Below are 115,343 nucleotides of genomic sequence, written 5' to 3' on the forward strand. Positions count from 1 at the left end.
GTCGGATTTCCGGCCATCAGTTGGTCGGAAAACCGTCCCCTAACCAAACTACTATAAACAACCTTACAGAGAGCCAAACAAAGGGAGTGAGTGGGGAGCCGCCCGCGCCCTATGGCCGATACCAGAATATTTTTCTGTCGCAGACCGAATACGACGAGTTGCAGGCAGAGTACCCCGACAGGCTGGAACGGTTCATCGAGGAAATGAGCCGCTACCTTGCCGCCAACGGGAAAAGCTACCAGAACTATGCCGCCGCCCTGCGGATATGGGCGGGGAACGACAAAAAGAAAGCCCCGAAAAAGGGCATACCAGACTACTCATGCAAGGAGGGCGAGAGTTTATGAAGAACGAAATCAACGCTGTTTTGGAGAATATGACGACCACCGCCCCGGAGCCGGAGGACTACACCGGCGAGGACGGTTTACTGTACTGCGGCAAGTGCCGCAAGCCGAAAGAAGCCTATTTTGCGCCGGATAAGGCCGCTATCTTTGGCCGTGACCGTCACCCGGCAGAGTGCGACTGCCAGAGAACCGCCCGCGAGGAACGGGAGGCCGCCGAGAAGCGGCGCAGGCACCTTGACACCGTGGAAGAACTGAAACGCCGGGGCTTTACCGACCCCACCATGCGGGACTGGACTTTTGAGAACGACAACGGCAGGAACCCGCAGGCCGGGATTGCCCGCCGGTATGTGGAGCATTGGGCGGATATGCGAGCCGACAATATCGGCTGCCTGTTCTGGGGCGGCGTGGGAACCGGGAAAAGCTATCTTGCGGGCTGTATCGCAAACGCCCTCATGGAGAAAGAAATCCCCGTCCACATGACGAACTTTGCCCTTATCCTCAACGACCTTGCCGCCAGCTTTGAGAACCGCAACGAGTACATTTCCCGCCTTTGCCGCTATCCGCTGCTTATCATTGACGACTTCGGCATGGAGCGCGGGACGGAATACGGGCTGGAACAGGTTTTCAATGTGATTGACAGCCGTTACCGCAGCAGCAAGCCGCTGATCGTCACGACCAACCTCACGCTGGACGACCTGCGGAACCCGGAGGACACCGCCCATTCCCGGATTTATGACCGCCTGCTTTCCATGTGCGTCCCGGTACGCTTTACCGGCGACAACTTCCGGCAGGAAGCCGCGCAGCGGAAAATGGAGAGCATGAAGAAACTGATTACCGACTGAAAGGAGTATTGCCTATGGCAGATAACAAGCAGCCCGACACCCGCACCACCCGCCGCCCCGACTGCGTGACGGAAATCCGCATGGGCAATTCCGTCCTTGTCGTGTCCGGCTATTTCAAGAAAGACACTACCACCACCGCCGCCGACAAAATGGCGCGGGTACTGGAAGCGGAAGCCGCTGCTACACAAAAACCGGCAATTTGACAAATCATAAAGAAGCAGATTTTACACTTTTGCCGCTATACAGCCCGCCCTATTCCGTGGTACAATGAAACCACGGAATAGTGGGGCTGGCTGTCGGAAACGGAGGATTTTATGTTAAGACAAGCCACCCAAAACCTCATTACCGCCCTTTATCCGAGATTGTCCCATGAGGACGAGTTGCAAGGCGAGAGTAATTCCATATCGAACCAGAAAAGGATTTTGGAAACCTACGCCAAGCAGAACGGCTTTACTAATCTGCGCTGGTACACCGACGACGGCTTCTCCGGCGCGAACTTTCAAAGACCCGGTTTTCAAGCCATGCTTGCAGACATTGAAGCCGGGAAAGTCGGAACCGTCATAGTCAAGGACATGAGCCGGTTAGGGCGAAACTACTTGCAGGTAGGGTTTTACACGGAAATGCTGTTCCCTCAAAAGGGAGTGCGTTTTATCGCTGTCAACGACAATGTGGACAGCGCAAACGGCAGCATGGACAACGATTTTACCCCTCTGCGAAATCTGTTCAACGAATGGCTGGTGAGAGATACGAGCAAGAAAATCAAGGCAGTAAAACGAGCAAAAGGCATGAGCGGCAAGCCTGTTACCAGCAAGCCGGTCTATGGCTACCTCATGGACGAGGACGAGAACTATATCGTTGACGAGGAAACCGCGCCGGTTGTCCAGCAGATATACCAGCTTTGCCTTGCCGGGAATGGCCCGACCAAGATTGCCCGTATGCTTACGGAGCAGCAAATCCCCACGCCGGGGACGCTGGAATACCGCAGGACAGGCAGCACACGCCGCTACCACCCCGGCTATGAGTGTAAATGGGCGACAAACACCGTCGTTCATATCCTCGAAAACCGGGAGTACACCGGCTGTCTGGTAAACTTCAAGACGGAAAAGCCCTCTTACAAGGTCAAACACAGTGTAGAGAACCCCGTGGAGAAGCAGGCCATTTTTGAGAACCACCATGAGCCTATCATAGACCGGGAAACATGGGAGCGCGTGCAGGAGTTACGCAAGCAGCGCAAACGCCCGAACCGCTATGATGAAGTGGGGCTGTTCTCCGGTATGCTGTTCTGCGCCGACTGCGGCCATGTGATGTACCAGCAGCGGTATCAGAACAAGAACCGCAAGCAGGACTGTTACATCTGCGGCAGCTACAAGAAGCGCACCCGCGACTGTACGGCGCACTTTATCCGCACCGACCTGTTGACCGCCGGTGTCCTCTCCAATCTCCGGCAAGTGACGGAGTATGCCGCCAAGCATGAGAGCCGCTTTGTGAAGCTGCTTATCCAGCAGAACGAGATCGGCGGCAAGAGAAAGACCGCCGCAACCACCAGGCAGCTTGAACAGGCGCAGGAGCGCATTGCCGAAGTGAGCCGCATTATTAAGCGGCTGTATGAGGACAATGTGAACGGCAAAATCAGTGACGAGCGTTTCATGGAACTGTCAGCAGACTATGAGCAGGAACAGCGGGAACTGAAAGACCGCGCCGCCGCTTTGCAGGCCGAACTGGACAAGTCGCAGGCCGCCACCGTCAACGCGGAAAAGTTTATGGGTATCGTCCGAAAGCACCTTGCCTTTGAGGAATTGACCCCCACCCTCTTGCGGGAAATGATTGAAAAAATCGTCGTGCATGAGTGTAGCTATGACGAGAACGGCACCCGCAGGCAGGACATTGAGATTTATTACAGCTTTGTCGGCAAGATTGACTTGCCCGAAGCCTAACGCCCGACCTATCCGACACAATGGCCAAGTGCCGGATAGGAACGGCAAAATTTTTTACATTTCTATTACTTCTTTATCGCACATCAGTAAAAGGGAAAGGATTGAAGCAGATAGAAAAAGCAGCGAAGAAGACCGGGAAAAGGCCGGATTGCTCATGGAGCTGGAAAACAGCCCGAATTTTGCCAGTACCCACTCGGTTATCCGGAAACTCAGAAAAATTGATGACTGGACCCCGGAGGAAAGAGAAGTGCTTTTGCAGACAGCAGAGAAAAACAGTCAGGTTTATTCCGTTTTGCAGGATCCGGATATCAGGGAGTTCTACCGAGGCATTCTTGGGAAAATTCATCCATTGACAGAAGAGGCGAGGAAAATCAAAGAGATCATAGAAAACAGGAAATCCTGAATCATTACTTTTCCATATATGGAAAAAGAAACATGGATTGTACCATCTCCTATTTTATGCTAAACTAAAGAAAATTCGACAAAAGACAGGAGTATGCACCATGCCAGTTTTTGATTTTAATAATACGCCGGAAGAGGGAAAAACACCGGAATGTACTTATACAGTATTTTATTCCAGCGAACAGGAAGCATCGACGGAGCACCCGATGCTTGTACTTGACAACAGTAAGGGAAAGCTTCAGCACCATTCGATCGGAGTATTTACGAATCCGGTCCGCCGGACTGCCTTTGAATTCAAAGGAGAAGAAGGAACGGTCAGCGCCGATATTTTACAGATTGATGCCCGTTTTGTAAGTCTTCTCAAATGGATGGGAGAAAATCATATTAATGTCCGGCTTTCCGGGGCGGACCGGGAGGACGGATACGCTGTGTATAAGATCCGTGAGATTGCCTTTGGCGGAGGCTCCAAGCTTTCAGCGGAGGATGGCTTCCTGCAGTTTATGATTGAACGTCTTCTTACAAGTGATGCACCGTCCGAAGAAATCCCGGATGAAGATGAGGAGGAGACAGGAGACAGCATGAAGCTGACCAGTATCCAGAGTATTACGGACTTTATCACCTGTGCCGGTAGGACGCTTCCGGATAATATCCGGCTCTGGGCAAGGAGAAACCTTGCTGTAGCCCGCTCTCACGAGGTTTCAGCGGAGGAGCGCCGGCATGCACAGAGAGCGCTTTCTATTATGATGAACATCCAGTGGAAAGGAAATTACTTCCAGGCAATTGATCCGGAAGAAGCCAGAAGAATTCTGGATGAGGAACTTTATGGAATGGAGCAGGTAAAGCAGCGGATTATTGAAACGATTATCCAGATCAACCGGACTCACACCCTTCCGGCCTACGGTCTGCTTCTGGTAGGACCTGCGGGAACCGGGAAGTCTCAGATTGCCTATGCGGTAGCAAGGATTTTGAAACTCCCATGGACTACGTTGGATATGAGTTCCATCAACGATCCGGAACAGCTGACCGGGAGCTCACGGATTTATGCCAATGCAAAGCCGGGAATCATTATGGATGCTTTTTCCATGGCAGGGGAATCCAACCTTGTATTTATCATTAATGAGCTTGACAAGGCGGCATCCGGAAAAGGGAACGGCAATCCGGCAGATGTGCTTTTGACACTGCTTGATAACCTTGGATTTACAGATAATTATATCGAATGTATGATTCCGACCGTAGGAGTTTATCCGATTGCGACGGCCAACGATAAAGATCAGATCAGTGCGCCGCTCATGTCCCGGTTTGCGGTAATTGAGCTTCCGGATTACACACCGGAGGAGAAAAAGGTGATTTTCTCTCAGTATGCACTTCCAAAGGTACTGAAAAGAATCGGCATGCAGGAGAATGAATGCACACTGACGGACGATGGTCTGGATGCAGTCATCGACCTGCACAAAGAGACAAGCGGTATCCGGGATCTGGAGCAGGCGGCAGAGCACCTTGCGGCAAACGCACTTTATCAGATTGAAGTTGATCATGTGAAATCGGTTCAATTTGATGAAAAGATGGTTCGGACCCTTCTTTCCTGATACCGGAATGATCATACAAAAACAGCAGAAGATACAAGATGACACAGAGAGAACGGGACTCTGTGTCATTTTCTTTTGGAAAGCAGATGAAACCTCTGAAGCATAGTGTTAAAATAAAAAAGAGGTGATCAAGATGAAGAGGGCAGAATCGCAAAAAGCGTGTCTGAAAAAAGAAATCCTGGACTATGTCCTGCATACTTACGGCACAAGCCCGGATTATCCATGGAAAACTCCGGATTTTGTGCTGCGTCATAATGATAATAGAAAATGGTACGGGGTGATGCTGGAAGTCCGAAAGGAGAGCATGGGATTACACGGGACAGGGCAGATCGAAATACTAAATGTAAAGTGTGATCCGGATATGGCTGGATTTCTGGTCTCAGGCAAGGGAATTCTGCCGGGGTATCATATGAATAAGAAAAACTGGATTTCCATTCTTCTTGATGGAACGGTAGAAAAAGAGCAGATTCTTGCACTGCTGGATCAAAGCTATCTTCTGACAGCGAGTAAAAAGACAAAAGAAAAGCTGCACTGTGAAAGGAAACGGGCCTGGCTGATCCCTGCTAATCCCGGATACTTTGATTTGGAAGCTGCTTTTGCAGAAAGCAGCACTATTGACTGGCATCAGCGTGGCAATATTCATACTGGAGATCTGGTCTATATTTATATGGCAGCACCGGTTTCTGCTGTTTTGTATCAGTGTGAAGTAACCGGTACAGGAGGATTTGAAGACCCGGGAGGGAATCAGGATAAGAGCCGTACCATGGAACTGAAATTGAAGCATCGATTTATGCCGGATGAAATGAATAGAGAACGGATGAAACTTTATGGAGTCGGTCCGGTGCGAAGTGCCCGAAGCATTCCGCCGGAACTTGAAAAAGAGTTGGAAATGCTTGCTGAAACAGGAAAAAACAGAACAGCCATGGAAAATAAAAGGGAGGAGGAGAGACGATGGCAGTAACAGGAGCAGTGATGGTTCCTCATCCGCCTTTGATTATACCGGAGGTTGGACACGGACAGGAACAGGGAATTCAGGATACGATTGATTCATATTACAAAGCGGTAAAAAAGATTGCAGAGTGGAAGCCGGATACTGTTGTGGTGTTATCACCGCACACGGTAATGTATGCAGACTATTTTCATATTTCGCCGGGGAAAAGCGCGGAAGGAAGCTTTGGCAGGTTTGGGGCTTCTCAAGTGAAGATTCCGGTGCAGTATGATACCGAATTTGTGAAAGTACTGTCGCAGGAAGCGCAGGCAAGGGAGATTCCGGCAGGAACATTGGGTGAGCAGGACAGAAGGCTGGATCACGGCACTATGATTCCGCTCTGGTTTCTCAATCATTATGACCGGGAATACAAGGTGGTTCGGATTGGCCTTTCCGGACTCTCGTTTTCAATGCACTACATGCTTGGGCAATGTATTCAGAAAGCGGCGGAACTGTGTGGCAGAAAAATTGTGGTGATCGGAAGCGGGGATCTGTCTCATAGATTAAAAGCAGACGGCCCGTATGGCTTCCGGAAAGAAGGACCGGAATATGATGAGCGGATCATGCAGGTGATGGGAAGTGCAGAGTTTGGAAAACTCTTTGATTTTACAGAAGATTTCTGCGGACAGGCGGCAGAGTGCGGACAGCGGTCGTTCCTGATCCTGGCAGGAGCGCTGGACCGCAGAAAGATTCATGCAGAAAGACTTTCCTATGAAGGCCCATTTGGAGTAGGATATGGGATCTGCACCTTTGAAGTAGAAGGTATGGATCCGCAAAGAGATTTTTTGCATCAGCATGAGGAAAATGTGAAAAAAGAAGCAAAAGAGCGGAGCGAAAAGGAAGATCCTTATGTAAAGCTTGCACGGCAGACAATCGAAACATATGTGAGGACCGGCAGGAAGATTTCCATTCCGGAAGGTCTGCCGGAAGAATTGTATCACAAGAGGGCTGGAGCCTTTGTATCTCTCAAAGAAGAGGGAAGACTGCGCGGGTGCATCGGGACAATTGCACCAGTGCGGGGAACGCTTGCGGAGGAGATTGTTGAGAATGCTATCAGCGCAGCGGTGAAAGATCCGAGATTTGACGCAGTAGAAGCAGAAGAACTGGACCGGCTTGTGTACAGTGTGGATGTTCTGGGAGAGACGGAAGAAATTGCTTCGCCGGAACAGCTGGATGTGAAACGCTACGGCGTTATCGTAAGCAAAGGAATCAAACGGGGACTTTTGCTTCCGAATCTGGAAGGAGTTGATACCGTAGACGAGCAGATTGCCATTGCGAAAAGAAAAGCAGGTATCCCGGAAGAGGCAGAAGATATCAAACTGGAACGCTTTGAGGTGGTGAGACATTTTTGAGCAGAGAAGAAAAACGTAATGAGATGGGAAATTCATCCGATAGCAGGAAAGTATGCCCGGTCTGTATGCATCACTGCGCGCTTCTGGAAGGACAGTACGGTAGATGCAGGGCAAGAAAGAACGAAAATGGCAAGATTATCAGTGTGAATTACGGAAAAGTAACATCCGCAATGCTGGATCCGATCGAAAAGAAACCGTTGGCCCGGTTTTATCCGGGAAGCAAAATCCTTTCGGTAGGAAGCTTTGGGTGCAATCTTTTCTGCCCGTTCTGCCAGAATCATGAGATTTCCATGGCCGGACAGACGGAGATTGGATGGCAGGACGTGACACCGGATCAGCTGGCCCGGCTTGCTTCCGGGTATCAAAATGCCGGAAATATCGGAGTAGCATTTACTTACAACGAACCGCTTGTAGGATACGAATTTGTCCGGGACACAGCCTGTCTGGTAAAACAAAATGGAATGAAAACGGTAGTGGTCACCAATGGATCAGTGGAACTGGAAATCCTGGAAGAAATTTTACCATATATAGATGCGATGAATATTGATTTGAAAGGATTTACAGAAGATTATTACAGAAAACTTGGTGGAAATCTGAATACGGTAAAAGCGTTTATTGAAAGAGCAGCAAAGAACTGCCATGTGGAACTGACGACACTTATTGTGCCGGGTGAAAATGATTCAAAAGAAAAAATGGAACAGGAGGCAGCATGGATTGCCTCACTGAGCCCGGAGATCCCACTGCATGTGTCCAGATTTTTCCCAAGATATCAGATGACCGACCGGAAAGCAACAGAGGTCAGGCAGGTGTACAGGATGAAGCAGATTGCAGAGAAATACCTGAAGTATGTGTATACCGGGAACTGTTAAAGGATTGGAGCTTTTCGTCTTTTATAAAGAAAGTGGGAATGATATAATGGAGTAAGTGGACTGGATCTGGATGAAATGATTCAGAAAAAGCAAGAAACAGTGAATACGATGAATTATAAAGGACGTGACACAATGAGAAAAGGGAAACTGGTCCGGGACAACATCCCGGATATCATTCGGGCAGATGGAAAGACGCCTGTCACCCGTATTCTGGATCAGAAAGAGTATCTGGAAGAGCTGGATAGAAAGCTGCAGGAAGAGGTGGCAGAGTATCAGGCAGATAAGTCTATGGAAGAACTGGCAGATATTCTGGAAGTGTTATCCGCCATCTGTAAGGCCAGAGGATATTCCAGAGAAGATCTGCTTAAAGTACGAGAAGAGAAACGAAGAAAACGAGGCGGTTTCGAGAAAAGAATTTACTGGAGTGGAAACGAATAGGTTAAAAAGCCGGAAACATCAGGAGGGAAACGAAATGAGATATCGTGAATTGGGAAATACAGGACTAAAGGTCAGCGAAATCGGATTAGGAGCAGAGTGGCTGGAGCGCCACAACGAAGCAGAAGTGAAAGAGGTTATTGACTGCTGCGAAAGCTATGGAATTAATATTCTGGACTGCTGGATGTCGGAGCCGAATGTACGCTCCAATATCGGGAAAGCCCTGCAGGGAAAAAGAGAAAAATGGATCATTCAGGGGCATTTTGGATCAACCTGGCAGAATGGACAGTATGTCCGTACCCGGGATCTTGAGAAGGTAAAAGAAGCATTTCAGGATCTGCTGACACGCCTTCAGACAGATTATATTGACCTTGGCATGATTCATTTTGTGGATGAAGAGGCAGAATTTCACCGGATTATGGAAGGAGAATTTCTGTCTTATGTAAAGGAACAGAAAGAAAAGGGAATCATTCACCATATTGGAATGAGTACTCACAATCCGAAAGTGGCAAAGCTTGCGGCATTAAGCGGCGAAATCGAGATGATTTTGTTCAGTATCAATCCGGCGTTTGATCTGCTTCCGGCAAGCGAAGATCTGAATACATACTTTGCGGAGTCTTATGAGGAACATCTTCAGGGCATCGATCCGGAACGGGCGGAGCTGTATCAGATCTGTGAACAGAGAGGTGTCGGAATCACCGTGATGAAAGGATATGCGGGAGGACGTCTTTTTTCCGAAAAGACTTCTCCGTTTGGAGTGACCCTGACTCCGGTTCAGTGTATTCACTATGCCCTTACAAGACCGGGTGTGGCAAGTGTGCTGGCAGGATATGATACGACAGAACATGTCAAGGAGGCGGTTGCTTATGAGAACGCCACAGAAGAGGAAAAGGATTATGCGAGCGTGCTGGCCAGGGCGCCGCATCATGCCTACAGTGGACAATGCACATATTGTGGACACTGTGCACCTTGCCCGGCAGGGATCGATATTGCCATGGTGAACAAACTCTATGATCTGGCTGCCATGCAGGAAGAAGTGCCGGCAACAGTCAAGGCGCATTATGAAGGACTTTCAGCCAATGCAAAAGACTGCATTGCATGCAAAGGCTGCGAGACACGATGTCCGTTCGATGTTCCGGTCGTGGAAAGAATGGAAAAAGCAAAAGAACTGTTTGGCAGATTATAAAAGCGGGAGGGACAAGATGAGTGACATCCAGCTCTATTCCATCGAAAGAGGAACAGGAGAACCGCTGATTTTACTGCACGGAAACGGGGAAGAAAGCCGCTACTTTGCCCGTCAGATCAGGCATTTTGCTAAAACACGAAAAGTAATCGCAATCGATACGAGAGGACACGGGCAAAGTCCGCGAGGAAATGCCCCGTTTACCATTCGGCAGTTTGCGGAGGATCTGCATGACTTCATGGAAGAAAAGGGAATTGAGCGGGCAGACATTCTCGGGTTCAGCGATGGAGGAAATACGGCACTGGTGTTTGCACTTCAATATCCACAGAAAGTGAGAAAACTCATTTTGAACGGCGCAAATCTTTATCCTTCCGGAATGAAGACATTGATTGTACTGCCGATCTGGGCGGGGTATGGCGCGGCATCGCTCCTTGCGCCGGTTTCCCAAAAGGCGAAAAAGCAAAAGGAACTGCTGGGACTTATGGTGAAGGATCCGTATATCCGCCCGGAAGATCTGAGGAGAATTTCTTCTAAGACACTGGTTCTTGTAGGAAAGAATGACATGATCCGGCATCGGCATTCCCTGCTGATTGCCAAAAGTATTCCGGGGGCAAAATTTGTCTGCATAAGAGGGGATCACTTCATTGCGGCAAAAAATCCAGAGGCATTTAACCGGGTAGTGGAACGGTTCCTTTCAGATGGAAAATAAAACAGGAGAGAAACAGATATGGGACATTTTTATTTTGTAAGACACGGGCAGACCGTTTGGAACGTAGAAGGTAAGATCTGCGGAAGAACAGATAGTGAACTGACCGAGTACGGCCATCAGCAGGCTGTGGAGACAGGCAGGAAATTTCTGGAAAAAGGGATCCAGGCGGATGAAATTCTGTATTCTCCGCTTGTCCGGGCAGCAGAGACAGCACGGCATATTTCTGAAATCATGGGGATTCCGGCAAAGGCAGAACCGCGGCTGATCGAGCAGCATTTCGGCAAATGGGAGGGTACATCTCCAAGAAATGCCGCTGATTTCCAGAAGGAAAAAGAACAGTTTGCCAGCCACCATGGAAACGGAGAATCGACGCTCCAGCTGGCCCAGAGAATCTATAATCTGCTGGATGACATCAAGGCAGAGTCAGACGAAAAGACGTACATTCTGGTTGCGCACAACGGAATCGCCAGAGTTGTACAGTCGTATTTTACCGACATGACGAACGAAGAATACGCCACATTTGGAGTGAAAAACTGCGAAATCCGCCGGTACGATTTCTAGTATAGATTTGAGCAGGGGAGGTGATTCCGGATGGCATTGTATGCATTGGGGGATCTGCATTTAAGTTTTCAGGCAGACAAACCGATGGACGCATTTGGAAAAGTGTGGAAACACCATGAACGTAAAATAGAAAAGTACGTGAATCGCATCGTGAAGCCGGAGGATACCCTTGTGCTGACCGGCGATCATTCCTGGGGCAGGAAGCTTTCGGAATGCCGGGAGGATCTTGATTTCATCGAACGGCTGCCGGGGCGGAAGATTCTGCTTCGGGGCAATCACGATATGTTCTGGGATGCGAAGAAGACCAGACGGCTGAATGAGGAATATGATGGACGGCTCTTCTTTTTGCAGAATAATTTTGCTGCCTATCAGGATTATGCACTGGTAGGGACGAAAGGATATACGTTCGAAGGACCATTCTATCTGGATTTTCAGGGGAGAATCCTTGGATGGGATGAGGAACGCGAAGAGCAGGCGAAAAAGCTCGTTGCAAGAGAAATGGAGCGGCTTCGGGAGTCTTTCCGTCAGGCAGAAGAGGCCGGATATCGGAAGTTTGTGATGTTTCTGCATTATCCGCCGACCAATGTTTTGGAGAAGACCTCGCCATTTACCCGGATTGCGGAAGAGTACGGGGTGGAAGCGGTCGTCTATTCCCACTGTCATGGAGAACAGAGATTTGGAGACAGTATCCGGGGAACTTACCGGGGAGTCCGTTATTTCCTTGTGTCGGGAGATTACCTGAATTTTCATCCGGAGCAGATTCTGGCATAAAGACTTGGAAATCAGCGGATGATGTTTTATAATAGAATAGCCAGATTTACAAATAGAAATAAATGAGGAGAAAAGAAAACATGAAAATAGCAGTAACCTATGATAACGGAAACATTTTTCAGCATTTTGGAAAAACAGAGAATTTCAAAATTTACGAAGTAGAAGGTCAGAACGTGGTTTCCAGTGAAGTGATCGGTTCTAATGGAACAGGACATGGCGCACTGGCAGGCCTGCTGGCAGAACAGGGTGTCAATGTACTGATCTGCGGCGGAATCGGCGGCGGAGCACAGGCAGCCCTGGAAGAAGCAGGCATCGAATTATGTTCTGGAGCGGAAGGCGATGTGGATCAGGCAGTAGAAGCATATCTGAAGGGAGAACTGACTTCCTCCGGTGCAACCTGTGACCACCACCATGACGAGGAACACAGCTGCGGAGATCACGGAGAAGAACACGACTGCGGTCAGCATGAAGAAGAACATTCCTGCGGCGGCAGCTGCGGAAGCTGTGCCGGATGCGGATCCCACCAGCCTCCGATTACCGGACGCAATGCAGGTAAAATCTGTAAAACACATTATAGAGGAACTTTCAACGATGGTACCCAGTTTGATTCTTCTTATGACCGTGGAGAACCGCTGGAATTTATCTGCGGTGCAGGACAGATGATCCGTGGATTTGATGCTGCTGTCGCTAATATGGAAGTGGGAGAGATTGTAGATATTCATCTGATGCCGGAAGAAGCATACGGCATGCCGGATCCAAATGCCATTTTCATGATTGAAATGGCACAGCTGCCGGGATCAGAAGATCTGGAGCCGGGTGAGAAAGTTTACCTCAGCGGTCAGTACGGCCAGCCAATCCCGGTGACTGTCGTTGAGAAAGATGAGACATCCATCACATTTGACGCCAACCATGAGATGGCAGGAAAAGAACTGAATTTCCGGATCGAGCTGGTTGAGGTAAAATAAGCATATCGAAGAGTGTTCGGATGATGAAAAAACCTGTCGCACAGCATAGCGTGCGGCAGGTTTTTGATTATAGAAAATGTGATTTTAAATCTTGTTCCCGGAAAGGCTATTTCAGGAAGAAGCGTACCATTTTTTCATGCAGCTTCTGGTATGGCTGATAACGCATCGGCAGGTCAATCCAGGTTTTCTTATCTACGATACTCTTATAGTGGGAGAAGGTGTCAAAGCCGATCTTTCCATGGTAAGCGCCCATGCCGCTTTCACCAAATCCTCCAAATCCCATTTCGGTAGTGGCAAGATGGATGATCGTATCATTGATGCAGCCTCCGCCGAATCCGCAGCGGGAAGTCACTTTTTTTGCCGCCGCTTTGTCGGAAGTAAAGAAGTACAGCGCCAGCGGATGAGGCATGGAATTGATTTTACGGATCACGTCATCCAGGTTGTCAAATGTCAGAACCGGCATGAGAGGTCCGAAGATTTCCTCCTGCATGACTGCATCCTGAAAGGTCACATGATCCAGAACCGTAGGCTCGATGCGGAGTGTTTTCCGGTCGGAGTTTCCACCATGCACAACCTTTTTCTCGTCAATCAGCCCAAGAATCCGGTCAAAATGTTTTTCGTTGATGATTTTACCGTAATTTGGATTCCGAAGAGGTTGTTTTCCATACTGCTTTTGAATCTGCTTTTGCACTTCTTTGATCAGCCTGTCCTTAACAGTACGGTGGCAGTAAATATAGTCCGGTGCAACACAGGTCTGTCCGCAGTTCAGATATTTTCCGAATACGATTCGTCTTGCTGCCAGTTTGATATCGGCAGTCTGGTCTACAATACAAGGGCTCTTTCCGCCCAGCTCTAAGGTGACAGGCGTCAGATGTTCTGCCGCGTTTCGCATGACTTCTTTTCCAACAGCCTGGCTTCCGGTAAAGAAAATATAATCAAAATGTTCTTTCAAAAGACAGGTATTCTCAGCCCGGCCTCCGGTTACAACAGCCACATACTGAGGATCAAAACACTGGGACAGGATGGTTTGAAGCACTTCGCTGGTATACGGAGAATAGGCACTCGGTTTTACTACAGCGGTATTTCCTGCAGCAAGGGCGTCCACCAGCGGGGACAGCGTCAGCATAAACGGATAATTCCATGGGCTCATAATGAGTACAACACCGTAAGGTGACGGTTTCTGATAACTTCTGGAATGAAACTGAGCCAGCGGAGTACGAACTCTCTTTTCGCCTGCAAACCGTTGTACATGTTTCAGCATGTAGCTGATTTCCTCCAGAACGAGTCCGGTTTCACACATGTAGCTTTCAAACGCGCTTTTTCCAAGATCTTTTTTCAGTGCGTTATGAATTTCTTTTTCATTGGAAGAGATGGCAGCATAAAGTCTGCGAAGTGCAGCAGTCCGTGCACTGACCGGAAGCGTTGCACCGGTTTGAAAGTATTTTCTCTGTCTGGTAACAAGGTCTTTAATTTCCTGTTCCGTCATGTTTTGTCACTCCTTCCTTATCAACAGGTGCGTTGGTTTCTTCAAAATCTTCTGCCGGATCTGCCGGCTCAGGCATCAGCATATAGTAAAAAGTTTCAAGCTCTGCCGCATTCATCAGTACCGGAACCGGATAGAGGGGATTGGCCTCCTTGTCGGCATAATGCGCCAGCTTCGGAACATCGGTTTCCCGGATTTCCGGAATATAATCACCGATGCCAAATCTCTTTTTCATATCTTGAATGGCCGAAATAAAGCGCTCAGCTGCTTCGTCATAAGGCGTGTCCTTGTCAGCCAGACCGGCGGCAACAGCCAGACGTGAAAGTTTCTTATGAATCGTTTCACCATAGGCCTTTAACACCATTGGAAGAATGACTGCATTTGCAAGACCATGTGGTACATCGTATTCCCCGCCAAGAGAATGTGCAATGGCGTGGACATATCCTACATAGGATTTGGTAAATGCACATCCGGCATAGAAAGAAGCCCGCAGCATATTACGCCGCGCTTCCACGTTGCTTCCATCTTCATATACCGTATCAATGTTTTCAAAAATCAGTTTGACAGCCATAAGAGCGTCTTTGCGTGTTCCGTAAGTAGTGGAATTCCCGATATAGGCTTCCACAGCGTGGGTCAGAGCATCCATACCGGTAGTTGCGGTGATAAATGGAGGCAGACTTAACGTGACTTTCGGATCCAGAACCGCATACCGCGGGATCAGCGGGAAATCGTTGATCGCATATTTGTGGCGCGTCTGGGCATCCGTGATCACTGCAGCCAGCGTCGTCTCACTTCCGGTACCGGCAGTAGTCGGAACAGCCATCAGAAGCGGCAGCTTTTTGTGGACTTTCAGAATTCCCTTCATTTTTGCAAGCGTCTGCTTTGGTTTGACGATGCAGGCTCCGACTGCCTTGGCGCAGTCCATACTGGAACCACCGCCGAACCCGATAATACAGTCACAGCCTTCTGTTTTATAAAGATCGATGGCCTCGGACACATTTACAGTAGTAGGATTGGCTACGGTTTTATCGTAGATACAGTAGGGAATCCCATCACGATCCAGCGCCTTTTCCAGACGTACCGTCAGGCCAAGCTTCCGGATGCCTGCATCTGTGATGATCAGGACTTTACTGCAGTTTTTTCTGCGGATCACTTCCGGCAGGACAGTCACGCTTCCAACGACCTTTGGTGTCCGGTAAGGCAGGAACGGAAGGGCAATCTTTAATCCGGTCTGAAACGTCCTGCAATATATTTTCTTTAGAGTATTCATGACAATTGATCCTTTCCGGCGCGGAGAACCACGCCCCTTTTTAGAGGCATTTTTACCAGAAAAATATTAGCATTGAAGGGGAGGGTTGTCAATATCAACGAGGGGAGTCGAGCATTCCGGACACACCGGAACAAATAAGGGTTACTGCCATGGATGCCATGCTTTCCAAAGGTTCTTTTTATGAAAGATGTATTTGAAAACCTGGAGGTTGTTGTGCTGAGCTTCAAAGAAGCAGAAGAAGGCGCCCATTTTGTCAAAACAGCAGAAGAGGCCGTTCAATATCTTGAGAGCAAGGACTTTAATTTTGCCTGTCGTATGCTCGGGAAACATTGCTGGAAAGACAGTAGCCCGCACTATTCCGTTTTAATGGGTATCTCAATTTGAGTGATATAATCGTCTAAGGTATCAATGACAAGCTCGTTGATACCTTTTTCATATGCAGAACCGCAAAATTGCAGATTGTTTTCCTTTGCATAGGCGAGAATTTCCGTATAACGTCCGGGTAAATTGTTCCAATCTCCTTTGCAAAAAGCCCTTAGATATTTTCCTTTTGGTTGAACATGAAGCCCCTTTCGGTGTGTAGGAAACGGTAACTCAATATAAAGGGCCGAATAGCCGTTAAGATTGCCGCAATACAGGTTTTCTACCGGCAGTATGGCGCCATAAGAAGCGTCATGCAAACGCCTTAACTGGTATTTCTTTGTTTCTGTTACCACCAATTCTATCTCTTGCTCAAAAGGTGTGTCATGCGATATAGGTACAGTTACAAGATAGTGTGTTTCTGGTTTTTCCACGATTGAAAATTCAGATATATCTAAGTTGCGGATAGTGGACATATTCCAGCGTTTTTCATTCTTCATTTATGATTATCAAGCAGAGAAGAAAAATGAAGATAATAATTCTTAGAATGATATATATAGTTATGATATTGCTGGGCTTTGCGGTATCAATCCGTTGGTAGATCGGTTCCGCCAGGTCAACAAGTCTGTTCCAAGAATTGATATTTCCGAAAACGGCAAAAACATGCCGATAAACCAGGAGAATGTTGGATTTATTGCCGATAATGTGATATACTATATTATACATTAGTGTAGTATTTAATTCGATTTATAATGGAGGAAAGCAGATGCGATACCTTTCTGTTGCTGAAATTGCAAAAAAATGGAATATATCGGAGCGTAGTGTAAGAAATTACTGTGCTCATGGACGTGTGCAGGGGGCTTTTCTTACCGGAAAGACCTGGAATATTCCGGAGAACGCCGAAAAACCAGAGCGTTCTAATAAAAAGAAAGAACATCCGACTACTTTGCTGGATATCTTGAGGGAACAAAAAGTAAATAAATATTCTGGTGGTATTTACCATAAGACACAGATTGATTTAACATATAACTCGAACCATATGGAGGGAAGCCGTCTGACCCACGATCAGACCAGATATATTTTTGAAACTAATACCATCGGTGTGGAAAATGAAGTTCTTAATGTAGACGATGTGATTGAAACAGCAAATCATTTTCGTTGTATCGATATGATCATCGACCATGCAAAATCTGCTTTGACTGAGAAGTTTATTAAGGAACTTCATCTGACTTTGAAAAATGGAACCAGCGATTCTAGAAAAGAATGGTTTGCAGTGGGTAATTACAAGAAACTGCCAAATGAGGTGGGCGGAATGATTACTGCCCTTCCGGAAGAAGTTGCCGATAAGATGAAAGCTTTACTAATGGAGTACAATGCCAAGGAAGGAAAGACATTTGAAGATATTTTGGACTTCCATGTAAAGTTTGAGCGAATCCATCCGTTTCAGGATGGCAATGGGCGAGTGGGTAGACTGATTATGTTTAAGGAATGTCTGAAATATAATATTGTGCCGTTCATCATTGAGGATAATTTGAAATTGCTCTATTATCGTGGATTGAAAGAGTGGGATAATGAAAAAGGCTATTTGACAGATACCTGCCTGACCGCACAGGATAGATATAAGGCGTATTTGGACTATTTCAGAATCCCATATTAAGTAAAATAACTTTCAAAGTATCAAAAGTTGGTTCCAAAGTGTCAAATTGATGCTTTGAAAATGGTTCAAATGACAAAGTGGAATCAAAAGGGCAAAATTTGCATTTTGAATTAAAGAATACTAATTGATATATAAGAGGTACAGAAATGACTGGTGAGAAATTTACGTTAATGCAATATTCAGTTCATGCGATTTTAGGGCTGATTGACGCAGAAGATTTTGTTATACCTGAAATTCAGCGTCCATTTGTATGGAAACGAAGTCAGGTTAGGGATTTGATTGATTCTTTATATAATGGATATCCTACAGGGTATATTATTACTTGGAAGAATCCAGATATAAAGACTAAAGATGGTGGAAAAGCCAATGGAAAAAAGGTGTTGATTGATGGTCAGCAACGTGTAACGGCTTTAATGGCTGCTATATCAGGAAAAGAAGTTTTAGATGATGACTTTAATAAAGAACGTATTAAAATAGCATTCAATCCTTTGACAGAGGATGAAACAAAAAGGTTTGCTGTGCAGGATGCTTCGCATTTGAAAGATAAAAAATGGATTCCAGATATTTCTGGTGTTTTTGAGCCGGAATTTGATCCGTTTGAATTTTCGATTGCTTATTGTGAAGTTAATGAAGGTGTTAAGCCCAATTTGGTAAATAAAGCAATTACAGAATTAAAAAGTATTGCTAATCGTCAAATAGGTGTAATAGAATTGGATGCAACATTGGATATTGATGAAGTAACCGAGATTTTTATTCGTATTAACTCAAAAGGCACACCGTTGAGTCAGTCTGATTTTGTTATGTCTAAAATGGCAGCGGATTCAGTGCATAATGGTAGTATGATGAGAAAAACAGTAGACTATTTCTGTCATTTGGCAGTAAAACCGGATTTTTATTCTCATTTATTGAATGATAAGGAGTTTCAGGATTCTAAGTATGCGGATAAAATCAAGTGGCTGGCAAATGATCATGATGATATTTATGACCCAGATTATGGAGATATGTTAAGAGTATCATTTATGCATCAATTCAGACGTGGTAAGTTGGCTGATTTGGTAAGTTTGTTGTCTGGTAGAGACTTTATTACGAAAGAGTTTCGTGATGATATTGTAGAAAATTCGTATAAGAAATTAGATGAAGGAATTATGAATTTTATCAATAAATATAACTTTTCTCAATTTATTATGGCAATCAAGGGGGCGGGATTTGTATCCAGTAAGTTGCTTAATTCAAGAATGACATTGGATTTTGCATATACGCTATATCTTATGCTATTGAATGATCCGGAAATTCCGAATGCACAGATTAAACGATATGTACAGAAATGGTTTGTACTTACAACGTTGACTTCCAGATATATTGGTTCACCGGAAACACAGATGGATAGAGATATGAGAAATATCAGTGAAAAGGGATTTTTGAAGTTTCTTTCAGAAGTTGAGGAATCTGCATTATCCGAAACTTTCTGGTCGATTACATTGCCACAAGATATGGAAACTTCATCAATCAATAGCCCTGCATTTAACATATTTTTGGCAGCACAAATAAATCAGAATTGTAATTCCTTAATGATGAATGGTACGAAAATATCAGATTTAATAACTATTTCAGGGGATGTACATCATATTTTTCCAAAGTCATATTTGAAGAAGAATGGTGTAACATCAAAGACGAAATATAATCAGATTGCAAACTATATTTATTTGGATACACAGGTAAATAAAGCTATCAGCGATGATGCTCCGGCCATCTATTTCACAAAAGTGAAAGAACAATGTGAAACAAAAAATATTGTTTTTGGTAACCTCTCAACAAAAGAAATGTTGAACGAAAATCTGGAGGAAAACTGTATTCCTAATAATATTTTTGAAATGACAGTAGAAAATTATGATGAATTTCTACAGGAACGTAGAAAATTAATGGCAAAACTTATTCAAGAATATTATGAAGGATTATAATTTACATATGTATGTTCCGATAATTTTCTATTATGAGAACATAGAATAAACGGGAGGAGGACGTAGTAAATGGCTTCCAATTTTAAATTTTTAGAAAAAGAATTTCCGGTTCTTGCAAATTTTGGCAATTTGGCAGAGCAGTATTGTTATACTGACCCTAACTCATGTTTGATGAAACTGGGTATGATTGGTGAAACAATTGTAAATCTAATGTTTACATACGATAAGATTCCTGTACCTTATGATAATTCTGCGGTGAATCGTATTAATGTTTTGTCTTCGGAAGGATTATTGACAAAAGATTTGGTTGATATTCTTCATGCACTTCGTAAGGTAAGAAATAAAGCTGTTCATGAAAATTATGCAGAAGCCTCAGATTGTCCGGTTTTCTTGCAAATGGCGCATAGCTTGTCTGAATGGTTTATGCAGACCTATGGTGATTGGAATTACCAGCATCAGGACTTTGTTATGCCTGTAAAAGAATCAGAAAAGAAAACTGATAAGATTATCATTTACAGCAAAGCTCGGGAAGAAGAAAAGGAGGAAGAACTTACAAAAGCTGCTATTGCTTGTGCCGAGCAGGCTGAATTGGTAGATAAGAAAGTGCGTCTAAAACAGGCAAATAAAATGGCAAGCCAGCGTCAGAAATCAGAAGCTGAAACACGATATATGATTGATGAACAGTTACGTCAGGTGGGATGGGAAGCTAATACACAGGAAATTCGCTATGCAAAAGGTGCAAGACCGAAGAAAGGTCGCAATATGGCGATTGCTGAATGGCCAACAGATTCTACTGTTAGCAAAAAAGGCTATGCAGATTATGCGTTGTTTGTCGGAACAAAACTTGTCGGTATTATTGAAGCAAAAGCTGAACATAAAGATATTCCATCTGTTATTGATTATCAGGGGAAAGATTATCCAAGAAATATCCGTAGAGAAGATGCTGAATATCAGATTGGTGCTTGGGGAGAATTTAAGGTTCCATTTACTTTTGCAACAAATGGAAGACCATACCTTGAACAATTCAAAACGAAATCTGGTATTTGGTTTCTGGATCTAAGAGAATCTTCTAATGTACCTATGGCATTGCACGGTTGGATTAGTCCAGAGGGTATTATGGAACGACTTGAAAAAGACATTCAGGCGGGTAATGAGGCATTACAGGAGATGCCATATGATTTATTGACAGATAAAGATGGTTTAAATTTGAGAGAATATCAAGTAAAAGCGATTAAAGCAGCCGAAAAAGCTGTAATTGATGGACAACGAGAAATCCTGATTGCTATGGCAACCGGTACAGGTAAAACCCGTACTGTGCTTGGTATGATTTACCGTTTCTTAAAAACAAATCGTTTTAAACGTATTTTGTTCCTTGTTGACAGAACTTCTTTAGGTGATCAGGCTTCAGATGTTTTTAAAGAAGTCAAACTTGAAGAATTGATGACGCTTGATGAAATTTATAATATTAAAGGACTGGATGAGAAAACAGTAGATAAAGAGACTCGTATTCAGGTCGCTACTGTTCAGAGTATGGTAAAACGTATCCTTTACAACGAAGGAGATGTAATGCCTGCGGTAACAGATTTTGACTTGATTATTATTGATGAAGCACATCGTGGATATATTTTGGACAAAGAAATGGGCGATATAGAAGTTCTGTATCGTGACCAGCGTGATTATCAGAGTAAATATCGCAGTGTTGTAGAATACTTTGATGCAGTAAAAATTGCCTTGACAGCAACTCCAGCATTGCAGACAACAGAGATTTTCGGGCAACCAGTGTTCAAATACACTTATCGAGAAGCTGTAATAGAAGGGTATCTTGTAGATCATGATGCACCGCATCATTTAGAAACAAAACTCAGTGCAGGTGGTATTCATTATAAATCTGGTGATACTGTGACTATTTATGATCCTGTTACCGGTGAAGTGACAAACAGTGAGCTACTGGATGATGAACTTGACTTTGATGTTGAAAATTTTAATAAACAGGTTATCACTGAGAATTTTAACAGGACTGTATTGGCGGAGATTGCAAGAGATATTGATCCGGAAAATCCGGAAGAACAAGGCAAGACTCTTATTTATGCGGTTGATGATCAGCACGCAGATATGATTGTTTCTATTCTAAAAGAAATTTATTCAGAAACGGGCGTGGACAATGACGCTATTATGAAGATTACTGGTAGCGTTGGCGGTGGTAATCCTAAGAAAGTAGCAGAAGCAATCAAACGTTTTAAAAATGAGCGATTTCCAAGCATTGCTGTTACAGTCGATTTGCTTACAACAGGTATTGATGTTCCGGAAATTACAACATTAGTATTTATGCGCCGAGTAAAATCTCGTATACTTTTTGAACAGATGATGGGACGAGCTACCAGATTGTGCCCGAAGATTCATAAAACACATTTTGAGATTTATGACCCAGTTGGTGTTTACGATTCTCTGGAACCGGTAAATACTATGAAACCTGTTGTAGCCAATCCGACAACTACATTTACACAGCTTTTAGATGGATTGGAAGAAGTGGAAGATAAAGAAGTAATATCGGCTCAGATTGACCAGATTATTGCAAAGCTCCAGCGTAAAAAACGTCGTATGGATAGTAAAACAATGGAGCAGTTTATTAGTATGACCAATGGCATGGATCCAACACAGTTTATTGTTGATATTGAAAAAAGGAATCCGGAAGATGCAAAAAAACGTTTGCTTGCATATAGAAATATGTTTGAGTATATTCAGCAAACAAGAGCGAATGGCGATAGAGCTGTTGTAATCTCCAGTGAAGAAGATGAATTGACCAGTCATACAAGGGGATATGGTAATTCTGAAAAACCAGAAGATTATCTGGATGCTTTCTCTGACTATGTAAAGACTCATATGAATGAGATTGCTGCGTTGAGTATCGTTTGTACCAGACCGAAAGATCTGACGAGAGATGCTTTAAAATCATTGAGATTAACGCTTGATAGAGAAGGTTTTACAACACAGCAGTTGAATACAGCAATATCAGAGCTTACGAATGAAGAAATAGCTGCTGATATTATCAGTCTTATTAGAAGATATGCTATTGGATCTTCACTGATTAGTCATGAAGCAAGAATCCGCAGAGCGGTAGATAAATTGAAAAAAGCTCATAATTTCTCAAAACAGGAGATGAGCTGGATTGGACGTATGGAAAAATATTTGATGGAAGAATCCGTATTGAATGTCCAAGTATTTGATGAGGATAGTCGTTTCAAGACTTATGGTGGATTTGAGAAAATTAACAGAGTCTTCCAAAATAAATTGGAAAATATCGTGCTTGAATTAAACGAGTATCTTTATGACGATGGAGGTAGAGTTGCATGACAACACAAGAAATTGTTTCAAAACTTTGGAATCTCTGCAATGTGCTCAGAGATGATGGGATTACATATCATCAGTATGTAACCGAATTAACTTATATTTTATTTCTGAAAATGGCGAAGGAAACCGGTGTGGAATCGCAGATTCCGGAAATGTACCGTTGGGATAATCTTACATCGAAAAGCGGCATTGAATTGAAAAAATTTTATAAAGAATTATTGACTCATCTGGGTGAAGAATGTACCGGTCGTGTGCGTGAAATCTATCAGGGTGCAGCGACTAACATTGATGAGCCTAAAAACCTTGAAAAAATCATTACAACCATTGATGGTCTGGATTGGTTTTCAGCAAGAGAAGAAGGTCTGGGAAATCTTTACGAAGGTCTTCTGGAAAAGAACGCTAACGAGAAGAAATCCGGCGCCGGTCAGTATTTCACTCCTCGTGTACTGATTGATGTAATGACTAAACTGGTAAAGCCTCAGCCAGGGGAACGCTGTAATGACCCTGCCTGCGGTACATTTGGTTTTATGATTTCTGCCAGTCAGTATGTACGTTCGCAGACCGATGATTTCTTTGATCTGGACGCTGATACTGCAAAATTTGAAAGAGAAGAAGCTTTTACAGGTTGTGAATTGGTACATGATACACACCGTCTTGCGTTGATGAATGCTATGCTTCATGATATTGATGGTAAAATTACTTTAGGTGATACTTTATCCAGTATAGGAATGAACATGAAAGATTATGATGTTGTATTGACGAATCCGCCATTCGGTACCAAAAAAGGCGGTGAGCGTGCAACACGTGATGACTTTACATTCCCTACCAGTAATAAGCAGCTGAACTTTCTCCAGCACATTTATCGTAGTTTGAAACCGAACGGTAAAGCTCGTGCGGCGGTTGTTTTGCCAGATAATGTTCTCTTTGCTGATGGCGATGGAGAACGTATCCGGCTTGACTTGATGGATAAATGTAATCTGCATACAATCCTGCGTCTCCCTACCGGCATTTTCTATGCTCAGGGCGTAAAAACTAATGTATTGTTCTTTACACGAGGGAAAACAGATAAGCACAATACAAAAGAAGTCTGGATTTATGACCTGAGAAACGATATGCCATCCTTTGGCAAGACAAATCCGTTGAAAACAGAACATTTTGATGATTTCGTGAAATGCTATGCGGATGGTGATTTAAGCAAACGTAAGGAAACATATAGCGAAGAAAACCCTAATGGCAGATGGCGTAAATTTACTATCGAAGATATTTTGGCTCGTGACAAGACAAGTTTAGATATTACATGGATGAAGACAGATGCTGGAACCGATGATTATACTCTTGCTGAATTGCTTGATATGATAAAAGAAAAATCCAGTAATATTGCAAAAGCAGTCGCAGAACTGGAGCAGTTAATAGGAGAGGTGGAAGAATAATGGATACCAAGGCATTGAGACAAAAGATTCTTGACCTTGCTATCCGTGGCAAGCTTGTGCCACAGGATCCCAATGATGAACCAGCATCGGTTCTTCTGGAGAGAATCCGTGAGCAGAAGCAGCAGATGGTTAAGGAAGGAAAGCTAAAAAAGAAAGATATTAAGAATGATTCAGTTATCTTCGTTGGTGAGGATAATTTGCATTATGAGAAGTTTGCTAATGGCAGCGTAAAATGTATTGAGGCGGAGATACCGTTTGAACTGCCGAAGGGGTGGGCGTGGACAAGAATTTCAACTGTTGCCCTTTTTGTAGGTGGCTATGCGTACAAAAGTAGTAAGTATGTACCAGATTCTCGGAATATATTAATAAGAATTGGAAATATCAAAAATAACAGTATAAATCCATTTGTTGCAAAAACTTGTATATCAGATGAATATGCCTCAGAAACCGACAGTTATCTTATTCGTGAAAATGATATACTTTTTACCATGACTGGAACACGAGGAAAACGAGATTATTTTTATTCATGCAGAATTGAAAAGAGTGATTTAGAAAGTCTAAAGCTATTCCTTAATCAAAGGGTAGGATGTTTGCGTTTGGTTAGTACGGCAGATATACTCCCTTCATATTTCGTAAATGCCATACAAAGTTCCTGTGTTTTAGATGCAATATTTGCAACTGAAACTGGTAATGTAAACCAAGGTAATATTGGTTCGACAGCTACATTGAATTTGTTAATTCCAGTAGCACCAACTGAAGAACAATATAAAATTCAAGAAAAATCCTTGTCGATTTTATCAGCTATTGAGCAATATGATATTGAGACAGAAGATTTATTAGCGATAATAAACATGCTGCGAACCAAAATCCTCGACCTTGCTATCCGCGGGCAGCTTGTACCACAGAATCCAGATGATGAGCCTGCCTCTGTTCTGTTGGAGCGCATCAGAGCAGAAAAAAACGAACTCATCAAACAAGGTAAACTCAAGCCTAATAAGAAGGAATCTATTATCTCCAAAGGTGAAGATAACTCTTATTATGAGAAGCTTGGAGAAGATGTGTGTTGTATTGATGAAGAAATACCATATGATATTCCTGATTCATGGGAGTGGGTGCGACTGAAGAATTGCTGCATTAAGGAAATTCGTCGTGGAAAATCACCGAAATATGCAGCAAAAAGCAATACTCTTGTTTTTGCACAAAAATGTAATACAAAATATAATGGCATCGATATCGGGCTAGCCTTGTATCTAGATGAAAGCACATTAGGCAGATATCCAAATGAAGAATATATGCATGACAGCGATGTGGTCGTAAATTCTACAGGTACGGGTACTTTAGGGCGGATTGGATTCTATAGAACGACTGATAACTTTCCTGGTTTACCAATAGTGCCGGATTCTCATGTAACCGTTATTCGTGGATTTCGCAGTATTCGAGCATTTTATCTGTATATATTTATGAAGGCAAATCAAAGTGTGCTTGAGAAAAAAGGTGAAGGTTCCACAAATCAAAAAGAATTAAAACCAATAACATTGAAAGAAATGCTGGTTCCAATGCCGCCAGTCTCAGAACAACAACGGATTGAAAATGCTATAATTACTGCATTTTCCTATGTTGAAATGATAGAAAAGAGCCTCAACTGAGGCTCTTTTCTATACGATTCAATTCATACAGCGCTGCTTCAATAGCTGCAACAATTCTATGTTGTTCAGCTAACGGTGGGAAGGGAACAATAGCCCGTTTGAGCATATCTTGTGTAAGCTGATTGATAGTAGTAGAGTTGCCATCATTAAATACACTTCTAAAAAAAGTTGAACGAAGATAATGAACAATATAGGAAAAGTATTCTGTTCTATATATTGCCATAAATGCTCCAAACGATGCAGGTTCTCCCAAGGATGGGATTAGAGCACATTTACCCACAAGCGCTCTGCTTCCATTTCGTGCACATATCAATATATCGTTCTCTTGTGCAAATTGATTTTCTCTGATGGTAGTCTCCACACGAACCAAATCATTCAAATCAATTTGATCGTTGACGATATTGCACGACCGTAAAACCATTATACCGTTCGCAGTTATATCCGTTGGACGATATGTTAGTCCAATGTTCGTTGTTCCAATCATAGAAAGATTGCACCATTCCCATCCCTCTGGTAGTTCAAAAGATAACTGGTCATCAAGGCAATGCAGCTTTCCATCTGCCATCTTCTCATAATAAGAGGAAGTCACATATTCCCTTTATAATATTTGTGCGGAAAACCGCAGAAAATATTATAAGGAGGCCGCTTATTATGAAGCAGCAAAGTACATTTGAAGAACATCTGCGAAAGAGCAATCTTTCCGAAAACACAATCACATCGTATTTATGGACGGTAGAATACTATCACACCCATTACGACACGATCAGCAAAGAAAATCTATTGGCGTACAAAGGGTATCTGATGGAATTTTTCAAGCCCAAGACGGTAAATCTTCGCATTCAGGCTATGAATAAGTATCTGGTCTATCTAGGGAAGGACAAGTTGCAGCTGAAAGCTGTAAAGGTTCAACAGAAGAACTTTCTTGAAAATGTGATCAGCAATGCCGATTACAACTTTTTAAAGAAGCAGCTCAAAAAGGACGGCAACATGGAGTGGTACTTCGTGGTCTGGTATCTGGCTGCTACTGGTGCCCGTGTCAGCGAACTTATTCAGATCAAAATTGAACATGTTGAACTTGGGTACTTCGATCTGTATACAAAGGGAGGCAAACTACGCAGATTGTATATACCGAAAAAGTTAAGAACGGAGACCATCGAATGGCTGGAGGAAACAAACCGTTCCTCAGGCTATTTGTTTTTGAACCGTTATGGAGAACGGATCACAACCCGTGGCATTTCTCAGCAGCTTAAAAACTATGCGGACAAATATGGTCTGGACAAAAAGGTAGTGTATCCCCATTCTTTTCGACACCGATACGCAAAAAATTTTTTAGAGAAGTTCAACGATATCGCATTGCTGGCCGATTTGATGGGTCACGAAAGTATTGAAACTACACGAATATATCTTCGTAGAACTGCTAGCGAGCAACAGGCACTTGTAGATAAAATCGTCACATGGTAAAGGAAACAGCCGCCTTCTTCCGAGGGCGGCTGTAGTCAAGATAGTGCTTCCGATATCATATTCAGATATTCAAATACAGCAGAAATTTGTTGTACAATGCGTTCCTGCTCTTTAATAGGAGGAAGTGGGAAATAAGCATTCTCAACGTATTCTTTACCGATACGTTGCTGGCCGACAGCTCCTGTAAAAATCCGTTTCCCATTTTCTACGAAGTAATCAGATTTTACATATGCTAACAAATATTGTGCAAGAATGCTCTTGCCAAAAGGACGCAACACATGAAGTTCTGTTGTTCCCGCACCATATCCGTTTGTTAGATTCTCAAAAACTGTAGATTTTCGGTTCTCAAAACAAGGGGTAATCTTGGCAACACCAATATCACCCTCTGCAAAGTGAGTAAATCCAGTTTTCACTTCTTTCCAATGGCGCACCTCTGCAGTGTGCTTGCCACTATATCCGTCCTCTATCAGTGGCATAGGAATGAATGATACATTCAGATCATCATCTAACTTATTTCGAGGGTTGATAATAAATACATCTTTGAGGCGAACCCACTCCCAAGAATCTGGAATATTAAATGGGAGATCATTACTGATATCTAGTGTCATCTGACCATCATTCAAATAATAAGAGTTATCCTCACCTTTGAAGATAATGGATTCTTTCTTATCTCGCTTAATTTTGCCCTGTTTGACGAGTTCTTCTTTTTCTGCCCGGATACGATCCAGGAGAACAGAAGCAGGTTCATCATTCGGATCCTGCGGCACAAACTGACCACGAATGGCGAGATCGAGGATTTTGTCTTTTGCTTTTAAAATGAAACTTATAATATTTGTTTTTTCAACAGCGATTTCTGATACACTCGAAACACATTGTTGTAGCTTATCTTGGATGGCATACTGTTCTTGGATAGGAGGAATAGGGATTAGAAACGAGGATGTAGTTTCTGCACTAAGGCCACCCCTACCAGAACCAACCTGCTTAGACAAAATTTGTTCTTGAATGTATGGAGATATAATAACACTATGAATATATTGTCTTAAATTCAATTCAACAAGTCTGATAATAAGAACATGCTGATTCACATTAGCAATATCAAAATCATCTGGGACTAACGCACAGCGTCCGATTGATCCACCTGTAATGTTTAACAAAATGTCTTGAGGTTTAACAATGCTACCAGATTTTTTTTGATTTATCTCTTCCGATATATACGCTACGTCATTTAGTACGAGACCATTATCATACACATTTTGTGAACGTATAAACTTTATACCAGAATTGCTATAAACAGCAGCGCCACCCGTAGGAGTACTCCCTGCCCCAATTTTGATCGTAAGTGGATGAAGTCTGCTCCACGCCCATCCCTTCGGCAACTCAAACGGTATCTCATTCTCAATACATTTCACCGTTCCATCTTGGAACTTCTCATAATGCAAATTATTAGCATGAATTCTCCGGACTACAGTGGGGTTGTACCAGCCCTGTGATTTTTATATACCAGAATACCTCAAACTATGATAAAATAGCAAGGCAACATAATATGTCATAAATATGTATGAATGGAGAAATAAAATGGATTACACAGTGCCAAAGAAGTTTTATGAATTGCAATATGGCTGGTATCGTGACATAGATCTAGATTATGAAGCAGAACAGTTGTTAAAAGTACTTGACTCTGCTAAAAAAGAAAATGATATCCAGAATTACATTAAGGAAAACAAAAAATGGTTCATTCCGGCTTCGATTTTTGAAGACTATGATTTTGGCCATCATGAAGCCTATATTAGTGTAGAGCAGCCACTTGGAGCAGAATACAAGGCAGATTATATGTTGCTCGGACGGAATTCAATAGGTCATCATATTATTTTAGTAGAATTTGAAAATGTGAATGTTGACTTTAGGCTGCAAAAATCCAATATGGAAACAGAGGCAGTACGAAAAGGAATGACGCAGATTAATGATTGGAAACGATGGATGGACAATAATCGACTGTATTTTTTGCAAAGTTGTGGGCTGTCTGATATTAGTAGAAACATTCCAACTTGGGGTATTACTTATTGTTTAGTAGTAGGCCGTAGAAAAAGGATGGATGATATTTCAAATCAAATGCGGGGGCAAATACAGTATGAAAGAGGGATTCATATTATTACCTATGACAGACTCGTTGATAATATACTGAAATTAGGAAATGGGTTTTAATTTGTAGGATATCAAGATATTTATATTATAGGCAATTTATTTTATGAAAAAATCCCAGAGGGTAATACACCCGCATTCTTACTATGTTTTTTCTACCTTTTACAGTTTTAATGGGATACATTTTGTTTGCTCTGCGATTCTTTTAACAATCTCAGCAGCAACTACATACCCGGCAAATCGCAGCAAAACAGGGCGAATCTTAGCAAATTAGGAGGACTTTAAACATGATAAAAATACTTTTCATTTGCCATGGCAATATTTGTCGTAGTACAATGTCTGAATACGTTATGAAATACCTGGTGTCCGAGGCGAGACTTTCGGACCGGTTTTACATTGATTCCGCTGCCACCAGCAGAGAGGAGATCGGCAATCCGGTTCATCCGGGCACCCAGAGAAAGCTGCGCGAGGTCGGCATCCCATGTGGAGACCACCGCGCCCGCCAGATGAGACGGGAGGAGTACGAGGAGTTTGACTATCTGATCGGCATGGATTCGTGGAATATCCGCAATATCAACCGGATCATCGGAAATGGCGATCCGGAGGGCAAGGTATGCCGGCTTCTGGATTTTACCGGCCGGGCAGGGGAGGACATTGCCGACCCATGGTACACGGGTAATTTTGATGCGACCTACCGGGATGTGAGGGAAGGGTGCGAAGCACTCCTTTCTCAGATCATGGAGAACGGAAGAATCAGATAGGAAATCGACAGAGTGTTGGACAGGAAAAGGCATACAAAAAAAGCGGTACAGGAAGCAGCGATACTTTGTTAAAAAAATGACTAAATAATAAATCAAAATTGTCTGAATTTCTGTGCAGATCGATAAAAATGCGCTTTCCTGCGTTAAATAAGAAAACTTTTTGGTTGATTTCATTGACTTATCATGTATAATGGTAAAAGGGAGTAAAGAGGCTTTACTTTCTGTAAAATAATGAAAGAAAAGAGGTTTGATGTGAGATGGCAGAAATGAATTTAAGCAAATACGGCATCACAGGCACGACGGAAATTGTACATAACCCTTCTTATGAATTATTATTCGAAGAAGAAACCAAACCGGGTCTGGAAGGTTTTGAAAAGGGACAGGTAAGTGAACTGGGTGCTGTCAATGTCATGACTGGTGAATACACAGGGCGTTCTCCAAAAGACAAGTTCATCGTAGTTGATGAGAATTCCAAAGATACAGTATGGTGGACCTCTGATGAATACAAAAATGACAACCATCCTGCTACACAGGAAGCATGGGAAACAGTAAAGAAGATTGCGCTTGACGAACTTTCCGGCAAGAAGCTTTACGTTGTAGATGCATTCTGCGGTGCAAACAAGGATACACGGATGGCAATCCGTTTTATCATGGAAGTAGCATGGCAGGCACACTTTGTTACAAATATGTTCATCCAGCCTACGAAAGAGGAGCTTGAAAATTTCGAGCCTGACTTCATCGTATATAATGCGTCCAAGGCAAAAGTAGAAAATTATAAAGAGCTTGGACTGAATTCTGAAACAGCCGTTATGTTCAATATCACAAGCCGTGAACAGGTTATCGTAAATACATGGTACGGCGGAGAAATGAAGAAAGGTATGTTCTCCATGATGAACTACTACCTTCCGTTAAAGGGCATTGCTTCCATGCACTGCTCTGCAAATACGGATATGAACGGAGAGAACACAGCTATCTTCTTCGGACTTTCCGGAACAGGTAAGACGACACTTTCCACAGATCCGAAACGTCTTCTGATCGGTGATGATGAGCACGGATGGGATGACAATGGTATCTTCAACTTCGAAGGTGGATGCTATGCGAAGGTCATTAATCTGGATAAAGAATCTGAGCCGGATATCTACAATGCAATCAAGAGAAACGCTCTTCTTGAGAACGTAACTCTGGATGCAGACGGAAAGATCGATTTTGCGGATAAGAGCGTAACAGAAAATACACGTGTATCTTACCCGATCGACCACATTGAAAAGATCGTGCGTCCGGTTTCCGCAGCACCGGCTGCAAAGGAAGTTATCTTCCTTTCCGCAGACGCGTTTGGAGTACTTCCTCCGGTTTCCATTCTGACACCGGAACAGACACAGTACTACTTCCTGTCAGGATTTACTGCAAAGCTTGCAGGTACAGAACGTGGTATCACAGAGCCGACACCTACATTCTCCGCATGCTTTGGACAGGCATTCCTGGAGCTGCATCCGACAAAATATGCGGAAGAGCTTGTTAAGAGAATGGAACAGAGCGGAGCAAAAGCTTACCTTGTTAATACCGGATGGAATGGAACAGGAAAGCGTATCTCCATCAAAGATACCCGCGGTATCATCGATGCAATCTTAAGCGGTGATATCTTAAATGCGCCAACAAAGAAGATTCCGTACTTCAATATCGAAGTGCCGACAGAACTTCCGGGTGTAGACACAAATATTCTGGATCCTCGTGATACATACGCTGATGTTTCCGAGTGGGAGACAAAAGCAAAGGATCTTGCTCAAAGATTCATCAAGAACTTCCAGAAATACGAAGGAAACGAAGCAGGAAAAGCACTTGTTTCTGCTGGACCGCAGGTATAAGAAGGCAAAGAAATCTGCCGGGTGTGACAGTTGTCGCACCCGGTTCTTTTCACCCCTTTTTCAGATTCATATTTTCTGAGAGAATTTGTTTCTGAGTTCTTTACATTACAGGTAAAATCCGTTAAGATAAGAAGATGTCGAAGTAAGTCACGAAGAGGGGAAACGTATGCTGTATGTAAAGCCGCATTTCTATGATCAATTTCAATGTATTGCAGATCGCTGCCCGGACACCTGTTGTGCTGGATGGCAGATCATGATCGATGAGGAGTCTCTTTTGAAATACAGCCGGGTAGAAGGTGGTTTCGGAAACCGGCTTATGACATCCATTGACTGGGAAGAGGGAGCATTCCTGCAGTTTGACGGGAGATGCAGCTGTCTGAATGAGAAGAATCTCTGTGATCTATACGAGGAGCTTGGCGAGGAGTATCTTTGCAGTACCTGCAGGATGTATCCGAGACATGTGGAGGAGTATGAGGATGTCAGAGAGTGGTCATTGTCCCTTTCCTGTCCCGAGGCGGCGAGGATGATTCTTGAGTGTGAGGAGCCGCTTACCTTTCTGACGGAGGAGACCGGGGAGAGCGAGCCGGAGCCGGACGAATCTTTTGATTTCTTATTATATTCCAGTTTAAATGAGATAAGGGAAATCCTGTTCAGGATGATACAAAACCGCGAAGAGGCGGCAGAGGTCCGGATGAAGCGTTGCCTGACGGCAGGAAAGGTCTGCCAGAAAGCGCTGGAAGAGGGAGGACTTTTCGGAATCGAGGAGGAGCTGGAGCAGATCCGGCAGGAAGCGTGCGGGGGAGAGCCTCTCGGATTTGAAGCAAAGTCCGCTTTCCTGAGAGAACTTTTTGAAATGGAGTTTCTCTGCGAAGACTGGAAAAAGGAGATTCACGAGGCTTTTGAAATCCTGTATGAGAACGGACAGGAGGCCTACGAGAAGATCCGTGAGAAATTTGGACCGGGAAAATGGGAGCAGTACAGTGAAAATCTGATGATGTTTTTTATCTACACCTATTTTTGCGGGGCGGTCTATGATGACAGTATCGATACCAAGATCTGTCTTGCTGTTTACAGTACTGTCATGATTCATGAACTCAGTATGGCGAGATGGATCCGGCAGGGAAAAAGCATGAAAAAGGAAGAGATATGGGAGACAGCCTGGCGGTATGCCAGAGAGATTGAACATTCGGATCAGAATCTGGCAGTTCTGGAGACTTATTTCCAGAAGGGACCGGATCCGTATGTTGCGTAAGAGGGAGAAACAACTTATAATAGTAATAATAGCTAAATGATAGTACTAAGGGGATAAATTCATGAAAAGTGCAAGAGAAAAAATTCTAAGACGAAGAATCCTGATCGCAGTTTGTTGCGTTATCGCTGTTGTGGTCGGGATTGTCGTCTGTGTTCAGATAAAAGAGAGCCGCCCGAATCAGTATGAGAAAAACCGTAAGCAGCTGGAACAGATGGAGCAGGCGGATATATCCGAGACGGAAAAGCAGTGGGAGAATCTGGAAGGAGCCAATGAAAAGACAGAGATTGACACGTCCAAGCGGAATGAATATGGAGTCGTAGAGCTTGATAATGCGACGATCAAGAAAGCATTCAGCGGCGTCGTTGTAGTAGGGGATTCTTTTTCGGAGGCGCTGGATGTGTACGGACTTCTGGACGAGGGATCTGTCATCTATAAGAGGGGTGCCTCAGTCAATGAGATCGATGAGCTGGTTCAGAAAGTGATTTCCATGAAGCCGTCCACAGTCATCATGGAGTTTGGATGCAATGATCTTCAGATGTATAATTCCGATATTGACGGGTTCATCGAAAAGTACCAGTCTGAGATTCAGAAGATCAAAGATGCGCTTCCGGATACGATGATCTGTGTAAATTCCATTCTTCCGATGACGGAGGAGAAAGTCAAGGAGAAAGCCGGACGTGAGAAACGTCCTCAGTACAATGAGGCCATCGAGAAGATGTGCGATGATGAGGGATACCTGTACATCGACAGCAGTTTCATTGTGGAGGCAGACAGCGGCCTGTATGAGCAGGACGGAATCCACATGAAAAAGGAATACTACGAACAGTGGTTATCTTATATTGTAGAAAAGGCGGGACTTTGATCATGAAAAAGAAAAGGAGAAAGGATCTGAGCGGGATCATTGTCAAAGTATGCTTTGCGGCATTTCTGGCGGTGTATCTGGGAATGCTCTGCATGCAGGGGTATGCAAAGGATGTCTCTGTGGAAGGAATCAGGAAAGAGTTTGAAAGTGAAAAGCTTCTTGACGGGATCGAAGAGATGAAAGATAAAGATCTGCGCAGATATTATGGAATAGAAAGCAAGGACTGTGAGGGATACTTCTACTATAAGGCGGAGTCGCCGATGGCAGTGGATGAGCTTCTTGTACTGAAGACAAAGAATGCTCAGGACGCCGGACGGTTTGAGGAAGCAGTAAACAATCGTCTGGACAGCCAGATCGAGAGCTTCGAGGGATACGGAGTCACCCAGACTGCGCAGCTGAAAAAGGCATATGCGCAGTCGGAGGGAATCTATGTAATTTACATGGCGGGCGATCAGGCGGATGACTGGAAATCTGCTTTTGAAAGCGCGATAAAATAGTCGGTGGAGGGAAATGACATGCTTTTAAACAGTCTGAATTTTATATTTGCATTTCTTCCGGTTGTCCTGATTCTGTTTTATGTGGTGCCGGGAAAATGGAAAAATCTCGTGCTTGCCCTGGCCAGTATTTTTTTCTACGCATGGGGCGAGCCGGTTTATGTTGTATTAATGCTGTTCAGTGCGGTGATGCATTATATGCTGGCGATCGATATCGGCAGAAAACAGAAACGCAGCCGCAGTGCGGTTCCATCCCTTGTTTTTGTCATTGTGATGGATGTATTTATTCTTGGATTTTTTAAATATTACGGATTTTTAAGCGGCGCAGTCAATGAATTGCTCGGAACCGGCTTCTCTACATCAGCACTGACGCTGCCGATCGGTCTGTCCTTTTATACATTTAAAAATCTTTCCTATGTGATTGATGTGTATAAAAAGAAATGTGAACCGGAACGGGATCCGATTACATTTATGGCATATGCGTCATTGTTTGCCTGCATGTCTGCCGGACCGATTGTCCGCTATGCAGATATCAAAGACGATCTCTATGCCCACAACGTATATATGTCAAGGCTTGGAGAGGGTGCGAGACGTTTTATCCTCGGCCTTGCGAAAAAAGTCCTTCTGGCAGATCAGTTATCCATGATGATTACCCAGATTCAGGACTCCGGATCATCTATGTCCATGGTGACGGCGTGGATTTATCTGTTTGCCTACACGATGCAGATTTTCTTTGACTTCTCGGGTTATTCTGACATGGCCATCGGAGTCGGAAATATGCTTGGATTTGAATTTAAGGAAAACTTTGATTATCCATATATCGCAAAAAGCGTGACAGAATTCTGGAGAAGATGGCATATATCCTTGAGCGGATGGTTCCGTGATTATGTGTACATTCCGCTTGGCGGAAACCGTGTATCCATTCTCTGCCATCTGAGGAACATTGTGATTGTCTGGTGTCTGACCGGAATCTGGCACGGGGCAACCTGGAACTTTCCGGTGTGGGGGCTTTATTATGCCGTGATTCTGATTGGTGAAAAATATGTGTGGAAGAATCTGGTCTCCAGGCTTCCGGGATGGGCAGCCAATACTTATACGATGCTGCTTGTCATGTTTGGGTGGCTGATTTTCATGAACACATCCTGGGATGCGGCGGCAGGAATGTTTGCCTCCCTCCTTGGATTTGGAGCATCTTCATTGATCGATGTGACAGCCGGATATTACTTAAAAACAGGAATTCTTCTGTTCGCACTGTGCGTACTGGCCGCAAGACCGGTTCTGAAGAAGCTTTCCGAGCGGTTTATTGAGCGCTATACGATTGTCACAGTGCTTGTGTATCTTGTCATGTTTTTACTCAGTATCGGCGGACTGGTATTTAATTCTTATCAGCCGTTTCTCTATATGCAGTTTTAAGGGGAGGTGTCAGATTTGGAAAAAGAGAAATTACCGGCATCGTATTTCGTAGGATTTATGTTTGCGATCCTGATTCTGGTCCTTTCCATTGTGAATCTGTTTTCCGGAACGAAGAAAGTCTCGGAGACGGAGAACAGGGAGCTTGCGCAGAAGCCGGAACTGACTGCAGAGGCGGTCGGCAGCGGAAATTATGCAAAGCAGTATCAGGAGTATTTTAACGATCAGTTTGTGTTACGGGATTCCTGGATCCAGTTAAAGACCGGGTTTGACCGCCTCCTTGGCAAAGTAGAGGAAAACGGAGTCTACATCGGGAAAGACGGTTATCTGATCGAAAAGTTTGAAAAGCCGGACCAGACTACGGTAAATAATACGCTGGGGGCCATGGCGGCCTGGAAAGAGAAGTATAAAGATATCACGCATTACGCAATGATTGTACCGACAGCATCGGAGATTCTGGAGGACAAGCTACCGGCGCTGGCTTTGACAGCGGATCAGGATTCCAGTATTGATCAGGCTTATCAGACACTGACCGGAAAGGGGCTGACGACAATCGATCTGAGGGACACCTTCCGTAAGAACACGAATCAGCAGCTGTTTTATAAGACGGATCATCACTGGACAACTTCTGCGGCTTATCTTGCTTTCCAGCAGTTTGCGGATGTGGCAGGGCTTGACACTTCAGCTGTAACATATGAGAAAATGCCTGTGACAGATCAGTTTCAGGGTACGCTTTCCGCAAAAAGCGGATGCCGGACCGGTGTGAAAGAGGAAATCGATGTCTTCATTCCCAAAAAGAATGAAAATACGACACAGGAGCAGGTGTCTTCGATTGTCGAGTATACAGATGATCAGAAAAAAACCGGAAGCTTCTACAACACCGATAAGCTGGATCAGAGAAATGCGTATGAGGTCTTTTTCGGCGGCAATCACGGGCTGTTAAAGATCAAGACACCGACTACGGAGAATAAGCGGCTTTTAGTTCTGAAAGATTCCTATGCGAATTGTTTCCTGCCGTTTCTTGCGCCGTATTACCGGGAGATTGTCGTTGTCGATCCGAGATACTATTATGGGGACTTATCGGAACTGATGGAGACAGAATCCATCAATGAAGTGCTGTATCTCTACAGTGCGGATACGTTTTTTGCGGATACTTCTTTTGCCGCGCTGACGGAAGAGTAGGAAGCGGAATTTCCGGATAGTTTGACCCGGCTGGAAAAATGCAAATTGACACCGGGTGGCGATCTATATATAATAAGGATAGAATACGAGCCGGCCCCGAGAGGCCGGAGAGAAGGAGTTCATAACCATGAAAAGAGTATTGCTAAAACTGAGCGGAGAAGCTCTTGCGGGTGATAAAAAGACAGGATTCGACGAGGCAACCTGCCTTGGAGTAGCTCATCAGGTCAAAGAGCTTGTCGATCAGGGAATTCAGGTAGCTATTGTAACTGGAGGAGGGAACTTCTGGAGAGGCCGTACGAGTGAAACGATTGACCGTGTCAAAGCGGACCAGATCGGTATGCTTGCCACAGTAATGAACTGTATCTATGTTTCCGATATTTTCCGTTTCGCAGGCATGGATACAGAAGTATTCACACCATTCGTATGCGGCGCTTTTACAACCCTTTTCTCAAAAGATGCGGCGGTAGAGGCACTCAATAAGGGAAAGGTCATTTTCTTTGCGGGAGGAACCGGACATCCGTATTTCTCCACAGATACCGGTGCGGTATTAAGAGCGATCGAGATTGAGGCAGATGCGATGCTGCTTGCAAAAGCGATCGACGGAATCTACGACAGCGATCCGAAAGTCAATCCGGAAGCGAAGAAGTACGATGAGATTTCCATTCAGGAAATTATCGATAAGAAGCTGATGGCGGTCGATCTGACTGCATCCATCATGTGCCTGGAGCACAAAATGCCGATGCTGGTATTCGGGCTGAGCGAGGAGAACAGCATTGTCAATACCATGAGCGGGAACTTTACAGGAACGAAAGTGACTGTTTAAGAAAGATCACAGGAGGAACTATCTATGCATGAACAATTAAAGGTATACGAAGAAAAAATGCAGAAAACAATGAAGAGTCTGGACAGCGATCTTGCGGCAATCCGTGCCGGAAGAGCAAACCCGCATATTCTGGACAGACTTACGGTGGATTATTATGGAGTACCGACTCCGATCCAGCAGGTGGCAAATGTTTCTGTTCCGGAAGCCCGGATGATTCAGATTCAGCCGTGGGAGAAAAGCATGTTAAAGGAGATCACAAAAGCGATCCAGACATCTGATATCGGAATCAATCCGACAAACGATGGACAGGTAATCCGTCTTGTGTTCCCGGAACTGACGGAAGACCGTCGTAAAGAGCTTGCCAAGGACGTGAAGAAAAAAGGTGAACAGGCAAAGGTTGCCATCAGAAATATCAGAAGAGACGGAAATGATGCCTTCAAGAAGTTAAAAGGCACAGAAGTTTCAGAAGACGCAATCAAAGATATGGAAGATGAACTTCAGAAAGTGACGGATAAATATATCAAAGAAGTCGATAAGGCAGTAGAGGCAAAGACAAAAGAAGTCATGACCGTATAAGGAAAACCGGCGGGAAAAGCGGAGCAAGGAGGGAATGGCCTCCTTGCTCTATATTTATCAAGGAGGAAGTGTTATGAAGATACCTCAGCATGTCGCTATCATTCTGGATGGAAACGGAAGATGGGCGAAGAAGAAAAAAATGCCTCGTAACTACGGCCATGCACAGGGAAGTAAAAATGTAGAAAGAATCTGTGAGGCCGCCTACAAAATGGGAATCAAATACCTGACGGTTTACGCCTTTTCCACAGAGAACTGGAACCGTCCTGCGGATGAAGTCAATGCATTGATGAAGCTTCTGCGCAATTATATGAAAACCTGTCTGAAGACTGCGGAGAAAAACCGGATGCGGGTACGGGTGATTGGAGATAAAAGCGGACTGGATGATGACATACGCAACAGAATCGAAGAGCTTGAGAAGGCGTCGGATAAAAATGACGGATTGAATTTCCAGATTGCAATCAATTATGGAAGCCGTGACGAAATGCTGCGTGCCATGCGGAAGATGGCAGAAGATGTGAAAGAGGGGAAAGTGCTGCCTGAGCAGATCGATGGACCGCTCTTTGAGTCTTATCTGGATACATACGGAATTCCGGACCCGGATCTTTTGATCCGTACAAGCGGGGAACTGCGCCTTTCGAACTATCTTCTATGGCAGATGGCCTACACAGAATTTTATTTTACCGATGTTCTCTGGCCTGATTTTACGAAAGAGGAATTAGAAAAAGCAATTTTGCAATATAATAATAGAGACCGGAGATACGGGAAAGTGAAGGAGGAAGAAGCAGATGTTTAAGACAAGACTGTTAAGCGGGATACTGCTCGTGGCTATTGCGCTTGCCACGATTATTCCAGGAAATGATATCCTGTTTGTGCTGCTTCTTCTAATCAGTCTGATTGGAATGAGCGAACTGTATAAAGTAAGACGGCTGCAGGCGTCTCTTCCTGGAATTGTCGGCTATGCAGCAGCAGCGGCATATTATCTGCTGATCCGGCTTGAGGTCAAAGGCCCGGGAGAAAACAGGATCCTGCAGTATATTGACGGACAGGGGCTTGCCCTGCTTGTTATTGTATTTTTGATTGTTCTGATGGCAGTATATGTATTTTCGTATCCAAAGTATGTGTCGGAAGAGATGATGCTCATCTTTTTTGGTGTTTTTTACGTGGCGGTGATGCTGTCATATGTTTACCGGACAAGAATGATACCGGAGGAGGGAGCGTATCTGGTATGGCTCGTATTTCTTTGCTCCTGGGGATGCGATACCTGTGCTTACTGTGTCGGAATGCTGATTGGAAAGCACAAAATGTCTCCAAAGCTCAGTCCCAAAAAATCGGTGGAAGGAGCGGTCGGCGGAGTAGTGGGAGCGGCGCTTCTGGGCGCGCTTTATGCTGCGGCGGTGAGCCATTTCGCAGACGCGGATGCGTCGCCGGCACTGTATGCTTTGATCTGCGGAGCGGGCGGACTGATTTCCATGGTAGGTGATCTGGCCGCATCTGCAATCAAAAGAAATCATAATATCAAGGATTACGGGAAACTGATTCCGGGACACGGAGGAATTCTGGACCGGTTCGACAGCGTGATCTTTACGGCACCGATCATTTATTATCTGAGTATCTTTTTTATTTAATAAGTAGTCAGGAGAAGAAACATGAAAAAAATTGCCATATTAGGATCCACCGGTTCGATCGGCACCCAGACGCTTGACGTGGTGCGAGAAAACGGGGACATTGAGGTCGTCTCTCTGGCGGCAGGATCCAATACAGAGCTTCTGGAAAAGCAGGTTCGTGAGTTTCATCCGAAAGTTGTCTGTGTCTATCAAAAAGAACGTGCGGCGGACTTAAAAGAGCGCCTTAAGGATAAAACTGTAAAAATTGTCACAGGAATGGATGGCCTGATTGAGGCGGCCTGTATTCCTGAAGCGGAGATTGTTGTGACGGCGGTTGTAGGGATGATTGGTATCCGGCCGACGATTGCCGCCATTGAAGCTGGAAAAGATATTGCGCTTGCAAATAAGGAAACACTTGTTACCGCAGGGCATCTGATTATTCCGCTTGCAAAGGAAAAAGGAATCCGGATTCTCCCGGTAGACAGCGAGCACAGCGCGATCTTTCAGTCTTTACAGGGAAATGCCGGAAATAAAATACAGAAGATTCTTTTGACGGCGTCCGGCGGACCGTTCCGCGGGAAAAAGCAGGAAGATCTGCTGAATGTCAAAGTGGAAGATGCGCTGAAGCATCCGAACTGGTCCATGGGAAGAAAGATCACGATTGACTCTTCCACCATGATCAATAAAGGACTGGAAGTAATCGAAGCCAAATGGCTGTTTGATGTATCCGTAGATGAGATTCAGGTTGTGGTCCAGCCGCAGTCGGTGATCCATTCCATGGTGGAGTACGAGGATGGCTCTGTGATTGCACAGCTTGGAACACCGGACATGAAGCTTCCGATCCAGTACGCGCTATATTATCCGGAACGAAGATATCTTCCGGGCGACCGCCTGGATTTCTGGAGCCTTTCCCATCTGGACTTTGAAAAGCCGGATCTGGATACTTTTTACGGGCTGGCACTTGCCTATGAGGCAGGAAGAGAGGGAGGCAGCATGCCGACCGTGCTGAATGCAGCCAACGAGCTGGCTGTCAGCATGTTCTTAGACAGACAGATCACATATCTGGAAATCGTGGAGATTATAGAGGACTGTATGAAGGCTCATAAGAAGATTGAGAATCCTTCCTTAGAACAGATTCTTATGACTGAACAGGAAACATATGAAAGAATTCGCAGCAGGAGGTAGCAGACAGTTTGGGAATTATTCTTGCAATTATCATTTTTGGATTTATCATTTTTATCCATGAGTTTGGACATTTTCTTCTGGCCAAACTAAACGGGATTGAGGTGCAGGAGTTTTCTATCGGAATGGGGCCGAAAATCGTAGGATTTCAGAGAAAAGAAACGCAGTATTCCATCCGGATTCTGCCGCTTGGCGGATTCTGTGCCATGGGCGAGGACGAAACTGAGGACGGGGAGAGCGTCGGGAATTTCAACCAGAAATCCCCGTGGAGACGGATCAGTGTTATCGTAGCAGGGGCAGGATTCAATTTTATTCTGGCTCTGATCGGAGCCATCATTATTACAGCGTGGATCGGCGTGGACAAACCGATTGTAGCTTCGGTGGAAGAGAATTATCCGGCGGCTGAGGCAGGACTGCAGGCCGGGGATGTTATCAAAGAAATCAACGGACGCAGTATCCATCTGTTTCGGGATGCAACGACTTATAATCAGTTTCACCAAAATGAGGAGATTGATCTGACTTATGAACGCGACGGCGTGGAGACGACAGTTCACCTAAAGCCGCAGTGGGATGAAGAAAGCGGAATGTACCGGTATGGGTATTCTGGTGGCGGATATGTAAAGACCGGCTTTTTTGAAACGATAAAATACAGTTTCTACGTGGTTGAATACTGGATCACATCCACAATCGAAAGCCTGAAGATGCTCGTTACCGGACAGATCGGAATGGACAGCATGTCCGGTCCGGTAGGAATTGTCGATGTGGTGCAGGATACCTACAATCAGAGCAGAAGCGGCGGAGCATCGCTTGTATTTCTTAACATGCTGAATCTTATGATTCTGCTTTCTGCCAACCTGGGTGTCATGAACCTGCTTCCGATTCCGGCACTGGACGGAGGACGCCTTGTATTCCTGATCATTGAAGTGATCCGCGGCAAGCGGGTGCCGCCTGAGAAAGAAGGCTATGTTCACATGGTCGGAATGGTCTGCCTGCTTTTGTTGATGGTTTTTGTAATGTTCAATGATATACAGAGAATTTTTCTCTGAATTACAGAAGGTGCCGCACGGATGTGCGGTGCCTTTTCCTGTTTAACAGGAAACCTCGTTCCCTGTTAAATAAAAACGCTCCGCGGGATGCGCACTCGCACGAAGCAGAAATTTGTCGCTGCAGAGACCGCGCTCGGCGCGAGAGTTCCGCGGGCGGAACTCTTTGTTCTCTTCAAGGCATGTTTTCGGAAGTGCTTTCATATCTTGAAGAGAAGAAATGCTTTGAGGTGGGCATGAACGAAAATTACGGAATGCAGGAAAACAATATTGATAAAGGGAAGCTGAAAATACAGATCACATCGGAGGCTACATCCTTCCCGGTGGAGGACGCAAGTATCCGGATCACCTATACCGGGGTGCCGGATCAGACGATTGAGACTGTCTCCACAGATTCTTCCGGACAAACGGAGACGCTGGAGTTGCCGGCCCCTCCGGTAGAGTACAGTCTGGATGAGCGTCAGGAGGAACAGCCTTACTCGGAATATACACTGGAAGTAACAGCGCCAGGATTTGAACCGATTCAGATCGCGGGAACAGAGATTCTCTCGGGGGTAACTGCGCTTCAGAATATCCGGATGCTTCCTCTGGAACGTGAGGAAGGTCAGGAGGTCTATGTGATTCCGGCACATACGCTGTTTGGAAATTATCCGCCCAAAATTCCGGAAGCCGAAATCAAGCCGATGGACGAATCAGGAGAGATTGTTTTGAGCCGCGTTGTAGTGCCGGAATACATTGTTGTACATGATGGGTCACCGCGGGATTCTACGGCATTGAATTACTATGACAGATACAAGGATTATATTAAAAATGTGGCGTCCAGCGAAATATATGCGACATGGCCGGAGGAAGCGATCAAGGCGAATGTCCTTGCAATTATGTCCTTTACATTGAACAGGGTTTACACAGAATGGTACAGAAATCAGGGCTTTGAATTTACGATTTCCTCCTCCACTGCCTTTGACCATAAGTGGATTCCGCAACGGAATATTTACGACACGATTTCCGTAGTTGTGGATGATCTGTTTGCGTCCTATCTTTCCAGACCGAACGTACGCCAGCCGATCCTGACTCAGTATTGCGACGGAAAACAGGTGACCTGTCCGGGATGGATGACCCAGTGGGGTTCCAAAGATCTGGCGGATCAGGGATACAGTGCAATCCAGATCCTGCGTTATTTTTACGGAAGTGACATGTATATCAATACCGCCCAGGAGATTTCCGGGATTCCGTCATCGTGGCCGGGTTACACATTGGAAAATGGGTCTTCCGGCAGCAAAGTTCTGCAGATGCAGGAACAGCTGAATGTGATTGCGGGAGCCTATCCGGCGATTCCGAAAGTGGATGCGGACGGAATTTACGGTCCAAGGACGGAAGCGTCAGTCCGTAAGTTTCAGGAAGTGTTCGGGCTTCCGCAGACGGGGAAAGTAGATTACCGGACCTGGTATAAAATTTCGGAGGTCTATGTGGGCGTTTCCAGGATTGCGGAACTTGTATAAAAGAATAAATAGGGTTGCGTATCGGGCAGGAATTTCTCTATAATAGACAGTAAAGGATGATTACGGAGAAAAGCATGAGAAAAAGAGAAAACAGATTCTTAAAAGGATGCGTTGTTCTGTGCGTCATATTGATTCTGGCAGTTGCGGCAGGACTTGCCGGTTTGTTCCGCGGGTCTGTGTCAACGGTTAAAGAGAGGACTGCTTCTTCAGCAGAACAGCCGGTATTTCAGAAAGTCGAAATTCCGGCCGAAGAAGTAGCGGAGAAATTTTATTACAGTACGTTAAGTGAAGAAGAACAGCAGGTGTATCAGGCCGTTCTTCAGGGTGTCCGGAATAATTCGGAAACGATCAACGTGGAGATGACAGATGCAAAGCGGGTCAACCAGATTTATGAATTTGTTCTGAATGATTTCCCGGATATTTTTTGGTGCAGCGGTGCGGCGGAGACGACAGCTTATCAGATTCCGGGAGGAGGATATTCTGAGTTTTGCCCGGAGTATACCTACGAGGGGGAACAGAAGGAACAGATGCAGGCACAGATTGAAGCGGAGGCAGAGGCCATTCTTGGTGCGGCGGATGTATCACAGATCGATCCGGAATATGACAGAATCCGGTATGTCTATGAATATGTTATCCGTTCGGTTGACTATGTGGAAAATGCAAGTGACAGTCAGAATCTCTACAGCGCGCTTGTCAATAAGGAGTCTGTCTGCGCCGGTTATGCGCGGGAGACCCAGTATCTTCTGGAACGGCTTGGAGTATTCTGCACATATGTCACAGGGACAACCAGAGGACAGCCGCACGCATGGAATCTGGTCCGGTGTGACGGGAACTATTATTACGTGGACACCACCTGGGGCGATCCGGTCTTCCTTCAAACCGACGGCGGGTCGATTCCGGAAGAACAGCAGATTCAGTACGATTATCTTTGCTGCAGTGAACAGGAACTATTCCGGACGCACGAACTGGATGCAGATGTTACATTTCCGTCCTGTACTGCTGTGAACGATAATTACTATGTAAGAGAGGGATGCTATTACCAGCGTTTTGACCAGGACCGGATGCAAAAACAGCTGAATGAGGAGATTTCTTCCAAAGAGCCGGTTTCTGTCTTCAAGTTTTCAGGGCAGTCAGCTTACGAAGAGTCCAGAGACAGGCTTATGAACGGGCTGATACGGGATGCGGCATCGATTCTGGCACAGCAGAACGGCCTTTCAAGTGCCCGGTATTCCTATCAGGACGATCCGGTTCTGTGTAAGATCACCGTTTACTGGCAGTATGAATAAAAAGGAAGAAAATTCCGGAAAAGCGTTGAAAAACAAAAAGAGATATGGTAAAATCTTTACAATTTGAGAAGGAGGGCGCTCGAGTATCGAAAAAGACACTCATGCGCCTTTCTTTTTGCGCAAACAAACATATAGAAACTACGAAGGGATAAGGTGAAGCTATGAAAGCATTTCTGATTTTGGAAGACGGAACCGTCTTTGAAGGAACAAGCATCGGCTCGAAGAGAGAAATGATCAGTGAAATTGTCTTTAACACCTCTATGACAGGTTATCTTGAGGTCCTTACGGATCCTTCTTATGCCGGACAGGCAGTTGTCATGACTTACCCGTTAATTGGAAATTATGGAATTACTCCTGACATGGAGTCGAAAAAAGCGTGGCCGGACGGCTATATTGTGAGAGAACTCTCCAGAATGCCGAGCAATTTCCGGTGCGAAGGAACGATACAGGAATTTCTGGAAAAGCAGGATATTCCGGGCATCGCAGGCATTGATACCCGTGCTCTTACGAAGATCCTGAGAGAAAAAGGAACCATGAACGGTATGATTACAACCAATGCTGCCTATAATCTGGAAGAGGTACTTCCGAAGATTGCGGCATATGAGGTTGGAGACGTTGTTTCCAAAGTAACATGTAAAGAGTCTTATGTGCTTCCGGGAGACGGCTACAAGGTTGCGCTGATGGACTACGGCGCAAAGAACAACATTGCCAGGTCCCTGAATCAGAGGGGCTGTGAGGTTACCGTGTATCCGGCTCATACAAAGGCGGAGGAAGTACTGGCGGCAAACCCGGACGGGATCATGCTTTCCAACGGTCCTGGAGACCCGAAGACATGTACCGGTATTATCGAAGAAGTCAGAAAGTTTTATGAAAGTGATGTGCCGATTTTCGCGATCTGCCTTGGGCATCAGTTGATGGCACTTGCAAATGGGGGAGATACCCACAAGCTGAAATATGGACACCGCGGCGGAAACCATCCGGTGAAAGACCTGAGCACAAACCGTGTTTACATTTCCTCACAGAATCATGGTTATGTCGTTGATGACGCAACCTTGAGTCAGGAAATCGCAAAGCCGGCGTTTGTCAATGTCAATGACGGAACCAATGAAGGAATGGAATACACCGGAAAGAAGATCTTTACCGTACAGTTCCATCCGGAAGCATGTCCTGGACCGCAGGACTCCGGATATCTTTTTGACCGGTTTATGGAAATGATGGGAGGGGACAGATAATGCCAAGAAATCAGGATATTAAAAAAGTATTAGTAATCGGATCCGGGCCGATTGTCATCGGCCAGGCAGCTGAATTTGACTATGCAGGAACACAGGCCTGCCGTTCCCTGAAAGAGGAGGGAATCGAAGTTGTACTTCTTAACTCAAACCCGGCCACCATCATGACAGATAAGGATATTGCAGACAGGGTTTACATCGAGCCTCTGACGGTAGAAGTAGTAGAAGAACTGATCCGCAAAGAAAAGCCGGACAGTATTCTTCCGACACTGGGAGGCCAGGCCGGACTGAATCTTGCCATGGAGCTGGATGAGGCAGGATTTTTAAAAGAAAACAATGTGCGTCTGATCGGAACGACATCCGAAACAATCAAAAAGGCGGAGGACCGTCTGGAATTCAAGGCCACAATGGAAAAGATCGGAGAGCCGGTGGCGGCATCCCTTGTCGTGGAAAACGTACCGGACGGCGTGGCATTTGCAGAGGAGATCGGTTATCCGGTCGTTCTGCGTCCGGCTTATACTCTTGGCGGAAGCGGCGGTGGTATTGCCCATGACCGGGAGGAAATGGTGGAGATCCTGGAAAACGGACTTCGTCTTTCCCGTGTGGGTCAGGTACTTGTAGAGCGCTGCATCGCAGGATGGAAAGAGATTGAATATGAAGTGATGCGGGATGGAAATGGAAATTGCATTACCGTATGTAATATGGAAAACATCGACCCGGTCGGTGTTCATACCGGAGACAGTATTGTTGTGGCACCGTCTCAGACGCTGGGGGATAAAGAGTATCAGATGCTGAGAACTTCTGCTTTGAATATTATCAGCGAGCTGAACATTACCGGAGGGTGTAATGTGCAGTATGCTCTTCACCCGGATACGTTTGAATACTGTGTTATTGAGGTCAATCCGCGTGTGAGCCGCTCTTCTGCACTTGCATCCAAGGCGACAGGATACCCGATTGCAAAAGTGGCGGCAAAGATCGCACTTGGCTATACTCTGGACGAAATCAAAAACGCCATTACCGGAAAGACTTATGCAAGTTTTGAGCCGATGCTGGATTACTGTGTTGTCAAGATCCCGCGTCTGCCGTTTGATAAATTTATCAGTGCCCAGAGAACACTGACTACACAGATGAAAGCGACCGGGGAAGTCATGAGTATCTGTGACAATTTCGAAGGCGCGCTGATGAAAGCAATCCGTTCTCTGGAACAGCATGTAGACAGCCTGATGTCCTATGATTTCTCGGATCTGTCTGATGAGGAACTGATGGAAAAGCTTCATATTGTAGATGACAGACGGATCTGGATGATTGCAGAGGCCCTGAGAAGAGGCGTTTCCTACGATGTCCTTTACAGCATTACAAAAATTGACAAATGGTTTATTGATAAATTCGCCATCATTGTAGGGATGGAGAAAGCCCTGAAAGACGGACCGCTGACACCGGAACTCTTAAAAGAAGCAAAACGGATCGAATTTCCGGATCATGTCATTGCATCTCTGACCGGTAAGACCGAGGGAGAGATCCATCAGATGCGCGTGGACAACGGAATCCGTGCGGCATACAAGATGGTAGATACCTGTGCGGCAGAGTTCGCTGCAAGCACACCGTACTATTATTCTGTATTCGGCAGTGAAAATGAAGTAGAAAAAACAAGTGGAAAGAAGAAAGTTCTTGTCCTTGGCTCCGGCCCGATCCGCATCGGTCAGGGAATCGAATTCGATTTCTGCTCCGTACATTGTACCTGGGCATTCAAAAAAGAAGGCTATGAGACAATCATCGTCAATAATAACCCGGAGACAGTCAGCACTGACTTTGACATCGCAGACAAGCTTTATTTCGAGCCGTTGACACCGGAAGATGTGGAAAGCATCGTAGATATTGAGAAACCGGACGGCGCTGTTGTGCAGTTCGGAGGACAGACAGCCATCAAGCTGACCGAGGCACTGATGAAGATGGGAGTTCCGATCTTCGGTACTTCGGCAGAAAATGTAGATGCAGCGGAAGACAGAGAACTCTTTGACGAAATCCTTGCAAAATGTAAGATTCCGCGCCCGACAGGTGGAACGGTCTTTACAGCAGAGGAAGCGAAAAAGGTTGCAAACGAACTGGGTTATCCGGTTCTTGTAAGACCGTCCTACGTTCTTGGCGGCCAGGGCATGCAGATTGCCATCAACGACCATGATATCGACGAGTTTATCGGAATCATCAACCGGATCGCACAGGAGCATCCGATTCTGGTAGACAAGTACCTGATGGGAAAAGAGATCGAGGTTGACGCGGTGTGCGACGGAGAAGATATCCTGATTCCGGGTATTATGGAGCATATCGAAAGAGCCGGTATTCACTCCGGAGACAGTATCTCCGTTTACCCGGCCCAGAGCATTTCAGCAGTAACAAAGCGGAAGATCGAAGAGTACACAAGAAGACTTGCCAGAGCTTTGAATGTCATCGGTATGATTAACATTCAGTTCATTGTTTGCGGGGAAGAAGTGTACGTCATCGAGGTGAATCCAAGATCCAGCCGTACCGTTCCGTATATCAGCAAGGTGACAGGCATCCCGATCGTTCCGCTTGCAACAAAAGTTATTATCGGACATAAGATCCGTGAGATGGGATATACTCCGGGACTGCAGAAAGAGGCGGAATACATCGCAATCAAGATGCCGGTATTCTCTTTTGAGAAAATCCGCGGGGCAGACATCAGCCTTGGACCGGAAATGAAGTCCACCGGAGAATGTCTTGGAATTGCGAAGACCTTTAACGAGGCATTATACAAAGCCTTCCTTGGAGCAGGTATCAAACTTCCGAAATATAAGAATATGATTATGACCGTGCGGGATGAGGACAAGCCGGAAGCGGTAGAGATCGGACGCAGATTCGAGGCTCTCGGATACCGGATCTTTGCAACAGCCGGAACAGCGGAAGCCCTCAAAGAAGCAGGGGTAAAAGCAATTTCTGTCAACAAGATCGAGCAGGCATCACCGAACCTTCTGGATCTGATCCTGGGACATGAGATTGACCTTGTCATCGATACTCCTCCGCAGGGAGCAGATCATGCAAGAGATGGATTTACGATCCGCAGAAATGCCATCGAAACAGGTGTGACTGTACTGACTGCGATGGATACGGCAGGAGCACTGGTGACAAGCCTTGAAAATACCAATATCAAAGAACTGACTTTGATTGATATCGCAAAAGTTCAGTAGTATAATTGAAGACAGAACATAAAAGAGAAGCGCTATGGTCCATCCGGATCATAGCGCTTGGTAATTTGACAGCAGGAGGGAAGCGTTATGTACAAAATTCTGATTATCGAAGATGATATGACCATTGCAGAAACCCTGGCATCCCATCTGACCCGGTGGGGATATGAGGTGAAATATGTGGAGGATTTCAAGAATATTCTGGAAGAGACGGCGGCCTGTTCGCCGCACCTTATTCTTCTGGACATCATGCTGCCGTTTTTCAACGGGTTCCACTGGTGCCAGAGAATCCGGGAATTTTCCAAAGTGCCGATCATCTTCCTGTCATCGGCGTCTGACAATATGAATATCGTCATGGCCATGAATATGGGCGGAGATGATTTTGTAGAAAAGCCGTTCGACCTGAATGTTCTGACGGCAAAAGTTCAGGCACTGCTGCGGAGGAGTTATTCTTTTCAGGGAAATATCAATGTGATTGAGCATAAAGGCCTGATTCTGAACATGAGTGACGCTTCGGTTCTGTATGAAGGTGCGCGGATTGATCTTACGAAAAATGAATATAAAATTTTACAGTGCCTGATGGAACGTGCGGGGAAAATTGTCTCCCGGGAGGACATTATCACGAAACTCTGGGAGGACGACAGCTTTATCGATGACAATACGCTGACAGTCAATATGACAAGGCTGAGGAAAAAGCTGGATAAGGCCGGCCTGCCGGATATCATTCTGACCAAAAAAGGAATCGGTTACATGATAAAGGAGTGAGAGAACCATGGTGAAAGGATATTTGAAAGACAGGATGCTGGCCTGGGCGGTTTTTCTGTTTTTTTACGCGGCATTGTTTCTGATCGGATATTTATATGATATTCCGATGGAAAAGGTCTTTTATATAGCAGAGTTTACTCTGGCCGGAGCATTTCTCTGTTTTCTGGTGGATGTGACGAAATATGCAGGCCGGTGGAAAGAACTGAAGCGCCGGATCGAGACGATGGATACCTGTTCCGGAACATTTTATACATCACCTGGAGCGATGGATGCTCTTTACCGGCAGCTGATTGAGAAGATGGCACATGAAAAGGAAGAGGTTCTGTACGAGGATGGACTCAAATATAATGATATGATGGATTACTACGGCATGTGGGCGCATCAGATTAAGACTCCGATCGCCGCCATGCGGATTCTTCTGCAGTCCGGCCGGGAGAGTGAAGAAGAAAAGATTGACCGGAAACTCTATGATTCTCTGCAGATGGAGCTGTTTAAGACGGAACAGTATGTGGAGATGGTGTTGTCCTACCTGAGAATCGGTGACATATCCAAAGATATGGTATTGACAAACTGCGATCTTGGGAAAGTGGTGCGTCAGGCCGTCAAGAAGTACTCCAGACTGTTTATCCTGCAAAAGCTCTCGCTGGAACTGGGTGAAATCAAGGAGACGGTGCTGACAGATGAAAAATGGCTCTCCTTTGTGGTAGAGCAGATCCTTTCCAATGCGCTGAAGTATACGAAAAAAGGAAAGATTTCCATCTATATGAAGGACGGTGACCATCTGGTGATTGAAGATACCGGAATCGGGATTTCCAGCGAGGATCTTCCGAGAATCATGGAGAAGGGCTATACCGGATATAACGGCAGAAAAGACAAAAAGTCCACCGGAATCGGCCTTTATCTCTGCAAGAAAGTGATGGACAAATTAAACCACGGGATTCAGATTTCCTCCCAACCGGATAAAGGAACGAAAGTAACACTGGATTTAGGGCGCCGGGAACTGGATGTGGAATAAGCGGGATTCTCTACCTTTCAAAATCGTAAGGTTTGCGGATGGATTGTAAGCCGAATCGATGGAAAAGACCATCGGGGGTTGACTATAATAAAGGCATAGAAAAGAACAGAATTTCAGAAAGGTGGAGAAGCAGATGACGATTCTTGAAGTGCAGAATCTGAAGAAAACATATACAACACGTTTTGGAGGGAATCAGGTAGAAGCCCTGAAAAATGTGACCTTTTCCGTGGAAGAAGGAGAGTACGTCGCAATCATGGGAGAGTCCGGTTCCGGAAAGACGACACTTTTGAATATTCTTGCAGCGCTGGATAAGCCGACAGGCGGGCGCATCAAGCTGAAAGGGAGAGATCTTTCTACAGTGCCGGAGAGGGAGATCGCAACATTCCGGAGACAGAATCTGGGATTTGTATTCCAGGATTTTAATCTTCTGGATACTCTTTCCATCCGTGATAATATCTTCCTTCCGCTTGTGCTTGCAGGAAGGAAGTATCCGGAGATGGAAAAGCGGCTGGAGCCGATCGCAAAGAGTCTTGGAATTTATGAGCTTCTTTCCAAGTTTCCCTATGAAGTATCCGGAGGACAGAAGCAGCGGACGGCGGTGGCCAGAGCATTGATTACCAAACCACAGTTGATTCTTGCAGATGAGCCGACCGGTGCGCTGGATTCCAGGGCTGCGGACGATCTGCTGAACCAGTTTTCAAGGATTAATCAGACGGGACAGACCATTCTTATGGTAACCCACTCTGTGAAAGCGGCAAGCCATGCCGGCAGAGTCCTTTTCATCAAAGATGGCGAAGTCTTCCATCAGATTTACCGGGGTAATATGAAAAATGAAGAGCTGTACCAGAAGATTTCAGACACCTTGACGGTACTGACCACAGGAGGTGAGCGGCATGTTTAAATCGATTTACATCCGGCTTGCATTCACCAACATGAAGAAAAACAAACGGTCGTATCTTCCGTTTCTGGTAACCAGCATCATCACGATCATGCTGTTTTTCGATATGTCGATCATCATGGACAATTCCGGAATTAAAGAAATGCCGGGGGCAGGCAGCATGAGAAGCATTCTCGGATTTGGTACAGTCATTGTTGCAATCTTCGCGTGTGTATTTCTTTTCTACACAAACAGCTTCCTGATCAAGCAGAGGAGAAAAGAGATCGGCCTTTATAATGTTCTCGGAATGGGAAAGAAAGAGATTGCCATTATGATGTTCTGGGAATCCTTGATGGTCGGAGGCGCCAGTATCCTGGCGGGAATTCTTGGCGGAATTATCCTTGGAAGACTGATGTTTCTTCTGCTCTATAAGATTATCGGATATCAAACATCCCTTCAGTATGAAGTGACGGGCAGCAGTATCAGCACGACCCTGATTCTTTTTGCGGTAATTTTTTTTGTAGCATTTGTATCCAATCTGATTCAGGTGCGTAAAGCAAATCCGATTGAACTTCTCAGAGGCGGAAATGTAGGTGAAAAAGAGCCAAAAACCAAGATTTTGCTTACCGTTTTCGGAGTCGTGACAATCGCGGCAGGTTATATACTGGCCAATATCGTAGAAAATCCGATTGAAGCGATCAGTGTCTTCTTTGTAGCGGTGCTCCTTGTCGTTATCGGAACATACGCGCTGTTTGTTGCAGGAAGTATCGCATTTTTAAAACTTCTGAGAAAAAATAAATCTTTTTATTATAAGGCGAAACATTTTCATTCTGTCTCCGGCATGATTTACCGGATGAAGCAGAATGCAGTAGGACTTGCCAATATCTGTATTTTGAGTACAATGGTACTGGTTACGCTTTCAACGACAGTCGGCCTGAATCTGGGAATGGAAAACATAATGGAAAACCGGTTTCCGAAGGAGCTGATTCTGACCATTGAGCAAAGTAATGAAGAAACGATCCGGACTGTGGATACGGTAGTGGCGGAAGAACTGAACCGGCAGGGGATCCGGCAGGAAAACGGATACCGGTGTCAGTCTGTTTCCATGGTGACGGATAAAGAAAAAGATGGATTTTCCTTCTATGCGTTCGGCAGTCTCTTTTACCCTAACCGGGTGCTGGTACAGCTTGCTCCGGTATCATACTATAATGAGATGATGGGAGAAAATCTGGAGCTTTCGGATCAGGAAGCAGTCATATACACTTCTTCCAAAACGCCTTATGGAAAGGATCATTTCCGGATTGAAGACACGGATTTTACCATTGTAGAAGAGCCGGATGCAATTCCGATGGAAAAGAAGCAGAACTTCCCTGTAATGGAGTCTTATATCCTGTTCGTCAAAGATCAGACGGTCATTAACAATCTGATCTCATCCCTGCCGGAATCCGGAGAAGTATCGATGGAATATTCCTATGGGTTTGATCTGACCGGAAGCGAAGAGAAAAAAGAGGCAGCAGCAGAGGCCATTACCAACAGGATTCAGAATGATTACGGAATCGGAGGATACCTGGAACTCCGGGGCGTCTATGAAGAAGATTTCCATATGTTTTACGGAAGCTTCTTCTTCCTTGGAATTTTCCTCGGCGGTCTGTTCCTGATGGCAACCGTACTGATTATCTACTATAAGCAGATTTCCGAAGGATTTGAGGACCGGAACCGGTATCAGATCATGCAGAAAGTCGGCATGAGCCGGCGGGAGGTTAAAAAAACCGTCAACAGTCAGATCAGGATGGTATTTTTCCTGCCGCTTGGACTTTCGGTTCTCCATCTGGCAGCGGCATTCCAGCTGATTCGAAGACTTCTTTCGTCATTTAATCTGACGAACACAAACCTGATTGTTGCATGTACAATTGGAACGGTTCTTATCTTTGCGTTGATTTATGCGTTTGTCTTTAAACTGACGGCAAGAGAATATTATAAAATTGTTACCAGATAACCGGGAAAGGGCACTGTGTTTGAAAATGCAGTGCCTTTGTGTTATGATAAAACCAGTTTGGAAAAGAAGCAAAAGGAGGGCAAGATGATGATTACACATAAGGAAGAACGGGAAATTCAAAAGGCAGAGCACGCTTCCGGCGGTGCGGGATACATTCTCAAAGAAGCACTGATCAAAGGAGAGCAGCTTGGAGATGGCTGCGGCATGTTCAGCGAGGTGACAATCAAGCCCGGATGCGAGCTTGGATACCATGAGCATCATGGCGAAACAGAAACGTATTACCTTTTAAAAGGAAAGGGAATCTACAATGAAAACGGCACAAAACGCGAAATCTGTGCGGGTGATGTGACGTTCTGCCCGGACGGAGAGGGCCACGGACTTGTAAATGACGGAGACGAGGATATCATATTTATCGCTCTCATCCTGAAAAAGAAATAAAAAAATCTACAGGATTTCCGCATGCGGCGGGCTGCTTTTGCAGCAGCGTTTTCCGCTGCAGTGCGTTTTTTTCTGTAGAATCATCTTTCGGGAGAAGAATTCCCGGACTTATCGCGATTTTGCGAAAAATTCCTGGACTGCCTGGAGCAGTGCGGTATTCTGTTCCGGAAGCATCAGGCAGAACCGGAAAAACTGAGTTCCGAGTCCCTCGAAAGAGGAACAGTCCCGGATCATCAGCTTCTGGCGGATCAGGCAGTCAAAAAGACCGGATGCCGTGAGGGAAGGATCCAGAATCTCGACAAGCAGGAAGTTGCTGTCGCTCGGATAGACACGAAGAGCAGGAATTCCAGAAAGTCCTTGTATCATGCGGGTACGCTCGCCTGATATGAGGGCTTTTGTTTTAACGATAAACTCTTCCTCGCAGAACAGATGCTCTCCGGCAAAGGCTGCAACACTGTTGACACTCCACGGATTCTGGTGCGTCTTTACATGATCAAGAAAAACACGGTTTCCGGATGCACCGTACCCGAGACGGAGTCCGGGAGCAGCGAAAAATTTGGAAATTCCCCGGATTACCATCAGATTCGGAAATCTGGAGACAAGAGACATTGCAGAGACTTCTCTGTCAGCAAATTCCGCATAGGTCTCATCGATCATCACGAAGATATCTGATTTCAGGCAGCCTTCCAGAAGATCCGCAATTTCATCGGTTGAAAGCGCGCGGGCAGTCGGATTATTTGGATTGCAGAGAATCAGAAAGTCTGCATTGTGAGCCGTCAGAAAGTCAAGCAGATCATCCGTGTCAGGCTGAAAGAGGTGTTCCTTTTTCGGAAACCATGTTGTAAAAGAGATTCCGGCAAGATTCAGTTCCCTTTCGTACTCCGAGTAGGAAGGACCGACCTGAACGGCACGTTTTCTCCCGGAGGACTGAATCAGCAGAGAAATCAGCTCGGTAGAACCATTGCCGACAAGAACATGGTCCGGGGAAATATGACAGTAGTTACCGATTGCCTGTTTCAGACCTGTATACTCCCGGTCCGGATAATGAGTCATCAGGCGGGAAAAATTCTGACAGACAAGTCCGGCTGTTTTCGCGGGAAAACCGAGAGGATTAACATTTGCGGAAAAACAGATAATTTCCTCCTGCGGCAGATGGTAATATTGCGCGACCTGCTCGAGATCGCTTCCATGAAAAGCGGTTGACTGGCTCATAGTGTATGTCCTCCTAATATTTATGGTTACAAGTTAAGCTCGTACTCCGGAGCAGGCAGATACATCTTATATGCAAGCATGCCGCTGTATCTGTCTGCTCCGAAATACTGTGTGAACAGTAACAACTTTTTTGACAAGTTTTGATAAATTTTGCACAGGCATTGCCATATGACAGGGAATAATGTTATAATTTCAATTATAGTATATCTGATAAAAAATGCAATGCAAGAGGTGGAAGGCTTGAAAAATAAGATTAAACGCTTTTCAAATGGAGATTTTAGTAAGGAGCAGCCGGATGTAAGGTTTTCAGAGACCAACCTGGTGCTTTTGATTGGAGAAGGGGAAACATTTCAGGGGAGTTTTACGATTGAAAACAGAAAAGAAGCACCGGTAAGAGGACTTGTCTATTCCTCCTCTTTCCGGATACATCTGAAAGAGAGTGGATTTGAGGGGAATCCGGTTGTGATTTCATTCACCTACGATGCAGAAGGGCTGGAGCCCGGATACGTGGAAAACGGAACATTTACCGTGGTTTGTAACGGAGGTGAATATGAGCTTTCCTTTACAGCAGTGATTGAGCGCCCTTATCTTATGACATCCCATGGAAAGGTGCAGAACATGAAGGATTTTAAACTCCTGGCGATGAAGGATTTCCTGGAAGCGCGCAGGCTGTTCCGTTCCATGAGTTTTTATGAGATCCTGCGGTATGAAAATCCAAGGGTGGTGGCGCTCTATAATAATATGCGGAAATGGTCTCTTGGAGAGCAGGCAGTGGAGGAGTTCCTTGTGGGAATCAAGCAGAAGGAATGCCTCTTCCTTTCTCTGTCCGAGTACGAAAAGAAGTTTGAAAGCCCGAATGAGGCGGTGCGGGAGAATATAATCATTACCAAAAATACATGGGGTTATATGCCGATCCGTGCCTCTGTGGAGGGTAATTTTATCCAGATCACGCAGAAGGAGTTTACAACCGATGATTTTGTCGGAAATACGCTGGGATTCCATTATGTGATTACTCCGCAGGTTCTTCATGCCGGAAGAAATTTCGGCCGGATTATTTTTACAACTCCGTACGAACAGATTGCGTACGAGATCGAGGTGACACGGGAAGGAGTGCATACTCCGAAGCATGAGCAGACCTTTTATATGACACAGATTATAAAAGGATATTTTTCCTGTATTACCGGAACGAGCGATCTGTTAAGCTGGGCAGAGGATACGGTGCAGCTGGCCGGGCAAATGGAAAATCTTGGACGGGATGCGGCATTTTGTTCTCTTGTAAAAGCACATGCATACCTGGAAAGCGGTCAGACCGAGGAGGCCGCCAGGATTATCGAAGAGTATAATTACGGACGGTTCGACATGATGAAGCGTCCGGAAAATACAACATATTATCTGTATCTGACGGCGCTTCTGAAAAAGAATGCAAACCATACAGAACATGTGACCGATGAGATAAAGAAGGCATATAATAAGCACCCGAAAATGTGGAGCGCTCTTTGCATGCTTGTTGATATTGATCCGGAATACAGAAATATTACAAGAAGGCTTGCCGCGCTGGAGAAGCATTTCTATGCAGAAAAAGCAGGTCATACACTTCTGTACCTGCAGGCGTTTAAATGTTACCGGGAAGATCCGGTCTGTCTGAAGAAACTTGGAAATTTTGAAATTCGGGTTCTGAGTTTTGGATCCAGATACGGCCTGTTTACACGGGAGCTTGCCCTCTATACAGCGAATCTGGCAGGGCAGCAGAAGAAATTTGACAGACAGCTTTTCAGACTTCTGGAACGTCTGTATACAGATTATCCGGACCCGATGGTGCTGACTTCCATCTGTACGCTTCTGATTAAAGGAAATCAGATCCGGTCCGAGTATTTCAAATGGTATGAGCTTGCGGTAGAACAGGAGATGAAAATCGTACAGCTCTATGAATATTATATGATGACCATCGAGGAGGAGCGAGTTAAAGATCCACTTCCAAAAGCGGTATGCCTTTACTTTATGCACGGGAATACGCTTACTTATGAAAAGACAGCGTTTCTTTATGCCAATATCATACAGTTTCAGGATGAGACAGGAGAGATTTACGCCTACTACCGTGACAAGATGGAGGCGTTTGCGTGGGAACAGCTTCTGAAGCGCCATATCAATGAGCCGCTTCGGATTATCTATAAGAAATTCTGCACGGAAGAAAATATGACGGAAGACAGGCTGGAAGCGCTTAACGATATCTGTCATGCTTACGAAGTCAGGACAAAGCTCCCGTTTATGAAGTCTGTCATGGTGATTGAGGAAGACGGGGAAATCCACCAGAGAGTCGGCGTTGTTGATGGCAGCGCGATGATTTTCCTCTACGATAAAGATTCCAGAATTATCTGGGAATCCATGGACGGACGGCATTATACCGATTCGATTCCATATGAAACGACCAGACTTTTTTATGAGATGCGTTTTGTCGAACTGTGCAGAAAATTTGAAAAGAAACCGGATCAGGAAGAAGAATCCGTGCCGGTTCCGGAGCTTTCCTTTGAGAATATCGAGAAACATGGAATGGAGCTGTTTGCGGACGAGGAGATTTTTGATCTTTGTACGAAGAAAATTCAGGAAGACGGATATGAAGAGGAGGAGACTCTTCTGGAAGTATGCTTTGTCCTCTTCCAGAGAGGCCATTTCGACAGGACGACACTGACGTATCTTTCCATGTATTACTGTGGGGCTACCAGGAATATGAAACAGGTGTGGCGCGCGGCGAAAAAGGAGGGGGTACCTTCCGGCAAGATTGCAGAGCGTATCATCACACAGATGGTCTTTTCCGAAAATATTTTCGGAGAAGAGGAAATTTTCTGCGATTACTATGACAGTGGAAACGGGTATTTCCGCCTGATCAGAGCGTATCTTGCGTATATCTCCCGGGAGTATCTGATGCGGGAACGTCAGACAGGAGAGTCGGTATGGAAAGTTGTGGAGAAGGAAGCGTCTGTTGGAGAGCAGCTTCCGGATATCTGCCGGATTGCATATTTAAAATACTATTCAGAGCATGATCTGGAAAGCGCGTCGGAGGAACTGCTTAAACGTTTCTTAAGAGAACTTTGTGAAAAACAGGCTGTCTTTCAGTTCTATCTGAAATATCCAAGGCCATGGCTGCAGGAGGTGATGCTGTATGATAAGAGCATTATTGAATACCGGGCCAAAAAAGGAAGCCAGGTTGTAATTGAATACAAGATCAGAAAAGCGAAAGACCAGGAAGATGAACAGCCGTATCAGAAAGAAATTATGCCGGCTGTTTATGAGGATATTCATGTAAGGACATTTATTCTTTACAGCGATGAGATTCTCGAATACTACTTTAAGGAATTGAAGATGGATGGAAGTACGGCAGTGTCCGAAAAACATGTACTCCGCCTTGACGGTGAAATACCGGCTGTCGGAACTTACGGACGGCTTGATGATATGTCGGAGCTTACAAAAGAAGCCCTGAAACAGGCCATGAATGAGTACAGCCGTGAGAAGGAACTGTCACAGGAATTATTTATGTTATACTAGAATAGGAGAGGGATCATGATGGAAAATGGTGGATATATCATCGGATATGATCTGAATGAAAACGGATGTCAGATCAGTTACTTTGATGAAGAAAAGCATGAGCTCAAGACACTGGAAGTGGCAGCTGACAATTACCAGATTCCGCTGATGGTAGGACATTATAAAGAAGCATGGATGTTCGGGCGCGAAGCGCAGAGAGCAGCGATGATGGACAAGGGGTGGGTGGTTTCCGATCTTTACCGGAAAGCGCAGAGAAATGAGCAGATTGAAAAAGAGGGGACTGTCTATGAGGCAAGATGGCTCCTTGGAAAATTTATTGAATTGACACTGCAGACATTCCGCAAGAAAGAAGTGACCTTTGTTTCGTTTACAGTACCCTGGATTGATCAGGAGATCCGTACATTTTTGAGAGAAGCAGGGGCGCAGGCGGGAGTAGATAAAGCGCGGGTCTATGCAATGGATTATCGTGAAAGCTTCTGTTATTATATGCTTTATCAGCCGAAAGAGCTTTGGCAATATGAGTCTGCTCTCTTTTACTGTGACCGGGAAAAGATTGAGGCGTATATGTTGAAGCAGCTGAATACCGACTACCGGAGAGAAAAAGAGAATTTCGTCAGCGTGGAAAAGGTTGCAGAAGCCCAGATGGAAGAGCTGAAAGCGGTTTATCCTGTGCTCAATGTCGACAAGGCCAGAAATGCGGACGAACGGTTCCGGCACTTTATTCAGGGAGTGTTTGATAAAAAGCATGTTTCTTCTGTTTACCTGACGGGAGAAGGATTTGAAAACAACTGGTATCCGAATTCGCAGAAAGTGCTTTGCAATGGACGCAGGGCTTTTATCGGCAATAATCTCTACAGCAAAGGAGCCTGCTACTGCGGACTGAAAAAACGGTCCAATTCTCTTGATGTGCCGACGTATCTGGATGAAACAAAGCTGATGGAGCAGGTTTGCCTGAAGATGAGGATCGATGGGGTGGATATCTGGTATCCGATTGTCGAGTTCGGAACACACTGGTATGAAGATACCCGTGAATGGGAGGTGCTCCTTGAAAACACCGAGGATATTGAAATTCATATCGAATCCCTTGCAACAGGCCAGTGGAACGTAGAGACTGTTTCCTTTGCGGGAATGCCGAAACGGAAGGAATATTCCATGAAACTGATTGTCCGCACGGAATTTGATGACGAGCGTACCTGCCGGCTGAGCTTCAGAGATGCAGGATTTGGAGACTTTTTCCCGGCTACGGACTTCAAGGTAGAAAAAATAATTCATCTGGGAGGTACCAATGGGCAGTTTAATTCTTTGTCATAACAAAAAAGCATCACAACCGTACAAGATTACACGCATTCACAGAAAGATCTATACAATAGAAGAACTGTGCTACTATCTCTGCAATAATCTCTATCTGATTGATTATACGATCATGAATGAAAAAATCTGCGAGTGGCTGTATTCGGAACTGGATATGCGGGAACTGGCAGGAGAACTTCTGGATCTGATCCAGAAAAAGGGGACCATTGAACAGTTCGTGCTCCGCATTCTGGAGCATGCCAGAATTTACTCGGAACCGGAGATGGAACATATCCGGAATGTACTGGACAGACTGAAGGATCAGAAAGAGATTGAACGCAGAAAATATAAGGCGGACAATCTGCTGGAAAGCGGTGAATATGAATCTGCGATTCTTGTCTATCTGTCCATTCTGCAGGATGAGAGAGATGAATCCGCGGGAGAACGGTTTTACGGCAAGGTGTACGGATGTCTTGGAGCAGCTTACGGAAGGGAACTTCTCTATGAGCAGGCAGCGTCCATGTACAGACAGGCATATGAGATCTGTCGGGATGAGACAATGCTGACGGCCTATATCTATGCCTGCTCCAGATATATGCAGGAGGATGAATACCGGAAACTTCTCGAGGAAAATCCGTCTTATTCCCGGACGGCGGACCGGGTAGAGCAGATGATTGAAGAAAAGGAGAGCGGGATGAAAGAAGAAGCGGCGCCGGAGATCCTGGAGAAATGGAAGCATCAGTACCGCCGCTATCTATAGAAACGTATTATATTGCGTTTCTCTTTGTTCTGTAGTATAGTAGGAATGCAAAAAGGCCGACAGGCCGAAACTAAGAAAAGGAGCATGGAAAAGTGAACGACAGATATCAGAGTCCATTATCAGAACGGTATGCAAGTAAAGAAATGCAGTATATTTTTTCTCCGGATATGAAATTCAGAACGTGGAGAAAACTTTGGATCGCTTTGGCGGAAACGGAAAAGGAACTGGGACTTCCTATTACGGACGAGCAGATCGAAGAGCTTAAGGCACATGCGGATGACATCAATTACGATGTTGCAAGAGAAAGGGAAAAGCTTGTGCGTCATGACGTTATGTCCCATGTCTACGCTTATGGTCAGCAGTGTCCGAAGGCAAAGGGAATCATCCATCTCGGAGCGACTTCCTGTTATGTTGGAGATAATACAGATATTATCGTGATGGCAGAGGCATTGAAACTGGTCAGAAAGAAACTGGTCAATGTAATCAATGAGCTTGCCGGCTTCGCGGATCAGTATAAAGCGCAGCCGACTCTTGCGTTTACTCATTTTCAGCCGGCGCAGCCGACGACGGTAGGCAAGAGGGCAACGCTCTGGCTCCAGGAATTTTTGATGGACCTGGAAGATCTGGAGTATGTAAGCGGAACATTAAAGCTTTTAGGTTCCAAGGGAACGACCGGAACACAGGCAAGCTTTCTGGAACTTTTTGACGGAGACCAGGAGACGATCGACAAAATTGATCCGATGATCGCGAAGAAAATGGGCTTCTCGGCCTGCTATCCGGTTTCCGGACAGACTTATTCCAGAAAAGTGGATACAAGAGTGCTGAACATTCTTGCAGGTATTTCTGCCAGTGCACATAAAATGTCAAACGATATCCGGCTTCTTCAGCATCTGAAGGAAGTGGAAGAGCCGTTTGAGAAAAATCAGATCGGCTCCTCGGCTATGGCATATAAGAGAAACCCGATGAGAAGTGAAAGAATCGCATCACTTTCCAGATACGTGATGATCGACGCGCTGAACCCGGCCATTACTTCGGCTACCCAGTGGTTTGAGAGAACACTGGATGATTCGGCAAATAAGCGTCTTTCCATTCCGGAAGGATTCCTTGCCATTGACGGTATTCTGGATCTCTGCCTGAATGTGGTAGACGGACTGGTCGTTTATCCGAAAGTCATCGAGAAGCGTCTGATGTCAGAACTTCCGTTCATGGCAACAGAAAACATCATGATGGATGCGGTAAAGGCAGGCGGGGACCGTCAGGAACTGCACGAGAGAATCCGCGAACTTTCCATGGAAGCAGGAAAGAATGTGAAAGAGAAAGGTCTTGACAATAACCTTCTGGAACTGATTGCGGCAGATCCTGCATTCAACCTGACGCTGGAAGAGCTTCAAAAGACAATGGATCCGGCCCGCTATACAGGACGCGCGAAAGAGCAGGTGGAGGCGTTCCTTGCGAATGTGGTACGTCCGGTACTGGATCAGCATAAAGATGAGCTTGGAATAAAAGCGGAAATAAATGTATAGAACAAAATGACAAAAATTTGGCAATGTGCATAAAAAGTAAAGAAACTATAATTAAGATGCATATTTTAAGGAGGCTGGAACCCCCTGAAACAGTGGGATTCCGCCTTCTTTTTTTGCGTTGAAGCAGAAAGATAAAATAAAAACTGGATAAAATAAACAAAAAATATATAAAATTCATTAAATTATTGTAAACTAAGCTTAAAAATGGTATGATAGATACATCAGGAAAAAATATTCAAAACATCTATAGGGCAAAGGAGGGGTTGTTATGGAAACATTGAACAACATCGTACTAACTATTCAAGACTATCTGTCGAACTATATCCTGATCGTAGCACTTGTAGGAGGAGGTATCTGGTTTTCCATCCGTACCGGTTTCATTCAGGTCCGTGGCTTCACGGAAGGCCTGAGACGTACATTCGGCGGATTGTTTTCCAAAAAAGGAGAAGCGGGAAAAGACGGAATGAGTTCTTTCCAGGCGCTGGCGACAGCGATTGCGGCTCAGGTAGGAACTGGTAATATTGCAGGAGCTGCGACAGCGATTGCGATCGGCGGTCCAGGTGCTGTATTCTGGATGTGGGTGGCAGCATTCCTTGGCATGGCGACGATCTACTGCGAGGCAATTATGGCACAGAAGTACAAGAAAGTCGGCAGCGACGGAATTGTAACAGGTGGACCTGTTTACTACATTCGCGCAGCATTCAAAGGTACATTCGGCAGAGTGCTTGCAGCGATTTTTGCGGTACTTCTGATTTTCGCACTTGGTTTCATGGGTAATGCAGTTCAGTCTAACTCTATCGCATCTTCTTTCCATACGGCATTTGGTATTCCGCAGTGGATCACAGGTGTAGTTGTAGCGGTTATTGCATTGTTCATTTTTACAGGCGGAATGAAACGTATTGCAAAAGTTACCGAGCTTATGGTTCCTTTTATGGCGGCACTTTACATTGTCGGTTCTCTGATTATTATTATCTATAACTGGAGAAATATTCCTCTGGCATTTGAGCAGATTATTGTAGGCGCATTTGCACCTGATGCTATCACAGGCGGTGCGATCGGTGCTACAGTTTCCAAGGCGATTACAAAAGGTGTTGCACGAGGACTGTTCTCCAACGAAGCCGGTATGGGTTCCACACCTCATGCACATGCGGTTGCAAAGGTAGATCATCCGGTAGAGCAGGGATTTGTGGCAATGACAGGTGTATTCATTGATACGTTTATCGTTCTTACAATGACAGCTCTCGTTATTGTAACAACTCAGGCGCTTCCGAAGTCCTATGAAGTGGTTGAAGGCGGATATTCCGCAGCAGCACTCAGCCAGTTTGCGTATTCGACTCTTTATGGAAAAGGCGGAGAGATCTTTATTGCGATCTGTATGTTCTTCTTCGCTTCATCTACCATTATCGGATGGTACTTCTTCGGAGAAGCGAATATCAAGTATCTCTTTGGACCAAAAGCAGTTCCGGTTTATTCGGTTCTCGTTTGTGTATGTGTAGTACTTGGTTCTCTTGCACAGGTTGACCTTGTATGGAATATGGCAGACTGCTTCAACAGTATGATGGTTGTTCCTAACATTATCGCCCTCTTTGCATTGAGCGGTATGATCAAGAAGACCCACGACGATTACTTTAAAAACTTCCTGCCGAAGCATCCTGAGCTTCAGAGAAAGAAGAAAAAATAACAAAGAGCGTATCAACATGACCAAGAGAAACGGTTTATAGAAAAAAACTATGTGCAAATCGAATAAAAAGCTGGAAATCTATAAATCGATGTGGTATACTCTAAACAGAATTGTGAAAGACATATTCTGCGCATATGACAATTGAATAGTGGGATGATTTTTCCTGCGAGAGAGTTCGCAAATGAACCGCCGAAGATGCAAACCTTACAGACCAAAGGTGAAACTTTCAGGCAAAAGGATCAGGGAAAGGACCACATTCTGAATCGTGTATGACAAATATATCAGGATGACATACATAAGACAGAAGGGCGGCCTTGTATTCTGCTTCGGCGGAAGTCAGCCGTCCTTTTTTAATAGGTGGAGCCATGAAGAAGGATTATAGAATTATAACAAACAACCCGCTCGTTCGTGAAAAGCTCGGGCAGGATCATGATGTGGAGTTTTATGACTGCTCATATGAAGATGTTTTGAAAAAAGTAAAAGAAGAAGTATGTAAAGGGTACAAGCTCTTAACGCATCCGCTTTCCGGAAGTGTTAAGCCGAATGAAACACCTTACAAATCAGTAATGGTTTCCCGAAAGAGCGGCGAGACAGACCTGATGGGAATTGAAATTATCGAACGGGCCATTGCCTCCGTCAGCAAGTTTCAGTTCAAATCGGATAAATATGCACCGCAGGTTTATGAAGATTTCAGGCTGATTGATTACACATTAATATCCAGTGCACTTCCGTCGGCAGATGCCTGGTAAAAGAAAAAGGCTATAAAGTACTGGGGTACTTTGGGGCATAGATTTCATTATTTAGAAGGAGGGAATTACAGTGAGATTAGAAGTTGGACACATTTTTATCAAGGACATCCAGTTTGGCACTGAGTCTAGAATTGAAGACGGTGTTCTTTATGTATCCGAAGAAGCTGTAAAAGAAGTTGTCCTTGAGGACGAGCACATCAAAAGCGTAAAATTTGACATCGCAAGACCGGGAGAAAGCGTAAGAATCACACCGGTAAAAGACGTTATCGAACCTCGTGTAAAGGTTGAAGGACGCGGAGGAGTTTTCCCGGGAGTTATTTCCAAAGTTGATACAGTCGGCGAAGGAAAAACATACGCATTAAAGGGAATGGCTGTCGTAACAGCAGGTAAGATTGTCGGATTCCAGGAAGGTATCATCGATATGACAGGCCCGGGAGCTGACTACACACCATTCTCCAAACTGAATAACTTTGTTGTTGTATGTGAGCCGGTTGACGGAATCAAACAGCATGAATATGAAGCAGCGGTACGTTTCGCAGGTTTCCGTGTTGCTGTATATCTCGGTGAACTTGCAAGAGAACTCACACCGGATGAAACAAAAGTATATGAAACATATGGAATCAAAGAAGGAATGGAAAAACTTCCGGGACTTCCGAGAGTAGCATATGTACAGATGCTTCAGAGCCAGGGACTTCTGCATGATACATATGTATACGGCGTTGACGCAAAGAAAACACTTTCTACAATCATCAACCCGACAGAAGTAATGGACGGTGCAATCGTTTCCGGTAACTGTGTATCTGCATGTGACAAGAACCCTACATACGTACACGAAAACAACCCGGTTGTACATGACCTCTTTGAAGAACACGGCAAGACAATCAACTTCGTATGCCAGATCCTGACAAACGAAAACGTATACCTTGCTGACAAACAGCGTTCTTCTGACTGGACAGCAAAACTTTGCCGTCTTCTTGATCTGGATGCAGTTATCGTATCTCAGGAAGGATTCGGTAACCCGGATACAGACCTTATCATGAACTGTAAGAAAATTGAAGCAGAAGGCGTTAAGACTGTCATCATCACAGACGAATATGCTGGACGCGATGGAAAATCCCAGTCACTTGCTGACGCTGACGTTGCAGCAGATGCAGTTGTAACAGGCGGTAACGCAAACCAGGTAGTCGTACTTCCGAAACTTGACAAAGTAATCGGAACTCTGGATTATGTCAACACTATTGCCGGCGGTAACGAACACAGCTTACGTGAAGACGGAACAATCGAAGTTGAAATCCAGGCAATTACAGGTGCAACAAACGAAACAGGATTTGGTTACTTAAGCGCCAGATAGTGAAGGAGGAAGAAAAAGATGTTAAAAGTAGTTCATTATATCAATCAGTTCTTCGCTAATATTGGTGGAGAAGAAAAAGCTGATTACCCGGTAGAAGTTCGCGAGGGCGAAGTTGTCGGACCAGGTATGGCATTTAAACAGGCATTCGGAGAAGAAGCAGAAATCGTTGCTACTATCATCTGCGGTGACTCTTACTTCAACGAAAACCTTGACAAAGCAAAAGCAGAAATTATTGAAATCGTTAAAAAATACAACCCGGATGTATTCGTAGCAGGTCCTGCATTCAATGCCGGACGTTACGGTGTTGCCTGCGGTACAATCTGTGACGCTGTACAGGAAGAACTTGGTATTCCGGCAGTGACAGGTATGTACACAGAAAACCCTGGTGCTGATATGTTCAAAAACAAAGTTTACACAGTAGCTACAAAGAACTCTGCTGCAGGAATGAGAAAAGCAGTCGGAAGCATGGCTCCGCTTGCTCTTAAACTTGCAAAACATGAGAAGATCGGTGCTTCCTGTCAGGAAGGTTATATGCCGAACGGTGTTCGTGTAAACTTTTTTGAAGAAAAACGCGGATCCAAACGTGCCGTTGAAATGCTTCTTAAGAAGATCGCCGGCAAACCGTTTGAAACAGAGTATCCGATGCCGACATTCGACAGAGTTGCTCCGAATCCGGCTGTAAAAGATCTTTCCAAAGCAACAATTGCACTGGTTACATCCGGTGGTATTGTACCGAAGGGAAATCCGGATCATATTGAAAGCTCCAATGCTTCCAAATACGGTGAATACAGCATTGCAGGCGTAGATGATCTGACAGAAGAAACATTCGAGACAGCACATGGCGGATACGACCCGGTATACGCAAACGAAGATCCGGACCGTGTACTTCCGGTGGATGTTCTCCGTGAAATGGAAAAAGAAGGTAAGATTGGAAAACTGTATGATAAATTCTATACAACAGTTGGTAACGGAACAGCCGTTGCTTCTGCAAAAGCATTCGCTGAAGAGTTCGCTCCGAAGATGAAAGCTGACGGAGTTGACGCAGTTATCCTCACCTCTACATGAGGTACCTGTACGCGTTGCGGTGCAACGCTTGTTAAAGGCATCGAAGCTGCCGGACTTCCGGTTGTTCATGTCTGCACAGTTACACCAATCTCCATGACAGTTGGTGCAAACAGAATCGTTCCGGCTATTGCCATTCCTCATCCGCTTGGCAACCCGGCACTTGATAAAGACGAAGAATACAAACTTCGTAAAGAAATCGTAGAAAAAGCATTAAATGCCCTTACTACAGAAGTTGAAGATCAGACGATTTTCGATAAATAAGAGTCTGAAAACGCCCTCTTGATTGGCGTCATGTGGAATTCAGCGTCCGGACAGGCCTGCAGCCTTCCGGACGTAAGGATAAAGACATTATAGGAAAGAAGGAGTAAACGTTATGAGCAAAATTTATGACGTAATCATCCTGGGAGCAGGACCGGCCGGATTAGCAGCAGGCCTTTATGCCGGAAGAAGCCGCTTATCCACTCTGATCATTGAAAAAGGAAAAGACGGCGGACAGATTGCTATCACGGATGAAATTGAAAACTATCCGGGACAGATCGTGGAGGGAGAAAGCGGCCCTTCTCTGATCGCAAGAATGACAGAACAGACTGAGAAGTTTGGCGCAGAGCGTGTGACAGACGTAATCAATGCTGTTGAACTGGATGGCGATGTGAAAAAGCTGAAGAGTGCCAAGGCAGAATATCTTGGAAAAACAGTGATCATTGCAACCGGCGCTTTTGCACGTCCGATTGGATGCAAAAACGAAAAAGAATTTATGGGAAAAGGTATTTCTTACTGCGCAACATGTGATGCCAACTTCTTTGAAGATTTTGAAGTTTTCGTAGTAGGCGGCGGAGATTCTGCTGTTGAAGAAGCGATGTATCTTACAAAATTCGCAAGAAAAGTTACAATCATCCACAGACGTGATGAACTTCGTGCAGCGAAGTCCATTCAGGAAAAGGCGTTTAAGAATGACAAACTCCATTTCTTATGGGATACCGTTGTAGAAGAAGTAAACGGTGACGGTATTCTTTCTTCCATGACAGTTAAGAACGTTAAGACTGGCGAACTTACTACAATCGAAGCAGACGAAGATGACGGAATGTTCGGTGTATTCGGATTTATCGGAACAATCCCGAATTCCAAAATTTTCGAAGGCGTGATCGACATGGATGAAAGAGGATATATCAAATCCGATGAAAACATGCATACAAACATTCCTGGCGTATTTGTGGCAGGAGATGTTCGTATCAAGAGCCTTCGTCAGGTAGTAACAGCTGCTGCAGATGGAGCAATTGCTGCTACACAGGCTGAAAAATATATCAACGAAAACGAATAAGAAGTATTAAGGAGGAGTTTAACAATGTTAGAAGTAGATAAGAAAACATTTGAACCAGAAGTTCTGCAGGCAGAAGGATACGTTCTCGTAGATTTCTTCGGAGATGGATGCGTACCTTGCCAGGCTTTAATGCCGCATGTTCATGCATATGCTGACAAATATGGCGACAAAATCAAATTTACATCTTTAAATACAACAAAAGCACGCCGTCTTGCAATCGGCCAGAAGATCCTTGGACTTCCGGTTATTGCTATCTATAAAGATGGTGAAAAAGTGGAAGAGCTAGTAAAAGATGACGCTACTCCGGAAGCAGTAGAAGAGATGGTTAAAAAATACTACGCTATGGCGTAAATTTCTTTTGCGTAATTGCCCTTTCGGGCTTTACGAGGGCATAAAGCGGTGCCCTGAATAAATATTTATCAACCAATTATTAAAATGAAGGGAAGGAGGAAAAACATCATGGCAATTTTAGAAGGTAAAAAAGTCATTATTATTGGTGACCGTGATGGTGTTCCGGGACCGGCTATCGCAGAATGCGTAAAGACAGCCGGTGGAGAAATTGTTTTTTCTTCAACAGAATGTTTCGTCTGAACGAGCGCAGGCGCAATGGATCTTGAGAATCAGAAGAGGGTTAAAGAATTCGCAGATGAATTCGGACCAGAAAACCTGGTAGTAGTACTTGGTGCAGCTGAAGGTGAAGCTGCTGGTCTTGCAGCTGAAACAGTTACTGCTGGTGACCCGACATTCGCAGGTCCATTGACAGGGGTCCAGCTTGGACTCACGACATATCACGTTTGTGAACCAGAACTGAAAAAAGAGTTTGATGAAGCGGTATACGATGAGCAGGTCGGCATGATGGAAATGGTTCTTGATGTTGACGACATCGTAGACGAAATGTCTGCAATCCGTGACGAATACTGTAAGTATTTATAGGAAAATCTGAAATACCGGATTTCGGATTCAGGAGCGGTGGGGTAAATACTTACCTCACCGCTTTTTCTACAACATAATTCCTTTTTATAACGTAAAGAAAGGTGGACACTAACAATGAACAGTGTAATTAAAGGAGCCAGCTATGTATTGGCACATACTCCTGAAATGGTAGTATATAACGGAACAACACAGACAACAGAAAGAGTTGTCAATCCGGAATCAGAATATTTAAAAGAATTAAGAGGTCATTTACGCTCTTATGAAGAATGTGTAAACTACTGGCCAAACCAGGTTTACATTGGAAACGCTACACCGGAAGAACTTTCCCAGGTTGAATTCCCTTACTATGACAAAACAAAAGAAGGAGCAGAAAGATACGGAAAATTCGGTGAAATCATGCCGGAAGAAGAGTTCCTTCTTTTAGTACAGGCTTGCGATATGTTCGAAGTTGTAAAACTTGACAAGAACTTCGTAAGCGCTCATAAAGATGCTCTGGCTGCTGACCCGATCATCACAGAGGATATCATCTCCAAGATTGAAGAAGGTTATGAGCTGGACGAAATCAAACACTATATCGAAAATGAGCATGCAGAAGGACTGTACCACAACAATGAACTTGTTGGATGTGTAAGAACAGCTCACGATATCGATGTGAACCTTTCTGCTCATGTAATGCATGAAAACCTGATGAGCAAAGCCTCCAGCGTACTTGCTCTGTTATATGCAATCCGCAATGCTGGAATCAACAAAGAAGACGTTGAGTACGTTATCGACTGTGCTGAGGAAGCATGTGGTGATATGAACCAGAGAGGCGGCGGTAACTTCGCGAAAGCTGCTGCAGAAGTAGCAGGACTTGTATCCGCAACAGGATCTGACTCCCGTGGATTCTGTGCAGGACCATCCCACGCTCTGATTGAGGCAGCTGCTCTCGTAAAATCCGGAGCATATAAAACTGTTGTTGTTACAGCAGGTGGATGTACTGCAAAACTTGGTATGAACGGTAAAGACCACGTGAAAAAAGGCCTTCCGATCCTGGAAGACTGCCTTGGAGGATTTGCGGTTGTCGTTACAGAAAACGATGGTGTAAACCCGGAAATCAATCTGGATGTTCTTGGACGTCATACAGTAGGAACCGGTTCCGCACCTCAGGCTGTTATCGGAAGTCTTGTAACAGATCCGCTTGACAGAGTAGGCTGGAAAGTAACAGATATTGACAAATTCTCACCGGAAATGCAGAATCCGGATATCACAAAACCGGCTGGAGCAGGTGATGTTCCGCTTGCAAACTACAAGATGATCGGTGCGCTTGCTGTAAAACGCGGCGATATCGACAGAAAAGCTCTTCCGGACTTCATCGCACAGCATGGTCTGACAGGATGGGCTCCGACACAGGGACATATTCCGTCAGGTGTTCCGTACATCGGATTTGCACGTGAAGATATTCTGGAAGGAAAGATCAAGAAAGCAATGATCATCGGAAAAGGAAGTCTCTTCCTTGGACGTATGACAAACCTGTTCGATGGTGTATCTTTTGTAATCCAGGCAAATGAAGGAAACAGCGCAGAATCTGCTGTATCTGAAGAAGAAGTAAAAGGCCTGATCGCAAAAGCTATGAAAGAATTCGCTGAAACTCTGATGGCAGAATAGTGAGGTGTAGAAAATGGCAAGTAGTATTGAAAAAGTAATTGCCTCTACCTTTATGGAAATGGCACAGGGACTGGAGAGCGGCCAGTACGGCAAACGCCCGAAAATTGCTCTGACAGGAATGGGCAGCGAACACGGTGAAGAAAATTCCATGCAGGCAGCGGTGATGGCAGCAAAGCAGGGCGTAGATGTATATTACATCGGAACTCTGGAAGCAGAAGGCGTAACAACAATCAAAGTGGCTGACGATGAAGAAGGTCATAAAAAGATGGAAGATATGCTGAAAAACAAGGAGATCGACGGTGCTGTAACAATGCATTTCCCGTTCCCGATCGGCGTATCTACTGTCGGACGTGTTGTAACACCTGCTAAAGGAAAAGAAATGTTTATCGCCAATACGACAGGAACTTCCAGTACCGACCGTATTGAAGGTATGATTAAAAACGCTGTTTACGGTATAATCGCTGCAAAGGCCTGCGGAATCGCAAAGCCGACAGTCGGCATTCTGAATGTTGACGGCGCACGCCAGACAGAAAAAGCACTGAAGGAACTTCAGAGCAAAGGATATGATATCGCTTTTGCTGAATCCGGACGTGCAGACGGCGGATGTGTAATGAGAGGAAATGACGTCCTTCAGGCATCCCCGGATATCCTTGTTACAGATTCCCTGACAGGAAACATTCTTGTAAAGATGCTTTCCTCTTTCAACACAGGCGGAAGCTTCGAGGCAACAGGATATGGATACGGACCGGGAATCGGAGAAGGATACGATGAACTCGTTATGATCGTTTCACGTGCTTCCGGTGCTCCGGTAATCGCAAATGCAATCTGCTACGCTGCAGAACTTGTACGCAACAAGGTATTTGATGTTGCAAAAGCTGAGTTCAATGCTGTAAAGAAATGCGGATATACAGAAGTACTTGCTGCATATAAGACAGTTGCAAAACCGGCTGCAGCAGAAGAGGAAGTAAAAGAGCCACCGAAGGAAATCGTGACAGCTCAGATTGCCGGAATTGAGGTTATGGATCTTGAAGATGCAGTGCGCGCACTGTGGAAGATCGAAGTTTACGCTGAAAGCGGAATGGGATGTACAGGCCCGATCATCCGTGTATCTGAGGCAAATCTTGCAAAAGCTGAAGAAGAGCTGAAAAAAGCAGGATACATTAACTAGCCGATATACTATAATAAATCCTATACAAAACCAGCCCGGAAAAGTTTTTTCGGGCTGGTTTTCCTGTGTGGCTTGATTTTTCCCGGAAGAAATAGTATGATGTCTCATGGAACTATGATAACAGGAAAAGGACATCTAAATGGACTACAAACTCTTAATGGATACAGCAATGCTTGCCGGAAAGATGATGCTGGAAAGTGGTGCAGAAACCTACCGGGTTGAGGACACGATGCACCACATTTTAAAGACTTCCCATCTGGAGGTGGTGGAGATTCTTGTCGTCCTGACGGGAATCACAGCATGCATCAGCGGTGAAAATGTTGCCCCTGTTACTCTGATTCAGGGGATTGAAAAAAGAGGAACAAACTTAAGTGTGATTGAGCAGGTGAATCAGATCTCCAGACGATACTGCGGCGGAGAAATTGAACTTCAGGAAGCCTATGACCAGCTGAAAAGAGTAGAATCCGTTCCATATCCAAGTGCACTTGCTTTTTTTATTCCGCTTGCGGTGGCGGTTGGATTTACGATTTCACTTGGCGGTTCGCTCTATGATGTGCTGGCAACAGTGATTGTCGGCCTTGCTCTTTCAGGGGTGATGGCGGGAGCAGAAAAGGCGGGAATTGACGGTTTGATTCTTGATATCGGAACGTCTTTTTGCGTAGGTCTGATGGCCGTTATTGTGAAATCTATTCTTGGAGGAGCAATTAATCTCGATACTGTCGTAATCGGATCTATCATGCCGCTTGTTCCGGGGGTTGCAATTACCAATGCTGTGCGTGACACACTGCAGGGTGACTATATATCAGGATGCGCGAGAATTCTGGAAGCATTTCTAAAGGCGGCGGCGATCGCGCTCGGGGTCGGAGTTGCATTTGCGGTATTTGGAAATGGAATCATGGGAGGAAACTTATGATTGAAATCGGAATCAAGACAATCGGGTTTTTTATTGCGGTATTTTCCTTTTCCATGCTGATTAATTCACCGAAAAAATATTTGATCTGGGCAGGGATTTCCGGAGCAGCCGCAGGATTTATCTATATGATCTGTATGGAGGCGGGATGGAACGCGGTGATATCGTCTTTCTGGTCCGCTCTGGCTGCCGGTTTGATTTCCCATATTTTTGCAAGGGCATTAAAGGCCCCGGTTACGATATTTTTGATTGGCGGAATTCTGCCGACTGTTCCGGGAAACGGTATTTATCAGATTATGAATTACGTTCTTCAAAATGACCGTTCTATGGCGAGTTTCTACCTGACTCAGACACTTGAGATTGCGGGCGCCATAGCGTTGGCAATCTTTTTGATGGATACGCTGTTTAAAGTGGTACGAAAAGGAGAATGGAAGCAGGATTCCCTCCGCTATATACAAAAAGGGGAAAGGAAGGAAGAGGAAAAATGGTAGGAAGTCTGATCGTAATTGGATTTATGACAATTATCAGCATCGCGCTGATCAACGGAAAAGCTTTGAATATGGTTCCGGGCTACCGTACCCTTCCGGATAAAGTGAAAAAAACACTTGATCCGAAGAAGGTTGGACGTAAACTTGGCATTCCTATGGCAGGCGTCGATATTGTCATGATTATTTTTTTCATCATCGTATATTTTTCAGACTCGGAAAAGCTTCAGGGATATGCTGTTTACGGTATGATGCTGCTGTTTGTTGTCAGCATTGCGATTATTGATATGATCAATATTACCGGAAAGGACAAAAAAGACAAATAAGGAAAGCAGGAGAGAAAACTATGAGTAAAGTAAGAACCAGATTTGCACCAAGTCCGACAGGGAGAATGCATGTCGGCAATCTTCGTACGGCGCTGTATGCCTACCTGATTGCAAAACACGAAGGCGGAGATTTCATGCTTCGTATTGAAGATACAGACCAGGAGCGTTTTATGGACGGCGCTCTGGAAATTATTTACCGGACGCTTGAAAAGACGGGCCTGATTCACGATGAAGGACCGGACAAGGATGGCGGATATGGGCCGTATGTGCAGAGTGAAAGAAATAAAAGCGGTCTCTACCTGAAATATGCAAAGCAGCTGATTGAGCAGGGAGACGCCTATTATTGCTTCTGTGACAAGGAGCGTCTGGACAGTCTGAAGTCTACTGTCTCGGAAAGCGGGACAGAGATCCGTGTTTATGATAAACACTGTCTGTCTTTGAGCAAAGAAGAGATCGAAGCGAACCTTGCGGCAGGCAAACCGTATGTTATCCGGATCAATATGCCGACAGAAGGAACGACAACCTTTCATGATGAGATTTACGGGGATATCACAGTTAACAATGCTGAGCTGGATGATATGATTCTGATCAAGTCCGATGGATACCCGACCTACAATTTTGCAAACGTGGTCGATGACCATCTGATGAATATCACACATGTGGTAAGAGGAAACGAGTACCTTTCCTCCGCGCCAAAATACAACCGACTTTACGAGGCATTTGGATGGGAGCCGCCGGTTTATGTGCACTGTCCTTTGATTACGGATGAGAACCATAAAAAACTGAGCAAACGCTGCGGTCATTCTTCCTATGAGGATCTGATCGAACAGGGCTTTATCTCAGAGGCAGTCGTAAACTATGTTGCACTTCTTGGATGGTGCCCGCAGGACAATCAGGAGATCTTCAGTCTGGAAGAGCTTGTAAAGGCATTTGACTACCACCATATGAGCAAATCTCCGGCCGTATTTGACGTACAGAAGCTGAAATGGATGAACAGCGAATATATGAAGATGATGGATTTCGATACCTTCTATGATATGGCGGAGCCTTATATCAGGAAGGTTATCACAAAAGACTACGATCTGAAGAAAATCGCTGCTCTTGTCAAAACCAGAATTGAAATTTTCCCGGATATCATGGAGCAGATTGATTTCTTCGAGGAACTTCCGGAGTATGACACGTCCATGTACATTCACAAGAAGATGAAGACAAATGAGGAGACATCTCTTGAAGTGTTAAAAGAGCTTCTTCCGGTTCTGGAAAAGCAGGATGACTATTCCAACGATGTACTTTTTGAAACATTAAAAGGATATGTTGCAGAGAAAGGATGCAAGAACGGCTATGTAATGTGGCCGGTTAGAACAGCGGTTTCCGGAAAACAGAATACACCGGGCGGGGCAACTGAGATTATGGAGGTTCTCGGAAAGGAAGAATCTCTTGACAGGATCCGTAAAGCAATCGAATTACTGGAGAAATAGAGTATGGAAAAAAAGCACAGCGGGGGAGAAAGACCCCCGCTTTCCGATTTTAATGAGGCACAGAGGGAGGCGGTCTGCCACCGTGAAGGACCATGTATGGTCCTTGCAGGACCGGGTTCCGGAAAGACGGCTGTGATTACGGGACGTCTGGAATGGATGATTCGCCATTTCAGGATCCGGCCTGAGGAGATACTGGTTATTACCTTCACCAAGTATGCGGTAAAGGAAATGAAAGAGCGTTTCCTTGCCAGGATGGGACTGAAACATTGTCCGGTGACCTTCGGGACATTCCACGGCATTTATTATGGAATGCTCCGTCAGATTTATCATCTTGCTCCGGATCAGATTTTGACGGAAGAAGAACAGAAGGCCATGGCAGAAGCAGCGGTCAGGGATGTGGAAAGAGAAAACCGGAAACGCCCGAAAGACAAAGATGTCCTTCTTATGATCGGGAAGGTAAAAAATAACGGAGGATTTTCCGGAATTACGGATGATCCGGAAGACCGGCAGATCTACCATGCCTACGAGAAGCGGAAAAAAGAGGCCGGCCGGATCGATTTTGATGATATGCTTCTGCTGTGTTATCAGTTATTCTGTCGTCAGCCTCAGATCCTGAAGAAATGGCAGGAACGATATCCTTACATTTTGATCGATGAGTTTCAGGACAGCAGCAAAATACAGTACGAGATTATCAAATTACTTGCGGGGAAGAGGGCGAACCTTTTTGTGGTAGGAGATGATGATCAGGCGATTTACGGGTTTCGCGGGGCCACACCGGGCATCATGAAACAGTTTATGGAGGATTTTCCTCAGGCATCGCTTGTCCGGCTATCCGTGAACTACCGGAGCAGCGCGTTTATTGTACAGGCTTCCGGAAAAGTGATCCGGAAAAACAAGTTCCGCTTTTCCAAAGATCTTGAAGCGGTCCATGACCGGGGAAAGCCGGTTCATGTACAGGAATTAAAAGACATGGAGCAGGAGGCTGAGTATGTCGCAGCCGCTGTAAAAAAGAAACTGGAAGAAGGAGTGCCGCCGGAAGAGATCTCAGTCATTTTCCGGACCGTACAGGACGCTTCTATGGTAATGTCTGCCTTTATGAACCGGGGGATTCCTTTTTTTATGAAAGAAAAAGCATTCCATCTCTTTGAGCATTTTATTGCGGAAGATATGAAGGCATATTTTCGGATTGCCATGGGGGAAAGAAACCGCAGTGATTTTCTGCGGGTAATCAACCGCCCGAACCGTTACATCAGCCGGAGTGCTCTGGAGAAAGAGCGGACAGATTTTGAGGATCTGAAATTATTTTACTGTGATAAAGAGTGGATGCTGGACAGAATTGATGCTTTCGAAGAAGATATGGAGGCAGTTTCCAGGATGGCGCCATATGCGGCATTTCAGTTTCTTCTGAAAAAGACCGGATATCAGGAGTATCTGAAAGAGTATTCGCAGAAGATGCAGATTGAGGAGGCAGAGCTTACCGAGATTGTAGATGAACTTGCCCAGAGCATGAAAAAGATGGATACCATGAAAGAGTGGATTGATTTCACACAGGTTTATACAGACCGGATCCGTCAGATGGAAAAGGAAGAAAAGTTTACAAAGGGGAAAACAGCTTTACTGACGATGCACGGAGCCAAAGGCCTGGAATACCGCTGTGTTTATATCATTGAAGCGCAGGAAGGCAGTATTCCCCACAGGAAAGCCATTGTGGAAGAGGAAATCGAAGAGGAGAGAAGGCTGTTTTATGTTGCCATGACGCGCGCAAAGGAAGAGCTTTCCATCTGTTATGTCAAAGAAAAAAACGGGAAGGAAGTTTATCCATCCCGTTTTGTCCAGGAACTATTTACTCGTCCTCGTCAAGAAGCTCGTTAAATTCCTGCTCATCAAGCCACTCATCAAATGCATCAGCGGCCGCTTCATACTCATCATCATCCTCGATGTTGGAAAGATTCGGCTCGCCGTCAATCTCTTCGTAGCGGTAAAGAAATACATCCCCGTTTTCATTTGCGTCCCCATTTTCATCCAGAGGAAGCAGGGCAATATATTCATGTGTACCGGCAGAAAAGATAGTCAGCACATCGCATTCCAGCTCCTCGTCATTATCAAGCGTAAGAGTGACAGTTAAATTTTGATCTTCCATACTCTTTCTCTCCTTTGTGTTGATAAATTTACTGTATCAGACCCGTTCATAAAAAGCAAGGGGAAACAAAAAATGAATGAAATTTTAAACTATTGACATTCCCTACGGGGAAAAGTTACAATAAAACTGATTAGTACAACATCGGGAGGAAAGAATATGAAGTTCAAAAGATGGGCAGCAGGTATTGTTGCACTATTGCTTGTTTTCAGTCTGGGACTTGTGGCCTGCGCCAAACCGGCAGGCGGTACTCCGGAAGACAATCCGGTCCCGGCAGAGGAAGAAGAAGAAGTTGAAACCGAATCATATAAATTAGGTTTTTCCTGTATTAACATGGACAATCCCTATTATGACACGCTGGAGGCATCTATCAGGGAGGCCGTTGAAGAGGCGGGCAGCACTTTGATATCCAAAGATCCGAAGGGAGATTCCACAACACAGATCCAGCAGATACGTGAGATGATTTCGGACGGAATTGAAGCGATTTTTTTATGTCCGGTAGACTGGGAGAAGATTCAGCCTGCAGTAACAGAGTTAAAGGAATCAGATATTAAGATCATTAATCTTGATACACAGGTACAGAACCGGGAGGATGTCGATGCCTATATCGGTTCTGACAATACGAGCGCGGGGGTTATCTGCGGCGAAAAGCTGATCGAGGCTGCTCCGGATGGCGGACAGGTTGTGATCCTGGAGTGCACAACACAGAATTCAATTATTGACAGGTTTAACGGATTTGAGGAGACAATTGCCGGAGAAGGCTTTGAAGTTGTGTCGAGAGCCGAGACATATGGCGAACGTGAAGAGGCGAAGAAACAAATGGCATCCATCCTGCAAGAGCAGGAGCATATTACAGCGGTCATGTGCGGAAATGACCAGATTGCTCTTGGTGCGCTGGATGCCATCGAGGAAGCAGGCAGAACAGAGATGATGATCTACAGTGTAGACGGTTCGCCGGAGTTAAAGCAGGAACTTGCTAAGGATGACAGTCTGGTTGCCGGAATTGCTGCACAGTCGCCGATCAATATTGGCAAATCTGCAGTGACAGTGGCATTTCAGATTATGAACGGGGAAAGATATGAAGAAGAGACATTAGAGGAAGTACTTTACATTGATAGAAGCAATGTTGAAATGTACGGAGTCGATGGCTGGCAGTAGCACTGCCGCCGGAAAGGATTAAAAGTTATGACACATGGAGAAAAACGACCTGTGCCGGCAGGAGTATTATGGACAGAGGAGGGGATTTCCTTTTCTGTAGCGGTTCCGAAAGGAAAGAACTGCAGGCTTTGTATCTACCGGGGGAAAAAGACAGAGCCATATCGGGAGATCAGCATGGAAGAAGATATTCTTTATGGAGATATCCGTTCATCCGGTATCCAGAGAGGTCTTAAGGATGGAGATGAGTATCTGTACTTTATTGATGACGAGCCCTATGTAGACCCGTATGCCCATGGGATCAGAAAGTATACCGGACAGGACGAAAACGGTCTGGAGACCGAATATGTGAGGGCGCTTCTCTGTGCACCGGATTTTGACTGGGACAATGACCGCCCGCTGGATCTTCCGGATGAGGATATCATCGCCTACAGCCTTCATGTGCGCGGATATACAAAAAGTCAGGGATCTAAAGTAAAAAACAGAGGAACTTTTGGAGGCATTATTGAAAAAATTCCGTATCTGAAAGAGCTTGGCATCAATCAGATTCAGTGCATGCCGGTCTATGAGTTTGAAGATCACATCAGACTTGCAAGGAATTACTGGGGATATGGCGAGGCCTACTGTTTTGCTCCGAAGAGCCGTTACGCCAGCTCCAATCCGGTCCGGGAATTAAAAGAGATGGTCAAGACATGCCATCAGGCAGGGATTGAGGTAATCCTTCACCTGCCGTTTTACGATGCCATGCCGAAACAAAAGATGATCGAATGCCTGAGATATTACCGGCAGGAGTTTCATGCAGACGGTTTTGTCGTAAATCCATATACGGTTCCGCTGGAAGTGATTCAGAGTGATGATTATCTGAAGAATCTGAAGCTGATTGTGAAAAATGACGAGTTTCAAACAGTTATGCGGCGTTTCCTGAAGGGAGACGAAGGTATGATCGAGAGTGTCATCTGGCATTTGAAGCATCTCTGTCAAAATGACCATCAGTATCATTATATTACGGATCACACTGGATTTACGCTTTGTGATCTTGTCTCCTATGATGGAAAGCATAATGAATTAAATGGCGAGAATAATCATGATGGACCGGACTACAATTACAGCTGGAATTGCGGAGTAGAAGGTCCGACACGAAAAAAAGCGGTTGTAAAACTCAGAGAGCAGCAGATGCGCAATGCATTTTTCCTGCTTCTGATGGCTCAGGGGACGCCGTGTATTCTGGCAGGAGACGAGTTCGCAAATTCTCAGAATGGAAACAATAATGTGTATTGTCAGGACAATGATATTGCCTGGGTAAACTGGAAAAAGGCGGAGAAAGAGCAGTGGCTGACAGATTATGTCAAAGCGCTGATCCGTTTCCGGAAAGAGCACAGGATCCTTCACCCGGCAGAAGAATGTCAGGGAATCGATCTGACCCACTGTGGAGTGCCGGATGTGTCTTATCACGGAGAGAATGCATGGCAGGTTCCGAATGAGATTGCAAGCAGACAACTTGGAGTCTTTTACAGTGGCGCGACCAAGAGGGAGAAAGATCTTTATATTGCCTACAATATGCACTGGGAAAATCATACCTTTGCATTGCCGTCTCTGCCAAAAGGAAAACACTGGAGGAAGATTTTTACCACAACAGTCCAGGAAGGATTTTTAGAAAGCAATGGTGAAGTCTGTCAGGAGCGCAAGGCAGTGATTGAGGCGAGATCCATAGCGGTATTTACAGGGGAGGCATATGAATCAGAAGATACTTGTAAAAAATAGGCCGGAGATTTCTGCGTGTCAGTTGAAGTGGACCGGACTGATTACAATGTTGATCGATCACGTCGGACTGATCTTTTTTCCGGACCTGTGGATTCTGGATGTGATCGGGAGGATTTCGTTTCCGATCTTTGCTTTCACGACGGCAGTCGGATTCATGTACACGAGGAACATCGTCAGTTACGGTCTCAGGCTGTTTGCTTTCGCTGTTGTCTCGGAGCCATTTTACGATCTTGCTTTTTTCGGAACACCTGTTTATCCTGGAAGACAGAATGTTCTTTTTACGTTTGCGCTAGGAGTTCTGATGCTTTATTTCTGGCTGTATTTTGAAAACATGGTATTCAGGTGTTTTTCTGTACTTATGGTTCTTCTGGCAGCAGAATTTTTTGCGACAGACTATAGTTCCATGGGACTTTTGATGATTTTATTCTGTTACTGCTTTTACAATGAAAATCTAAAGCGCGATATATCTCTTGCAGCCGTCAATGTTTTACTGATGGGAGGAAGACAGATGTTTGCGGTTTTGTCCTTGATTCCTCTCCATCTTTACAGCGGAGAAAAAGGAAGGGATATGAAAAAAATCTTTTATCTGTTTTATCCGTTGCATCTTGCGCTTCTGGCGGGAATCCGGTGGTGGATCAAACAGTAACAACAAAGAGAAAGGAAACACAATGAACGTCTGGGGACATTTTTGTACAATCAACCGGCATAAATTTCTGGTGATGAAATATTGTTTTCGGGTGGGACTGTACAGGCAGGGACTGTTGCATGACTTGTCGAAATATTCGCCGTGCGAGTTTCTTGTCGGCTGTCGTTATTTTCAAGGCAACAGAAGCCCGAATAATGCCGAACGGGAGGACAAAGGCTGCTCAACTGCCTGGCTGCACCATAAGGGACGCAACAAGCATCATTATGAGTACTGGATGGATTATGGACTTCGTCCGGAAGACGGGATCTGCGGCATGAGGATGCCGGACAGGTATATTTTTGAGATGTTTCTGGACCGGATTGCGGCATCCAAAACATATAAAAAAGAGTCATATACGGATCGCTGTCCGCTGGAATATTATGAGAGGGGCTGTTCAGCCCGGTTTCTTCATCCACATACAAAGAAAGTACTGGAAAAGCTTTTGCGCATGCTGGCGGAAGAGGGAGAGGAGAAGACTTTTTCTTATCTGAAACGGGTAATCAAAAAAAGAAAGAGAGAGCACAGTCTGTAGACTCAGACTGTACTCTCTCTTTGAAATTTTCAGATTAGTCCGGATAAACAAGACGCTCCTCTGTAATATGATCCAGCACTTCTTTTTTATATTTTGCTGCAAGATAGCGGGCCATCGGAAGGTTCATATCCAGATAGTTCCCGCAGTCCCTGGCGGAAGCTCCCGGAACTTCTCCTTCAAATCCGGCAATAAAATCAAACATATCATTTAAAAGCGGAAGAATGTCCCGGGATTCATAGTCGCCTGCAAGCACCAGATAAAATCCGGTACGGCATCCCATAGGTCCGAAATAAATGGTTTTTACCCCGAATCCCTTATGGTTTCTCAGAAATGTTGCCCCCAGATGCTCGATCGTGTGAACCTCTGCGGTATTCATTACCGGTTCATAGTTCGGCCGGGTCATTCGAAGATCGAATGTCGTAATAACAGAATCCCCCACAGTATCCTTTCGTGACACATAGACACCTGGAAGAAGGGTCAGATGATTTATCGTAAAACTTGCAATTTTTTCCATGTTGTTCCTCTCCTTTCACTTAGTAAGTATAGACTGATTTGTTAAAAAGGGCAAGGGAATACTGAAATGAATCTCAGGTTGTGTTAAAATAGGAAAAGAGTGTTAGGACACTGAGATTTGATAAAGAATCAGGAGGGTTACTTATGCGTTTATATTTGATTCGTCATGGTGAGACGGACTGGAATAAAGTGAAAAAACTGCAGGGAAAGTCGGATATTCCATTGAATGCCTTTGGAGAGCATCTGGCGGAAGAAACAGGAGAGGCATTAAGCACCGTCCCTTTTGATGTGGCTTATACCAGTCCTCTGAAGCGTGCCAGAAGGACGGCAGAGCTTGTTCTCGGAGACCGTAATGTTCCAATTCTCGATGAGAAGAGAATCGAGGAGATGGGATTTGGCATTTACGAAGGGCTGATCTGTAAAGAAGAGGCATCTGAAATTCCGGATCCGGAGTTTTTCCAGTTTTTCCATGCTCCGGAAAAGTACCGTCCACCAAAAGGAGGAGAATCCTTTGAGGATGTCCTGAAAAGAACGGGGGAATTTCTGGAGGAGCTTCGTCAGGATCCTGCACGTGCAGGGCAGACGATTCTGATTGCGACCCACGGCGCAGCACTCTGTGCTCTTTTATGTCATATGAAGGGAGCAGATGTCAAAAATTTCTGGGGAACGGGAGTTCACAAGAACTGTGCGGTGACAATCGTGGACGTGACACCGGAAGAATACCGGATTGTAGAAGAAGGAAAAACCTACTATACAGAAGAAGTCAAACCATGGTAACTTAAAATCCCCGTCTTGCGTATCTGGCCGCAGGACGGGGATTTTTTATGGAAGATACACGTCTGGTATTTTAGTCATCTTCCTCTTCTTCAGCTGTAGTAGTATAAGTCTGGCGTTTTCTGGCCATCTCATCGCTTTCCAGATATTCATCATAGGTTGTGATCTTGTCAATCATCTGGCCGTTCGGCATGATTTCCATAATCCGGTTTGCTGTTGTCTGTACAATCTGGTGGTCGCGGGAAGAGAAAAGAATCACTCCCGGGAATTTGATCATACCATTGTTAAGCGCAGTGATGGATTCCATATCCAGATGGTTGGTCGGCTCATCGAAAATCAGAACATTGGCTCCCGAAATCATCATCTTGGAAAGGAGGCAGCGTACCTTTTCCCCGCCTGAGAGAACATTGACACGCTTCATTCCATCGTCTCCTCCAAAGAGCATACGGCCAAGGAAGCCACGGACATAAGTCACGTCCTTTTCTTCAGAATACTGTGTCAGCCATTCTGTGATCGTATAGTTACTGTCAAATTCTTTTCCGCTGTCCTTTGGGAAATAGGCCTGAGAAGTTGTGATCCCCCATTTGTAGGTACCTTCATCCGGCTCAAGCTCTCCTGCGAGAATGCGGAAGAGGGTTGTCTTTGCAAGCTCGTTACTTCCGACAAAAGCGACTTTGTCATCGTGATTGATGGTGAAGCTTAAATGATCCAGAACTTTCACTCCGTCAATAGTCTTGGTCAGATTTTCCACTGTCAGAACTTCATTACCGATTTCACGGTTTGGACGGAAGTCGATGTACGGGTATTTTCTGCTGGAAGGACGGATTTCATCGAGCTGAATCTTTTCCAGAGCCTTCTTTCTGGAAGTCGCCTGCTTGGATTTGGAAGCATTGGCGCTGAAACGGGAGATAAACTCTTTGAGCTCTTTGATCTTTTCTTCCTTCTTCTTGTTTGCTTCTTTCATCTGCCGGATCAAAAGCTGGCTGGACTCATACCAGAAATCATAGTTTCCTGCATAGAGCTGGATTTTTCCATAATCGATATCTGCGATCTGAGTGCAGACTTTGTTCAGGAAATAACGGTCGTGGGAGACTACGATGACTGTATTCTCAAAGTTGATCAAGAATTCTTCCAGCCATGCGATGGCATCCAGATCCAGATGGTTGGTCGGCTCGTCCAGAAGAAGGATATCCGGATTTCCGAACAGTGCCTGTGCAAGCAGAACCTTCACCTTCTGTGCACCGGTCAGATTTTTCATATACTGATAATGAAGATCCGTTTCAATGCCAAGACCATTTAACAGACTGGCTGCGTCAGATTCTGCCTCCCATCCGTTCATGGTAGCAAATTCTCCTTCGAGCTCACTTGCTTTCATGCCGTCTTCATCGGTAAAGTCTTCTTTGGCATAGAGCGCCTCTTTTTCTTTCATGATTTCGTATAACCGCGCATTTCCCATAATTACGGTGTCCAAAACCATGTATTCATCATATTTAAAATGATCCTGCTGAAGGAAAGAAAGACGCTCTCCCGGTGTAATGATCACTTCCCCGTTCGTCGGCTCCAGCTGTCCGGAAAGAATCTTCAGAAAAGTAGATTTTCCGGCCCCGTTGGCGCCAATCAGTCCATAACAGTTGCCTTCGGTGAATTTGATCGTTACGTCTTCAAACAGCGCTTTTTTCCCAACGCGAAGTGTGACATTATTTGTACTGATCATAGCGTTTCGTTCTCCTTTACGTGAATTCAGATTGTCTGCGTCATAATAACCATCGCCTATCTTATCACAATCCATATCCACTTGGCAAGGGATTTCCCCGGCAGAATCCGGTAAATGAACGAGTTGTGCCGGCTTATGACTTCTGCATGAATGCTTCGATTTCCTCAACTGTTTTCGGGATTCCTCCGCTGAGTACTTCACAGCCGTCCTTTGTCACAACAAGAGTGTCTTCAATTCGGATGCCGATCCCAAGCTCATCGAAGTAGAGCCCCGGTTCCAGGGTGAAGACCATGTCCTCTTCCAGAAGGGCGTTATCGTCCCCTACATCATGCGTATAAAGACCAATATAATGGCCGGATCCATGAAAATAGTAGCGAATGATTTCTTCCGGCTTTTCGATCATGCCAATCCGGATCAGTTCTTCCGCCATCACCTGTTTGCTTAATTCCTGCAGCTCGTTTTTCGGCTGGCCCGGTTTCGTCGCAGCAATGGCAGCATCCAGCCCTTTTAAAACGATGTTGTAAAGGGTTTTCTGCTCCTCGGTAAAATGTCCGTTTATCGGATAGGTCCGACTGACATCCGCGTCATATCCGCCCCATTTGGCACCAAGATCATATAAAATCATGTCTCCATCTTTCATCAGACGGTCGTTGTCACTGTAATGCATGCAGCAGGCATTCGGACCGGAAGCAGCAATGGTTGGAAACGCGTGCGCAGCATTGTGGGACTTCAGGGAAAAATCAAAGTACGCTTCGCTTTCGTATTCATACATGTCCGGTTTCAAATGGGAGAGCATGTTTTTTACGCCGATTTCCGTAATCTCACAGGCTTTGCGGTGCAGTGCGATTTCTTCCTTTGTTTTTACCTGGCGGAACCGCGCCAGATCCTGAAAGGTGTTATAAACCGGAAGAGTAGGATCAAAGTTATGGATGCGGCAGGCAAAGCTACGGGCCTCATTTTTAACAAACGGACGCTCCCATCCGGGAATGTCGATATAAACCTGATGAATCAGGCCCGGCTCGCCAAACAGCGGAATAGATTTTTCAAAACGCTCCAGATACTCCACCTGTTCGATGCCGGTTTCTTCCTTGACGCTTTCCTTTGTGTAAGAGACGCCGGTCCAGCGGGCAGCCTTTTCATCCGGGTGATCGATAAACAATGTCTCCCGGATAACGCCGTTTCTCTTGACAACCATCAGGACAGCATCCGGATAGGAAAATCCTGTCAGATAATAAAAATTGGCATAGGGTGTAAAAGGATACATTTCATCCCCTTTCCATTCCTTTTCTGTGCCGGAAAAGACAAATCCGACAGAATTCTCATTCAGAACAGAAGCGTAGAGCGCCCGTCTGGAAGCATGAAATTCTTTGCTGATCATAAATAAGTTCCTCCTTGTTCATTCGTTGAAACCAGTATAACACAGGAAGAAAGAAAAAGATCAAATTCATTGTTTACTTCATGAAAAGAAGCTGATACTATAAAAGACAAAGGCAAAATTTGAAAGCAGGAGGAGAAAAATGGACGAAAGACAGAATAGCCAGAATAACAAACTGATTCCTGCGGTTCTTGTTCTGGAAGGAGGCGCGACAAGAGGAGTATTTACCTCCGGAGTGCTTGACTTTCTTATGGAAAAAGATTTTTACACAACCGACGTGATCGGAGTATCCGCAGGGGCCTGCAACGCAATCGATTATGTGTCCAGGCAGATCGGACGCACGAAAAAGTGCATGATACACAAGGAAAAAGAATATGACTTTTATCTGGGCCTGCGCAAGATGGTCAAGGAAAAAAGCATGATGGATATGGATCTCATTTTTGACCGGTATCCAAAAGAGCTGATTCCATTTGACTTTGACACGTACTTCCAGTCGGAGATGAAATGTGATCAGGTAGTGACAAACTGCGAGACCGGGAAAGCAGAGTATCTCGATGAGAGAAAAGAAAAAGAACGGCTTCTAAAAATCTGCCGGGCTTCCAGCAGTATGCCGCTGGCAGCTCCGATTGTCCGGATTGACGGAGTTCCGTATCTGGATGGAGGACTTGCAGATTCCGTGCCGATCGAAAGAGCTTTAAAAAAGGGAAGGAAAAAGATTATTGTCATTCTGACAAGAAACGAGGGCTATCGGAAGAAGAAACCGTCCCTTGGAGAAACCAGAATCTATCGCGCTGCATATAAGAAATATCCGAATCTGGTCCGGACGATCCTGAGACGTCCTTATGTTTACAATAAGCAGATGGAGCAGATTGAGCAGTTGGAACGGAAAGGAGAAATTTTTGTCCTCCGTCCGAAGATAAAAACGATAGGAAGAATGGAAAAGAATTACGATCGTCTTACATCGTTCTATGAGCACGGCTATGTGCAGATGAAAGAAGAGTATGAAAGACTGCTGGAATATTTAAATAAATAAAACGAAAAGCAAATAAGATCAGCTGAAGTGGCAACTGGTCTTATTTTGTGCCGACAGGTGATAATAATAGATGCGAAAAAATGCTTTAACATAAATTTAGCATGAAATTAACGGTATAATTATTGAATCGAATTTGTAATGAAGATAATATTGGATTGAAAAAATGTCTCTCTAAAACAGGAGAAAATCGACTTATGTTGAGCTTCTTATAGTTTGGTTGGTAAAAGATATGATTTCATGTTTTTTAAATCTATACGTGATTTTAAGATACAGCATTTATATCGGTTCTTTGATTTTTATCTGTCTTTTTCAGATAAAGCGCAGAAAATGGGGATTGTATACCTGGCGGATCTGTTCAGGCTGCACGGTCGTGGATGTTCTGATTACATCGATATTCAGCAAACTGTTGTATTAAAAAAGGCCGGAAAGAAAAGGTTCAGTCGTGCCCTGTCCTTTCTGGCCTTTTGTCTGTACTATTGTGGATATTCTGCCTCCTGGAAGAACAGGCCTTTTGGATCGATCGGATCAGATGCGGCTTCTTTGCCGTCAAAGATCCGTCCGATATCGTCAACCGGACGCATTCCCTGTCCGATATCCAGGAGTGTGGAGATGATGATCCGTGCCATATTATGAAGGAAGTCATTGGCAGTGATAGTGAATTCCAGTTCATCCCCGCTTCCGTATATGTCAATGGAGAAGATTTCCTTGACTCCGCCTTTTTTCTTTTTAGAGGAAGAGAAGTGCTGAAAATCGTGGCGTCCAACCAGAAGTCCGGATGCTTCACGCATCTTCTCAATATCCGGTTTCTTAAACAGATGATATACATACTTCCGTTCGAATACATCCGGCACTTCTGCAGTGGAGATCCGGTAGATATAGGTGCGTTTCTTTGCGTTTAAGGAAGCGTGGAAACGCTCCGGCATATCCTCTACTTCCAGAACAGCAATGTCGGAAGGGAGGTAGCGGTTAAGATAATGCTTGATTTCCCTGGCACTGAGGCTGCAGCCTGTATGGAAATTGACCGTCTGTGCGTAGGCATGGACTCCGGTCTCTGTCCTGGAAGCACAGAAAAGCTCTGATTTCTGACCGGTCATCCGGAAAATTACTTCAGAAAGTTTTCCGGAAATGGTACTGAAAGTATCCTCGCCGGCTCCGAGTCTCTGCCAGCCGTGGTATCTGGAGCCGTCGTATTCTATTGTCAGTCTGATATTTCGCATAGATTTTACTCCTTTTTTCTTTTGTAGTACCATGATATAATAAAAAAAGGAAAAAAGAAAGTCAAAAAGAGGTTAAAATTATGAGTGAAATCATACCAAAGAGAGTCGAGGATTCCATGGTGGAGACGGTCCATCTGGTGCGGCCTACCCATCTGAATTCAGCCGGTCGTCTGTTTGGGGGCGTTTTGATGCAGTGGATTGACGAGGCAGCCGGTATTGTAGCAAAGCGTCATTGCATGAGCAATATTACAACAGCTTCAGTAGATAATCTCCGGTTCATCCGCGGGGCTTATCAAAATGATATGGTTGTGATCCGGGCGAAAATGACTTATACAGGACACACATCCATGGAAATCAGGGTAGATACCTATGTGGAGGATCCGACCGGCATGCGCCGGCCGATCAACCGTGCTTATTTTACGGTAGTGGCGCTGGACGAAAATGACCGTCCAAAAGAAGTTCCCCGTCTGATAGTCGAGTCTGAGACAGAAAAGGCCGAGTGGGAAGGGGCTCTGAAAAGAAGAGAAAACCGCCTGATGAGAAAAGAAGAAGGATTTTAAAGAGGAACTGTATTCAGTTCCTCTTTTTCCATGCAGCATTGACAAAGGCGACCATCTGGTCGATTCGGGCCTGTTCTTCCTTGCTTTTCCCTTCCTTTAAAAACTGGAGAATCAAAGTCATTTCATCCTCGGAAAATCGGATTCCTTTTTGATTTGCCTGAGTGATCAAAGACATCATGACAGGCGCCAGATTCCGGCCTGTTTTTCCCTGTGTCCTGTCAAATGCTGTCCGTATCAGTTCCTGTTTCAGCGGATCCAGGTTCCGGATCGCAGGATTCTTCATCCATTCCGCCCACTGGCTGTCCTTCGGATTCATCTTCAGCTTCGCCTCCTTTTTCAAACATTTGACTGTAGAGATCGAACATGTCGTCCGTGCCGGAAGGCATCATGGACCGGAGCAGATCTGCCGGGCCGGGATGTTCTTCTGCGGGACCGGCAGCATTCATCATTTCCATCATGCTCATGGCGGAAAGAGCCATATCGATCTGTTCGGCCTCGTCTTCCTTCATATACGGGCGGAGCTCTTCGAAAATTTCCATTGCGCCCGCCTGTTTTGGCGAGAGACATTCCCCCAGGCCAAAATGAGGGAAGTTCCGGAAATATGCAAGTGTATTATGAAGCTCCATATATTTGATCCAAACAGCCAGAATTTTCTGAGTGCCGGAAGGCAGATAGGGGAGGAACAGCTTCATAATATGAAGATGTTCAGGTACTACCAGCATATCGAAAGGTGTCATGGGAAATGGAGTTTTGTTCTTCATATGTTTGCATCTCCTATCTGATCCGGCGTTGTAAATATATATGTGAATAAAACCGAAAATATGCGGGCATCATATACTGGAAGAAAAAGGAAAAGGAGAATGAGACATGCCAAGAAAACTGATTCTGGACGGGAATACGGTTTATGAACTGGATGAAGAATGCATGCTGCAGCAAAAAAGTTCCGAATATGATAAAGAGACTCTCGCCGTTCACGTTAATAAAGAAGATGAGAAAAAAGCAGTAAGACGTCAGAACAGGAAATAGACCGGAGATGCAATGGATAACGTCTGTTTCAACTGCGAAAATTTTCAGGACCGGAGCAGCCGGTCCTGCTCTTTTTTACAACAGAAGTCTTTTAAAAAAGACAAAAAACTGTTATGATAAAAGACGATGAAAAAAGAAAGAAGGATGCATTATGACAAAAGTAGATATTATCTCCGGCTTCCTCGGAGCCGGAAAGACCACCTTTATCAAACGTCTGGTGACGGATGTATTTCAGGGGGAAAAGATCGTACTGATAGAAAATGAATTCGGAGAAATCGGAATCGACGGCGGATTTCTGAAAGATGCCGGGATCGAGATTACCGAGATGAATTCAGGCTGCATCTGTTGTACCCTCGTGGGAGATTTCAGCGAAGCGCTGAAAAAAGTCGTAGATCAGTATCATCCGGACCGTATCATCATTGAGCCGTCCGGTGTGGGCAAGCTGTCTGACGTGGCAGGAGCGGTCAGAAATGTAGAGGAACACTGCGGAATCGAACTGAACAGCTGTATCACAGTAGCAGACGGAAAGAAAGTAAAGATCTATCTGAAGAACTTCGGTGAATTTTACAGCAATCAGATTGAACATGCCGCAACGATCGTGCTGAGCAGGACCCAGTCCATGACAGACTCAAAACTCAAAGAGGCTGTCGCTCTGATCAGGGAAGAAAACCCGGATGCTGCCATCATCACAACACCATGGGATCAGCTTGACGGGGAAGTGATCCGTAATGCGGTAGAGCAGACTTCCAAGCCGACGGATCTTCTCAATGAAGCATGCCTTCACCATGATCATGAAGGATGCTGCCACCATGATCACGAAGATTGCGGCTGCCATGAGCATCATCATGCAGACGATGTGTTTACAAGCTGGGGAACAGAGACCGTAGAGAAATACGACCGTTCCGAGATTGAACAGTTCCTGGATTCTCTTGCAGATGAAGAAACATACGGTACCATTTTAAGAGCAAAGGGAATCGTCGAGGGAACTGACGGAAGCTGGATGGAGTTTGACTATGTGCCGGGAGAATATGAGATCCGTGACACCAAAGCGGATTATACCGGAAAGATCTGTGTGATCGGAACCGATATCCATACTGATAACATTCAGCAGACACTGCATGTATAGACAGGAGAGTGCCAGATGGAAACAGTAGTAGAACTTTTTACAGGATTTCTGGACAGCGGGAAGACAACTTTAATTAATGAAGCGCTGCACAGCCCGGACTTTCTTGACTACAATCAGACACTTCTGATTGTCTGTGAAGAGGGGGACGAGGAGTACGACGAAGCGTGGCTTAAGAAAAACGGAATCATCAAATACGTGGTAGACGAGGAGGAAAAACTTAATGAATTCTTCCTTGAGGGACTGGAACTGAACTACCGCCCGGATCATGTCATGATCGAGTTCAACGGCACATGGGATCTGAACCGGATGCTGGAGATGAAGCTTCCGCCGGGATGGGAGATTGGAGCAGTACTCTCTACTGTGGATGCAGGCACGGCAGAGATGTATCTTTTGAATATGAGAAATATGTTTCTGGCTCCGCTTCTTTATTCTGGTCTGGTTATTGTCAACCGGACAGAGGACGATACGGATAAAGCCAGGATCCGCAGAAGCATCAAGGTGATGAATCCGAGAGCACAGATCGTTTTTGAAAATGAGGACGGAGAGCCGGTTGAGAATACAGAGGAGGATCTGCCGTTTGATCTGAATGCGCCGGTGATCGAGATTGATGAGATCGATTACGGCATCTGGTATCTGGACGCCATGGAGCACCCGGAGCATTACAAAAACAAAAAGCTCAGGTTTCTTGCACAGGTATATAAAAACAAGAAACTGGGAGGCGGATTTTTTGTGCCGGGCCGTTTTGTGATGACCTGCTGCGAGGAGGACATTACATTTCTTGGGTATCTTTGTAAATGTAAAGAGGAGATTCCCTATCAGAACAGAGACTGGGTATTTGTAACGGTTTCGTTCCGGTATGAATATATGAAGCAGTACAAGGAAAAAGGACCGGTTCTTTACCTGGAAGAGGTTCTTCCGGCAAAGAAACCGGCCAATGATGTGGTAACATTTGATTAGAAGAAAAGAGGAGGCGGGATGTTTTACCCCGCCTCCCCTTTTTGTCAGCAGGCACTAGCAGCAGCCGTTGTCATTATATCCGTTTCCGCCAAATCCGCCGCAGCAGCAGAGCAGAAGGATAATCCACAGGCAGTTGTCACATCCGCCGCCAAAACCGCTTCTTCCGTTTCCTCCGCATCCGCCGCAGCAGCACAGAAGAAGGAGGATCCACAGGCAGGAATTACCTCCGAAACCAGAAGAAGATTCGCATCCGCATCCACAGTTTGTTGCACTTAAGTCACTCATATTTTTGCCTCCATATTTGTTATTTACAATGTTATACTATGTAGCAGGGCTTGTAAGTGTTTCCTTGATTTCAAAATATTTCCAAAGAGAAAATATAAGGCGCTCACACAGAGGTTTTTTCTTGAATAGGATGAAAGAAAAGGAGTTTTTTGCGTGAGACGGGTTAAGGAAAATGTTCATTATTTTTGTGACGATACACTCTTTGGTCATATCGACGGGCACGGGATCACGACGGCGGTGCTGGATACCGGTATCTCACCGCACCCGGACCTGGAGGGACGGATTGTCGCATTTGGTGATATGCTGCATGGAAAAAGGCGGATGTATGACGATAATTCTCATGGCACTCATGTGGCAGGCATCATTGCAGGATCAGGGAAAATGTCGTCCGGAGTGTATGCAGGCATCGCTCCGGCTTCCCGGATTGTGGCCGTTAAGGTGCTGGATCAGAAAGGGGAAGGAAAGATCCGGCATCTGATAGAAGGCATCCGGGCGATCCTGAAAAACCGGGAAAAATGGGCGATCCGGATCGTGAACATTTCGATCGGAACCCTTCCCCACCGTGGAGACGAGGAAGAGGCGGAGCTTCTGCGCTGGGTGGACCGGATGTGGGATGAGGGCCTTGTAGTTGTTACGGCGGCCGGAAATTTCGGCCCCAGGAGTGGAACCGTAACGATTCCCGGTGTCAGCAAAAAAGTGATCACAGTCGGAGCGTCCGATGACGGAGAGCAAAAAGACCGGTTTGGAAAAGTCGGGACGAATTACTCCGGCAGAGGACCGACATTCGAGTGCGTCTGCAAGCCGGATCTGGTAGCCCCCGGATCCTATATCCGTTCCTGCAACGGATTCGGACAGAAAAAGAATCAGAAGATGTATTCGGTAAAAAGCGGCACCTCCATGTCCGCTCCCATTGTATCCGGGGCAGCAGCGCTTCTTTTGAGCAAATATCCGGACATGAAAAATGTGGAAGTCAAGCTTCGTCTTCTGATGAGCGCGGATGACATGGGAAAGGATGCAAACATTCAGGGAAGAGGGCTGTTAAACATCGAAAAACTGCTCAATCCAAAGCTGTAAAAAATTTTTTATGGTGTCAAGCATTTCCTCTTGACACCGCATTTTATTTATAGTATGATGTCACAGGTGAGAAACATGGATGAAATCGTAATGCGTGCTCTGCTGTATGATTTTTACGGCGAACTGCTGACAGCAAACCAGAAAGAAATATATGAACAGTTTATGCTGGAGGATCTTTCCCTCGGTGAGATTGCCGAAGAGAGAGGCATCAGCAGGCAGGGGGTCCACGATACGATCCGTCGGTGCGAAAAGACGCTGGAGGGGTATGAGGAGAAGCTCCACCTGATCCGGAAGTTTCTTACAGTAAAAGAGAAGGTACATCAGATTGACCGTCTGCTGGACACCTGGCAGGAAAAGGAGAAAGAGACTCTGATCCGCGAGATCCGGCAGATTTCAGATGAAATCATAGAGGAGTTATAGAATGGCATTTGACAGCTTAACAGAGAAACTTCAGAATGTATTCCGGAATCTGCGAAGCAAGGGACGGCTGACAGAAGAGGATGTAAAGGCGGCCCTCAGAGAAGTCAAGATGGCTCTCCTGGAAGCCGATGTAAACTTCAAAGTTGTAAAGAGCTTTATCAAAAACGTGCAGGAACGCGCGGTCGGACAGGATGTTATGAATGGACTGAATCCTGGACAGATGGTAATCAAGATCGTAAACGAAGAGCTTGTCTCTTTGATGGGGTCTGAGACTACGGAGATCAAGCTGGAACCTGGGAAAGCAACGACCGTCATCATGATGGCAGGGTTACAGGGAGCCGGTAAGACGACCACTACCGCAAAGCTTGCAGGGAAATTCAAGCTCAAAGGCAAGAAACCGCTTCTGGTTGCCTGTGACGTTTACCGTCCGGCGGCGATCCAGCAGCTTCAGATTAACGGGGAGAAGCAGGGTGTAGAAGTATTTTCCATGGGAGAGAAGCATAAACCTGCAAATATCGCCAAAGCGGCCATGGAGCATGCGGCGAAGAACGGAAACAACATTGTAATCCTGGATACGGCCGGACGTCTTCACATTGATGAAGATATGATGGAAGAACTCCAGGAGATTAAAGAGGCAGTGACCGTACACCAGACGATTCTTGTGGTGGATGCTATGACTGGTCAGGATGCGGTCAATGTTGCAAAGGAATTCAACGATAAGATTGGAATAGACGGTGTCATTGTCACAAAGCTTGACGGTGATACAAGAGGCGGTGCCGCACTTTCCATCAAGGCCGTGACAGGGTGCCCGATCCTGTATGTTGGTATGGGTGAGAAGCTTTCCGATCTGGAGCAGTTTTATCCGGACCGGATGGCATCCAGAATCCTTGGTATGGGTGATATCCTCACTCTGATTGAAAAAGCGGAGGCTGACATTGACGAGGACAAGGCAAAAGAGATGTCACAGAAGCTTCGGAAGGCCCAGTTTGACTTTGAAGATTATCTGGAGTCCATGAAGCAGATGAGAAACATGGGAGGCCTTGGAAATATCCTCGGCATGCTTCCGGGAATCGGCGGCATGATGGGAAAGAAAGGTAAGATGCCTGACATTGATTCCGATGATGCGCAAAAGAAGATGGAGCGGATGGAGGCTATCATCTACTCGATGACAGTCAAGGAGCGGAGAAATCCGGATATCCTGACACCTTCCAGAAAGCACCGGATTGCAAAAGGCGCCGGAGTGGACATCTCGGAAGTGAACAAGCTGTGCAAGCAGTTTGAACAGATGAAAAAGATGATGAAGCAGATGCCTGGAATGATGGGCGGCAAAGGTGGTAAAAAGGGAAAATTCAAATTACCTTTTTAACATAAATAAAAGAGAAACAGTATAGTGGAGGTGAAACAAATGGCAGTAAAAATCAGATTAAGAAGAATGGGACAGAAAAAAGCTCCTTTCTATAGAATCATCGTAGCTGATTCCCGTTCCCCAAGAGACGGTAAGTTCATCGAGGAAATCGGTACTTACGATCCGACAAAAGATCCGAGCGTTTTCAAGGTAGACGAAGAAGCAGCAAAGAAATGGTTAAACAACGGAGCACAGCCGACAGAAGTTGTAAGCAAGATTTTTAAAGCAGCTGGTATCGAAAAATAGTCCAGACGTCGGAGGTGCCTGCATATGAAAGAATTAGTAGAAGTAATTGCGAAAGCTCTGGTTGATGAACCGGATCAGGTAGTAGTTACGGAAAAGGTGGAAGGCAGGACTACGGTCATCGAAGTTCATGTGGCAGAAGGCGATATGGGTAAGGTGATCGGCAAGCAGGGCCGTATTGCGAAAGCAATTCGTTCTGTTGTAAAGGCTGCCGCCGCAAAAGAAGACAAAAAGGTAGTCGTAGATATCACTTAAGCAGTGATGTCTGCGGACTGCAAAAGCAAGAACAGGCTGCCATGCCGGGCATGTGCGGGACTGTTCTTCATTTTTATAGAGAAGGAGAAGCGTATGGAACAGTTTCTGCAGGTGGGAGTGATTTCAAGCACACACGGAATCAGAGGTGAAGTAAAGGTCTTTCCTACCACGGATGAGAAGACACGCTTTCAGGAGCTGAAAGAAGTCATACTGGATACAGGAAAAGAACAGATGACGCTGGAGATTGAGAATGTCCGTTATTTTAAACAGATGGTCATTCTGAAGTTCAGAGGAATCGATAATATAAATGATATCGAGCGCTATAAAGGCCGCCCGCTTCTCGTTGCAAGAGAAGACGCCGTGCCGCTTGATGAAAACGAATACTACATTGCCGACCTGATCGGCATGGATGTAGTGACGGAGGACGGTTCCTGTTTCGGACGCCTGAGCGATGTCATGGAAACAGGCGCAAATGATGTTTACATCATTCAGACAGAAAAGCAGGGAGAAGTTCTGATTCCGGCCATCCGCGAATGTATTTTGGATGTGGATCCGGAAAAGAGGCAGATGAAGATTCATCTGATGAAGGGACTGATCCAGTAACAGGAAGGAAACACAGATGAATTTTCACATTATGACATTGTTTCCGGATATGGTAGAACAGGGATTGAAGACCAGTATCATCGGACGTGCCGAGGCAAAAGGTCTGTTATCCATTGACGCGGTCAATATCCGGGATTACGCATTTAACAAGCATCAGAGCGTGGATGATTATCCATATGGAGGCGGGGCAGGAATGCTGATGCAGGCAGAGCCGGTTTTTCAGTGCTATGAGGCCGTCTGTCAGAAGACAAAGGCATCAAAGGAAGGAAAAAGACCGAGGCTTGTCTACTTGTCTCCACAGGGCAGGACCTTTAACCAGGAAATGGCGGAAGAATTCGCGAACGAGGATGAATTGATCCTGCTTTGCGGCCACTATGAAGGGATTGACGAGAGAGTACTGGAAGAGATTGTGACAGATTATGTCTCCATCGGAGACTATGTCCTGACAGGAGGAGAACTCGCGGCCATGGTCATGATAGACGCAATATCAAGGCTGGTACCTGGAGTCCTTCACAATGATGTTTCGGCAGAGTTTGAGAGTTTTCAGGATCACCTTCTGGAATACCCGCAGTATTCCAGGCCGGAGACGTGGCACGGAAAACAGGTGCCGCCGATACTTCTTTCCGGTCATCATGCGAACATTGAAAAGTGGAGAAGGGAACAGTCAATTATCCGGACTGCTGAAAACAGGCCGGATCTGCTTGAAAAAGCAGAACTTACGGAAAAAGAGCAGAAATTCCTCGAAGAATATAGAAAAAACAGCTTGCAATCCTAAAGACTATATGATACACTAGGACTGTTGTGAGAAGAAAGAGATGGTCCTCTGATACGGTATATCAAGTATTAAGAACGTCAAAAGAATCAAGGAGGTCACACAATGAACGAAATCATCAGAAAGATTGAAGCAGAACAGCTCAAAGAAAACGTACCACAGTTTAACGTGGGAGACACTGTAAAAGTTTACGGTAAAATCAAAGAAGGAAACCGTGAAAGAATCCAGGTGTTTGAAGGAACTGTATTAAAGAAACAGGGCGGAAGCACAAGAGAAACTTTCACAGTAAGAAAATTTTCCAACGGTGTGGGCGTTGAGAAGACATGGCCGCTGCACTCTCCAAACGTAGAAAGGGTAGAGGTAGTAAGAAGAGGTAAAGTCAGAAGAGCAAAACTTAACTACTTAAGAGGCCGTGTAGGTAAGAGAGCAAAGGTCAAAGAATTAGTTAAATAGGACATGGGAAGGGGCAAGGTACATTCATGTATGATTGCCCCTTTTGTGTTAAATAAACAGGTATGTTACATGAAGAAAAGAATACAGTTTGGAAAAGAAAAAAAGCAGATTGATTATGACCTGATCCGTACTGTCGGAATCTGGGCATTTAAAATTATTCTTGTATGCCTGCTGGCACTTGTCATTGTGTTTTATTTTGGAAGACAAGTAAAAAATTCAGGAGATTCCATGCGTCCGGCAGTGCTGGACGGGGATATCGTTCTGGTAAACCGAATGATTTATGACGCAAGCAAGCCAAAACGCAGCGATATTATTGTATTCAAGCCAAACGGCAATGAAAACGCCCGATCCTATATCAAGCGGATTATCGGACTTCCCGGAGAGACTGTTCAGATCAAGGACGGGGAAATCTATATTGACGGCGAGAAGCTGGAAGAAAAGTACGAAACAACTGCCATTGAGGATGCCGGAACCGCTTCGGAGGAGATAACTCTGGACGGAGATGAGTATTTTGTTCTGGGCGATAACCGCAGGAACAGTGAAGACAGCAGAATGGCAGATATCGGGCATGTAAAACGTTCCGAGATCGAAGGCAAAGCATGGTTTGTTCTTTCGACAAAAGGAAATTTTGGATTTATATAGATAAAAGGAGGCACCTATGCATTTTCAATGGTACCCGGGTCATATGACCAAAGCGAAAAGAATGATGCAGGAAAATATCAAACTGATTGACCTGATTATCGAACTTGTGGATGCGAGAGTTCCGGTCAGCAGCCGGAACCCGGACATCGATGAACTTGGAAAACAGAAAGCAAGACTGATCCTTCTGAACAAGTCAGATCTGGCATCGGAAGGATGCAACGAAAAATGGGAGAAGTATTTCAAAGATAAGGGCTTTTCCGTTGTGAAGGTGAATTCCAGAAGCGGAGCAGGGATCAAATCCATCAACGGGGTGATTCAGGAAGCCTGCAGGGAGAAAATCGAACGTGACAGAAGACGCGGTATTTTGAACAGACCGGTCCGTGCCATGGTAGTCGGAATTCCGAATGTAGGAAAGTCGACCTTTATCAATTCCCTGGCTGGAAAGGCCTGCACCAAGACCGGAAACAAGCCGGGTGTGACAAAGGGGAAACAGTGGATCCGTCTGAATAAGCAGGTGGAGCTTCTGGACACACCTGGAATTCTCTGGCCGAAGTTTGAGGATCAGGAAGTCGGGATGAAGCTGGCTTTCATTGGATCAATCAAAGATGAGATTTTAAATACAGAAGAGCTTGCTGCAGAGCTGATCCGGCGTTTGCAGGGCAGATACCCGAATCTGACGGAAGAACATTATGGGATAGAGGAAAGCCGGGATCCGTACGAAACACTGCGTTTGATCGCAGAAAAGAAACACTGCCTGACAAAGGGAGGAGAGCTTGACTTAGAGAAAGCGGCTGTATTATTTATGGATGATTTCCGAAGCGGAAAGCTTGGAAGGCTGACGCTGGAAATTCCGGAGGATTACGAATAAGGGGAGACAAAGATGAAACAAGAGGATAAAGAAGAAAAGGGGAAAAGGAAATCAGCCGCGAGGGAAGTGCTGGACTGGATCATCTATATTGGCATTGTCCTGCTGCTTTCCTGGCTGATTATCACATTTGTCGGAGTACGCACTGTAGTAGACGGCCGGTCCATGGAGCCGACACTTCATGACGGAAACAACCTGATTGTAGATAAGCTGTCGTACCGTTTTCGTGATCCGAAACGTTATGAAATCATCGTTTTTCCGTACAAATATGAAGAGAATACATATTATATCAAACGGATTATCGGCCTGCCGGGAGAGACGGTCCAGGTGAAAGACGGGGAAGTCTATATTGACGGGGAACTGCTCGGAGAAGACTACGGGGCAGAGCCGATGGAGGATGCCGGAATTGCCGCGGAGCCGATTCAGCTTGGTGACGATGAATATTTTGTCCTGGGCGATAACCGGAACCACAGCTCGGACAGCCGGGACGCCAGTGTCGGAGTACTGAAAAGGGAGGATCTGATCGGAAGAGCCTGGATCCGGATTTATCCGTTTGATGAAATGGGGTTTGTTGTACATGAGTAAAACAATCAAAGAAATAAAAGAAGAGTTCGGGCGAACCCCTGTGGAGAGCTGGAATGCGCTTTATTCGGAATACGAAGGTGATTCCCGTTCCGGCGTTCAGAAACTGCTTCACTCTTTTCGGAAGCAGGAGGAGGCCAGAAAGCAGGAGCTGATACGTCTGGAGGAAATGTGCCGGTACGAAAAGAAATATGAGTCCTATGATTATATCTGCGGGATTGACGAAGTGGGGAGAGGACCGCTTGCCGGCCCGGTCGTAGCGGCGGCAGTGATCCTGCCAAAGGACTGCCAAATTCTCTATATCAATGATTCAAAGAAACTTTCGGCCAAAAAGCGGGAAGAGCTTTATGGCGAGATCATGGAAAAAGCGATTGCAGTAGGAATCGGGATGGCGGGACCGCAGAGAATTGACGAAATCAATATTCTGCAGGCGACTTATGAGGCAATGAGGGAAGCAGTGAGTAAGCTGACGGTCCGGCCGGATCTGCTGCTCAATGATGCGGTCACGATTCCGGATGTCCTGATTCCACAGGTCCCGATCATCAAAGGAGATGCGAAAAGCATTTCCATCGCCTGTGCCAGTGTTATTGCAAAAGTGACAAGAGACCGGCTGATGGTGGAATACGACAAAGTACTTCCGGAATATGGATTCGCGTCCAATAAAGGGTATGGATCCAAAGACCACATCGAGGCACTGAAAACATATGGACCGTCCCCGATTCACAGAAGCACATTTATCACACACTTTGTGTAACGGAGGATGCCGGATGAATCAGAAAGACAAAGGAAATGCTGCGGAACATCTTGCGGCAGCCTTTCTGGAGAGAAAAGGCTTTCAGATTCTGGAACGGAATTTCCGCTGCCGTGCCGGGGAGATTGATCTGATTGCGAAGGAAGGGGACTGTGTCGTTTTCGCAGAGGTCAAATACCGGAGCAGCACGTCTCTTGGACGGCCGGAGGAAGCGGTTGACCAGAGAAAGCAGCGGCGGATCTGCAGGGCTGCACTTTACTATCTTACAACCCATGGGCTTTTGGAGAGCCCGGTCCGCTTTGATGTGATTGCCGTCCTTGGAGAGGAAATCACGCACTTTGAACATGCATTTGAATTTCAGGAATAACAGGTAACAGATTATGAAAACATGGAAAACAACAAACAATCAGAATGATATTGTGTGCCGCACCGGAGCAGGAGACGTTCCGTATCTGTCGTTTCCGCTTCTTGAGCAGAGCGGTCTGGTACATCATGGATTCTCCACCCGCATGGGCGGAGTGAGTACCGGAATCTATGAGAGCATGAACCTGAGTTTCACAAGGGGTGACGAAGATGCAGCTGTCCGGGAGAATTTTGAACGGTTCGGCGCTGCAATCGGCGTCCGGACTTCTGACATGGTCTTTTCCAGACAGACACATACGTCCAATGTCCGTATTGTCACAGAGGAGGATCGTGGAAAAGGAATCGTTTGCCCGGTAGATTATGACAATGTAGACGGTTTGATCACAGATGTGCCGGGACTCTGCCTTGTAACATTTTACGCAGACTGTGTGCCGTTGTTTTTTCTGGATCCGGTCAGGAAGGTGATTGGTCTGTCCCATTCCGGGTGGCGCGGGACTGTGGCAAAAATCGGCCTGGAAACGGTGAAGAAGATGCAGGAAGTCTATGGAAGCCGCCCGGAGGATACTCTGGCATGTATCGGCCCGTCCATCTGCCAGTCATGCTATGAAGTGAGCGGAGATGTCATTGATGCGTTCCGGGAGTCTTTTTCTCCCAGGCTTTGGGAAACACTGTTCTACGAAAAACCGGACGGGAAATATCAGCTTAACCTCTGGAAAGCAAATGAAGCGGTCTTTGCCGAGGCCGGCATTTTGACGGAACACATTGCGGTGACGAATATCTGTACGAACTGTAATCCGGAGCTATTATATTCACACAGGGCGTCCGGCGGCAGACGGGGGAGCCTTGCCGCCTTTCTTGCCCTGAAAGAAACACAGGAGGGAAATCAACCACCATGTATTACACACTTCTGACAGAAAATGTAACAGAGAGGGTAACCGAAAATATTCAGCAGGAAGTTGAGACACAGACAAACTTTGCTGTCAATTTCCTGAATGAAAATCTGCCAAAGGTCATTGAATTCGGAATCGGTGTGATCTTTGCGCTGATCTTTTTTGCGATCGGAAGGGTTTTGATCAACTGGGTACGGAAACTCGTCCGCGCTTCCATCGAACGGTCCAATGCAGACAAAGGGGTAGAGCAGTTTGTGGATTCCTGTCTTAAGACGGGGCTGTATGCAATACTGATTTTAACAATTGTTGTGCGTTTTGGAGTGGATACTTCTTCGGTAGCAGCGCTTCTTGCTTCCGGAGGTGTGGCAATCGGTCTTGCGTTACAGGGAAGCTTGTCAAACTTCGCCGGAGGAGTGCTGATTCTTCTTCTGAGACCATTTACAGTAGGAGACTATATTATTGAGCATACGGATAATCTGGAAGGAACTGTTAAAGAGATTCAGATTTTCTATACAAAGCTTTCCACTGTTGACAACAAGACGATCGTTATACCAAACGGAAGTTTATCAAACAACAGTCTGACCAATGTAACAGCGATGGATCTTCGACGGCTGGATTTTTATGTCAGAATCGGATACGATGAGGATCTGCAGTCTGCTCAGAAGATTATCCGGCATGTAATGGAGCAGGAGCCGGAAGTAATCAAGGATAAAGAGCATACGGTTTTTGTGGATGATCTGGCAGAAAGTTACGTGAGACTTTGCGTAAGACTATGGCTGAAATCCGATGTATACTGGGATATACGGGCGAGTATCATGGAAAAGACGAAACTTGCACTTGACGAAGCGGGAATCCGCTTTGCCGGACAAAAGATGGAAATTGTCATGAAAGAATGACAGAATCATAAAAAGGCGGCAGAGAGCATCGCGTGAAAATCATGACGGATGCCTCTGCCGTTTTTCTTACATGGAATAGATCTGATATTCCTCTCCTTCCAGAGTTTTCCAGTGAAAGGTACCATTTTCAAGAATCATATAGCTATGCCGGCTGTTCTCTTTTGGAAGAGAGACAGATCCCGGATTCAGATAAGTAAAGGTCTCTGTTTTTGTACATGCAGGCACATGAGTATGTCCGTGAAGCAGGATATCTCCTTCCTGAAGAAGCGGTGGTGTCTGCAGATTATACTGATGACCATGTGTAACAAAAACCATCCGGTCCTTTTCGGAAATCAGACAGTAGTCTGCAAGAATAGGAAAGTTGAGAACCATCTGATCGACTTCGCTGTCACAGTTTCCACGCACACAGAAAACACGTGATGCAAGAGGATTGAGCAGTTCAATCACCTTCTTCGGATCATATTCCGCAGGAAGATCATTGCGCGGGCCGTGATATAGAATATCTCCAAGAAGAACCAGACGGTCGGCGGATTCGTTTTTAAATGCTTCCAGCATTTTCTTGCAGTAAAAAGTGGATCCGTGGATATCGGATGCAATAAAATATTTCATAGCAGTATTCCTCCTTTTCTCAAAAAGTGTATCACAGTCTAAAAAAATACTCAAGCTCTGCCCGATCGTGATTTGACAGAAAAAGGATCCATCCGATATAATAAGTGGCAGAATCATACTGCCTTTTCAGGTGGAAGAAAGGAATAAAAACATGCGTGTAATAGCAGGAAGTGCAAAACGATTGCAGCTAAAAACGATAGAAGGGCTTGACACAAGGCCGACAACAGACCGGATCAAGGAGACACTGTTTAATATGATTTCCCCGGAACTTGCCGACTGCCGGTTTCTTGATCTGTTCAGCGGCAGCGGAGCCATCGGGATTGAAGCATTAAGCCGCGGCGCGCGGACCGCGTATTTTGTAGAAAAAAACCAAAAGGCGGCAGCCTGCATCCGTGACAATCTGAAACATACCAGACTGGAGGATCGGGCGGTCCTGATGAAAACGGATGTCATCAGCGCACTGAGAAAAATGGAAGGAGAAGCGCCGTTCGATTTCATTTTCATGGATCCGCCGTATCATGCGGGAGCAGAGTTTGAAGTATTTGATTATCTGAGATCTTCTTCACTCGTCAGCGAGGATACACTGATCATTCTGGAGGCATCTTTGGATACTGATTTCAGTTTTCTGGAGGAGATGGGATACGAGATTATAAAAGAAAAAAAATATAAAACAAACAGGCATATTTTTGTCGAAAGACGTTGAGTTCTTTCGTGGAACGTGATAGAATAACAAAGTAAATGACAGGATTTGTCGAAGTAAGAAGGAGAGTGTAACTATGAGCAGCCGAATTGAGCAGATTATTGATGAAATTGAGGAATATATAGATAATTGTAAGTTCCAGCCATTATCCACGACAAAGATTATTGTGAACAAAGATCAGATCGACGAGTTGTTGAGAGAACTCAGAATGAAGACGCCGGAAGAGATCAAGCGTTATCAGAAGATCATCGATAATAAAGACGCAATCCTTGCAGATGCCCAGACAAAGGCAGATACGATGATTCAGGAAGCAAAAGCAAAGACAGACGAGCTTGTAAGTGATCATGAAATCATGCAGCAGGCATATGCACAGGCAAACGAGATCGTAGCGGCTGCTACGGAACAGGCACAGCAGATTATTGACAGCGCGACTGAGGATGCAAACCAGCTCCGCATGGGTGCCATGGGATATGCAGATGATCTGATGGCAAAAGTAGAAAATATGATCGGACATGCGCTGGATAATTATACATCCAAGTATGACAGCCTTGTCAATTCCCTTCAGGAATCTTACGACATGGTACGCAATGACCGCGAGGAACTCCGGATTCAGGATGAGACAGAAGCAGAGTTCGCTCAGGCTATGGATGAGGAATAATAGCTGCTACAGTATTTGAATATAGAGATACGCCATGAGACTGGCTGCCGCACCGGCAGCCAGTTTTTCTGCAATATACGGAGTGATTTTCAGACCACTTCCATTCAGCATGCCGTTTGTCTGTGCACCGGCACAAAATCCTCCGAAGGCACAAAGTCCCATGATACAGGCATAGCGTAACGAAAAGGGAAGAGGGAGTGTTTCCAGCATTACCACTCCATTTGTGATCTCCAGAAAAGAAAGCAGCAGCCTGCCTGGAAGAGTACCGGCGAAGGGGAGCTTGCACGCAAGTTCCAGAAATACGGAAAATACAATAATATATCCCCCGATTTTGGTTATCGTTTCAAAGCTGTCCATAATTGACAGATCAAGTACATCCATGGAAAAACGTCCGTTGTCTCCGTGAAAAACTGTCGGTGCCGGATGGGTTTCTTTTTTCAGATAGATCCTGCAAAAGGCGAAGCTCAGTACCACGGGAACAAGAAGAAAAATTATCATGGATCCAAAGACAAGAGAAGGGTCCCCGATCGTCTGGCATACTACAAACCCGGCCATAAAACCAGGGCTGGTATTATTGCAGAAAGAGAGCAGATATGCCCCCTCGCGGGATGAAATCCTCCGGTCCCGCACCAGATCCGCCGTGACCTTCGCACCCATGGGATAACCGCATAAAAATCCGGTAAGCACCGCAAAGCAGCCGCCCGGACTGACAGAAAACAAAGGTCCGAGGACCGGATAGACAAGGCGTGAAATGTGCCGGATCAGACTGGTCCTCAGCATGATATTGACAATAATCAGAAAAGGAAGCAGAGTCGGAAGTACCGTCTCAAACCAGAGCAGCAGCCCGTTCCTGGCCCCCTGAAATACATCTCCCGGAAACAACAGCATGATGACAAATAGGAAAATCGTGAAAATGACAAAAAAATAACGTTTCAAAATCGTTCCTTTGGTAAAAATAGTCAATAAATTGTATGAAAAATATGGTGATTTTAGAAGCACTATGCTATAATAAGTTTAGATTTGGTAAAAAACGAGAGAAAGGGAGATAACAATGGCAGTACTGGAACAATTAGAACCAAAAAAAGTATTTCAGATTTTTGAGGAGCTTTCCTCTGTTCCGCGAGGAACATTTTACGATGAGAAAATCAGCAACTGGTGTGTGGACTTTGCAAAAAAACGGAATCTGGAATACATACAGGACGATGCGGGGAACGTCATCATCAAAAAGCCGGGAACATCTGGATATGAAAATTCGGAGCCGGTCATTCTGCAGGGACATATGGATATGGTCTGCGAGAAAGTGGAGGGCTCAGATCACGATTTTGAGAATGATCCTCTGGAGCTTTATGTAGAAGACGGATATGTAAAAGCGAAAGGAACAACACTTGGCGGTGACGACGGAATTGCCATTGCCTACGCATTTGCGCTTCTCGACAGCGATGATATTCCGCATCCGCCGCTGGAAGTTATTGTGACAACAGACGAAGAGATCGGAATGGGCGGAGCCAATGCCCTTGACATGTCACAGATCAAGGGAAATATTTTCCTCAACATCGACGGAGAAGAGGAAGGCATTATTCTTGCAGGCTGTGCAGGAGGTGTTCTTGAGACTTTGAAGATTCCTGCAGAGCGGGAAGAAAAGAGCGGTTCTGTGATGAGAATCAAAGTAAGAGGACTCCGGGGAGGACATTCCGGATCCCAGATCCACGAGCAGCGTGGAAACGCAAATAAAATCATGGGAAGAATCCTGAATCATCTCGATCAGGGTACTGAGATTGCTCTTGTATCCGTAAGTGGAGGTTCCCAAGATAATGTCATTGCCGGTACGGCAGAAGCAGTAATTGCAGTGGCAGATCCGAAGAAGGCTCAGGAGATTGTATCTGACATGGAAGCTACATTAAAGGCAGAGTTTTCCTCTGATGAACCGGATCTTCAGGTTCCGGTTACCGTCACGGAAGAGACGGTACAGGCACTCACAAAAGAAGTCACAAAGAAAGTGATTTTTGCAATGGTCTGCACACCGTACGGTGTACAGGGACTCAGCAGAGATCTTCCAGGTGTGGTAGAGACTTCCCTGAATCTTGGTATTGTAAAAACTGATGAGACAGCCATCTCCCTGATGTACTATCTGAGAAGCAGCGTGAACTCCCAGATGCAGGAATTAAAATCCATTTTCCGGACATGGGCTGAAATGCTTGGAGGCACTCATGAAGAGAGTGGAGAATATCCTGCATGGATGTATCAGAAAGAATCAAAAATACGTCCTCTGATGGCGGAAGCATACAAGGAAGTCACAGGTAAGGATGCCGTGATTTCTACTGTACATGCCGGACTGGAATGTGGCCTTCTGTCTGCGAAAAAGCCGACACTGGACTGTGTTTCCTTCGGACCGGATATCCCGGATGTACACTCTGTCAATGAGCGTCTGGATATCGAGTCAACCGCGCGTGTATGGGAAATGATCAAAGTGGTTCTCGCAAAACTGAAATAAAACAGAATGTGGACGCCGCGCCGGTGACAGGAATGCTGCCGGCGCGGAACTCTTTGTTTAACAGGAAACTCCGTTCCCTGTTAAACAAAAAACGCTCCGCGGGATGCGCACTCGCGCAAAGCAGAAATTAGTCGCTAAAGCGACCGCGCTCGGCGCAAGAGTTCCGCGAGCGGAACTCTTTGTCATATCCCGGCCGGACATTTCATATTACTAGTCAAAAAGGGGGAAGCTGGCACATATGCAGAGACGCAGAGGATATATGCAGTTTCTGATACTGGTTCTTCTTCTGATTCTGGAAGGAGCTGCCATTCCCAAACTTCAAAATGACGCATCTTATTTTTCCCTTGGCAAAAGCGTTGTTTCGGAAGAGTTTTTCCGCAGTCATGAGCTGACAGAGGAGATGGTCTCGTATATGAGAACATCCAAAGAACCGGGACGGGCGGCCGGACTGTTTCTTCTGGAACAGAACTTCCACTCGGGTATTTCTTTCCCTTCACTGACAAAGCAGAATTTTCAGAAGATCGAAAAACAGTGGCGGGCCAGCCCGTCTTATTCCGCCTATATGGCAGCCTGCGAAAAGATCTGGGCGGATGTCCGGTATTTTCCGGTTATGTTCTGGAAAGAGGAGCCGGATCTTACCGTCACCTACGAAGATTCCTGGATGTATGAGCGGACTTACGGAGGAAAGAGGGGACACGAGGGGACGGATCTGATGGCATCCGAAAATAAAAGAGGGATTTTCCCGATTGTCAGCATGACGGATGGAACGGTCACAAGTAAAGGATGGCTTCCGAAAGGAGGATGGCGGATCGGGATCACGGCACCTCACGGAGGCTATTTCTATTACGCTCATCTGGATTCTTACGCGGATGTGGAAATCGGGGAGGAGATAGAGGCGGGCGACCTGATTGGGTATATGGGTGACAGCGGATACGGAGACGAGGGGACAACGGGTAAATTCCCGGTACACCTGCATCTTGGGATTTATCTGGAAGAGCCGGACGAAGAAATCAGTATCAATCCATACTGGATTCTCCGATATGTGGAAGACTCCAAACTTTTCTGTAGAAAAAGTGACTGAAGCATGGAGAATTTGCTGCAGGTATGGTATACTGACTCTGTATGCGAAAGGAGAAAATATGGAGTTACCAAAAGCATTTGAAGAGAAAATGAAAACCCTCCTGGGTGAAGAATTTGATGCATATACGGCCTGCTATGAGGAGCCGCGCTACTATGGCCTCCGTGTCAATACTTCCAAAATCAGCGTGGAAGAATTCCAAAAGATCTGTCCGTTTTCCATTACCCCGGTTCCGTGGATCGAAAACGGATTTTATTATGACGGAGAAAAAGAAAGCCCGGCCAGACACCCGTATTATTACGCAGGTCTTTATTATCTGCAGGAGCCAAGTGCCATGACACCGGCCAACCGCCTGGATATTACACCGGGGGAGAGGGTGCTGGACGTCTGTGCCGCTCCCGGCGGAAAGGCAACGGAACTTGGAGCGAAGCTTCAGGGAGAGGGCGTGCTGATCGCCAATGATATCAGCAACTCCCGGGCCAAGGGACTTTTAAAGAATCTCGAACTGTTCGGAATCGGAAATATGCTTGTTCTGAGCGAGGAGCCGGGAAAGCTGATGGACTACTTCCCGGAATATTTTGATAAAATTCTGATCGACGCTCCGTGCTCCGGCGAAGGGATGTTCCGGAAAGATAAAAAGATGATGAAGGCATGGGAGGAACACGGCCCTGAGTTTTTCTCAAAACTTCAAAGAAGCATTCTGACCCAGGCCGCAGCAATGTTGAAGCCGGGCGGAATGCTTCTGTATTCCACCTGTACGTTTGACCCGCTGGAAAATGAGGGAAGCGTCTCCCGGCTTCTGGAACAGTATCCGGAGTTTGAACTTCAGGAGATCCGCCCATATGAAGGATTCCGGGAAGGACGCCCGGAATATGCTTCCATCCGTCAGGAAGAGTTTCGTAAAACCGTCCGGATTTTCCCACATCACATGAAAGGCGAGGGACATTACCTTGCCCTTCTGAAAAAGGGGAACGGGGAAGGTTCCGAAACACAGACATCCAGGATTCACCCGGCGAAAGGAAGAAGTGCTTCCTACGAGAAACTGCCGGAAGATCTGAGAAATTTCTTACAGCTTGTGCACCGCCCGTTTGATGCCGGCCGGTTTGATATCCGTAAAGAACGGGTTTACTATATGCCGGAAGGGCTGCCGGATCTTACCGGCATCCGCTTGTTACGAAGCGGTCTTCTCATCGGAGAACTGAAAAAAGGAAGATTTGAGCCAAGCCAGGCGCTTGCGATGAATCTGAAAAAAGACGAATATGAGAATATTCTCGATTTTCCGCTTTCAGATGAGCGTGTAATTAAATATCTGAAAGGTGAGACGATTCTCACCGATGATCTGACCGGGCCGAAAGAAAAGGGATGGTATCTCGTCTGCGTGGACGGATATCCACTTGGATTCGGAAAGCTTTCCCAGGGCACGTTGAAGAACAAATATCTTCCAGGATGGAGATGGATGTCATCATGATGCGGTTAGATCGGATTTTAACAGAGATGGGAGCAGGCAGCCGGCAGGAAGTCAAAAAGCTGATCCGCAAAGGACAGGTCAGCGTGGATGGAGAGATCATCAAAAAGCCGGAGGTCAAAGTAGAGGAAAAAACCGCCAGGATCCGGTGCCTTGGCATTTCGTACCGGTATGAGCCTTATGTTTATTATATGCTCCACAAACCGGCCGGTGTCGTATCTGCGACAGAGGATTCCAAAGAGCGGACCGTACTGGAGCTGCTGGAAAATCCGGCAAGAAAAGATCTGTTTCCGGTGGGACGCCTTGACAAGGACACAGAGGGGCTTCTGCTTCTGACAAACGACGGAGAGCTGGCCCATCGTCTCCTGTCACCGAAAAAGCATGTAGATAAGACATACGAGGCTGTCATTTCCGGTATTGTCACGGAAGAGGACGCAGCCGCATTTGCACGGGGAGTGGATATCGGAGACGATACTCTGACACTTCCGGCAGTGCTGGAAATTTTAAATACCGATCCGGAGCAGAATTGTTCCGAAATTTCCATCACAATACAGGAAGGACGCTATCACCAGATCAAACGGATGTTTGAGGCGGTTGGAAAGCACGTTGTCTATCTGAAACGAATCCGGATGGGGACACTGAATCTGGATCCGGCGCTCCCAAAAGGAGCATCGCGCCGGCTGACAGAAGAAGAAATTGATGCGTTAAAACAGGCCTGGGCAAAGGAGAGCTAAATGAGAACAGATATGACTGAAAAAACAAAAGCAGTGATCTTTGACATGGACGGGACCCTGATCGACTCCATGTGGATCTGGCCGGACATTGATTCATATTATGTAAAAAAATATCATCTGGAGCTTCCGGATGATTTTCACAGAGCGATCGAGGGAAAGTCCTACCATGAGACGGCACAGTATTTCCGGGATACATTTGACATGGCACTATCGACCGAAGAAATCATGGACGAATGGACCAGCCTTGCCTACCAGAGATATACCGAGGAGGTCACGTTGAAACCGGGAGTGGAGGAATTCCTCCGGTATGGGAAGGAAAACGGAATCCTGTTCGGAATTGCGACGAGCAACGGAAGGACTCTTGCTGAAGCAGCACTGAAAGCGCTTCAGATCGATACCTATTTTACGGCCATGCGGACTTCCGGGGAGGTAAACGTTGGAAAGCCGTCTCCGGATATTTACCTCAAGGTGGCTGAGGACATGCAGGTCCGGCCGGAGCACTGTCTTGTGTTCGAGGACGTGCCGATGGGGATTCTGGCAGGAAAACGCGCGGGCATGCAGGTGTGCGCCGTCTACGATGAGTTTTCCCGTCCACTGGATCAGGAAAAGAAAAAACTTGCCGACTATTACATCCATGATTTTCACGATGTAATGGATCGCATCAAAGAGAGGAACACAGATGGAAAATAAGTTTTTACCGGTCTCCCGAAGAGAGATGGAAGAGCGGGGATGGGATCAGGTTGATTTTGTCTACATCAGCGGAGACGCCTATGTAGACCATCCGTCCTTTGGACACGCCATCATTACAAGACTTCTGGAGGCTCATGGATACAGAGTCGGGATCATTGCACAGCCGGACTGGAAGGACAAGAACAGCATTACCGTTTTCGGGGAGCCAAGACTTGCATTTCTTGTATCGGCCGGAAATATGGATTCCATGGTCAACCATTACAGCGTTTCCAAGAAGCGCAGAAGCCAGGACGCCTATACGCCGGGCGGCGTCATGGGGAAACGTCCTGATTACGCCTGCGTCGTCTACGGAAATCTGATCCGCCAGACGTACAAAAAGACGCCGGTGATTCTCGGCGGAATCGAGGCAAGTCTCAGAAGACTGGCCCATTACGATTACTGGTCTGACCGGCTGAAACGCTCCGTGCTTCTGGATTCCGGAGCGGATCTGATTTCCTACGGAATGGGAGAACGCTCCATTGTGGAAATCGCAGATGCATTGAACGCCGGAATCCGGGTGGAAGACCTGACTTATATTGACGGGACAGTCTGCAAGGTCAAAGACCGGGAAGCGATATATGACGCCGTGGAGCTGCCGGCCTATTCCGAGCTTCAGAAAGACAGGCTTCGTTATGCCGAGAGTTTCTATACCCAGTACTGTAATACGGATCCGTTTACGGCAAAGCGGCTGATTGAGCCGTATTCGGAGCACGTCTATGTCGTACAGAATCCGCCTGCAAAGCCGTTGTCCCAGACCGAGATGGACGATGTGTACGCGCTTCCTTACATGCGGACCTATCATCCGATGTACGAAAAGGACGGAGGAATTCCGGCCATCTCAGAAGTGAAATTCAGTCTGATCAGCAACCGGGGATGTTTTGGTGCCTGCAGTTTCTGCGCACTGACATTCCATCAGGGCAGAATCATTCAGACAAGAAGTCATGAGTCCCTTGTTGAGGAGGCGAAACTTCTGACGGAGGAGCCGGATTTCAAAGGATATATTCACGATGTAGGCGGACCGACTGCCAACTTCCGGCATCCGGCCTGTGACAAGCAGCTGACTCACGGAGCATGTAAGCACAGACAGTGCCTGTTCCCGAAACCATGCAAAAATCTGAATGTGGATCATAAAGACTACCTGAAGCTCCTGCGAAGCCTCCGGGAAATACCGAAGGTCAAGAAGGTCTTTATCCGTTCCGGTATCCGGTTTGATTATGTCATGGCAGATCCGGATGATACCTTTATGCGGGAGCTTTGCGAATATCACGTAAGCGGGCAGCTCAAAGTAGCGCCGGAACATATTGCGGACCCGGTTCTTCAGATGATGGGAAAACCGGAGAATTCCGTGTACCGCGCATTTACTGAAAAATATAAAAAGATCAACGAACAGCTTGGAAAGAAACAGTATCTGGTGCCATACCTGATGTCGTCTCACCCGGGCTCCACCTTAAAAGAGGCGGTGGCTCTTGCGGAATATCTGCGGGATCTTGGTTATATGCCGGAACAGGTGCAGGACTTTTATCCGACACCGTCCACCATCTCCACCTGTATGTACTACACGGGAGTCGATCCAAGGACAATGAAGCCGGTTTATGTACCGAAGTCCCCGCATGAAAAGGCGATGCAGAGGGCGCTGATTCAGTACCGGAATCCGAAAAACTATGAGCTGGTCATGGAAGCTCTCAAAAAAGCAGGGCGGGAAGATCTGATTGGGTTCGGAAAGCATTGTCTGATCCGTCCGAGGCAGACAAAAGAGGACCGGTATTTTGCAAAAAAACGGCAGCAGTCAAAGGAGGCTGCCGCACCGAGGAAAAAGAAAACCATCAGAAATACACATAAGAAAAAGAAAAAATAGCAGCAGGGAGGAATGTATATGAGGATTGCAGTTGTGACAGGAGCATCTTCCGGGATCGGGAGAGAGTTTGTAACCCGGATCCCCGCATTTTACAGGCAGCTTGATGAGATATGGATCACGGCCAGAAGAGCGGAAAGGCTGGAACAGGTCAAAAAGACCGTGGAGGAGAAAACCGGGATCTATGTCCGGATTTTTGCAGGCGATCTGGAAAAAGATCTGATCTATAAGCAAATCTTAAACCGCCTCGAGAATCAGAATCCGGATGTCCGGATGCTTGTAAATGCCGCCGGATTTGGAAAAATCGGAGAGGCAAAAGAGATTGCCGGGCACGATCCGCAGGCCCAGCTTCGGATGATCGACGTCAACTGCCGCGCGCTCACGAAAATGACGCTGATGATCCTCCCGTACATGAAAAAGGGAAGCAGGATTTTAAATATATCAAGCGGGGCAAGCTTTTGCCCGCAGCCTGGATTTACAGTTTACGCGGCAACAAAGGCGTATGTCACCAGCTTCTCCAGAGGACTCGCCGAAGAGCTGAAAAAAGACGGAATCATTGTGACAGCGGTCTGCCCGGGACCTGTGGATACGGAATTCTTTGAGGTGTCCGGAACCAATAACAGCAAGGCCAAACAGGCAACGATGGTTTCGGCGCAGGATGTAGTCCGGACCGCACTGCTGGATGCAAAAATGAAAAAGCCTGTTTCTGTTCATGGAACATTGATGAAAGGGGCAAGGATCGCCGGTAAACTGATGCCGGAGAATGTCATCTTTTACGCCATGGACAAATGGATGAAATAAAGGGGAGCATTTATGAAAATTACAAAAGGGATGCCAGGTTATATCAAGGACCAGAAGAAAAAGCGGATCCTGATCACCATCCTTCTTTTTGGGATCAGCATTGCCGTCTTTCTGACCGGATATCTGACAACACACACGAGAAACAATCTGCTTACCATCGTGGCGATTCTGGGATGCCTTCCGGCCGCCAGATCCGCTGTCGGAATGATTATGCTGCTGCCATACCGGTCTTTTGAGGAAGAGAAAGTCAGGGAGGTGGAAACAGCGGCTGCCGGAATTCTTTCCGCTTATGACATGGTGCTTACCAGCTCGGAGAAAGTAATGCCTGTAGATGTACTCCTGATTTCCAGACACCTGATCTGCGGGTATGTTTCCAGAACCAAGGTTCCTCCGGCAGAGGTGGAGGCATATCTCGCCCGGATACTGAAAGAGAATCATTACGACAAAGTAACAGTCAAAATTTTTACTGACTACGATTCCTTTCTGAAGCGGGCCGAAAGTTTTGGAGAAACAAAGCAGAAATCAGAAGGGCAGCCGGACAGAGCGGTGCGTGAAATGCGCCGGCTGATCCTGACGGCTGCGGTATAGGAGAATCCAATGCAGACAATCAGAATTGAAAAGAATGATGCCGGGCAAAGAGCGGACAAGTTTTTGTCCAAATACCTGTCCAAGGCACCAAA

The 115,343-nt window shown here is 45.6% G+C and carries 114 protein-coding genes, 1 pseudogene and 1 riboswitch (1 of these 116 running past the window's edge); of the genes and pseudogenes, 99 read left to right on the top strand and 16 right to left on the bottom strand.

Going from position 1 to position 115,343, the window contains the following annotated elements:
* The 15 genes and pseudogenes from B5E64_RS06645 to B5E64_RS06715 form a co-directional block, all read left to right on the top strand.
* Window positions 1-344: pseudogene (locus tag B5E64_RS06645) on the top strand (replication initiator protein A); the annotation flags it as partial.
* Window positions 341-1,183 carry an ATP-binding protein gene (locus tag B5E64_RS06650; protein WP_070087577.1) on the top strand — a complete coding sequence of 281 codons (843 nt, stop codon included), beginning with the start codon at window positions 341-343 and terminating at the stop codon, window positions 1,181-1,183. The pseudogene B5E64_RS06645 and the gene B5E64_RS06650, both read left to right, overlap by 4 nt.
* A 14-nt stretch (window positions 1,184-1,197) precedes the next feature.
* Complete coding sequence (locus B5E64_RS06655) at window positions 1,198-1,386, top strand: transposon-encoded TnpW family protein (protein ID WP_070087576.1); 189 nt, start codon at window positions 1,198-1,200, stop codon at window positions 1,384-1,386.
* A gap of 111 nt (window positions 1,387-1,497) precedes the next feature.
* Window positions 1,498-3,117 carry a recombinase family protein gene (locus tag B5E64_RS06660; protein WP_070087575.1) on the top strand — a complete coding sequence of 540 codons (1,620 nt, stop codon included), beginning with the start codon at window positions 1,498-1,500 and terminating at the stop codon, window positions 3,115-3,117.
* A gap of 154 nt (window positions 3,118-3,271) precedes the next feature.
* Window positions 3,272-3,520, top strand: coding sequence for a hypothetical protein (locus B5E64_RS18015; protein WP_162610154.1), 249 nt, complete (start codon window positions 3,272-3,274; stop codon window positions 3,518-3,520).
* A gap of 100 nt (window positions 3,521-3,620) precedes the next feature.
* The gene (locus tag B5E64_RS06670) at window positions 3,621-5,105 is read left to right on the top strand and encodes an AAA family ATPase (protein WP_087167751.1); all 1,485 of its coding nucleotides are present in this window, start codon (window positions 3,621-3,623) and stop codon (window positions 5,103-5,105) included.
* A 133-nt stretch (window positions 5,106-5,238) separates the two neighbouring features.
* Complete coding sequence (locus tag B5E64_RS06675; RefSeq protein WP_087167752.1) at window positions 5,239-6,066, top strand: MmcQ/YjbR family DNA-binding protein; 828 nt, start codon at window positions 5,239-5,241, stop codon at window positions 6,064-6,066.
* Complete coding sequence (amrA, locus tag B5E64_RS06680) at window positions 6,057-7,445, top strand: AmmeMemoRadiSam system protein A (RefSeq protein ID WP_087167753.1); 1,389 nt, start codon at window positions 6,057-6,059, stop codon at window positions 7,443-7,445. Before B5E64_RS06675 ends, amrA begins: the two co-directional genes overlap by 10 nt.
* A gap of 23 nt (window positions 7,446-7,468) precedes the next feature.
* Entirely contained in the window at window positions 7,469-8,314 is an 846-nt protein-coding gene (gene amrS, locus B5E64_RS06685; RefSeq protein WP_087167921.1) for an AmmeMemoRadiSam system radical SAM enzyme, read from the top strand.
* A gap of 108 nt (window positions 8,315-8,422) precedes the next feature.
* Window positions 8,423-8,752 (top strand): nucleoside triphosphate pyrophosphohydrolase, encoded by a 330-nt coding sequence (locus tag B5E64_RS06690; protein WP_242960107.1) that lies wholly within the window; start codon window positions 8,423-8,425, stop codon window positions 8,750-8,752.
* Between the two features lie 34 nt (window positions 8,753-8,786).
* Window positions 8,787-9,935 carry an aldo/keto reductase gene (locus B5E64_RS06695; protein WP_087167754.1) on the top strand — a complete coding sequence of 383 codons (1,149 nt, stop codon included), beginning with the start codon at window positions 8,787-8,789 and terminating at the stop codon, window positions 9,933-9,935.
* 16 nt (window positions 9,936-9,951) lie between these two features.
* Window positions 9,952-10,641, top strand: coding sequence for an alpha/beta hydrolase (locus B5E64_RS06700; RefSeq protein WP_087167755.1), 690 nt, complete (start codon window positions 9,952-9,954; stop codon window positions 10,639-10,641).
* Between the two features lie 18 nt (window positions 10,642-10,659).
* A complete protein-coding gene (locus B5E64_RS06705) occupies window positions 10,660-11,202 on the top strand; it encodes a histidine phosphatase family protein (RefSeq protein WP_087167756.1) in 543 nt (180 codons plus the stop codon).
* 30 nt (window positions 11,203-11,232) lie between these two features.
* On the top strand, window positions 11,233-11,973 hold the full coding sequence (locus B5E64_RS06710; protein ID WP_087167757.1) for a metallophosphoesterase: 741 nt from the start codon (window positions 11,233-11,235) through the stop codon (window positions 11,971-11,973).
* An 80-nt stretch (window positions 11,974-12,053) separates the two neighbouring features.
* Window positions 12,054-12,938, top strand: coding sequence for a NifB/NifX family molybdenum-iron cluster-binding protein (locus B5E64_RS06715; protein WP_087167758.1), 885 nt, complete (start codon window positions 12,054-12,056; stop codon window positions 12,936-12,938).
* 106 nt (window positions 12,939-13,044) lie between these two features.
* Here the strand turns inward: B5E64_RS06715 and B5E64_RS06720 are convergent, their stop codons facing one another.
* Entirely contained in the window at window positions 13,045-14,424 is a 1,380-nt protein-coding gene (locus tag B5E64_RS06720; protein WP_087167759.1) for an aldehyde dehydrogenase, read from the bottom strand.
* On the bottom strand, window positions 14,405-15,691 hold the full coding sequence (locus B5E64_RS06725; RefSeq protein WP_087167760.1) for an iron-containing alcohol dehydrogenase: 1,287 nt from the start codon (window positions 15,689-15,691) through the stop codon (window positions 14,405-14,407). The genes B5E64_RS06720 and B5E64_RS06725 overlap by 20 nt, the downstream gene beginning before the upstream one ends.
* A 180-nt stretch (window positions 15,692-15,871) precedes the next feature.
* On the opposite strand from B5E64_RS06725, the gene B5E64_RS06730 reads away from it, so the two are divergent.
* Window positions 15,872-16,075, top strand: a complete 204-nt coding sequence (locus tag B5E64_RS06730) for a hypothetical protein (protein ID WP_138373997.1) — start codon at window positions 15,872-15,874, stop codon at window positions 16,073-16,075.
* Here the strand turns inward: B5E64_RS06730 and B5E64_RS06735 are convergent.
* The gene (locus B5E64_RS06735; RefSeq protein ID WP_140398843.1) at window positions 16,045-16,551 is read right to left on the bottom strand and encodes a hypothetical protein; all 507 of its coding nucleotides are present in this window, start codon (window positions 16,549-16,551) and stop codon (window positions 16,045-16,047) included. The genes B5E64_RS06730 and B5E64_RS06735 overlap by 31 nt on opposite strands.
* A 266-nt stretch (window positions 16,552-16,817) precedes the next feature.
* Between B5E64_RS06735 and B5E64_RS06740 the strand changes: the two genes are divergently transcribed.
* The 5 genes from B5E64_RS06740 to B5E64_RS06760 all read left to right on the top strand — a co-directional run bounded on the left by B5E64_RS06740 (window position 16,818) and on the right by B5E64_RS06760 (window position 26,090).
* A complete protein-coding gene (locus B5E64_RS06740) occupies window positions 16,818-17,708 on the top strand; it encodes a Fic family protein (RefSeq protein ID WP_087167763.1) in 891 nt (296 codons plus the stop codon).
* 146 nt (window positions 17,709-17,854) lie between these two features.
* Window positions 17,855-19,666: a DUF262 domain-containing protein gene (locus tag B5E64_RS06745; RefSeq protein WP_087167764.1), complete on the top strand. Its 1,812-nt coding sequence runs from the start codon at window positions 17,855-17,857 to the stop codon at window positions 19,664-19,666.
* A 69-nt stretch (window positions 19,667-19,735) separates the two neighbouring features.
* Entirely contained in the window at window positions 19,736-23,017 is a 3,282-nt protein-coding gene (gene hsdR, locus B5E64_RS06750) for a type I restriction-modification system endonuclease (RefSeq protein WP_087167765.1), read from the top strand.
* Window positions 23,014-24,444 carry an N-6 DNA methylase gene (locus B5E64_RS06755; protein ID WP_087167766.1) on the top strand — a complete coding sequence of 477 codons (1,431 nt, stop codon included), beginning with the start codon at window positions 23,014-23,016 and terminating at the stop codon, window positions 24,442-24,444. The genes hsdR and B5E64_RS06755 overlap by 4 nt, the downstream gene beginning before the upstream one ends.
* On the top strand, window positions 24,444-26,090 hold the full coding sequence (locus tag B5E64_RS06760) for a restriction endonuclease subunit S (RefSeq protein WP_087167767.1): 1,647 nt from the start codon (window positions 24,444-24,446) through the stop codon (window positions 26,088-26,090). Before B5E64_RS06755 ends, B5E64_RS06760 begins: the two co-directional genes overlap by 1 nt.
* Here B5E64_RS06760 and B5E64_RS06765 read toward each other — a convergent pair.
* Window positions 26,083-26,655: a restriction endonuclease subunit S gene (locus tag B5E64_RS06765; protein ID WP_087167768.1), complete on the bottom strand. Its 573-nt coding sequence runs from the start codon at window positions 26,653-26,655 to the stop codon at window positions 26,083-26,085. The genes B5E64_RS06760 and B5E64_RS06765 overlap by 8 nt on opposite strands.
* An 86-nt stretch (window positions 26,656-26,741) precedes the next feature.
* Between B5E64_RS06765 and B5E64_RS06770 the strand changes: the two genes are divergently transcribed.
* On the top strand, window positions 26,742-27,551 hold the full coding sequence (locus tag B5E64_RS06770) for a tyrosine-type recombinase/integrase (RefSeq protein ID WP_087167769.1): 810 nt from the start codon (window positions 26,742-26,744) through the stop codon (window positions 27,549-27,551).
* Window positions 27,552-27,586: 35 nt separating this feature from the next.
* On the opposite strand, the gene B5E64_RS06775 is transcribed toward B5E64_RS06770, so the two are convergent.
* Window positions 27,587-28,990: a restriction endonuclease subunit S gene (locus B5E64_RS06775; protein ID WP_087167770.1), complete on the bottom strand. Its 1,404-nt coding sequence runs from the start codon at window positions 28,988-28,990 to the stop codon at window positions 27,587-27,589.
* A gap of 136 nt (window positions 28,991-29,126) precedes the next feature.
* On the opposite strand from B5E64_RS06775, the gene B5E64_RS06780 reads away from it, so the two are divergent.
* The 23 genes from B5E64_RS06780 (at window position 29,127) to B5E64_RS06890 (ending at window position 55,046) form a co-directional block, all read left to right on the top strand.
* On the top strand, window positions 29,127-29,753 hold the full coding sequence (locus B5E64_RS06780; RefSeq protein ID WP_162610156.1) for a Shedu anti-phage system protein SduA domain-containing protein: 627 nt from the start codon (window positions 29,127-29,129) through the stop codon (window positions 29,751-29,753).
* 224 nt (window positions 29,754-29,977) lie between these two features.
* A complete protein-coding gene (locus B5E64_RS06785) occupies window positions 29,978-30,451 on the top strand; it encodes a low molecular weight protein-tyrosine-phosphatase (RefSeq protein WP_087167772.1) in 474 nt (157 codons plus the stop codon).
* 257 nt (window positions 30,452-30,708) lie between these two features.
* On the top strand, window positions 30,709-32,313 hold the full coding sequence (pckA, locus tag B5E64_RS06790) for a phosphoenolpyruvate carboxykinase (ATP) (RefSeq protein ID WP_087167773.1): 1,605 nt from the start codon (window positions 30,709-30,711) through the stop codon (window positions 32,311-32,313).
* Window positions 32,314-32,479: 166 nt separating this feature from the next.
* Entirely contained in the window at window positions 32,480-33,565 is a 1,086-nt protein-coding gene (fliB, locus tag B5E64_RS06795) for a flagellin lysine-N-methylase (protein ID WP_087167774.1), read from the top strand.
* A gap of 61 nt (window positions 33,566-33,626) precedes the next feature.
* Window positions 33,627-34,427, top strand: coding sequence for a GDSL-type esterase/lipase family protein (locus B5E64_RS06800; protein WP_087167775.1), 801 nt, complete (start codon window positions 33,627-33,629; stop codon window positions 34,425-34,427).
* Between the two features lie 2 nt (window positions 34,428-34,429).
* The gene (locus B5E64_RS06805) at window positions 34,430-34,924 is read left to right on the top strand and encodes a DUF4358 domain-containing protein (protein WP_087167776.1); all 495 of its coding nucleotides are present in this window, start codon (window positions 34,430-34,432) and stop codon (window positions 34,922-34,924) included.
* An 18-nt stretch (window positions 34,925-34,942) separates the two neighbouring features.
* A complete protein-coding gene (locus tag B5E64_RS06810) occupies window positions 34,943-36,334 on the top strand; it encodes an MBOAT family O-acyltransferase (RefSeq protein ID WP_087167777.1) in 1,392 nt (463 codons plus the stop codon).
* Window positions 36,335-36,349: 15 nt separating this feature from the next.
* Window positions 36,350-37,513: a DHHW family protein gene (locus B5E64_RS06815; RefSeq protein WP_242960108.1), complete on the top strand. Its 1,164-nt coding sequence runs from the start codon at window positions 36,350-36,352 to the stop codon at window positions 37,511-37,513.
* A gap of 127 nt (window positions 37,514-37,640) precedes the next feature.
* Window positions 37,641-38,336 carry a UMP kinase gene (gene pyrH / locus B5E64_RS06820; RefSeq protein ID WP_087167778.1) on the top strand — a complete coding sequence of 232 codons (696 nt, stop codon included), beginning with the start codon at window positions 37,641-37,643 and terminating at the stop codon, window positions 38,334-38,336.
* A gap of 24 nt (window positions 38,337-38,360) precedes the next feature.
* Window positions 38,361-38,912: a ribosome recycling factor gene (frr, locus tag B5E64_RS06825; RefSeq protein ID WP_087167779.1), complete on the top strand. Its 552-nt coding sequence runs from the start codon at window positions 38,361-38,363 to the stop codon at window positions 38,910-38,912.
* Window positions 38,913-38,985: 73 nt separating this feature from the next.
* On the top strand, window positions 38,986-39,705 hold the full coding sequence (locus B5E64_RS06830) for an isoprenyl transferase (RefSeq protein ID WP_087167780.1): 720 nt from the start codon (window positions 38,986-38,988) through the stop codon (window positions 39,703-39,705).
* Entirely contained in the window at window positions 39,698-40,537 is an 840-nt protein-coding gene (locus B5E64_RS06835) for a phosphatidate cytidylyltransferase (RefSeq protein WP_087167781.1), read from the top strand. The genes B5E64_RS06830 and B5E64_RS06835 overlap by 8 nt, the downstream gene beginning before the upstream one ends.
* Window positions 40,538-40,558: 21 nt before the next feature.
* Complete coding sequence (locus B5E64_RS06840) at window positions 40,559-41,701, top strand: 1-deoxy-D-xylulose-5-phosphate reductoisomerase (protein ID WP_087167782.1); 1,143 nt, start codon at window positions 40,559-40,561, stop codon at window positions 41,699-41,701.
* An 8-nt stretch (window positions 41,702-41,709) separates the two neighbouring features.
* Entirely contained in the window at window positions 41,710-42,744 is a 1,035-nt protein-coding gene (rseP, locus tag B5E64_RS06845) for an RIP metalloprotease RseP (RefSeq protein ID WP_087167783.1), read from the top strand.
* Window positions 42,745-42,977: 233 nt separating this feature from the next.
* A complete protein-coding gene (locus B5E64_RS06850; RefSeq protein WP_087167924.1) occupies window positions 42,978-44,240 on the top strand; it encodes a peptidoglycan-binding protein in 1,263 nt (420 codons plus the stop codon).
* Between the two features lie 74 nt (window positions 44,241-44,314).
* Window positions 44,315-45,526, top strand: coding sequence for a transglutaminase domain-containing protein (locus B5E64_RS06855; protein WP_162610157.1), 1,212 nt, complete (start codon window positions 44,315-44,317; stop codon window positions 45,524-45,526).
* A 161-nt stretch (window positions 45,527-45,687) separates the two neighbouring features.
* Window positions 45,688-46,758: a carbamoyl phosphate synthase small subunit gene (locus B5E64_RS06860; protein WP_087167785.1), complete on the top strand. Its 1,071-nt coding sequence runs from the start codon at window positions 45,688-45,690 to the stop codon at window positions 46,756-46,758.
* A complete protein-coding gene (carB, locus tag B5E64_RS06865) occupies window positions 46,758-49,958 on the top strand; it encodes a carbamoyl-phosphate synthase large subunit (RefSeq protein WP_087167786.1) in 3,201 nt (1,066 codons plus the stop codon). Before B5E64_RS06860 ends, carB begins: the two co-directional genes overlap by 1 nt.
* Before the next feature lie 87 nt (window positions 49,959-50,045).
* Complete coding sequence (locus tag B5E64_RS06870) at window positions 50,046-50,720, top strand: response regulator transcription factor (RefSeq protein WP_087167787.1); 675 nt, start codon at window positions 50,046-50,048, stop codon at window positions 50,718-50,720.
* Between the two features lie 7 nt (window positions 50,721-50,727).
* Complete coding sequence (locus B5E64_RS06875; protein WP_087167788.1) at window positions 50,728-51,735, top strand: sensor histidine kinase; 1,008 nt, start codon at window positions 50,728-50,730, stop codon at window positions 51,733-51,735.
* Window positions 51,736-51,868: 133 nt separating this feature from the next.
* Window positions 51,869-52,636 carry an ABC transporter ATP-binding protein gene (locus tag B5E64_RS06880; RefSeq protein WP_087167789.1) on the top strand — a complete coding sequence of 256 codons (768 nt, stop codon included), beginning with the start codon at window positions 51,869-51,871 and terminating at the stop codon, window positions 52,634-52,636.
* Window positions 52,629-54,608 carry an FtsX-like permease family protein gene (locus tag B5E64_RS06885; protein WP_087167790.1) on the top strand — a complete coding sequence of 660 codons (1,980 nt, stop codon included), beginning with the start codon at window positions 52,629-52,631 and terminating at the stop codon, window positions 54,606-54,608. The genes B5E64_RS06880 and B5E64_RS06885 overlap by 8 nt, the downstream gene beginning before the upstream one ends.
* Before the next feature lie 84 nt (window positions 54,609-54,692).
* On the top strand, window positions 54,693-55,046 hold the full coding sequence (locus B5E64_RS06890) for a cupin domain-containing protein (RefSeq protein ID WP_243272985.1): 354 nt from the start codon (window positions 54,693-54,695) through the stop codon (window positions 55,044-55,046).
* Between the two features lie 108 nt (window positions 55,047-55,154).
* Here B5E64_RS06890 and B5E64_RS06895 read toward each other — a convergent pair whose 3' ends face one another.
* Window positions 55,155-56,258 carry a threonine-phosphate decarboxylase gene (locus tag B5E64_RS06895; protein WP_087167791.1) on the bottom strand — a complete coding sequence of 368 codons (1,104 nt, stop codon included), beginning with the start codon at window positions 56,256-56,258 and terminating at the stop codon, window positions 55,155-55,157.
* 240 nt (window positions 56,259-56,498) lie between these two features.
* Here B5E64_RS06895 and B5E64_RS06900 point away from each other — a divergent pair, with 240 nt between their 5' ends.
* The 18 genes from B5E64_RS06900 to B5E64_RS06985 all read left to right on the top strand — a co-directional run bounded on the left by B5E64_RS06900 (window position 56,499) and on the right by B5E64_RS06985 (window position 78,354).
* Window positions 56,499-59,798 carry a DUF5717 family protein gene (locus B5E64_RS06900; protein ID WP_171027904.1) on the top strand — a complete coding sequence of 1,100 codons (3,300 nt, stop codon included), beginning with the start codon at window positions 56,499-56,501 and terminating at the stop codon, window positions 59,796-59,798.
* Window positions 59,799-59,813: 15 nt separating this feature from the next.
* Entirely contained in the window at window positions 59,814-61,109 is a 1,296-nt protein-coding gene (locus B5E64_RS06905; protein ID WP_087167792.1) for a DUF5716 family protein, read from the top strand.
* Entirely contained in the window at window positions 61,084-61,848 is a 765-nt protein-coding gene (locus B5E64_RS06910) for a hypothetical protein (RefSeq protein ID WP_087167793.1), read from the top strand. Before B5E64_RS06905 ends, B5E64_RS06910 begins: the two co-directional genes overlap by 26 nt.
* Before the next feature lie 92 nt (window positions 61,849-61,940).
* On the top strand, window positions 61,941-63,371 hold the full coding sequence (purB, locus tag B5E64_RS06915) for an adenylosuccinate lyase (RefSeq protein ID WP_087167794.1): 1,431 nt from the start codon (window positions 61,941-61,943) through the stop codon (window positions 63,369-63,371).
* Between the two features lie 268 nt (window positions 63,372-63,639).
* Window positions 63,640-65,052, top strand: coding sequence for a sodium:alanine symporter family protein (locus B5E64_RS06920; RefSeq protein WP_087167795.1), 1,413 nt, complete (start codon window positions 63,640-63,642; stop codon window positions 65,050-65,052).
* A 153-nt stretch (window positions 65,053-65,205) separates the two neighbouring features.
* Window positions 65,206-65,305, top strand: a riboswitch (glycine riboswitch).
* A 112-nt stretch (window positions 65,306-65,417) separates the two neighbouring features.
* Window positions 65,418-65,801 carry a GrdX family protein gene (locus B5E64_RS06925; RefSeq protein ID WP_087167796.1) on the top strand — a complete coding sequence of 128 codons (384 nt, stop codon included), beginning with the start codon at window positions 65,418-65,420 and terminating at the stop codon, window positions 65,799-65,801.
* Between the two features lie 70 nt (window positions 65,802-65,871).
* Entirely contained in the window at window positions 65,872-67,152 is a 1,281-nt protein-coding gene (locus B5E64_RS06930; RefSeq protein WP_087167797.1) for a glycine/sarcosine/betaine reductase component B subunit, read from the top strand.
* Between the two features lie 18 nt (window positions 67,153-67,170).
* On the top strand, window positions 67,171-68,478 hold the full coding sequence (grdB, locus tag B5E64_RS06935) for a glycine reductase complex selenoprotein B (protein WP_087167798.1): 1,308 nt from the start codon (window positions 67,171-67,173) through the stop codon (window positions 68,476-68,478).
* Between the two features lie 112 nt (window positions 68,479-68,590).
* Window positions 68,591-69,535 (top strand): thioredoxin-disulfide reductase, encoded by a 945-nt coding sequence (gene trxB, locus B5E64_RS06940; protein WP_087167799.1) that lies wholly within the window; start codon window positions 68,591-68,593, stop codon window positions 69,533-69,535.
* Between the two features lie 24 nt (window positions 69,536-69,559).
* Window positions 69,560-69,886: a thioredoxin family protein gene (locus B5E64_RS06945; protein ID WP_087167800.1), complete on the top strand. Its 327-nt coding sequence runs from the start codon at window positions 69,560-69,562 to the stop codon at window positions 69,884-69,886.
* 108 nt (window positions 69,887-69,994) lie between these two features.
* Entirely contained in the window at window positions 69,995-70,468 is a 474-nt protein-coding gene (gene grdA / locus B5E64_RS06950) for a glycine/sarcosine/betaine reductase complex selenoprotein A (RefSeq protein WP_087167801.1), read from the top strand.
* A 114-nt stretch (window positions 70,469-70,582) separates the two neighbouring features.
* Window positions 70,583-72,115 (top strand): glycine/sarcosine/betaine reductase complex component C subunit beta, encoded by a 1,533-nt coding sequence (gene grdC / locus B5E64_RS06955; RefSeq protein WP_087167802.1) that lies wholly within the window; start codon window positions 70,583-70,585, stop codon window positions 72,113-72,115.
* A gap of 13 nt (window positions 72,116-72,128) precedes the next feature.
* Window positions 72,129-73,283, top strand: a complete 1,155-nt coding sequence (gene grdD, locus B5E64_RS06960) for a glycine/sarcosine/betaine reductase complex component C subunit alpha (protein ID WP_087167803.1) — start codon at window positions 72,129-72,131, stop codon at window positions 73,281-73,283.
* A 157-nt stretch (window positions 73,284-73,440) separates the two neighbouring features.
* The gene (locus B5E64_RS06965; RefSeq protein WP_242960110.1) at window positions 73,441-74,196 is read left to right on the top strand and encodes a threonine/serine exporter family protein; all 756 of its coding nucleotides are present in this window, start codon (window positions 73,441-73,443) and stop codon (window positions 74,194-74,196) included.
* Entirely contained in the window at window positions 74,193-74,684 is a 492-nt protein-coding gene (locus B5E64_RS06970) for a threonine/serine exporter family protein (RefSeq protein ID WP_087167805.1), read from the top strand. Before B5E64_RS06965 ends, B5E64_RS06970 begins: the two co-directional genes overlap by 4 nt.
* A complete protein-coding gene (locus tag B5E64_RS06975; RefSeq protein ID WP_158099210.1) occupies window positions 74,678-75,004 on the top strand; it encodes a DUF3784 domain-containing protein in 327 nt (108 codons plus the stop codon). Before B5E64_RS06970 ends, B5E64_RS06975 begins: the two co-directional genes overlap by 7 nt.
* Before the next feature lie 20 nt (window positions 75,005-75,024).
* Window positions 75,025-76,482 carry a glutamate--tRNA ligase gene (gene gltX / locus B5E64_RS06980; RefSeq protein ID WP_087167807.1) on the top strand — a complete coding sequence of 486 codons (1,458 nt, stop codon included), beginning with the start codon at window positions 75,025-75,027 and terminating at the stop codon, window positions 76,480-76,482.
* 3 nt (window positions 76,483-76,485) lie between these two features.
* Window positions 76,486-78,354 carry an ATP-dependent helicase gene (locus B5E64_RS06985; RefSeq protein WP_087167808.1) on the top strand — a complete coding sequence of 623 codons (1,869 nt, stop codon included), beginning with the start codon at window positions 76,486-76,488 and terminating at the stop codon, window positions 78,352-78,354.
* Here B5E64_RS06985 and B5E64_RS06990 read toward each other — a convergent pair.
* Window positions 78,326-78,622: a DUF1292 domain-containing protein gene (locus B5E64_RS06990; protein ID WP_087167809.1), complete on the bottom strand. Its 297-nt coding sequence runs from the start codon at window positions 78,620-78,622 to the stop codon at window positions 78,326-78,328. The two genes, B5E64_RS06985 and B5E64_RS06990, sit on opposite strands and share 29 nt — an antisense overlap.
* Before the next feature lie 156 nt (window positions 78,623-78,778).
* On the opposite strand from B5E64_RS06990, the gene B5E64_RS06995 reads away from it, so the two are divergent.
* Genes B5E64_RS06995 through B5E64_RS07010 form a run of 4 tightly spaced genes read left to right on the top strand, consistent with a single transcriptional unit; the run spans window position 78,779 to window position 82,752 of the window.
* Window positions 78,779-79,777, top strand: coding sequence for a substrate-binding domain-containing protein (locus B5E64_RS06995; protein WP_087167810.1), 999 nt, complete (start codon window positions 78,779-78,781; stop codon window positions 79,775-79,777).
* Between the two features lie 27 nt (window positions 79,778-79,804).
* Window positions 79,805-81,535 carry an alpha-amylase family glycosyl hydrolase gene (locus B5E64_RS07000; protein ID WP_087167811.1) on the top strand — a complete coding sequence of 577 codons (1,731 nt, stop codon included), beginning with the start codon at window positions 79,805-79,807 and terminating at the stop codon, window positions 81,533-81,535.
* Complete coding sequence (locus B5E64_RS07005) at window positions 81,507-82,181, top strand: TraX family protein (protein WP_087167812.1); 675 nt, start codon at window positions 81,507-81,509, stop codon at window positions 82,179-82,181. The genes B5E64_RS07000 and B5E64_RS07005 overlap by 29 nt, the downstream gene beginning before the upstream one ends.
* Window positions 82,182-82,203: 22 nt before the next feature.
* On the top strand, window positions 82,204-82,752 hold the full coding sequence (locus B5E64_RS07010; protein ID WP_087167813.1) for a DUF5662 family protein: 549 nt from the start codon (window positions 82,204-82,206) through the stop codon (window positions 82,750-82,752).
* Between the two features lie 34 nt (window positions 82,753-82,786).
* Here B5E64_RS07010 and B5E64_RS07015 read toward each other — a convergent pair whose 3' ends face one another.
* Window positions 82,787-83,266: an S-ribosylhomocysteine lyase gene (locus tag B5E64_RS07015; RefSeq protein WP_087167814.1), complete on the bottom strand. Its 480-nt coding sequence runs from the start codon at window positions 83,264-83,266 to the stop codon at window positions 82,787-82,789.
* A 143-nt stretch (window positions 83,267-83,409) separates the two neighbouring features.
* Here B5E64_RS07015 and B5E64_RS07020 point away from each other — a divergent pair, with 143 nt between their 5' ends.
* Window positions 83,410-84,042, top strand: a complete 633-nt coding sequence (locus B5E64_RS07020) for a histidine phosphatase family protein (RefSeq protein ID WP_087167815.1) — start codon at window positions 83,410-83,412, stop codon at window positions 84,040-84,042.
* 70 nt (window positions 84,043-84,112) lie between these two features.
* On the opposite strand, the gene B5E64_RS07025 is transcribed toward B5E64_RS07020, so the two are convergent.
* Window positions 84,113-85,753 carry an ATP-binding cassette domain-containing protein gene (locus tag B5E64_RS07025; protein ID WP_087167816.1) on the bottom strand — a complete coding sequence of 547 codons (1,641 nt, stop codon included), beginning with the start codon at window positions 85,751-85,753 and terminating at the stop codon, window positions 84,113-84,115.
* 133 nt (window positions 85,754-85,886) lie between these two features.
* Window positions 85,887-87,131, bottom strand: a complete 1,245-nt coding sequence (locus B5E64_RS07030) for an aminopeptidase P family protein (RefSeq protein WP_087167817.1) — start codon at window positions 87,129-87,131, stop codon at window positions 85,887-85,889.
* A 139-nt stretch (window positions 87,132-87,270) separates the two neighbouring features.
* On the opposite strand from B5E64_RS07030, the gene B5E64_RS07035 reads away from it, so the two are divergent.
* A complete protein-coding gene (locus B5E64_RS07035; RefSeq protein ID WP_330677387.1) occupies window positions 87,271-88,161 on the top strand; it encodes a patatin family protein in 891 nt (296 codons plus the stop codon).
* A 473-nt stretch (window positions 88,162-88,634) separates the two neighbouring features.
* Here B5E64_RS07035 and truA read toward each other — a convergent pair whose 3' ends face one another.
* On the bottom strand, window positions 88,635-89,378 hold the full coding sequence (gene truA / locus B5E64_RS07045; RefSeq protein ID WP_087167819.1) for a tRNA pseudouridine(38-40) synthase TruA: 744 nt from the start codon (window positions 89,376-89,378) through the stop codon (window positions 88,635-88,637).
* A gap of 80 nt (window positions 89,379-89,458) precedes the next feature.
* Here truA and B5E64_RS07050 point away from each other — a divergent pair, with 80 nt between their 5' ends.
* Window positions 89,459-89,938 carry an acyl-CoA thioesterase gene (locus B5E64_RS07050; protein WP_242958930.1) on the top strand — a complete coding sequence of 160 codons (480 nt, stop codon included), beginning with the start codon at window positions 89,459-89,461 and terminating at the stop codon, window positions 89,936-89,938.
* A gap of 13 nt (window positions 89,939-89,951) precedes the next feature.
* Here the strand turns inward: B5E64_RS07050 and B5E64_RS07055 are convergent, their stop codons facing one another.
* Together B5E64_RS07055 and B5E64_RS07060 are read right to left on the bottom strand one after the other, a co-directional pair.
* Window positions 89,952-90,254, bottom strand: a complete 303-nt coding sequence (locus B5E64_RS07055) for a hypothetical protein (RefSeq protein WP_087167820.1) — start codon at window positions 90,252-90,254, stop codon at window positions 89,952-89,954.
* On the bottom strand, window positions 90,157-90,699 hold the full coding sequence (locus tag B5E64_RS07060) for a hypothetical protein (protein ID WP_087167821.1): 543 nt from the start codon (window positions 90,697-90,699) through the stop codon (window positions 90,157-90,159). The genes B5E64_RS07055 and B5E64_RS07060 overlap by 98 nt, the downstream gene beginning before the upstream one ends.
* A gap of 106 nt (window positions 90,700-90,805) precedes the next feature.
* On the opposite strand from B5E64_RS07060, the gene B5E64_RS18020 reads away from it, so the two are divergent.
* From B5E64_RS18020 to B5E64_RS07070, 3 genes are all read left to right on the top strand, one after another.
* Entirely contained in the window at window positions 90,806-90,964 is a 159-nt protein-coding gene (locus B5E64_RS18020) for a hypothetical protein (protein ID WP_162610155.1), read from the top strand.
* Between the two features lie 151 nt (window positions 90,965-91,115).
* Complete coding sequence (locus B5E64_RS07065; protein ID WP_087167822.1) at window positions 91,116-92,090, top strand: GTP-binding protein; 975 nt, start codon at window positions 91,116-91,118, stop codon at window positions 92,088-92,090.
* Between the two features lie 15 nt (window positions 92,091-92,105).
* Window positions 92,106-93,047, top strand: a complete 942-nt coding sequence (locus B5E64_RS07070; protein WP_087167823.1) for a GTP-binding protein — start codon at window positions 92,106-92,108, stop codon at window positions 93,045-93,047.
* A gap of 54 nt (window positions 93,048-93,101) precedes the next feature.
* Here B5E64_RS07070 and B5E64_RS07075 read toward each other — a convergent pair whose 3' ends face one another.
* On the bottom strand, window positions 93,102-93,332 hold the full coding sequence (locus B5E64_RS07075; RefSeq protein WP_087167824.1) for a chorion class high-cysteine HCB protein 13: 231 nt from the start codon (window positions 93,330-93,332) through the stop codon (window positions 93,102-93,104).
* A 153-nt stretch (window positions 93,333-93,485) separates the two neighbouring features.
* On the opposite strand from B5E64_RS07075, the gene B5E64_RS07080 reads away from it, so the two are divergent.
* From B5E64_RS07080 to B5E64_RS07150, 15 genes are all read left to right on the top strand, one after another.
* Window positions 93,486-94,406: a S8 family peptidase gene (locus B5E64_RS07080; protein ID WP_087167825.1), complete on the top strand. Its 921-nt coding sequence runs from the start codon at window positions 93,486-93,488 to the stop codon at window positions 94,404-94,406.
* Between the two features lie 75 nt (window positions 94,407-94,481).
* Window positions 94,482-94,826, top strand: a complete 345-nt coding sequence (gene ylxM / locus B5E64_RS07085) for a YlxM family DNA-binding protein (RefSeq protein WP_182466514.1) — start codon at window positions 94,482-94,484, stop codon at window positions 94,824-94,826.
* Window position 94,827: 1 nt separating this feature from the next.
* Complete coding sequence (gene ffh, locus B5E64_RS07090; RefSeq protein WP_087167827.1) at window positions 94,828-96,192, top strand: signal recognition particle protein; 1,365 nt, start codon at window positions 94,828-94,830, stop codon at window positions 96,190-96,192.
* 39 nt (window positions 96,193-96,231) lie between these two features.
* Entirely contained in the window at window positions 96,232-96,477 is a 246-nt protein-coding gene (rpsP, locus tag B5E64_RS07095; protein ID WP_087167828.1) for a 30S ribosomal protein S16, read from the top strand.
* Between the two features lie 24 nt (window positions 96,478-96,501).
* Window positions 96,502-96,729: a KH domain-containing protein gene (locus B5E64_RS07100; protein ID WP_087167829.1), complete on the top strand. Its 228-nt coding sequence runs from the start codon at window positions 96,502-96,504 to the stop codon at window positions 96,727-96,729.
* Between the two features lie 93 nt (window positions 96,730-96,822).
* Window positions 96,823-97,332, top strand: a complete 510-nt coding sequence (gene rimM, locus B5E64_RS07105) for a ribosome maturation factor RimM (protein ID WP_087167929.1) — start codon at window positions 96,823-96,825, stop codon at window positions 97,330-97,332.
* Between the two features lie 16 nt (window positions 97,333-97,348).
* On the top strand, window positions 97,349-98,107 hold the full coding sequence (gene trmD, locus B5E64_RS07110; protein WP_087167830.1) for a tRNA (guanosine(37)-N1)-methyltransferase TrmD: 759 nt from the start codon (window positions 97,349-97,351) through the stop codon (window positions 98,105-98,107).
* Between the two features lie 102 nt (window positions 98,108-98,209).
* On the top strand, window positions 98,210-98,557 hold the full coding sequence (gene rplS, locus B5E64_RS07115) for a 50S ribosomal protein L19 (protein ID WP_087167831.1): 348 nt from the start codon (window positions 98,210-98,212) through the stop codon (window positions 98,555-98,557).
* 69 nt (window positions 98,558-98,626) lie between these two features.
* Complete coding sequence (gene lepB / locus B5E64_RS07120; protein ID WP_087167930.1) at window positions 98,627-99,199, top strand: signal peptidase I; 573 nt, start codon at window positions 98,627-98,629, stop codon at window positions 99,197-99,199.
* A 16-nt stretch (window positions 99,200-99,215) separates the two neighbouring features.
* A complete protein-coding gene (gene ylqF / locus B5E64_RS07125) occupies window positions 99,216-100,067 on the top strand; it encodes a ribosome biogenesis GTPase YlqF (RefSeq protein WP_087167832.1) in 852 nt (283 codons plus the stop codon).
* 12 nt (window positions 100,068-100,079) lie between these two features.
* Window positions 100,080-100,649 carry a signal peptidase I gene (gene lepB / locus B5E64_RS07130; RefSeq protein ID WP_087167833.1) on the top strand — a complete coding sequence of 190 codons (570 nt, stop codon included), beginning with the start codon at window positions 100,080-100,082 and terminating at the stop codon, window positions 100,647-100,649.
* On the top strand, window positions 100,621-101,400 hold the full coding sequence (locus B5E64_RS07135; RefSeq protein ID WP_343284051.1) for a ribonuclease HII: 780 nt from the start codon (window positions 100,621-100,623) through the stop codon (window positions 101,398-101,400). The genes lepB (B5E64_RS07130) and B5E64_RS07135 overlap by 29 nt, the downstream gene beginning before the upstream one ends.
* Before the next feature lie 13 nt (window positions 101,401-101,413).
* Window positions 101,414-101,764, top strand: a complete 351-nt coding sequence (locus B5E64_RS07140) for a YraN family protein (RefSeq protein WP_087167835.1) — start codon at window positions 101,414-101,416, stop codon at window positions 101,762-101,764.
* Window positions 101,765-101,777: 13 nt separating this feature from the next.
* Window positions 101,778-102,671, top strand: coding sequence for a peptidoglycan editing factor PgeF (gene pgeF / locus B5E64_RS07145; RefSeq protein WP_087167836.1), 894 nt, complete (start codon window positions 101,778-101,780; stop codon window positions 102,669-102,671).
* Window positions 102,653-103,546 (top strand): mechanosensitive ion channel domain-containing protein, encoded by an 894-nt coding sequence (locus B5E64_RS07150; RefSeq protein ID WP_087167837.1) that lies wholly within the window; start codon window positions 102,653-102,655, stop codon window positions 103,544-103,546. Before pgeF ends, B5E64_RS07150 begins: the two co-directional genes overlap by 19 nt.
* 66 nt (window positions 103,547-103,612) lie before the next feature.
* Here the strand turns inward: B5E64_RS07150 and yfcE are convergent, their stop codons facing one another.
* Window positions 103,613-104,155, bottom strand: coding sequence for a phosphodiesterase (gene yfcE / locus B5E64_RS07155; RefSeq protein WP_087167838.1), 543 nt, complete (start codon window positions 104,153-104,155; stop codon window positions 103,613-103,615).
* A gap of 151 nt (window positions 104,156-104,306) precedes the next feature.
* Between yfcE and rsmD the strand changes: the two genes are divergently transcribed.
* Both rsmD and B5E64_RS07165 read left to right on the top strand, forming a co-directional pair.
* Entirely contained in the window at window positions 104,307-104,858 is a 552-nt protein-coding gene (rsmD, locus tag B5E64_RS07160; protein ID WP_087167839.1) for a 16S rRNA (guanine(966)-N(2))-methyltransferase RsmD, read from the top strand.
* 73 nt (window positions 104,859-104,931) lie between these two features.
* Window positions 104,932-105,513 carry an ATPase gene (locus tag B5E64_RS07165; RefSeq protein WP_087167840.1) on the top strand — a complete coding sequence of 194 codons (582 nt, stop codon included), beginning with the start codon at window positions 104,932-104,934 and terminating at the stop codon, window positions 105,511-105,513.
* A gap of 6 nt (window positions 105,514-105,519) precedes the next feature.
* Here B5E64_RS07165 and B5E64_RS07170 read toward each other — a convergent pair whose 3' ends face one another.
* Window positions 105,520-106,449 carry a transporter gene (locus tag B5E64_RS07170; RefSeq protein WP_242960111.1) on the bottom strand — a complete coding sequence of 310 codons (930 nt, stop codon included), beginning with the start codon at window positions 106,447-106,449 and terminating at the stop codon, window positions 105,520-105,522.
* Between the two features lie 115 nt (window positions 106,450-106,564).
* Between B5E64_RS07170 and B5E64_RS07175 the strand changes: the two genes are divergently transcribed.
* The 9 genes from B5E64_RS07175 to B5E64_RS07215 all read left to right on the top strand — a co-directional run.
* Complete coding sequence (locus B5E64_RS07175; RefSeq protein WP_087167841.1) at window positions 106,565-108,004, top strand: aminoacyl-histidine dipeptidase; 1,440 nt, start codon at window positions 106,565-106,567, stop codon at window positions 108,002-108,004.
* 238 nt (window positions 108,005-108,242) lie between these two features.
* On the top strand, window positions 108,243-109,085 hold the full coding sequence (locus tag B5E64_RS07180) for a M23 family metallopeptidase (protein ID WP_242960112.1): 843 nt from the start codon (window positions 108,243-108,245) through the stop codon (window positions 109,083-109,085).
* Window positions 109,086-109,143: 58 nt separating this feature from the next.
* Entirely contained in the window at window positions 109,144-110,550 is a 1,407-nt protein-coding gene (locus B5E64_RS07185; protein WP_087167842.1) for an RsmB/NOP family class I SAM-dependent RNA methyltransferase, read from the top strand.
* Window positions 110,547-111,281, top strand: a complete 735-nt coding sequence (locus B5E64_RS07190; protein WP_242960113.1) for a pseudouridine synthase — start codon at window positions 110,547-110,549, stop codon at window positions 111,279-111,281. The genes B5E64_RS07185 and B5E64_RS07190 overlap by 4 nt, the downstream gene beginning before the upstream one ends.
* Window positions 111,282-111,971: an HAD family phosphatase gene (locus B5E64_RS07195; RefSeq protein ID WP_242960114.1), complete on the top strand. Its 690-nt coding sequence runs from the start codon at window positions 111,282-111,284 to the stop codon at window positions 111,969-111,971. It abuts the gene before it with no gap.
* Window positions 111,961-113,865 carry a YgiQ family radical SAM protein gene (locus B5E64_RS07200; RefSeq protein WP_087167843.1) on the top strand — a complete coding sequence of 635 codons (1,905 nt, stop codon included), beginning with the start codon at window positions 111,961-111,963 and terminating at the stop codon, window positions 113,863-113,865. The genes B5E64_RS07195 and B5E64_RS07200 overlap by 11 nt, the downstream gene beginning before the upstream one ends.
* Window positions 113,866-113,883: 18 nt before the next feature.
* A complete protein-coding gene (locus B5E64_RS07205; protein ID WP_087167844.1) occupies window positions 113,884-114,663 on the top strand; it encodes an SDR family NAD(P)-dependent oxidoreductase in 780 nt (259 codons plus the stop codon).
* Between the two features lie 12 nt (window positions 114,664-114,675).
* Window positions 114,676-115,251: a hypothetical protein gene (locus B5E64_RS07210; protein WP_087167845.1), complete on the top strand. Its 576-nt coding sequence runs from the start codon at window positions 114,676-114,678 to the stop codon at window positions 115,249-115,251.
* Between the two features lie 9 nt (window positions 115,252-115,260).
* A protein-coding gene (locus B5E64_RS07215; RefSeq protein WP_087167846.1) for an RluA family pseudouridine synthase crosses the window boundary here: on the top strand, window positions 115,261-115,343 show its start. The gene runs 901 nt beyond the window's last position; 83 of the gene's 984 nt are visible here — the first part of the coding sequence; its start codon is at window positions 115,261-115,263; the stop codon falls past the right edge of the window.

It is taken from the genome of Drancourtella sp. An12, assembly GCF_002160935.1.
GTDB lineage: Bacteria > Bacillota > Clostridia > Lachnospirales > Lachnospiraceae > Sellimonas > Sellimonas catena.

What these genes read in the sequence shown, in the direction of transcription:
- B5E64_RS06735 (WP_140398843.1), bottom strand. Translation starts at nt 16,551, where the DNA reads ATGAAGAATGAAAAACGCTGGAATATGTCCACTATCCGCAACTTAGAT.
- B5E64_RS07050 (WP_242958930.1), top strand. Translation starts at nt 89,459, where the DNA reads ATGAGTGAAATCATACCAAAGAGAGTCGAGGATTCCATGGTGGAGACG.
- B5E64_RS07070 (WP_087167823.1), top strand. Translation starts at nt 92,106, where the DNA reads ATGGAAACAGTAGTAGAACTTTTTACAGGATTTCTGGACAGCGGGAAG.
- rsmD (WP_087167839.1), top strand. Translation starts at nt 104,307, where the DNA reads ATGCGTGTAATAGCAGGAAGTGCAAAACGATTGCAGCTAAAAACGATA.
- B5E64_RS06985 (WP_087167808.1), top strand. Translation starts at nt 76,486, where the DNA reads ATGGAAAAAAAGCACAGCGGGGGAGAAAGACCCCCGCTTTCCGATTTT.
- B5E64_RS07055 (WP_087167820.1), bottom strand. Translation starts at nt 90,254, where the DNA reads ATGAATCCGAAGGACAGCCAGTGGGCGGAATGGATGAAGAATCCTGCG.
- B5E64_RS06810 (WP_087167777.1), top strand. Translation starts at nt 34,943, where the DNA reads ATGCTTTTAAACAGTCTGAATTTTATATTTGCATTTCTTCCGGTTGTC.
- grdD (WP_087167803.1), top strand. Translation starts at nt 72,129, where the DNA reads ATGGCAAGTAGTATTGAAAAAGTAATTGCCTCTACCTTTATGGAAATG.
- B5E64_RS06860 (WP_087167785.1), top strand. Translation starts at nt 45,688, where the DNA reads ATGAAAGCATTTCTGATTTTGGAAGACGGAACCGTCTTTGAAGGAACA.
- B5E64_RS06835 (WP_087167781.1), top strand. Translation starts at nt 39,698, where the DNA reads ATGTTTAAGACAAGACTGTTAAGCGGGATACTGCTCGTGGCTATTGCG.
- trmD (WP_087167830.1), top strand. Translation starts at nt 97,349, where the DNA reads ATGAATTTTCACATTATGACATTGTTTCCGGATATGGTAGAACAGGGA.
- B5E64_RS06700 (WP_087167755.1), top strand. Translation starts at nt 9,952, where the DNA reads ATGAGTGACATCCAGCTCTATTCCATCGAAAGAGGAACAGGAGAACCG.
- B5E64_RS06740 (WP_087167763.1), top strand. Translation starts at nt 16,818, where the DNA reads ATGCGATACCTTTCTGTTGCTGAAATTGCAAAAAAATGGAATATATCG.
- pgeF (WP_087167836.1), top strand. Translation starts at nt 101,778, where the DNA reads ATGAAAACATGGAAAACAACAAACAATCAGAATGATATTGTGTGCCGC.
- B5E64_RS06785 (WP_087167772.1), top strand. Translation starts at nt 29,978, where the DNA reads ATGATAAAAATACTTTTCATTTGCCATGGCAATATTTGTCGTAGTACA.
- pckA (WP_087167773.1), top strand. Translation starts at nt 30,709, where the DNA reads ATGGCAGAAATGAATTTAAGCAAATACGGCATCACAGGCACGACGGAA.
- B5E64_RS06995 (WP_087167810.1), top strand. Translation starts at nt 78,779, where the DNA reads ATGAAGTTCAAAAGATGGGCAGCAGGTATTGTTGCACTATTGCTTGTT.
- B5E64_RS06745 (WP_087167764.1), top strand. Translation starts at nt 17,855, where the DNA reads ATGACTGGTGAGAAATTTACGTTAATGCAATATTCAGTTCATGCGATT.
- B5E64_RS06725 (WP_087167760.1), bottom strand. Translation starts at nt 15,691, where the DNA reads ATGAATACTCTAAAGAAAATATATTGCAGGACGTTTCAGACCGGATTA.
- B5E64_RS06760 (WP_087167767.1), top strand. Translation starts at nt 24,444, where the DNA reads ATGGATACCAAGGCATTGAGACAAAAGATTCTTGACCTTGCTATCCGT.
- B5E64_RS06970 (WP_087167805.1), top strand. Translation starts at nt 74,193, where the DNA reads ATGATTGAAATCGGAATCAAGACAATCGGGTTTTTTATTGCGGTATTT.
- B5E64_RS07075 (WP_087167824.1), bottom strand. Translation starts at nt 93,332, where the DNA reads ATGAGTGACTTAAGTGCAACAAACTGTGGATGCGGATGCGAATCTTCT.
- B5E64_RS06975 (WP_158099210.1), top strand. Translation starts at nt 74,678, where the DNA reads ATGGTAGGAAGTCTGATCGTAATTGGATTTATGACAATTATCAGCATC.
- B5E64_RS06920 (WP_087167795.1), top strand. Translation starts at nt 63,640, where the DNA reads ATGGAAACATTGAACAACATCGTACTAACTATTCAAGACTATCTGTCG.
- grdC (WP_087167802.1), top strand. Translation starts at nt 70,583, where the DNA reads ATGAACAGTGTAATTAAAGGAGCCAGCTATGTATTGGCACATACTCCT.
- B5E64_RS07195 (WP_242960114.1), top strand. Translation starts at nt 111,282, where the DNA reads ATGAGAACAGATATGACTGAAAAAACAAAAGCAGTGATCTTTGACATG.
- B5E64_RS06880 (WP_087167789.1), top strand. Translation starts at nt 51,869, where the DNA reads ATGACGATTCTTGAAGTGCAGAATCTGAAGAAAACATATACAACACGT.
- B5E64_RS07100 (WP_087167829.1), top strand. Translation starts at nt 96,502, where the DNA reads ATGAAAGAATTAGTAGAAGTAATTGCGAAAGCTCTGGTTGATGAACCG.
- B5E64_RS06905 (WP_087167792.1), top strand. Translation starts at nt 59,814, where the DNA reads ATGATGGAAAATGGTGGATATATCATCGGATATGATCTGAATGAAAAC.
- B5E64_RS07030 (WP_087167817.1), bottom strand. Translation starts at nt 87,131, where the DNA reads ATGATCAGCAAAGAATTTCATGCTTCCAGACGGGCGCTCTACGCTTCT.
- B5E64_RS07185 (WP_087167842.1), top strand. Translation starts at nt 109,144, where the DNA reads ATGGAGTTACCAAAAGCATTTGAAGAGAAAATGAAAACCCTCCTGGGT.
- B5E64_RS06805 (WP_087167776.1), top strand. Translation starts at nt 34,430, where the DNA reads ATGAAAAAGAAAAGGAGAAAGGATCTGAGCGGGATCATTGTCAAAGTA.
- lepB (WP_087167930.1), top strand. Translation starts at nt 98,627, where the DNA reads ATGAAGAAAAGAATACAGTTTGGAAAAGAAAAAAAGCAGATTGATTAT.
- B5E64_RS06945 (WP_087167800.1), top strand. Translation starts at nt 69,560, where the DNA reads ATGTTAGAAGTAGATAAGAAAACATTTGAACCAGAAGTTCTGCAGGCA.
- B5E64_RS06870 (WP_087167787.1), top strand. Translation starts at nt 50,046, where the DNA reads ATGTACAAAATTCTGATTATCGAAGATGATATGACCATTGCAGAAACC.
- B5E64_RS06675 (WP_087167752.1), top strand. Translation starts at nt 5,239, where the DNA reads ATGAAGAGGGCAGAATCGCAAAAAGCGTGTCTGAAAAAAGAAATCCTG.
- B5E64_RS06690 (WP_242960107.1), top strand. Translation starts at nt 8,423, where the DNA reads ATGAATTATAAAGGACGTGACACAATGAGAAAAGGGAAACTGGTCCGG.
- yfcE (WP_087167838.1), bottom strand. Translation starts at nt 104,155, where the DNA reads ATGAAATATTTTATTGCATCCGATATCCACGGATCCACTTTTTACTGC.
- hsdR (WP_087167765.1), top strand. Translation starts at nt 19,736, where the DNA reads ATGGCTTCCAATTTTAAATTTTTAGAAAAAGAATTTCCGGTTCTTGCA.
- carB (WP_087167786.1), top strand. Translation starts at nt 46,758, where the DNA reads ATGCCAAGAAATCAGGATATTAAAAAAGTATTAGTAATCGGATCCGGG.
- fliB (WP_087167774.1), top strand. Translation starts at nt 32,480, where the DNA reads ATGCTGTATGTAAAGCCGCATTTCTATGATCAATTTCAATGTATTGCA.
- B5E64_RS06855 (WP_162610157.1), top strand. Translation starts at nt 44,315, where the DNA reads ATGAGAAAAAGAGAAAACAGATTCTTAAAAGGATGCGTTGTTCTGTGC.
- B5E64_RS06875 (WP_087167788.1), top strand. Translation starts at nt 50,728, where the DNA reads ATGGTGAAAGGATATTTGAAAGACAGGATGCTGGCCTGGGCGGTTTTT.
- rplS (WP_087167831.1), top strand. Translation starts at nt 98,210, where the DNA reads ATGAACGAAATCATCAGAAAGATTGAAGCAGAACAGCTCAAAGAAAAC.
- B5E64_RS06850 (WP_087167924.1), top strand. Translation starts at nt 42,978, where the DNA reads ATGAACGAAAATTACGGAATGCAGGAAAACAATATTGATAAAGGGAAG.
- B5E64_RS07020 (WP_087167815.1), top strand. Translation starts at nt 83,410, where the DNA reads ATGCGTTTATATTTGATTCGTCATGGTGAGACGGACTGGAATAAAGTG.
- B5E64_RS06840 (WP_087167782.1), top strand. Translation starts at nt 40,559, where the DNA reads ATGAAAAAAATTGCCATATTAGGATCCACCGGTTCGATCGGCACCCAG.
- B5E64_RS07025 (WP_087167816.1), bottom strand. Translation starts at nt 85,753, where the DNA reads ATGATCAGTACAAATAATGTCACACTTCGCGTTGGGAAAAAAGCGCTG.
- B5E64_RS06965 (WP_242960110.1), top strand. Translation starts at nt 73,441, where the DNA reads ATGGATACAGCAATGCTTGCCGGAAAGATGATGCTGGAAAGTGGTGCA.
- B5E64_RS06765 (WP_087167768.1), bottom strand. Translation starts at nt 26,655, where the DNA reads ATGGCAGATGGAAAGCTGCATTGCCTTGATGACCAGTTATCTTTTGAA.
- B5E64_RS07140 (WP_087167835.1), top strand. Translation starts at nt 101,414, where the DNA reads ATGAATCAGAAAGACAAAGGAAATGCTGCGGAACATCTTGCGGCAGCC.
- amrS (WP_087167921.1), top strand. Translation starts at nt 7,469, where the DNA reads ATGGGAAATTCATCCGATAGCAGGAAAGTATGCCCGGTCTGTATGCAT.
- B5E64_RS06770 (WP_087167769.1), top strand. Translation starts at nt 26,742, where the DNA reads ATGAAGCAGCAAAGTACATTTGAAGAACATCTGCGAAAGAGCAATCTT.
- B5E64_RS07065 (WP_087167822.1), top strand. Translation starts at nt 91,116, where the DNA reads ATGACAAAAGTAGATATTATCTCCGGCTTCCTCGGAGCCGGAAAGACC.
- B5E64_RS07015 (WP_087167814.1), bottom strand. Translation starts at nt 83,266, where the DNA reads ATGGAAAAAATTGCAAGTTTTACGATAAATCATCTGACCCTTCTTCCA.
- B5E64_RS07180 (WP_242960112.1), top strand. Translation starts at nt 108,243, where the DNA reads ATGCAGAGACGCAGAGGATATATGCAGTTTCTGATACTGGTTCTTCTT.
- B5E64_RS07190 (WP_242960113.1), top strand. Translation starts at nt 110,547, where the DNA reads ATGATGCGGTTAGATCGGATTTTAACAGAGATGGGAGCAGGCAGCCGG.
- B5E64_RS06655 (WP_070087576.1), top strand. Translation starts at nt 1,198, where the DNA reads ATGGCAGATAACAAGCAGCCCGACACCCGCACCACCCGCCGCCCCGAC.
- B5E64_RS07000 (WP_087167811.1), top strand. Translation starts at nt 79,805, where the DNA reads ATGACACATGGAGAAAAACGACCTGTGCCGGCAGGAGTATTATGGACA.
- B5E64_RS07210 (WP_087167845.1), top strand. Translation starts at nt 114,676, where the DNA reads ATGAAAATTACAAAAGGGATGCCAGGTTATATCAAGGACCAGAAGAAA.
- B5E64_RS06800 (WP_087167775.1), top strand. Translation starts at nt 33,627, where the DNA reads ATGAAAAGTGCAAGAGAAAAAATTCTAAGACGAAGAATCCTGATCGCA.
- B5E64_RS06660 (WP_070087575.1), top strand. Translation starts at nt 1,498, where the DNA reads ATGTTAAGACAAGCCACCCAAAACCTCATTACCGCCCTTTATCCGAGA.
- B5E64_RS07005 (WP_087167812.1), top strand. Translation starts at nt 81,507, where the DNA reads ATGAATCAGAAGATACTTGTAAAAAATAGGCCGGAGATTTCTGCGTGT.
- B5E64_RS06990 (WP_087167809.1), bottom strand. Translation starts at nt 78,622, where the DNA reads ATGGAAGATCAAAATTTAACTGTCACTCTTACGCTTGATAATGACGAG.
- frr (WP_087167779.1), top strand. Translation starts at nt 38,361, where the DNA reads ATGCATGAACAATTAAAGGTATACGAAGAAAAAATGCAGAAAACAATG.
- B5E64_RS07200 (WP_087167843.1), top strand. Translation starts at nt 111,961, where the DNA reads ATGGAAAATAAGTTTTTACCGGTCTCCCGAAGAGAGATGGAAGAGCGG.
- B5E64_RS06670 (WP_087167751.1), top strand. Translation starts at nt 3,621, where the DNA reads ATGCCAGTTTTTGATTTTAATAATACGCCGGAAGAGGGAAAAACACCG.
- trxB (WP_087167799.1), top strand. Translation starts at nt 68,591, where the DNA reads ATGAGCAAAATTTATGACGTAATCATCCTGGGAGCAGGACCGGCCGGA.
- B5E64_RS18020 (WP_162610155.1), top strand. Translation starts at nt 90,806, where the DNA reads ATGCCAAGAAAACTGATTCTGGACGGGAATACGGTTTATGAACTGGAT.
- B5E64_RS06895 (WP_087167791.1), bottom strand. Translation starts at nt 56,258, where the DNA reads ATGAGCCAGTCAACCGCTTTTCATGGAAGCGATCTCGAGCAGGTCGCG.
- ylxM (WP_182466514.1), top strand. Translation starts at nt 94,482, where the DNA reads ATGGATGAAATCGTAATGCGTGCTCTGCTGTATGATTTTTACGGCGAA.
- B5E64_RS06925 (WP_087167796.1), top strand. Translation starts at nt 65,418, where the DNA reads ATGAAGAAGGATTATAGAATTATAACAAACAACCCGCTCGTTCGTGAA.
- B5E64_RS07135 (WP_343284051.1), top strand. Translation starts at nt 100,621, where the DNA reads ATGAAATGGGGTTTGTTGTACATGAGTAAAACAATCAAAGAAATAAAA.
- B5E64_RS07150 (WP_087167837.1), top strand. Translation starts at nt 102,653, where the DNA reads ATGTATTACACACTTCTGACAGAAAATGTAACAGAGAGGGTAACCGAA.
- B5E64_RS07010 (WP_087167813.1), top strand. Translation starts at nt 82,204, where the DNA reads ATGAACGTCTGGGGACATTTTTGTACAATCAACCGGCATAAATTTCTG.
- B5E64_RS06780 (WP_162610156.1), top strand. Translation starts at nt 29,127, where the DNA reads ATGGATTACACAGTGCCAAAGAAGTTTTATGAATTGCAATATGGCTGG.
- B5E64_RS07060 (WP_087167821.1), bottom strand. Translation starts at nt 90,699, where the DNA reads ATGAAGAACAAAACTCCATTTCCCATGACACCTTTCGATATGCTGGTA.
- ylqF (WP_087167832.1), top strand. Translation starts at nt 99,216, where the DNA reads ATGCATTTTCAATGGTACCCGGGTCATATGACCAAAGCGAAAAGAATG.
- B5E64_RS06885 (WP_087167790.1), top strand. Translation starts at nt 52,629, where the DNA reads ATGTTTAAATCGATTTACATCCGGCTTGCATTCACCAACATGAAGAAA.
- truA (WP_087167819.1), bottom strand. Translation starts at nt 89,378, where the DNA reads ATGCGAAATATCAGACTGACAATAGAATACGACGGCTCCAGATACCAC.
- B5E64_RS06830 (WP_087167780.1), top strand. Translation starts at nt 38,986, where the DNA reads ATGAAGATACCTCAGCATGTCGCTATCATTCTGGATGGAAACGGAAGA.
- B5E64_RS06715 (WP_087167758.1), top strand. Translation starts at nt 12,054, where the DNA reads ATGAAAATAGCAGTAACCTATGATAACGGAAACATTTTTCAGCATTTT.
- B5E64_RS06720 (WP_087167759.1), bottom strand. Translation starts at nt 14,424, where the DNA reads ATGACGGAACAGGAAATTAAAGACCTTGTTACCAGACAGAGAAAATAC.
- ffh (WP_087167827.1), top strand. Translation starts at nt 94,828, where the DNA reads ATGGCATTTGACAGCTTAACAGAGAAACTTCAGAATGTATTCCGGAAT.
- amrA (WP_087167753.1), top strand. Translation starts at nt 6,057, where the DNA reads ATGGCAGTAACAGGAGCAGTGATGGTTCCTCATCCGCCTTTGATTATA.
- B5E64_RS06695 (WP_087167754.1), top strand. Translation starts at nt 8,787, where the DNA reads ATGAGATATCGTGAATTGGGAAATACAGGACTAAAGGTCAGCGAAATC.
- B5E64_RS18015 (WP_162610154.1), top strand. Translation starts at nt 3,272, where the DNA reads ATGGAGCTGGAAAACAGCCCGAATTTTGCCAGTACCCACTCGGTTATC.
- B5E64_RS07035 (WP_330677387.1), top strand. Translation starts at nt 87,271, where the DNA reads ATGGACGAAAGACAGAATAGCCAGAATAACAAACTGATTCCTGCGGTT.
- B5E64_RS06730 (WP_138373997.1), top strand. Translation starts at nt 15,872, where the DNA reads ATGAAAGATGTATTTGAAAACCTGGAGGTTGTTGTGCTGAGCTTCAAA.
- B5E64_RS06710 (WP_087167757.1), top strand. Translation starts at nt 11,233, where the DNA reads ATGGCATTGTATGCATTGGGGGATCTGCATTTAAGTTTTCAGGCAGAC.
- pyrH (WP_087167778.1), top strand. Translation starts at nt 37,641, where the DNA reads ATGAAAAGAGTATTGCTAAAACTGAGCGGAGAAGCTCTTGCGGGTGAT.
- B5E64_RS06890 (WP_243272985.1), top strand. Translation starts at nt 54,693, where the DNA reads ATGATGATTACACATAAGGAAGAACGGGAAATTCAAAAGGCAGAGCAC.
- B5E64_RS06650 (WP_070087577.1), top strand. Translation starts at nt 341, where the DNA reads ATGAAGAACGAAATCAACGCTGTTTTGGAGAATATGACGACCACCGCC.
- B5E64_RS06910 (WP_087167793.1), top strand. Translation starts at nt 61,084, where the DNA reads ATGGGCAGTTTAATTCTTTGTCATAACAAAAAAGCATCACAACCGTAC.
- B5E64_RS07175 (WP_087167841.1), top strand. Translation starts at nt 106,565, where the DNA reads ATGGCAGTACTGGAACAATTAGAACCAAAAAAAGTATTTCAGATTTTT.
- gltX (WP_087167807.1), top strand. Translation starts at nt 75,025, where the DNA reads ATGAGTAAAGTAAGAACCAGATTTGCACCAAGTCCGACAGGGAGAATG.
- lepB (WP_087167833.1), top strand. Translation starts at nt 100,080, where the DNA reads ATGAAACAAGAGGATAAAGAAGAAAAGGGGAAAAGGAAATCAGCCGCG.
- B5E64_RS07205 (WP_087167844.1), top strand. Translation starts at nt 113,884, where the DNA reads ATGAGGATTGCAGTTGTGACAGGAGCATCTTCCGGGATCGGGAGAGAG.
- rimM (WP_087167929.1), top strand. Translation starts at nt 96,823, where the DNA reads ATGGAACAGTTTCTGCAGGTGGGAGTGATTTCAAGCACACACGGAATC.
- B5E64_RS06705 (WP_087167756.1), top strand. Translation starts at nt 10,660, where the DNA reads ATGGGACATTTTTATTTTGTAAGACACGGGCAGACCGTTTGGAACGTA.
- rpsP (WP_087167828.1), top strand. Translation starts at nt 96,232, where the DNA reads ATGGCAGTAAAAATCAGATTAAGAAGAATGGGACAGAAAAAAGCTCCT.
- B5E64_RS07165 (WP_087167840.1), top strand. Translation starts at nt 104,932, where the DNA reads ATGAGCAGCCGAATTGAGCAGATTATTGATGAAATTGAGGAATATATA.
- B5E64_RS06755 (WP_087167766.1), top strand. Translation starts at nt 23,014, where the DNA reads ATGACAACACAAGAAATTGTTTCAAAACTTTGGAATCTCTGCAATGTG.